At 72.1% G+C, this 115,343-nt stretch carries 88 protein-coding genes and 1 pseudogene (2 of these 89 only partly in view); 45 read left to right on the forward strand and 44 right to left on the reverse strand.

Annotation, left to right across the window (positions count from 1 at the left end; genetic code table 11):
- Together WME83_RS41715 and WME83_RS41720 are read left to right on the forward strand one after the other, a co-directional pair.
- A protein-coding gene (locus tag WME83_RS41715; protein ID WP_437315277.1) for a metallophosphoesterase family protein crosses the window boundary here: on the forward strand, window positions 1–314 show its end. The gene continues 946 nt to the left of window position 1, outside the view; 314 of the gene's 1,260 nt are visible here — the last part of the coding sequence; the start codon falls outside the window, past its left edge; the stop codon is at window positions 312–314.
- A gap of 228 nt (window positions 315–542) precedes the next feature.
- Window positions 543–1,775, forward strand: coding sequence for a cytochrome P450 family protein (locus WME83_RS41720; protein WP_437315278.1), 1,233 nt, complete (start codon window positions 543–545; stop codon window positions 1,773–1,775).
- Between the two features lie 59 nt (window positions 1,776–1,834).
- Here the strand turns inward: WME83_RS41720 and WME83_RS41725 are convergent, their stop codons facing one another.
- The 5 genes from WME83_RS41725 to WME83_RS41745 all read right to left on the reverse strand — a co-directional run bounded on the left by WME83_RS41725 (window position 1,835) and on the right by WME83_RS41745 (window position 12,485).
- Window positions 1,835–3,907: an amylo-alpha-1,6-glucosidase gene (locus WME83_RS41725; protein WP_437315279.1), complete on the reverse strand. Its 2,073-nt coding sequence runs from the start codon at window positions 3,905–3,907 to the stop codon at window positions 1,835–1,837.
- The gene (treZ, locus tag WME83_RS41730) at window positions 3,897–5,846 is read right to left on the reverse strand and encodes a malto-oligosyltrehalose trehalohydrolase (protein WP_437315280.1); all 1,950 of its coding nucleotides are present in this window, start codon (window positions 5,844–5,846) and stop codon (window positions 3,897–3,899) included. The genes WME83_RS41725 and treZ overlap by 11 nt, the downstream gene beginning before the upstream one ends.
- 311 nt (window positions 5,847–6,157) lie before the next feature.
- Window positions 6,158–8,395: an ATP-binding cassette domain-containing protein gene (locus tag WME83_RS41735; protein ID WP_437315281.1), complete on the reverse strand. Its 2,238-nt coding sequence runs from the start codon at window positions 8,393–8,395 to the stop codon at window positions 6,158–6,160.
- Window positions 8,392–11,301, reverse strand: coding sequence for an ATP-binding cassette domain-containing protein (locus tag WME83_RS41740; RefSeq protein WP_437315282.1), 2,910 nt, complete (start codon window positions 11,299–11,301; stop codon window positions 8,392–8,394). Before WME83_RS41740 ends, WME83_RS41735 begins: the two co-directional genes overlap by 4 nt.
- Window positions 11,298–12,485 (reverse strand): HlyD family secretion protein, encoded by a 1,188-nt coding sequence (locus WME83_RS41745; RefSeq protein ID WP_437315283.1) that lies wholly within the window; start codon window positions 12,483–12,485, stop codon window positions 11,298–11,300. Before WME83_RS41745 ends, WME83_RS41740 begins: the two co-directional genes overlap by 4 nt.
- Before the next feature lie 146 nt (window positions 12,486–12,631).
- Between WME83_RS41745 and WME83_RS41750 the strand changes: the two genes are divergently transcribed.
- The 5 genes from WME83_RS41750 (at window position 12,632) to WME83_RS41770 (ending at window position 19,405) form a co-directional block, all read left to right on the forward strand.
- Window positions 12,632–12,835, forward strand: coding sequence for a microviridin/marinostatin family tricyclic proteinase inhibitor (locus tag WME83_RS41750; protein WP_061624683.1), 204 nt, complete (start codon window positions 12,632–12,634; stop codon window positions 12,833–12,835).
- A 275-nt stretch (window positions 12,836–13,110) separates the two neighbouring features.
- Window positions 13,111–13,338, forward strand: coding sequence for a microviridin/marinostatin family tricyclic proteinase inhibitor (locus WME83_RS41755; protein ID WP_437315284.1), 228 nt, complete (start codon window positions 13,111–13,113; stop codon window positions 13,336–13,338).
- Between the two features lie 13 nt (window positions 13,339–13,351).
- Window positions 13,352–14,371 (forward strand): MvdC family ATP-grasp ribosomal peptide maturase, encoded by a 1,020-nt coding sequence (locus tag WME83_RS41760; RefSeq protein ID WP_437315285.1) that lies wholly within the window; start codon window positions 13,352–13,354, stop codon window positions 14,369–14,371.
- Window positions 14,368–15,393 carry an MvdD family ATP-grasp ribosomal peptide maturase gene (locus tag WME83_RS41765; RefSeq protein WP_437315286.1) on the forward strand — a complete coding sequence of 342 codons (1,026 nt, stop codon included), beginning with the start codon at window positions 14,368–14,370 and terminating at the stop codon, window positions 15,391–15,393. Before WME83_RS41760 ends, WME83_RS41765 begins: the two co-directional genes overlap by 4 nt.
- Before the next feature lie 166 nt (window positions 15,394–15,559).
- The gene (locus tag WME83_RS41770) at window positions 15,560–19,405 is read left to right on the forward strand and encodes an AAA family ATPase (protein ID WP_437315287.1); all 3,846 of its coding nucleotides are present in this window, start codon (window positions 15,560–15,562) and stop codon (window positions 19,403–19,405) included.
- Between the two features lie 335 nt (window positions 19,406–19,740).
- On the opposite strand, the gene WME83_RS41775 is transcribed toward WME83_RS41770, so the two are convergent.
- The 4 genes from WME83_RS41775 to WME83_RS41790 form a co-directional block, all read right to left on the reverse strand.
- Window positions 19,741–20,130, reverse strand: a complete 390-nt coding sequence (locus tag WME83_RS41775) for a YidH family protein (RefSeq protein WP_437315288.1) — start codon at window positions 20,128–20,130, stop codon at window positions 19,741–19,743.
- Between the two features lie 38 nt (window positions 20,131–20,168).
- Window positions 20,169–20,888, reverse strand: a complete 720-nt coding sequence (locus WME83_RS41780; protein ID WP_437315289.1) for a molybdopterin-dependent oxidoreductase — start codon at window positions 20,886–20,888, stop codon at window positions 20,169–20,171.
- 43 nt (window positions 20,889–20,931) lie between these two features.
- Window positions 20,932–21,312 (reverse strand): dihydroneopterin aldolase, encoded by a 381-nt coding sequence (locus WME83_RS41785; protein WP_437315290.1) that lies wholly within the window; start codon window positions 21,310–21,312, stop codon window positions 20,932–20,934.
- 121 nt (window positions 21,313–21,433) lie between these two features.
- Window positions 21,434–21,742, reverse strand: a complete 309-nt coding sequence (locus WME83_RS41790) for a hypothetical protein (RefSeq protein ID WP_437315291.1) — start codon at window positions 21,740–21,742, stop codon at window positions 21,434–21,436.
- Here WME83_RS41790 and WME83_RS41795 point away from each other — a divergent pair.
- Window positions 21,741–21,917 carry a hypothetical protein gene (locus tag WME83_RS41795; protein ID WP_437315292.1) on the forward strand — a complete coding sequence of 59 codons (177 nt, stop codon included), beginning with the start codon at window positions 21,741–21,743 and terminating at the stop codon, window positions 21,915–21,917. The two genes, WME83_RS41790 and WME83_RS41795, sit on opposite strands and share 2 nt — an antisense overlap.
- Before the next feature lie 31 nt (window positions 21,918–21,948).
- On the opposite strand, the gene WME83_RS41800 is transcribed toward WME83_RS41795, so the two are convergent.
- The 4 genes from WME83_RS41800 to WME83_RS41815 form a co-directional block, all read right to left on the reverse strand.
- Window positions 21,949–22,689: a Crp/Fnr family transcriptional regulator gene (locus WME83_RS41800; protein WP_020740255.1), complete on the reverse strand. Its 741-nt coding sequence runs from the start codon at window positions 22,687–22,689 to the stop codon at window positions 21,949–21,951.
- A 91-nt stretch (window positions 22,690–22,780) separates the two neighbouring features.
- Complete coding sequence (locus WME83_RS41805; RefSeq protein WP_437315293.1) at window positions 22,781–26,830, reverse strand: hypothetical protein; 4,050 nt, start codon at window positions 26,828–26,830, stop codon at window positions 22,781–22,783.
- 89 nt (window positions 26,831–26,919) lie between these two features.
- Window positions 26,920–29,244 (reverse strand): hypothetical protein, encoded by a 2,325-nt coding sequence (locus WME83_RS41810; RefSeq protein WP_437315294.1) that lies wholly within the window; start codon window positions 29,242–29,244, stop codon window positions 26,920–26,922.
- 400 nt (window positions 29,245–29,644) lie between these two features.
- The gene (locus WME83_RS41815) at window positions 29,645–30,772 is read right to left on the reverse strand and encodes a vWA domain-containing protein (RefSeq protein WP_437315295.1); all 1,128 of its coding nucleotides are present in this window, start codon (window positions 30,770–30,772) and stop codon (window positions 29,645–29,647) included.
- Between the two features lie 301 nt (window positions 30,773–31,073).
- Between WME83_RS41815 and WME83_RS41820 the strand changes: the two genes are divergently transcribed.
- Window positions 31,074–32,852 carry a collagen-like triple helix repeat-containing protein gene (locus tag WME83_RS41820; RefSeq protein WP_437315296.1) on the forward strand — a complete coding sequence of 593 codons (1,779 nt, stop codon included), beginning with the start codon at window positions 31,074–31,076 and terminating at the stop codon, window positions 32,850–32,852.
- Between the two features lie 23 nt (window positions 32,853–32,875).
- On the opposite strand, the gene WME83_RS41825 is transcribed toward WME83_RS41820, so the two are convergent.
- The 3 genes from WME83_RS41825 to WME83_RS41835 form a co-directional block, all read right to left on the reverse strand.
- Window positions 32,876–34,429 (reverse strand): hypothetical protein, encoded by a 1,554-nt coding sequence (locus tag WME83_RS41825; protein WP_437315297.1) that lies wholly within the window; start codon window positions 34,427–34,429, stop codon window positions 32,876–32,878.
- Between the two features lie 640 nt (window positions 34,430–35,069).
- Window positions 35,070–35,627 carry a hypothetical protein gene (locus tag WME83_RS41830; RefSeq protein WP_437315298.1) on the reverse strand — a complete coding sequence of 186 codons (558 nt, stop codon included), beginning with the start codon at window positions 35,625–35,627 and terminating at the stop codon, window positions 35,070–35,072.
- Window positions 35,628–35,724: 97 nt separating this feature from the next.
- Window positions 35,725–36,435 carry a helix-turn-helix domain-containing protein gene (locus WME83_RS41835; protein ID WP_437315299.1) on the reverse strand — a complete coding sequence of 237 codons (711 nt, stop codon included), beginning with the start codon at window positions 36,433–36,435 and terminating at the stop codon, window positions 35,725–35,727.
- Window positions 36,436–36,771: 336 nt separating this feature from the next.
- Between WME83_RS41835 and WME83_RS41840 the strand changes: the two genes are divergently transcribed.
- Together WME83_RS41840 and WME83_RS41845 are read left to right on the forward strand one after the other, a co-directional pair.
- The gene (locus WME83_RS41840; protein ID WP_437315300.1) at window positions 36,772–37,818 is read left to right on the forward strand and encodes a serine/threonine-protein kinase; all 1,047 of its coding nucleotides are present in this window, start codon (window positions 36,772–36,774) and stop codon (window positions 37,816–37,818) included.
- Between the two features lie 85 nt (window positions 37,819–37,903).
- The gene (locus tag WME83_RS41845; protein ID WP_437315301.1) at window positions 37,904–39,511 is read left to right on the forward strand and encodes a serine/threonine-protein kinase; all 1,608 of its coding nucleotides are present in this window, start codon (window positions 37,904–37,906) and stop codon (window positions 39,509–39,511) included.
- Between the two features lie 112 nt (window positions 39,512–39,623).
- Here WME83_RS41845 and WME83_RS41850 read toward each other — a convergent pair whose 3' ends face one another.
- Entirely contained in the window at window positions 39,624–41,867 is a 2,244-nt protein-coding gene (locus WME83_RS41850) for a cyclic nucleotide-binding domain-containing protein (RefSeq protein ID WP_437315302.1), read from the reverse strand.
- A 152-nt stretch (window positions 41,868–42,019) separates the two neighbouring features.
- Here WME83_RS41850 and WME83_RS41855 point away from each other — a divergent pair, with 152 nt between their 5' ends.
- The 6 genes from WME83_RS41855 to WME83_RS41880 all read left to right on the forward strand — a co-directional run bounded on the left by WME83_RS41855 (window position 42,020) and on the right by WME83_RS41880 (window position 48,291).
- Window positions 42,020–43,156: a hypothetical protein gene (locus WME83_RS41855; protein ID WP_437322105.1), complete on the forward strand. Its 1,137-nt coding sequence runs from the start codon at window positions 42,020–42,022 to the stop codon at window positions 43,154–43,156.
- Between the two features lie 28 nt (window positions 43,157–43,184).
- On the forward strand, window positions 43,185–44,177 hold the full coding sequence (locus WME83_RS41860; RefSeq protein WP_437315303.1) for an NAD-dependent epimerase/dehydratase family protein: 993 nt from the start codon (window positions 43,185–43,187) through the stop codon (window positions 44,175–44,177).
- A gap of 58 nt (window positions 44,178–44,235) precedes the next feature.
- Window positions 44,236–45,162: a hypothetical protein gene (locus WME83_RS41865; RefSeq protein WP_437315304.1), complete on the forward strand. Its 927-nt coding sequence runs from the start codon at window positions 44,236–44,238 to the stop codon at window positions 45,160–45,162.
- Window positions 45,159–46,319, forward strand: coding sequence for a peptidase MA family metallohydrolase (locus WME83_RS41870; RefSeq protein ID WP_437315305.1), 1,161 nt, complete (start codon window positions 45,159–45,161; stop codon window positions 46,317–46,319). The genes WME83_RS41865 and WME83_RS41870 overlap by 4 nt, the downstream gene beginning before the upstream one ends.
- A complete protein-coding gene (locus WME83_RS41875) occupies window positions 46,301–47,137 on the forward strand; it encodes a type II CAAX prenyl endopeptidase Rce1 family protein (protein ID WP_437315306.1) in 837 nt (278 codons plus the stop codon). The genes WME83_RS41870 and WME83_RS41875 overlap by 19 nt, the downstream gene beginning before the upstream one ends.
- Before the next feature lie 359 nt (window positions 47,138–47,496).
- Complete coding sequence (locus WME83_RS41880; protein ID WP_437315307.1) at window positions 47,497–48,291, forward strand: hypothetical protein; 795 nt, start codon at window positions 47,497–47,499, stop codon at window positions 48,289–48,291.
- An 86-nt stretch (window positions 48,292–48,377) separates the two neighbouring features.
- Here WME83_RS41880 and WME83_RS41885 read toward each other — a convergent pair whose 3' ends face one another.
- Window positions 48,378–49,292 carry a zinc metalloprotease gene (locus WME83_RS41885; RefSeq protein WP_437315308.1) on the reverse strand — a complete coding sequence of 305 codons (915 nt, stop codon included), beginning with the start codon at window positions 49,290–49,292 and terminating at the stop codon, window positions 48,378–48,380.
- Window positions 49,293–50,049: 757 nt separating this feature from the next.
- Here WME83_RS41885 and WME83_RS41890 point away from each other — a divergent pair.
- Both WME83_RS41890 and WME83_RS41895 read left to right on the forward strand, forming a co-directional pair.
- Window positions 50,050–50,502, forward strand: a complete 453-nt coding sequence (locus WME83_RS41890; protein ID WP_437315309.1) for a Fur family transcriptional regulator — start codon at window positions 50,050–50,052, stop codon at window positions 50,500–50,502.
- A gap of 279 nt (window positions 50,503–50,781) precedes the next feature.
- Window positions 50,782–52,542, forward strand: a complete 1,761-nt coding sequence (locus tag WME83_RS41895) for a permease (RefSeq protein WP_437315310.1) — start codon at window positions 50,782–50,784, stop codon at window positions 52,540–52,542.
- Between the two features lie 27 nt (window positions 52,543–52,569).
- On the opposite strand, the gene WME83_RS41900 is transcribed toward WME83_RS41895, so the two are convergent.
- From WME83_RS41900 to WME83_RS41910, 3 genes are all read right to left on the reverse strand, one after another.
- Complete coding sequence (locus WME83_RS41900) at window positions 52,570–53,649, reverse strand: serine/threonine-protein kinase (protein WP_437315311.1); 1,080 nt, start codon at window positions 53,647–53,649, stop codon at window positions 52,570–52,572.
- Between the two features lie 349 nt (window positions 53,650–53,998).
- Window positions 53,999–55,411 (reverse strand): type I glutamate--ammonia ligase, encoded by a 1,413-nt coding sequence (gene glnA / locus WME83_RS41905; RefSeq protein WP_437315312.1) that lies wholly within the window; start codon window positions 55,409–55,411, stop codon window positions 53,999–54,001.
- A 141-nt stretch (window positions 55,412–55,552) separates the two neighbouring features.
- Entirely contained in the window at window positions 55,553–55,891 is a 339-nt protein-coding gene (locus WME83_RS41910) for a P-II family nitrogen regulator (protein WP_020740275.1), read from the reverse strand.
- 651 nt (window positions 55,892–56,542) lie between these two features.
- On the opposite strand from WME83_RS41910, the gene WME83_RS41915 reads away from it, so the two are divergent.
- From WME83_RS41915 to WME83_RS41945, 7 genes are all read left to right on the forward strand, one after another.
- Entirely contained in the window at window positions 56,543–59,272 is a 2,730-nt protein-coding gene (locus WME83_RS41915) for a serine/threonine protein kinase (RefSeq protein ID WP_437315313.1), read from the forward strand.
- Window positions 59,273–59,276: 4 nt separating this feature from the next.
- Window positions 59,277–59,852: a GNAT family N-acetyltransferase gene (locus WME83_RS41920; RefSeq protein ID WP_020740276.1), complete on the forward strand. Its 576-nt coding sequence runs from the start codon at window positions 59,277–59,279 to the stop codon at window positions 59,850–59,852.
- Between the two features lie 80 nt (window positions 59,853–59,932).
- Window positions 59,933–61,495, forward strand: a complete 1,563-nt coding sequence (locus WME83_RS41925; protein WP_437315314.1) for a sensor histidine kinase — start codon at window positions 59,933–59,935, stop codon at window positions 61,493–61,495.
- Window positions 61,492–63,411, forward strand: a complete 1,920-nt coding sequence (locus tag WME83_RS41930; protein WP_437315315.1) for a sensor histidine kinase — start codon at window positions 61,492–61,494, stop codon at window positions 63,409–63,411. The genes WME83_RS41925 and WME83_RS41930 overlap by 4 nt, the downstream gene beginning before the upstream one ends.
- Before the next feature lie 93 nt (window positions 63,412–63,504).
- On the forward strand, window positions 63,505–64,527 hold the full coding sequence (gene ruvB / locus WME83_RS41935) for a Holliday junction branch migration DNA helicase RuvB (RefSeq protein ID WP_437315316.1): 1,023 nt from the start codon (window positions 63,505–63,507) through the stop codon (window positions 64,525–64,527).
- Window positions 64,528–64,651: 124 nt separating this feature from the next.
- On the forward strand, window positions 64,652–66,679 hold the full coding sequence (locus WME83_RS41940; protein ID WP_437315317.1) for a PAS domain S-box protein: 2,028 nt from the start codon (window positions 64,652–64,654) through the stop codon (window positions 66,677–66,679).
- A 35-nt stretch (window positions 66,680–66,714) separates the two neighbouring features.
- Window positions 66,715–67,875 carry a sensor histidine kinase gene (locus tag WME83_RS41945; protein ID WP_437315318.1) on the forward strand — a complete coding sequence of 387 codons (1,161 nt, stop codon included), beginning with the start codon at window positions 66,715–66,717 and terminating at the stop codon, window positions 67,873–67,875.
- Between the two features lie 21 nt (window positions 67,876–67,896).
- On the opposite strand, the gene WME83_RS41950 is transcribed toward WME83_RS41945, so the two are convergent.
- The 7 genes from WME83_RS41950 to WME83_RS41980 all read right to left on the reverse strand — a co-directional run bounded on the left by WME83_RS41950 (window position 67,897) and on the right by WME83_RS41980 (window position 72,395).
- A complete protein-coding gene (locus WME83_RS41950; protein WP_437315319.1) occupies window positions 67,897–68,415 on the reverse strand; it encodes a hypothetical protein in 519 nt (172 codons plus the stop codon).
- Window positions 68,415–69,119 carry an anti-sigma factor family protein gene (locus tag WME83_RS41955; RefSeq protein ID WP_437315320.1) on the reverse strand — a complete coding sequence of 235 codons (705 nt, stop codon included), beginning with the start codon at window positions 69,117–69,119 and terminating at the stop codon, window positions 68,415–68,417. The genes WME83_RS41950 and WME83_RS41955 overlap by 1 nt, the downstream gene beginning before the upstream one ends.
- Complete coding sequence (locus tag WME83_RS41960; RefSeq protein ID WP_437315321.1) at window positions 69,116–69,922, reverse strand: sigma-70 family RNA polymerase sigma factor; 807 nt, start codon at window positions 69,920–69,922, stop codon at window positions 69,116–69,118. The genes WME83_RS41955 and WME83_RS41960 overlap by 4 nt, the downstream gene beginning before the upstream one ends.
- A 122-nt stretch (window positions 69,923–70,044) precedes the next feature.
- The gene (locus WME83_RS41965; protein WP_437315322.1) at window positions 70,045–71,007 is read right to left on the reverse strand and encodes a S1C family serine protease; all 963 of its coding nucleotides are present in this window, start codon (window positions 71,005–71,007) and stop codon (window positions 70,045–70,047) included.
- Between the two features lie 185 nt (window positions 71,008–71,192).
- Window positions 71,193–71,495, reverse strand: coding sequence for a DUF1844 domain-containing protein (locus tag WME83_RS41970; RefSeq protein ID WP_437315323.1), 303 nt, complete (start codon window positions 71,493–71,495; stop codon window positions 71,193–71,195).
- Window positions 71,492–71,722: a hypothetical protein gene (locus WME83_RS41975; RefSeq protein WP_437315324.1), complete on the reverse strand. Its 231-nt coding sequence runs from the start codon at window positions 71,720–71,722 to the stop codon at window positions 71,492–71,494. Before WME83_RS41975 ends, WME83_RS41970 begins: the two co-directional genes overlap by 4 nt.
- Window positions 71,723–71,762: 40 nt before the next feature.
- Entirely contained in the window at window positions 71,763–72,395 is a 633-nt protein-coding gene (locus WME83_RS41980; RefSeq protein WP_437315325.1) for an FKBP-type peptidyl-prolyl cis-trans isomerase, read from the reverse strand.
- A gap of 294 nt (window positions 72,396–72,689) precedes the next feature.
- Between WME83_RS41980 and WME83_RS41985 the strand changes: the two genes are divergently transcribed.
- Genes WME83_RS41985 through WME83_RS42000 form a run of 4 tightly spaced genes read left to right on the forward strand, consistent with a single transcriptional unit; the run spans window position 72,690 to window position 77,160 of the window.
- Window positions 72,690–73,910 (forward strand): efflux RND transporter periplasmic adaptor subunit, encoded by a 1,221-nt coding sequence (locus WME83_RS41985; protein WP_437315326.1) that lies wholly within the window; start codon window positions 72,690–72,692, stop codon window positions 73,908–73,910.
- 6 nt (window positions 73,911–73,916) lie between these two features.
- A complete protein-coding gene (locus tag WME83_RS41990; RefSeq protein WP_020740289.1) occupies window positions 73,917–74,714 on the forward strand; it encodes an ABC transporter ATP-binding protein in 798 nt (265 codons plus the stop codon).
- Window positions 74,711–75,931, forward strand: a complete 1,221-nt coding sequence (locus tag WME83_RS41995) for an ABC transporter permease (protein WP_437315327.1) — start codon at window positions 74,711–74,713, stop codon at window positions 75,929–75,931. The genes WME83_RS41990 and WME83_RS41995 overlap by 4 nt, the downstream gene beginning before the upstream one ends.
- Complete coding sequence (locus tag WME83_RS42000) at window positions 75,928–77,160, forward strand: ABC transporter permease (RefSeq protein ID WP_437315328.1); 1,233 nt, start codon at window positions 75,928–75,930, stop codon at window positions 77,158–77,160. Before WME83_RS41995 ends, WME83_RS42000 begins: the two co-directional genes overlap by 4 nt.
- An 88-nt stretch (window positions 77,161–77,248) precedes the next feature.
- On the opposite strand, the gene WME83_RS42005 is transcribed toward WME83_RS42000, so the two are convergent.
- From WME83_RS42005 to WME83_RS42020, 4 genes and pseudogenes are all read right to left on the reverse strand, one after another.
- The gene (locus WME83_RS42005) at window positions 77,249–77,566 is read right to left on the reverse strand and encodes a S1 RNA-binding domain-containing protein (RefSeq protein WP_437315329.1); all 318 of its coding nucleotides are present in this window, start codon (window positions 77,564–77,566) and stop codon (window positions 77,249–77,251) included.
- 145 nt (window positions 77,567–77,711) lie between these two features.
- Window positions 77,712–79,313 (reverse strand): annotated as a pseudogene (locus WME83_RS42010) (30S ribosomal protein S1); the annotation flags it as partial.
- A 128-nt stretch (window positions 79,314–79,441) separates the two neighbouring features.
- Window positions 79,442–80,542 carry a P-loop NTPase gene (locus tag WME83_RS42015; protein WP_437315330.1) on the reverse strand — a complete coding sequence of 367 codons (1,101 nt, stop codon included), beginning with the start codon at window positions 80,540–80,542 and terminating at the stop codon, window positions 79,442–79,444.
- Between the two features lie 134 nt (window positions 80,543–80,676).
- Window positions 80,677–81,918: a hypothetical protein gene (locus WME83_RS42020; RefSeq protein WP_437315331.1), complete on the reverse strand. Its 1,242-nt coding sequence runs from the start codon at window positions 81,916–81,918 to the stop codon at window positions 80,677–80,679.
- Between the two features lie 416 nt (window positions 81,919–82,334).
- Here WME83_RS42020 and WME83_RS42025 point away from each other — a divergent pair, with 416 nt between their 5' ends.
- The 3 genes from WME83_RS42025 (at window position 82,335) to WME83_RS42035 (ending at window position 85,475) form a co-directional block, all read left to right on the forward strand.
- Window positions 82,335–82,862, forward strand: coding sequence for a TlpA family protein disulfide reductase (locus WME83_RS42025; protein WP_437315332.1), 528 nt, complete (start codon window positions 82,335–82,337; stop codon window positions 82,860–82,862).
- A 145-nt stretch (window positions 82,863–83,007) separates the two neighbouring features.
- Window positions 83,008–83,535 (forward strand): peroxiredoxin family protein, encoded by a 528-nt coding sequence (locus tag WME83_RS42030; protein ID WP_437315333.1) that lies wholly within the window; start codon window positions 83,008–83,010, stop codon window positions 83,533–83,535.
- Window positions 83,536–83,603: 68 nt separating this feature from the next.
- A complete protein-coding gene (locus tag WME83_RS42035; protein WP_437315334.1) occupies window positions 83,604–85,475 on the forward strand; it encodes a hypothetical protein in 1,872 nt (623 codons plus the stop codon).
- 36 nt (window positions 85,476–85,511) lie between these two features.
- On the opposite strand, the gene WME83_RS42040 is transcribed toward WME83_RS42035, so the two are convergent.
- Complete coding sequence (locus WME83_RS42040) at window positions 85,512–86,834, reverse strand: hypothetical protein (RefSeq protein ID WP_437315335.1); 1,323 nt, start codon at window positions 86,832–86,834, stop codon at window positions 85,512–85,514.
- 95 nt (window positions 86,835–86,929) lie between these two features.
- Between WME83_RS42040 and WME83_RS42045 the strand changes: the two genes are divergently transcribed.
- Both WME83_RS42045 and WME83_RS42050 read left to right on the forward strand, forming a co-directional pair.
- Window positions 86,930–87,922 carry a diacylglycerol/lipid kinase family protein gene (locus tag WME83_RS42045; protein ID WP_437315336.1) on the forward strand — a complete coding sequence of 331 codons (993 nt, stop codon included), beginning with the start codon at window positions 86,930–86,932 and terminating at the stop codon, window positions 87,920–87,922.
- A gap of 132 nt (window positions 87,923–88,054) precedes the next feature.
- Window positions 88,055–89,017: an acyl-CoA desaturase gene (locus WME83_RS42050; RefSeq protein ID WP_437315337.1), complete on the forward strand. Its 963-nt coding sequence runs from the start codon at window positions 88,055–88,057 to the stop codon at window positions 89,015–89,017.
- A gap of 163 nt (window positions 89,018–89,180) precedes the next feature.
- Here WME83_RS42050 and WME83_RS42055 read toward each other — a convergent pair whose 3' ends face one another.
- Window positions 89,181–90,866, reverse strand: a complete 1,686-nt coding sequence (locus tag WME83_RS42055; protein ID WP_437315338.1) for a CTP synthase — start codon at window positions 90,864–90,866, stop codon at window positions 89,181–89,183.
- Window positions 90,867–91,310: 444 nt separating this feature from the next.
- Between WME83_RS42055 and WME83_RS42060 the strand changes: the two genes are divergently transcribed.
- Window positions 91,311–92,210, forward strand: a complete 900-nt coding sequence (locus WME83_RS42060) for a fumarylacetoacetate hydrolase family protein (RefSeq protein ID WP_437315339.1) — start codon at window positions 91,311–91,313, stop codon at window positions 92,208–92,210.
- 38 nt (window positions 92,211–92,248) lie between these two features.
- Here the strand turns inward: WME83_RS42060 and WME83_RS42065 are convergent, their stop codons facing one another.
- Together WME83_RS42065 and WME83_RS42070 are read right to left on the reverse strand one after the other, a co-directional pair.
- Entirely contained in the window at window positions 92,249–92,722 is a 474-nt protein-coding gene (locus WME83_RS42065; protein ID WP_437315340.1) for a hypothetical protein, read from the reverse strand.
- Window positions 92,719–93,234 carry a hypothetical protein gene (locus WME83_RS42070; protein ID WP_437315341.1) on the reverse strand — a complete coding sequence of 172 codons (516 nt, stop codon included), beginning with the start codon at window positions 93,232–93,234 and terminating at the stop codon, window positions 92,719–92,721. Before WME83_RS42070 ends, WME83_RS42065 begins: the two co-directional genes overlap by 4 nt.
- A gap of 158 nt (window positions 93,235–93,392) precedes the next feature.
- Here WME83_RS42070 and dacB point away from each other — a divergent pair, with 158 nt between their 5' ends.
- On the forward strand, window positions 93,393–94,967 hold the full coding sequence (gene dacB / locus WME83_RS42075; protein ID WP_437315342.1) for a D-alanyl-D-alanine carboxypeptidase/D-alanyl-D-alanine endopeptidase: 1,575 nt from the start codon (window positions 93,393–93,395) through the stop codon (window positions 94,965–94,967).
- A gap of 163 nt (window positions 94,968–95,130) precedes the next feature.
- On the opposite strand, the gene WME83_RS42080 is transcribed toward dacB, so the two are convergent.
- The 4 genes from WME83_RS42080 to WME83_RS42095 form a co-directional block, all read right to left on the reverse strand.
- Window positions 95,131–96,615 (reverse strand): sigma-70 family RNA polymerase sigma factor, encoded by a 1,485-nt coding sequence (locus WME83_RS42080; RefSeq protein ID WP_437315343.1) that lies wholly within the window; start codon window positions 96,613–96,615, stop codon window positions 95,131–95,133.
- Window positions 96,616–98,031: 1,416 nt separating this feature from the next.
- Window positions 98,032–98,391 carry a 50S ribosomal protein L20 gene (gene rplT / locus WME83_RS42085; RefSeq protein ID WP_020740308.1) on the reverse strand — a complete coding sequence of 120 codons (360 nt, stop codon included), beginning with the start codon at window positions 98,389–98,391 and terminating at the stop codon, window positions 98,032–98,034.
- 26 nt (window positions 98,392–98,417) lie between these two features.
- Window positions 98,418–98,615 carry a 50S ribosomal protein L35 gene (gene rpmI / locus WME83_RS42090; protein WP_020740309.1) on the reverse strand — a complete coding sequence of 66 codons (198 nt, stop codon included), beginning with the start codon at window positions 98,613–98,615 and terminating at the stop codon, window positions 98,418–98,420.
- A gap of 193 nt (window positions 98,616–98,808) precedes the next feature.
- Window positions 98,809–102,657, reverse strand: coding sequence for a DUF3857 domain-containing protein (locus WME83_RS42095; RefSeq protein ID WP_437315344.1), 3,849 nt, complete (start codon window positions 102,655–102,657; stop codon window positions 98,809–98,811).
- A gap of 730 nt (window positions 102,658–103,387) precedes the next feature.
- Here WME83_RS42095 and WME83_RS42100 point away from each other — a divergent pair.
- The 6 genes from WME83_RS42100 to rimI all read left to right on the forward strand — a co-directional run bounded on the left by WME83_RS42100 (window position 103,388) and on the right by rimI (window position 108,575).
- A complete protein-coding gene (locus WME83_RS42100; protein ID WP_012239856.1) occupies window positions 103,388–103,870 on the forward strand; it encodes a roadblock/LC7 domain-containing protein in 483 nt (160 codons plus the stop codon).
- 11 nt (window positions 103,871–103,881) lie between these two features.
- Window positions 103,882–104,472, forward strand: a complete 591-nt coding sequence (locus tag WME83_RS42105; RefSeq protein ID WP_020740311.1) for a GTP-binding protein — start codon at window positions 103,882–103,884, stop codon at window positions 104,470–104,472.
- 391 nt (window positions 104,473–104,863) lie between these two features.
- The gene (locus WME83_RS42110) at window positions 104,864–105,409 is read left to right on the forward strand and encodes a hypothetical protein (protein WP_437315345.1); all 546 of its coding nucleotides are present in this window, start codon (window positions 104,864–104,866) and stop codon (window positions 105,407–105,409) included.
- A 98-nt stretch (window positions 105,410–105,507) separates the two neighbouring features.
- Complete coding sequence (gene alr / locus WME83_RS42115) at window positions 105,508–106,788, forward strand: alanine racemase (protein ID WP_437315346.1); 1,281 nt, start codon at window positions 105,508–105,510, stop codon at window positions 106,786–106,788.
- Between the two features lie 69 nt (window positions 106,789–106,857).
- Window positions 106,858–108,054 (forward strand): vWA domain-containing protein, encoded by a 1,197-nt coding sequence (locus WME83_RS42120; protein ID WP_437315347.1) that lies wholly within the window; start codon window positions 106,858–106,860, stop codon window positions 108,052–108,054.
- Window positions 108,051–108,575, forward strand: coding sequence for a ribosomal protein S18-alanine N-acetyltransferase (rimI, locus tag WME83_RS42125; RefSeq protein WP_437315348.1), 525 nt, complete (start codon window positions 108,051–108,053; stop codon window positions 108,573–108,575). The genes WME83_RS42120 and rimI overlap by 4 nt, the downstream gene beginning before the upstream one ends.
- Window positions 108,576–108,590: 15 nt before the next feature.
- Here the strand turns inward: rimI and tssM are convergent, their stop codons facing one another.
- Both tssM and WME83_RS42135 read right to left on the reverse strand, forming a co-directional pair.
- Window positions 108,591–111,503: a type VI secretion system membrane subunit TssM gene (gene tssM / locus WME83_RS42130; protein ID WP_437315349.1), complete on the reverse strand. Its 2,913-nt coding sequence runs from the start codon at window positions 111,501–111,503 to the stop codon at window positions 108,591–108,593.
- Between the two features lie 123 nt (window positions 111,504–111,626).
- Window positions 111,627–112,124, reverse strand: a complete 498-nt coding sequence (locus WME83_RS42135) for a hypothetical protein (RefSeq protein WP_437315350.1) — start codon at window positions 112,122–112,124, stop codon at window positions 111,627–111,629.
- A 571-nt stretch (window positions 112,125–112,695) separates the two neighbouring features.
- Between WME83_RS42135 and WME83_RS42140 the strand changes: the two genes are divergently transcribed.
- On the forward strand, window positions 112,696–113,433 hold the full coding sequence (locus WME83_RS42140; protein WP_020740319.1) for a metallophosphoesterase family protein: 738 nt from the start codon (window positions 112,696–112,698) through the stop codon (window positions 113,431–113,433).
- Window positions 113,434–113,613: 180 nt separating this feature from the next.
- Here the strand turns inward: WME83_RS42140 and WME83_RS42145 are convergent, their stop codons facing one another.
- A complete protein-coding gene (locus tag WME83_RS42145) occupies window positions 113,614–114,447 on the reverse strand; it encodes a class I SAM-dependent methyltransferase (RefSeq protein WP_437315351.1) in 834 nt (277 codons plus the stop codon).
- Window positions 114,448–114,588: 141 nt separating this feature from the next.
- On the reverse strand, window positions 114,589–114,831 hold the full coding sequence (rpoZ, locus tag WME83_RS42150; protein WP_044966694.1) for a DNA-directed RNA polymerase subunit omega: 243 nt from the start codon (window positions 114,829–114,831) through the stop codon (window positions 114,589–114,591).
- 150 nt (window positions 114,832–114,981) lie between these two features.
- Between rpoZ and pyrH the strand changes: the two genes are divergently transcribed.
- Window positions 114,982–115,343 carry the start of a UMP kinase gene (gene pyrH / locus WME83_RS42155; RefSeq protein ID WP_437315352.1) on the forward strand. Its footprint extends 400 nt past the window's final position, so the window shows 362 of its 762 coding nt (coding positions 1–362); the start codon lies at window positions 114,982–114,984; its stop codon lies beyond the right edge, outside the window.

Genomic DNA, 115,343 nt, shown 5'->3' on the forward strand with positions numbered 1-115,343 from the left:
ACGACCTCGGCGGCGGGCTCTGGATCGAGCGCGTGCTCTCCCGGACGCTGGCCCCGCTCGAGGTGGGCGCGCTCGAGGAGCGGGACGACGCCATCGGCCAGCTCACGCGGTCGCTGCGCGCGCTGCGCGACGACGAGGCGGGCCTCTCCTCGCTCGTGCGCGAGTTCGCGAGCCTCAAGAACAAGCTCCCCGCCGAGGCGCGCGAGGGCGACGACGCCATCCGCCTCGACGACCCGACATACCTGCGCGAGGCGCTCGACGACGTGGAGCACACGCTGATCTCGCGGCTGCTCGGCGCCGGCGAGGCGCCGTGAGCGCCGGCGCGACAGCGTGGGTCGGGGCCGGCCGCGAAGGCTGAAATCGGAAAAGAAAACTCGACGATTTCCGCGTCTTATCCTGTTCTCGCGGGCGCCGCCCGGCCGACCGCGGCCGCGGCCCGCGCGGCTTGACGGCACGTCGATCTCCACCATGCACTCCTCCTGACGCGCCCTGCGCACGCGAGCATCGCCTCGGGCAGCCGGACGCGACGGACCGGGGGGATCATGGACGGGGGAGTCACGATCGACCAGAGCGCTTTTCCGGAGCTGTTCCGTCCGAGCGGCCGCGCCGAGCCGCACTCCATCTACGCGCGCATGCGGGCCGCGGGGCGCATGCATCGCCTCATCCATCCTCGCCTCAACGTGCCTATCTGGATGGCCACGCGCTACGACGACTGCGTGGAGCTCCTCAAGGATCCTCGCTTGATCCGGGATTGCCGCAAGCTCCCCGCCGAGCTGCGCGCGAGCTACCGCCCGCTCGGCGAGCGCTCGGTCCTGCTGAGTCATCACATGCTCGAGGCCGACCCGCCGGATCACACCCGGCTCAGGGGCGTCGTCCAGCGCGCCTTCTCGACGCGGGCGATGGAGGGGCTGCGCCCGCGCGTCCAGGCCATCGTGGGTGAGCTCATCGACGCCGTGGCGGACCAGCGTCGTATGGAGCTCGTGGCCGACTTCGCGTTCCCGCTCCCCATCGCGGTCATCTCCGAGCTGCTCGGCCTCCCGCGCGAGGATCGCGGCCGGTTCCGCCACTGGACCAAGCTCCTCCTCGCCGCCACGAGCGATCGCGCGCTCCTCGAGCCCGCGATGCCCGCTGTGAAGGAGATCGAGGCGTACTTCGAGGCGCTCTTCGCGGTCCGCCGCGAGGCCCCGCGCGACGACCTGATCAGCGCGATCGTGCTCGCCGAGGAGCAGGGGCACAAGCTCAGCCCGGCGGAGGTCACGAGCATGGTGTTCCTGCTGCTGGTCGCGGGCCACGAGACCACGGTGCACCTCATCGCGAGCGGCGCGCTCCTCCTGCTCTCGCACCCCGAGCAGCGGCGGCGGCTCGAGGCGGAGCCCGGGCTCATCGGCTCCGCGGTCGAGGAGATGCTGCGCTGCGAGGGGCCGGCCGAGCTCTCGGTGGTCCGCTGGCCGCTCGAGGACATCGAGCTGTTCGGCGCGCGCGTGCCGGCGGGAGAAGGCGTCGTGGCGGGGCTCCTGGCCGCGAACCGGGATCCGGAGCAGTTTCCGGAGCCGGACCGCTTCGACATCGGCCGCTCGCCGAACCGACACCTCGCCTTCGGGAGCGGGATCCACTTCTGCCTTGGCGCGACGCTGGCGCGGATCGAGGCGGCCATCGCCCTCTCGACCCTCTTCCAGCGGCTCCCGGGGCTCGAGCTCGACACCGCGCCGGACGAGATCGAATGGGGCGAGTGGGCCTTGCTCCGCGGCCCGGCTGCGGTGCCCGTAGCGTTCTGAGAGACGGCGCCGCGAGCGGCGCTCCGCCGGCCCCGGGACCTCGACCCCGGGGCCCGCGCTCAGCCCGCCGAGCGGGCCGTCCGGGCGTAGGCCCGGAGCACCTCGGCCACGCTCCACGCCTGGGCGACGCACCCGCGGGGCGTGAACGGCGGCTCGGCGTCGAAGATCTCGCTGATCGACCCGGCGCAGGCCTCGTCGAGGTGCGGGGTGAAGCCCTCGAGCAGGCGCCGCGCCCCGGCGAGATCGGCGGGATACACCTTCAGCCACGCGTCGATGAAGGGGCCCATGAGCCACCCCCACACGGTGCCCTGGTGATAGGCCATGTCCCGCGCGCGGAGATCGCCGAAATACTTCGGCTTGTAATCGGGGTGCCCCGGGGCGAGCGACCTGAGGCCCACGGGCGTCCAGAGCCGCTCCTTCACCTGATCGACGATCCCCTTCCAGCGGGCGGCGTCGAGGACCGGGTGCGGCAGCGAGATCGCGAAGATCTGGTTGGGCCGGAAGGCGTCGTCGTCGCCCTGCTCGCCGTCGAGCACGTCGTAGAGATAGCCCAGCTCGTCGGACCAGAAGCGCCGGTTGAACGAGCCCTTGACCTGCTCGGCCGCCGCGCCGTAGCGCCGCGCCGCGCCGTCGCCCTCGGACTCGCGCACCCAGCGCTCGATGAGGCGCAGGGCGTTGTACCAGAGCGCGTTGATCTCCACGGCCTTCCCGCGGCGGGGCGTGACCACGTAATCGCCGACCTTGGCGTCCATCCAGGTCAGCTGATAGCCCTCTTCCCCCTGGCGGACGAGGCCGTCCTTGGGATCGACGCCGATGCCGAAGCGCGTCCCGCGGGTGTGGTGCTCGACGATATCGATCAACGTCGGGAGCACGAGCCGGAGCGTCTCGCGATCGCCGGTGTAGGTCAGGTAGCGATCGAGCGCGTGGAAGAACCAGAGGGTGGCGTCGGCGGTGTGGTAGAGCCCGTCGTTCTTGCCCTCCGGGAACATGTTGGGGATGAGCCCGTCCTTCACGTAATGGGCGAACGTGCGCAGGATATAGCCCGCCTCGGTGTGACGCCCGGTGACGAGCGTCAGCCCCTCGAGGCTGATCATGGTGTCCCGCCCCCAGTCGGTGAACCAGTGATAGCCCGCGATGACGGTGCGCACCTCGTCCCCGGCGGCCCGCGCGCGGGCGGCGTCCTCGACGCGGCCCGCGGGGGTGATGAGGAACTGATCCGCCCCGAGGATGAGCTCCGCCGGCGGCCCGGAGCGGACCTCGGGCGCCGCGGCGAGCAGGAGCCGGGTGCGGCGCTTGCGCTCGGCGCGCTGCACCTCCTCCGTGGAGAGGGCGTTGATCGTCTCCCAGGGCTCTGTCGACGCGACGAGGGTCACGCTGCCGGAGACGGGGAGCTCGAGGCCGAAGCGGCCGGGGCTGTAGAACTCGCCGATCGCGTCGTACCCGCGGCTCTGCTCGATCCGGTAGCGCACGTTGCGCAGGCGGGCGCTGTCGATCCTGAACTCGGCCCGGGCGCCCTGGACCTTGAGCCGGAGCGGCGGCAGGTCGCTCGGCGAGGCGAGCTCGTAGCGATCCTCGATCACGGTGAGCGCGTAAGGGCCCGCGACCGGCCGATCGAGCGCGCCCTCGTGCGGGCGGAAGTTCACCCACGGCTGGAGCTCGATCTGGACCGGCCCTTCGCCCTTGAGGAGCGTGTACGTGACGTGGACCGTGTTCTGCCCGTGGGGCAGGAGGAGGCGCCGCTCGAACACCATCCCGGCGCCCTCGTAGCGCCACACCGGGAGCCCGGCCTCCAGGCGGAACTCGGCGAGCTCGATGACCTGCGCGGCGCTGTCGTCGAGCCAGGGCTCCTGACCGCCCACCTGAACCACCTTGCCGTCCGCGGTGAAGACCCGGGCCGACAGGTCGCTGAGCATCATGGTGCGGCCGAGGGGGGCCGGCAGCGCGGAGATCAAGAGCCCATGGAAGCGACGGGTCACCGCGCCGGAGATGGTGCCCGACGCGTAGCCGCCGAGGCCGTTCGTGACGAGCCATTCCCGCGTGAGCGGGTCCGACCCGTGCTCGGCGTCGTCGTGCGATGCGGGGCCGGTGCCCCGGGACCAGACCATCATCCGGCAGATCTCGTCAGCGTACATGCTTTTTGGGCTCCTCTGGGCGAGGGTTGGCGCTCGTCTTCTCGGGCACCGGCGTCCCGACCACGGGGTGCAGGAGGATCGCCGCGTCGCCCGGGATGTGGACGCCATCCTCGGTGATGACAGGTGGACTGCCTTGTCCCACATAACGGGGGGATTCGCTGGACCACAACGTCTCCCAGCGGCGCCCCGGCGGCGGGGCGATGAGCGGCTCCGGCAAGGACCCTCGATGGATGTCCCGCCCGAGGTTGACGAGGAGCAGACGGTCGTCGCCGTCGTCGCCGAAGTAGCGGAGGAGGAACGCGTGGCCCGAGAGGACGGCCCCGTCGACGCCCCCCGGGCGCTGGGCCCGGATCACGGGATCGCGCCGGCGGAGCGCGATCAGGTCCTCGTGGAGGGCGTAGATGCCGGCGTTGCGCTGGCGCTCGGAGAAATCGAGCTTGCAGCGCTCGAACGTCCGCGGGTCGTCGGGGGCGTCGAGCCGCGAGGCGACCTCGGGCGAGGCGCAGGAGGGGAACTGCGCCAGGAACTCCGCCCTGCCCTTGCGCACGAGCGGCGCCAGGTCGCGGTTGTGGTCCGCGAAGAAGAGGAACGGCGCCGACGACCCGAACTCCTGCCCTTGAAAGAGCATGGGCGTCCCCGGGGCGAGCAGGAGGAGCGCCGACATCGCCCGGAACTTCCCCGGGCAGGCGAGGTGGTAGAGCCGGTCGCCCTTCGCCGTGTTGGCGACCTGATCGTGGTTCTCCAGGAAGAGGACGAAGCGGGCCGGATCCACGTCGAGCGCAGGGGTCCCTCGCCGCTGCTTCTGCCACTGATAGCGCTGCCCCTGGAAGAGGAACCCCCGCTTGACGGCGGAGATGAACTCCTGCGGGGAGCCCTCGTGATCCGTGTAGTACGCCTCGCTGTGGCCGGTGAGCGCCACCTTGGCGCTGTGGTGGAAATCGTCGTTCCAGATGGCGTCGAGCCCGTAGCCGCCCCGCTCCGGCGCGCGGATCAGCCACTCTTCCTGCGACTCGTTCTCGGCCACGATGAACGTCTCCTTGCCCTTCGCGGCCTCCCGGACGCGGCGCGCGATCGCGGCGAGGATGTGGTCCTTCGAGCCGTCGTAGATGTTCTGGGTCGCGTCGAGCCGCAGGCCGTCGAGGTGGTACTCGTCGATCCAGTAGCCGGCGTTTGCGAGGAAGAACTCCCTCACCGCCTCGGATCGCGGGCCGTCGAAGTTGATGGCCGCGCCCCAGTCGGTCTTGTGGCGATCGGTGAAGTAGTCCTTGGAGAACTGGCCGAGGTAATTGCCGTCCGGGCCGAGGTGGTTGTAGACGACATCGAGGATCACCCCGATCCCGACGCGGTGCGCCGCGTCGACGAAGCGGCGGAAATCGTCGGGGCTGCCGTAGAGGCGCGTCGGCGCGAAGAGGTTCACGCCGTCATACCCCCAGTTGAACCGGCCGGGGACCTCGTTCACCGGGAGCAGCTCGATCAAGGAGATGCCGATCCGGGCGAGCTCGGGCAGCTCGCGCGCGGCGGACTCCCAGGTGCCCTCCCGGGTGAAGGTGCCGACGTGCATCTCGTAGACGACTTGCCCCTTGAGCGGGGCGCCCTTGAAGCCCGCGTCGCTCCACGCGAACGCGGCGGGGTCGACCACCTCGGAGGGCCCGTGCGGCCCCTCCGGCTGCGAGCGCGAGGCGGGATCGGGATAGAGCTTCTCGTCGTCGTCGAGCCGGAACCGGTAGCGGGTGCCGGCCGCCGCGGCCGGGACGAGCGCCGCGAAGTAACCGCCCTCCTCGGGCCGCAGCAGGGCGGTCTCGCCGCTCCCCGGCCCGGCCTCCAGCACGACCTCGACCCGGCGCCGGGAGGGCGCCCAGACGCGGAAGTGCACTCCTTTTCCAGTTCCGGCGAGCACCTCTGCGCCGACAGGCAACCGTCTTTCCGTCTTCTCCGGCATTGGTATGCATTCTAAGCGCAACACACCTGACGTCCAGCACCGATGGGCGCGACGGCCCCCTTTGAGCGATCCTGTTTGCCTGGCTCACCTGGCGAGCGATAGCGCCTTACGGGGTCGCCTGAGAGGAATCGGGGATCGACCGACGATGAGAGACGGCGCAGGCGAAGTGGCCTGCATCGCACGGATCAAGCCGTCCTGGAGCGCGCGCGTGCCTCACCCAGGCTGGGGGGCTCCGAGGAGGGGAGCGTTTTCGATTCGCCTCATCGAGCGAGCGCCGAGAGGAGCGGACTTCGCCCGTGGCGCCGCCGCGGTCACGGGTGGGCGATGACCACGAGCGTGCGCGCGCGCCGGAGCACGCAGCGCAGCGCCTGCTCCAGCGTCTCGGGGTCGAGCGCCGCGAAGCTCTCGTCGAGCACGACGACCTCGGCGCCCTGGAGCAGCGCGCGCGCGATGTAGAGCCGGCTCCGCTCGCCGTGCGAGAGCTGCCAGCCCGTCTCGCCCACCACCTGCTCCAGCCCGGCGGGCATCCGGCCGAGCAGCTCGCCGAGGCCGAGCTCGTGGCAGATCTCCTCGGCCTCGGCGAGATCGTCGGGCCGCGGCGGCCAGCGCCTGCCCATCAGCAGGTTGTACGCGAACGTCCCGCCGAGCACGTAGTTCTCGTGGAACTGCGGCGCCGCGGCCACGCGGCGGCGCCACGCGGCGGCGCCCAGCATGTGTCGGTCGAGCCCGTTCAAGAGGAGCAGCCCCGCGTCGGGCGCGCGCAGCCCCGAGAGCAGCGCGCTCAGCGTCGACTTCCCTCCCCCCGAGGGCCCCTCGAGCAGGATGCGGTCGCCCGCGGCGATCCGCAGCGAGGCGTCGATCACGGCGGGGCGAGGCCTGCCCTTGTGCCGGAACGACAGCTCGTGCGCCTCCAGGACCGGCGCGCGGCGCTCCGCGTCCCCCGCGCTGCCCGCGCCGGGCGGCGTGCGCCCCGCGTCGGGCGGCAGGGGCGGCGGCGGCGCCCCGCCGCGGGCGGCCGCCTTGAAGAGCGTGGAGACCTGCTCCCACGCGATCGCCGCGCTGGCGAGGCTCGACAGGCCGGCCGACAGGCCCTGGAGCGCGCGGCTCGCGAGCAGGACGCCGCCGAGCGCCACCGCGTACGCCGCGGCCGAGCCGGAGCCCGCGAGGAACGGCGGCAGGAGGCCGGCGATCCCCGCGATGAGCCAGCCGCGCGGCATCAGCGCGCCGATCTCGATCTGGCTCCGGTCGAGCTCGCGCGATCGCGCGAGGTACTGGGAGAGCGCCTCGTCCTCGCCGTGGTGCCAGCGGCCGCTCCGCTCCTGGGCGAGGCGGGTCCGGTGGCCGACCAGGCGCTCGATGAGGTCGTGGGTCATCGCGAGCCGCGCGGCGGTCCAGCGCGCGCGGCGCCGGTAGAAGCGCGCGCAGAGCGCGACGACCAGGACCGCCCAGGCGACGAGCAGGACCGCGTGGAGCGCGCCCGCCGCGCCCTGGGCGAGCACGACCGCCGCCGCCGCGAGCTCGAACGCCGCCGCGACGGCCCCGACGCCGCCGCCCATCGCGAGCGCCTCGATCGCCTCGGACTCGATCACGCGCCCGAGGAAGCGGCCCGCGCCCTCGCTGCGCACCTCCTCGGCGTCGAGCGCGAGCGCGCCCGCGAGCAGGCGCTGCTTGATCAGCGCGCTGGCGTCGATCGCGACCACGCCGGACAGCCACGCCATGAGCTGGCGCAGCGGGACCACGGTCGCGAGCAGCAGCGCCCCGGCGTAGAGCCACCCCTCGTCGAGGTGGTCGTCGAGGATGCTGCGCCCCACGGTCATCCACACCAGGATCCAGAGCGTGTAGGCCGACGCGTGGGCGGCCAGGAGGCCGAGGAGGCGGCGCGGGATCCGCGCGGCCGCGAGCTGCCGCCCGAACGAGGCGCCGGGCGGCGGGCGCAGGCTCCAGATGCCGTCGAGGACCACGGGCCCGAGCCGCTCGCGGAGCAGGGCCTGCCGCGCGCGGGCGCGCCGCCGCGGCCGCACGCCCGCGCGGTCGAGGATGCGATCGACCTCCGGGAGCACCTGCGCCTCGAGCGGGCGGGCGATGCGGCGGAGGATCGCCTCGACCGGCACGCGCGCGGTGGAGCGGTCGGCGCGGAGCACCGAGAGGGCCTGCCCCCGGCGCCCCACGACGGCGAGGAAGCGCTGCGCCTCGCCGCCGCGCAGCCACACGAGCGCGGGCGCGACGCGCAGGAGCGCGTCGCCGACCTCGTCGTAGCGCGCCGCGATCGGCTCCGCCTCGACGCCGAGGTAGCCCGCGGCCTGATCGATCCACGCGCCGAGCGCGTCCGCGCTGCGGAGGTGCCCGGCGGTGGGGATGGGCGCCGCGACCGCGCGCGGGCGGAGGCCGCCTTGCAGCGCGAGCGCCTCGAGCGCGTCGCCGAGGCGCTCCGCCGGCCACTCGAGGCCGCCGAGCGCGTCGGCCGCCTCGCCCGGCCGAGCGCCCCAGCCGCGCCGCGCCTGCGCGCCGTCCGGCTCGGCTCCCCACCCGGGTTGCGCCTCCGCCGTCACCTCCGCTCGCCCTCCGGCGCTGCCGCGGCCTCGGCCGGCGCTGCCGCGCCCTCCGCCGCCGCGCCTTCTACCGCCGCGCCCTCCGCCGCCGCTCCGGCGATGCGCCCGCGCACGACCTTCAGCCGGCGCCACCCGCCGCTCGACCAGAGCCCTCGCTGCACGGCCGCCTCGGCGTCCAGCAGCGCGCGGTAGCGCGAGCCGGGGCGCGCCGCGAGCTCGGCGGGCGCCCCGTCCTCGACCACGCGCCCGCCGTCCACGACGAGCACGCGCTCGAACCCGCGCGTCTCGCCGACGTCGTGGGTGACGCAGAGGAGCGTCGCGCGACGGAAGCGCCGCCGCGCCCGGGCGAGCAGCGCGCGGCGGCGCTCCCGGTCGAGGCCGCGGAACGGCTCGTCGAGGATCGCGAGCCGCGCCTCGCTCCGCAGCATCGCCCGGCCGAAGCGCACGCGCTGCCCCTCGCCGCCGGAGACGAGCCCACCGCCCTCGCCGAGCAGGGTCTTCTGCCCCTCGGGCAGCCGCTCCAGCACCTCGCGCAGCTCGGCCTCCTCGACGACGGCGCCGAAGTCGGCCGCGTCGTCGGGCGCGCCGTAGCGGAGGTTGTCGAGGAACGACCGGTTCCAGATCTGCACCGCCGGGTCGACCCACGCGGTCTCCTCGCGCAGGACGTGGAGCCGCTCGCCGTCGAGCGGGCGGCCGTCGACGAGCACCCTGCCCCCGCTCGCCCGGTGCCACCCGAGCAGCACCCCGACGAGGCTCGACTTGCCCGCGCCCGAGGCCCCCACGATCGCCACGTGGCTGCCCGCCGCGATCCGGAGATCCACCCCGTCGAGGATCACGTGGCCGGCGGCCTGGATGCGCACGCGCTCGAAGGCGATCGCGCAGCCCGCGCCCTCGGCGCCGGCCCGCGGAGGCGGCGCCGGCGTCGCCGCGCCGGACGCGCCGCCGGCGCGCGGCTCCTCCGGCGCGCCGAGCGGCTCGAGCAGGCGCAGCGCCGTGTTGCGCTGCGCCGGGTACTGGAGCAGCGCGCCCGCGAGCGCCTGCCCGATCGCCGGCAGCGCGAGCGCCCAGTAGAAGAGCAGGAGCGCCCGCGACAGCGCGCCCCCGCGGGCGAGGAAGTCGCCGAGGATCCACGCGGCGAGCGCGAAGCCGAGCAGCGCCTGCGCCCCGTCGACGGCGAGGGCCGCGCGGAGCAGCGCGCGGCCGGCGAGCGCCCACTCCCCGAGCAGGCCCGCGTGCTGCCGCCGCACGGCCCGCTCCGCCGCGTGCGCCCGGATCGGCACGAGGCCGAGGAGCGCGTCGAGGTAGAAGCTCGTGAGCGCGCCGGCGTGGGTGCGGACGCGCAGGTCCCGCTCGACGAGGACGCGGTTGCTGGCGAACGGCAGCGCCAGCGCGAGCGCGGCGCACGGCACGGCGAGGCGCGCGCTCGCGGGATCGATCCAGACGATCGCGGCCGTGGTGACCGCGAGATCGAGCGCCGAGCGCGCGATCTGGCCGCCGAACGCCGGCAGGGCGCGGAGCACGTGCAGGCTGTGGCCGCGCTGCGCCATGTCCGAGGCCGGGCGGCTGTGGAAGTAGCGATCGCCGATGCGCGGGATCTTCGCGAGGAACGCCATCCGCAGCCGCACCTCGAGGTGCCGCCCGAGCCGGATCACCCCGGTGGTCAGCGAGAGATCGACGGCGAGCTCCACCGCGAGGAACATGGCGAGGGCGCCGACGGCGGCGAGGCGCTGCTCGAACAGCGCGAGATCGTTCGAGATCTGGAGCAGCCCACGGAAGAGGAGGCTCTCCAGCACCACCGTCGCGACGCTGAGCGCGAGCGCGCCGGCGAGCACGGCGGGGGCCAGCAGCCCGTCCTCGCGGATCATCCGGAGGAGCTCGCGCCCGGGCCTGGCCGGGCGCTCCGCGAGGGCGGCGGCGACGTCGGGGGGGAGGCGCGCCTCGGCGCTCGGGCTCGCTTCGTCGGCGCGGGGCGGCGACGCGGGCGCGGTGGTCCGCGGCGCGCCGCCGCGCGCAGCCGCAGCGCGGGCGTGGCTGCGCGCGGGGGCGCGCCGCCCGCGGATCCGCACGAGCACCGCGCCCCGCGCGACGACCCGATCCTCCCCGCGCGGGCCGGCCGGCCCGGGGTGCGCCGTCCAGAAGGAGGGCGGGATCATCTGCTCCCGCGCGGCCTCGGGCCCCTGCTCGAGCAGCGCGCCCAGCACGCGCGCGGCCTCGCGGCCGCGGCCCACGCCGCCGGAGCGCACGAGCGACGTGACCAGGCGCGCGCCGGCGTCGAGCGCCGCGATCGCGCGCCACCCCGGCGCCGAGAGCGCCGCCTCGAGCGGCTGCGCCCCCGCGCCGAGCCAGGCGAGCCGGCGCTCGAGCGGCCGCGTGAACCCGTCGCTCGCCGCCCAGTCGCGGAAGTCCGCCGCGGACAGGGGCAGCTCGTGCTGGTAGAGCTCGCCCTCGAGCTGCCGTCGCGTGAGCCAGCGGCGCCCCGTGGCCGGGTCCATCACCTGCACGAGGCCGCCGTGCCGGCGCCAGAGCACGACGACGTGGAGCGGCCCGGCCGACTGCCGCACGATCGCCAGGGCGGGCAGCGCCTGCGCCTCGTCGAGCAGCACGTGCTCGGTCGGGACGAGGATCTGCTGGGCCACGAGCCCGAGCTGCCCCGCGAGGTCCTCCAGGGTGTCGATGGAGGTGCCGTCGACGTCGGTCTGGCAGGCCTCGCGCAGGCGGCCGTAGCTCACGCCGATGCCGAAGCCCTCGAGCACGCACTTGAGCGTGGCCGGCCCGCAATCCATCGCCGAGGTCTGCACGACCTCCGGCGCGAGGAGCCGCCGCTCCGGGCTCGGCGCTCGGCGGTGGGGGTTCGCTGATCGCTCCGGCGCGGATCGGGGATCGGCGTTCGTCGTCCCCTCCTTCACCCGCCCGCCCCGCCGCGGACCCTCACGATCTGCCCCGCGGCGCGCAGCACGAGCGAGGCCGGCGAGACGCGCTCGGTCTCGATGACGACGCTGCCGGGGAGCCCGTGCTGCATCGGGATCGGCGACGCCGGATCGGGCCGCACGCCGAGCTCCACGCGGATGCGGCCCTCCTGCGTCTCGCTGGCGACGCGGTCGACGGTGGTGGAGAGGGTGCCGTACTCGGTCCACGGGAACGCGTCGAGGCGCAGGCGCCCCTCCTGCCCCGCGCGGATCCGCCCGACGGAGGTGGGCGGGAACTCCGCGATCACCCGGAGCTCGCCGGGCGGCACGACGGCGGCCACGACGTCCCCCTCGCGCACGAAGGAGCCGGCCCGCAGCACCGTGATCTCGCCGACCCGCCCGGCGATCGGCGAGCGGATCTTGCGCCGGTCGATCTCGGCGAGCAGCCCCTTGATCGCCGCCTCCAGCACGAGCCGCTCGCCCTCGAGGGTGGCCGCCTCGCGGTCGAGCCGCGCGAGCTCGGCCTGCTGCTCGCTCTGCCCGGCGCGCCGCTCGACGTAGGCCCGCGCGGCGGCGCGGTCGAGCGCCTCGGTCGCCGAGCGCCTCGACAGCGCGTCGGCCGCGAGCCGCGCCGCCTCGGCCTCGGACACGAGCCCGTCCTGGCGCAGGCGCACGGCCCGCTCCGCCTCGAGCTCCTGGAACCGCGCGCCCGCCTCGGCCTCCCGCAGCCGCGCCTTCGCCTCGCCGACGTGCGCGCGCGCCGCCTCCTCCCCGTCGCGCAGCGCCCGCCCCCGCGCCGCGATCTCGGCCCGGAGCGGCCCCATCTGCCCCGCGATCGCCTCGATCCGGGCCTGCTTGTCGTCGATCTCGCGGCGGAGCGGCTCGACGTCGAGCTCGACGAGGACGTCGCCCGCGGCGACCTCGGCCCCGAGGGCGAGGTGGACCGCGGCGACCTTCCCGCCGAGCGGCGCCTCGACGCGGTGCGCCGCCTGGCCCACCTCGAGCCGGGCGCTCACGCTGGTTTCGTACCGCCCGACGCGCGCGAGGAAGAACCACGCGAGCCAGGCGGAGAGCAGGACCGCGCCGATCGCGACGCCGGCGATCGAGCCGCGGTGGCCGTCGGTGGCGATGGCGTGAATCGAGCGTGAGAACCCGGCGGGCATGGTGGTTGTGCAAAGGTACACGAGCGAAGCAGGCTCAGGAAGTCACGCCCATCGCCCGGGTGAGGCGATGAGCGTAGCAAAACTTAACGTGCGCAGCGGGTCGGCCCAATCCATCCTGCCCACGGCGGCTCCGCCGCATGGCAGTACATCCAATCTGGAGGTTTCCCATGGCTGATATCGATCGCGATCCCGAGCAGGTCCCCTTCTTCGCTCGCTTCCTGGAAGATCAGAAGCGTGTCCGCACCGGCGTCAAAGCCGGCGGGTGTGTCACGACGATGAAATTCCCCTCGGACGGTGAGGATACCGGTGGTGGTGAGGCCGTCACCCTCAAGTTCCCCTCCGACAACGACGAAGATCTGGGCGTGAAGTGATCCGCGGGCCGCGCGACGCAGATCACGCGATCGAGGCGCCGCGCGGCCAGGTTCGCCGACACGCGACCAGGCTCGACGACACGCAACCCAGCGCAACGAACTTTAACAATACTCAACACAACCGCGCACCCCGCGACTGAAAGACGACCGCAGCAGCGGAATCGGTCGCAGCCACCGTTATCGGGGTGCCCGCGGGCTTGCCTCTCCCCCTGGTTGCTCGTTTAATTGGCTCTCTTATCCTCGACGGCGCCGCCGTCCCAATCTGGAGGTATCCCATGGCTGATGTCGATCTCCGTGAGCCCGAGCAGCAGGAGCAGGAGGCCGCCGAGGCGGTGCCCTTCTTCGCCCGTTTCCTGGAGGACCAGAAGCGCGTCCGGACCGGCGTCAAGGCCGGCGGGGGCGCCGTGACGAAGAAGTACCCCTCGGACAGCGATGACGATCCGCCCATCTACACCACGCTGAAGTACCCGTCGGACGGCGAAGACTCCGGCTCCGGGGTATGAGCCGCCCGGGCCCGTGCGAGAGAGGCAACCCGACGTGACGACCGCGGACGAGAGCGTCCTCCTGGTCTCGCATTCACAGGACGACTTCGGGATCGAGCGCGTGGCGGAAGCGCTGCGACGGCGCGGCGCCCGCCCCGTTCGCCTGAACGTCGACCGGTTTCCTCGCGACATCGCCCTCTCGACGGCGCTCGGGGCCGGCGGCGTGCGCCGCCGCCTGGAGGGCGCCGGGGCCGCGCTCGGCGGGGACGAGATCTCCGCCGTCTGGCTCCGGCGCGTCTGGGCGCCGAACCTCGGCGAGGGCGTCCCGGAGGCGTACCGCGCCGCCTGCGTGCGCGAGTCGATGGCGGCGCTGGCCGGCTGGTTGCGCGGGCTCCCCGCGCGGCGGTGGATCAACGAGCCGGCGGCCGAGGAGCGCGCCCAGGACAAGCTGCGCCAGCTCGCGGTGGCCGCGTCGGTCGGCCTGCGCATCCCCGAGACGCTGGTGACGAACGACGCGGCCGAGGCCCGCGCCTTCTTCGCGCGCCTCGGCGGGAACGTGGTCGCCAAGATGCTCACGCCCTTCTCGACGAGCCTCTCGGGCAACACCCCCTTCGTCTTCACGCACGCCGTCTCGGCGGCCGACCTCGACGCCCTCTCCGGCCTGCGCCAGAGCCCGATGGTCTTCCAGGAGCGCATCCCCAAGGCGCGCGAGCTGCGCGTCGCCTGCGTCGGCGGCCGGTGCTTCCCCGGCGCGCTCGACGCCACCCGCTACGAGTCGATCGCCGTCGACTGGCGCCACCCGGACGTCAGCGCCGCCGGCATCGCGTGGGAGCAGGACGCGCTCCCGCGCGACGTCGAGGCGCGGCTCGGCGCGCTCCTCCGCGCCCTCGGGCTCACCTTCGGGGCCGTCGACCTCATCCGGACGCCCGAGGGGGAGCACGTCTTCCTCGAGATCAACCCCGCCGGCGAGTGGGGCATGCTGGAGCGGGACCTCGGCCTGCCGATCGCCGACGCGCTGGCGGAGGCGCTGCTCGCTCCGACGGAGAACCCGTGACCGTCCTCATCATCACGCACAGCGAAGACAACGAGTGCATCGCCCGTGTCGCCGCCGCGATCGAGCGGCTGGGGGGCCGGGCCTTCCGCTTCGACACCGACCTCTTCCCCGGCGGGGCGCATCTCGCGCTCGCCTCGGGGCCCGGGGTGCGCCGCTCCACGCTGCGCGCCGGCGGTGGTGAGCTCGATCTCGGCGACGTGACCGCCGTCTGGTACCGCCGGGTCGCCTTCGGCCGCGGGCTGCCCGCGTCGATGGACCCGCAGCTGCGGAGCGCGTCGGTCGAGGAGGCGAAGCGGACCGTGGAGGGCCTGCTGGCGGCGCTCCGCGTCCCGCAGGTCGACCCGCTGCCGGCGGTGCGCTTCGCGTCGAACAAGCAGGTGCAGCTCGACATCGCCCGCGAGGTCGGCCTCGACACGCCGCGCACGCTCACCACCAACGACGAGGATGCGGCGCGGGCCTTCGCCGCGACCTGCCCGGGCGGGGTGATCGCCAAGATGCTCTCGTCGTTCGCCGTCTACCGCGGCGGCGAGGAGCACGTGGTCTTCACGAACGCCCTCCGGGACGAGGATCTCGCGGACATGCGGGGGCTCTCGCTCTGCCCGATGACCTTCCAGGAGAAGATCCCGAAGGCGCGCGAGTTGCGGGTGACGGTCGTGGGCGAGCGCGTGTTCGCGGCCTCGATCGATCCGGAGGCGGCGCCCGGCGCCGAGGTCGACTGGCGGCGGCAGGGGCTCGAGCTCATCGATGCGTGGCGCAAGGACGCGCTCCCGCCCGACGTCGAGACCGCGGTGCTCCGGCTGATGGATCAGCTCGGCCTCAACTACGGCGCCCTCGACATCCTCCGCACGCCGGACGGCCGGCACGTCTTTCTCGAGGTCAACCCGGTCGGCGAGTTCTTCTGGCTGGAGCGGAGCCCCGGGCTGCCGATCAGCGAAGCGCTCGCCGAGGTGCTGCTCGGCAAGGCGCCGCGCCGCGGCTCGTGGAGCGCCTTCCTGCACGCCCCCGTGACGCAGCCCCGCTGAGCCGGACGGATAGCGTACAGCGCCGCCCGCCTGCCCTCTCCAGCAGGACCCGCCTGCCCTCTCCGGCGGACCCAACGGGCGCGCCGCGAGGAGCGCCTTGACATCGCGCGGAGGTTTCGCACTTGCTATCCGTTCAGGGGAGGGCACCCCCCTGGCCGGCGACCTCGTGAAGATCCTAGAGCTCCACCTCCTCGCGTTCGGCCCCTTCACGGATCTCCGGCTCGACTTCTCCTCGCCGTCGCCGGGCCTGCACGTCATCTACGGCCCCAACGAGGCCGGCAAGAGCACCGCGCTCCGGGCGATCCGCGGGCTGCTCTACGGCATCCCGCACATCACGCCCGACGCCCACCTGCACCACAACACCGATCTCCGCGTCGGCGGGCGGCTCGCGGGCAGGGGGGAGGCGGCGCTCGCGTTCGTCCGCCGCAAGGGGCGCGTGAAGACGCTCCGCGACCCGGACGACAACCCCCTCGACGACGCGGCGCTCGCGCCGCTGCTCGGCGGCGTCACGGAGGAGCTCTTCCGCACCTCCTTCGGGCTGGATCACGACACGCTCCGGCAGGGCGCCGAGGCGCTGCTCCAGGGCAAGGGCGACGTCGGCCAGAGCCTGTTCGGCGCGGGGCTCGGCGGGCCGGGGCTGCAGCAGCTGCTCGCCACGCTGCGCAACGAAGCGGACGAGATCTTCACGCCCCAGGCGAGGACCCGCCCGCTCAACGAGGCGATCAAGGCGTTCGAGGAGGCGAGGAGCCGCGCCAAGGCCGCCGCGCGGCCGCCCGCGGACTGGACGCGCAAGCGGCAGGAGATCGACGAGGCCAAGGCCGAGCAGGAGCGCGTCGACGCGGAGCTCCGCGCGCTCCGGGCGACCGACAAGCGGCTCAGGCGCGCGCTCCGGGTGCTCCCGCTCCTCGAGGCGCGGCGCGCGATCGTCGGCCGGCGCGCCGCCCTCGGGGACGTCGTCCTCCTGCCCGAGGGCGCGCAGCGGGATCGCGAGGACGCGCAGGAGCGCGCCGCCGACGCGGCCGAGCAGGCGGCGCGGCTCCGCGCCGACATCGAGGAGCTCGAGGCCCGCCACGCCGCGCTGCACGTCCCCGCGTCGCTCGCCGAGCTCGATCCGGGCGCGGTCGACGGCCTCGTGACCCGGCTCGGGAGCCACCGCAAGGCCGCCGTCGACCTGCCGCGGGTGCGTGCGGAGCTCCACGGCATCGAGGAGGAGGCGCGCGCGATCCTCCGCAGGCTCGGGCGGGACGCCTCGCTCGTCGGCGGCGCCGAGCCCGAGCGGCTCGAGGCGATGCGCGTCGACGTCGCCACCGAGGCGCGCATCAAGAAGCTCGCCCGCGAGCGCGGCGCCGTCGAGGCCAAGCCGCGCGAGGTGGAGCGGCTGCTCGCGGCGAACCGCGCGCGGCGCGACGCGTGCGCGCGCCGGCTCGCCGAGCTGCCGCCGAGCGAGGACCCCGCCCCGCTCCGGGGCGCGCTCTCGCGCGCGCAGAAGCAGGGCGACCTCGAGCACCGCCGCCGCGAGGCCGCCGCCGCCGCGGCGCAGCTCGCCCGCGAGGCCGACGCGCAGCGCGCCCGGCTCGGCCTCGGCGCGCCGGCGCAGCGGGCGCGCCTCGACATCGACAGCGCGCCTGCGCAGCGGGCGCGCCTCGACAACGACGGCGCGGCCGGCGACGCCGCCTCGCCGGCGAGCCGCCCGCTCTCCGCCGCCGAGGCGAGCGCCCTGCCCGTCCCGCTCCCCGAGACGGTCGACCAGGCGGCGGCGCAGTGGGGCGCCATCGCGCGCGAGCGGGATCGGCTCGCCGAGCGCGCGGCCGAGGTCGAGGCGCGCCTGCGCGAGAGCGCGCGCGAGATCGACGCCCTCCAGCGCGCCGGCGCGGTCCCCACGGAGGCCGACCTCTCCGAGGCGCGCGAGCGCCGCGACGCCGCCTTCAAGGCGCTGCTGCGCGCGCTCCAGGCCAAGGGGAGCGCCCGCGCGTCGGCGGCGATCCACACCGCCACGCTCTTCGACCTCGGCGCGGACGTGGCCGCCTCGCCCGGCGCGGGGCGCAGGCCGGCGCTCGGCGCGTCGGGCGAGGCGGCCGCGCGCGGCAAGGCCGACGAGTATGCCGAGCTGGTCCGCGTCGCGGACGCCCTGGCCGATCGGCTGCGCCGCGAGGCCGACCGGGTCGCCCGGCTGGCGCGGCTCCTCGCGGACAAGGCGCGGGCCGAGGCGGATCAGGCGCAGCTCGCCGCGGAGCGCGCCGCGCTGGCGCGCCGCGCGGAGGAGGCCGAGGGCGCGTGGGTCGAGCTGTGGCGGCCGGCGGGCGTCGCGCCGCGCTCGCCCGAGGAGATGCGCGGCTGGCTCGGCCGCTACGCGGGCCTGACCGCCACGGTCGACCGGCTGCGCGCGGCGGAGGCGGAGGCCGAGGCGCTGCGGGCGCGGATGCAAGCCCACGCGGCCGAGCTCCACGCGGCGATCCAGGGCGCCCGCGCGGCGGGCGGCGCGCGCGGGGACGGCGGCGGCGCGGGCGCCGGCCCCGCCGGGCCGCTGGAGGACGCGGCCGCGCGCCTCCCGGCGCTCGTCGAGGCGGCGGAGCAGGAGCTCGCGGCCATCGAGGGCGCGGCCCGCGAGCGCCGCGAGCTCGCGCGGGAGCGCAAGGAGCTCGAGCGCGAGCTCGAGGACCTCGAGCGGGAGCGGGCGGAGCACGCGCGCGCGCTCGAGGCGTGGCGGGCCGGCTGGGCGGAGAGCGTGCGGGCGCTCGGCCTGCCCGGCGATGCGTCCGCGGACGAGGCCACGGCGATCCTCGACGAGCTCGGCGCGCTGTTCCGCAAGGCGGACAGCGCGGCCCACGAGCGCCGCCGGGTGCTCGGGATGGAGCGCGACGCACGCACGTTCGCGGCCGACGTGGCCGCGCTGGCGGCCCGGCACGCGCCGGACCTGGCCGAGCTGCCCGCGGACCAGGCCGCCGATCAGCTGATCAAGCGCCACCACAAGGCGCGCGCCGACCTCCGTGAGCGCGGCGAGATCGCCGAGCGCCTGGCCGAGAAGCGCCGCGAGCGGGACCAGCAGGAGGCGCGGCGCGCGGCCGCCGAGGCGCGCCTCGCGAAGCTGTTCGAGGCGGCGGGCGTCGCGCGCACGGGCGACGTCGCCGGCGACCTCGCGGCGCTGTCGCGGGCGGAGGAGCGCTCGCGCGAGGCGCGCCGGCTCGACCGCGAGCTCGTCGAGAACGAGGGCAAGCTCCTCGAGGCGGGCGAGGGCGCGGGCGTCGCGGCGCTGGAGCAGGAGACCGCGGGGGCGGAGCGGGACGCGCTCGCGCTCGAGCTCGACCGCGCGGAGCAGCGGCTCGCGGCGCTGGAGGACGAGCGGCGCCGGATCGATCGGGCGCTCGGGAGCCTGGAGCAGGAGCGCGAGCACCTCAGGGCGACGGTGGGCGCCGCGGAGGCCGCCGTGGAGGCGCAGATCTGCCTCTCGCACCTGCGCGGCGAGGTGCGCCGCTACGTGCGTGCGCGCCTCGCGGCGGTGCTGCTCGATCGGGAGATCGAGCGCTACCGGGAGCGCAACCAGGGGCCGATCCTGGCGCGCGCGAGCGCGCTCTTCCATCGCCTGACGCTGGGCGCCTTCGCCGGCCTCCGGGTCGGTTACGACGAGAGCGAGCAGGCGATCCTCCGCTGCGTCCGCGCGGCCCCTCCGGCGCCGGCGCCGGCGTCGGCGGACGCGGCGGCGGAGCCCGCGAAGGCGCCGGTGCAGCGCGAGGTGGACGTGACCGGCCTGAGCGACGGCACGCGCGACCAGCTCTACCTCGCGCTGCGCCTCGCGAGCCTGGAGCACCACGCCCGGACGGGCGAGCCGATGCCGCTCATCCTGGACGATCTCCTGATCCATTTCGACGACGACCGCGCCCGGGCGGCCCTCGCGGTGCTCGGCGAGCTGACGGCGACGACGCAGGTGCTGTTCTTCACGCACCACGCGCGTCTCTGCGAGCTCGCGCGGGAGGCGGTGCCGGCCGAGGTGCTGCGCGAGCACCGGCTGCGCTGAAGGCCGGCGTCCCCTGGTGCCGGGCTGCGGCGGTCGCGCAGGACCAGGGTTGAAACGCAAGGACGCAAGGGGCAGAGGCGCCTCACGGCCGAGGCGGCCCTGGAGACCGAGAGTTCAACGCAAAGGCGCAAAGGCGCAAAGGCGCAAAAAGACAGAGATAGATCGGGCGAATGCGACGTTCGAAGCGGTCGCACGACATGAGGACTCAACGCAAAGGCGCAAGAGACACAGAGACAAATCACAGGGTATCAAGACCCAAATCCTTAATCTTCTTTTTTGCGCCTTTGCGTTAAATTCTCTTCACATCATCTCTTGACACCTTCGCGTCACCGCCCTCACGACGTGAACAGCCAGGCGATGCTCGCCGCGCCGATCAGGAAGATCGCGGCCGTGAAGATCAGGATGGCCGTCCTGTCGGGCCGGTAAGCCCCGCGCTCGATATCGCTGTACGCCCGCAGGTACCGCACCGCGGCCCACGCCATCAGCGCCATCCCGAGCAGGACCATCCCCGCGCCGAGGCCGACGACCTCGCGCAGCATCGACCGCGGCCCCACCTGCGCGGCCCCGGGCGCCGCCTCCAAGAAATAGAGGCTGAACCTGTTGAGCGTGATGCCGAAGCTGAGCAGCGCGATCGCCGTGCGCACATAGGCGAGGTGCGTCCGCTCGTTGGCCAGGTGCTCCCGCGCATAGGCCTCCGTCCGCTTCGCGCTCTCCTCACCGGGCATGGCCGACCGCCCTCCTCACCGCACCGCGCGACAGCCGATCACTCCCGGCTGTACCGGTCGTCGAACCACGGATACGCCGTGTTCGAATAGCCGCGGACCTCCCAGAATCCAGGCCGATCCACGGCGCTGAACGTGATCCGCTTGATCCACTTCGCGCCCTTCCAGGCGTAGAGCTGGGGAGTGATCATCCGCACCGGGCCGCCGTGCTCGCGCGGCAGCGGCTTGTCCTCCCAGGTGTGCACGAGCAGGACGTCCGGCAGCATCGCCTCCTCGAGCGCGAGGTTCGTCGTGTAAGGGGTCCGCGTGCCGGGCGCGATGTCGCTCGCCTCGATCAGCACGAAGCGCGCCTCCGGGAGCGGGCGCGCGCGCTCGGCGAGATCGGCGAACCGGACGCCGACCCAGCGGTTGTCCATGCGGCTCCAGGTGGTCACGCAGTGGAAGTCCGAGACGTCGAGCGTCTGCGGCAGCTCCATGAACTCGTCCCAGGAGTAGGTCCGCGGCGCCTCGCACAGCCCGTCGACCCGGAGCTGCCAGCGCTCGGTCGGGATGTCCGGCGTGTCGCCGAGGTCGAGCACCGGCCAGTTCTTCACCTCGCGCTGCCCCACCGGCAGCCTCGGCATCCCGTGCCGGTTCGGCGGCCCGCTGCCCATCGGCGCCACCCCGGCGAAGACGCCCTTGCCGCGCGCCGCCTGCCGCTCGGCGAACGCCTGCTTGCGCTCGATCAGCGACCTCGTCCGCCGCCCTGCGTCGTCCTCCATGGCTTGACCATGGCGACCGCCCGACGCGCCCGCAAGCCCGCGCTCACCCGCCCTTGCGCCCCGAGAGCTCCACCGAGGCGGCGTCCACCGACACCGACGTCGGGGGGCCGAACTTCTTCACCTGAACGGTGACCCCGAGGGCCGGCGTGTCGTCGAGCACGCGCTCGATGATCCGCTGGGCGAGCGTCTCGAGCAGCTTGTACGAGGCGGTCGTGCCCGCCTCGACGACCAGGCTCGCCAGCCCGTCGTAATCGAACACCCGCGCTCGCGCGTCGGCGCGCGGCAGCAGGGCGACCGGGAGCTCCACCTCCAGGCACACCACGAAATCCTGGGGCAAGTCGCGCTCGGCGCGGGACACGCCGTGCTTGGCGCGAAAGCGGATGCCGTCGAGGCGGATCCGGTACGTCTGGATCGCAGACTCCATCCGCGCCCCCCTAGCACGCCTTCCGGCCGGCTTCCGCCGAAGGTTGCGCGGCCGCAGGCTCGCCCGCTCGCGGCGGCCCTCGGGGCGCGCTCCAGCGCGGCGCGCGGCGCCGCGCCCCCGGTCAGAGAGGCCGCTTGAAGCACACGGCGTCGATCTTCGCGGCGAGCTCGCTGCGCAGGAACTGCACCGGCTCCCAGCCCTCCTGCCCGAACCGCTTGAGGACCGGGTTCCACCCGGACGCGCTCGTCACCTCGAGGACCTGGGCGTCGCTGACCTGCGCCGTCTCGGCGTCCACGCACCGCACCTCCCACCGGGGCGGATCGGACCCCGCGTGCACCGGCGGCACCAGGAAGCGCGGCGCCACGTACGACGCGGAGCAACCGAAGAGAAACGCGACGGCCATGGCTGTTCCGGAGCTGAGCTTCGGCATGAGCAATCCTTTCCTGCGAGGTCGACTCGCGAAGGCGTATCGGCGCTTCGTGCGCCACGTCAACAGGGAACGGCGCGCGCAATGGCGCGAGCAGCTGCGCGCCGGCGCGCATGTGCAGCGCGACATGGCCGAGGATCTCGCCGCTCGCGCCACCTCCGACGCCATCCGCGCATAGCGGCGCCGCGCGCCGGCGCGCGCCGCGTCACCTACCGCTTCCGGGCGAGCGCCTCGCGATCCTTCACGATGAGCCGCCGCCCGGCCACGTCGAGCACCCCCTCCTTCCGCAGCGCGCCCAGCGTCAGCGTCACCGTCTCCCGGGTCGAGCCGATCACCTGCGCGATCTCCGCGTGCGTGATCGGCGCGGAGATGAGCGTCCCCCGCGGCGTCGGCACGCCCCAGCGCTCCGCCGCGTGCAGGAGGAACTCGGCCAGCCGCCCCCCCACGTTCTTGAACAGCATCGACTCGATCCGGTCCTCGGTCTCCCGCTGCCGCGCGACCAGGAGCGCGAACACCGCCCCCCCGAACCCCGGGTGCTGCGCGCAGAGCTCGCGGATGAGCGCGAGCGGCACGCGGACCACCTCGGCCTCATCCATCGCGACGGCGCGCTCCGTCCGCGTCTCCAGCCCGCCGAGGCACGACTCGCCGAGCACGTCGCCCGTGCCGCGGTAGCTGAGCGGGAACGCGGCGCCCGCGTCGTTGATGCGCTCGACGCGCGCCCGGCCCCGGCCGAGCACCACGAGCGTGTCCGCAGGGGCGCCCTGCTCGAAGATCGCCGCGTCGGACGCCACCACCTCGAGCACGGCGGCGTCGGTGACCGCGTCGCGCACCGCGCGGTCGACCTGCGCGAAGAGCGAGGAGAGCCGGAAGGCGCGCGCCACCCGCGCCTTCACGGGATCGGTCGGCTGGCGCCCGGTATCCGGCGCGTACTGGGAATCCAGATCGCTCACGGGTAGAGCAAAAGCGTAATCCATACTGCGTAGGTTGGCACACAGGAAACCCCGGGAATCGGGCGCTCGAGGGGGCGAGCAGGCGCCGGGATCAGCGTCCGTCGCGGTCGAGCAGCACGACGATGTCCCGGTCGAGCGCGCCGTCCGCCGCGCGGGCGAACCGCTGAAATCGCGGGTAAGCGTCCGGTTGCACGCGGCCCGCGGGCAGCTCCAGGAAGCGATCGAGGAGCAGCGCGCCGCCGTCGAGGCGATCGCTCACCCGCACGGTGCGCCCGTCGTTGTCCGCCGCAAACGGAGCGAGCCGCGTGGCCACGCGCGCGCCCGGGGGGAGCTTGACGCGGAGCCGCACCTCCGAGCGGGTCGCGATCTGCTCGGACAGGTAGAGCGGCGTCTCCCGGACCGGCAGGCTGGCGAGGCTGGCCACGCGCACGCCGAAGGGCGGCGAGAGCACGAGCTCCGGCCCCTGCGCGCGCGCGAAGCTCGCGGCCGAGATCTTCATCTTCAGGGTGAGCGGCCGGTCGATCTCGGTCAGCTCCTTCACCTGGATCTCCTGGAGCCGCGCCCCCGGCACCATCTGCGGCAGGAGCCGCGACTCGACCGCGTCCCGGAGCTGCGCGTCGGGGAGCGACTCCAGCGCCGAGCGCAGCGCGATCGCGAGCTTGCCCTCGTAGCGCTGCTCGATCGACAGCGACGCCGAGCCGTCCCGGGCCACCTCGGCGACGCCCTCGGTGACCACGCCGTCGTGCGCGCCGGACGAGGGCGTCACCTCGCGCGGCGCCCCGGGCCGCAGCACGATCGCCGGCTGCCCGCGGAGGGAGCTCGGCAGGTAGCCGTACGGCGCGAACTTGTCGCGCACGAACATCCAGCGGGCCGCGCTCGCGCCGGGCTCGTCGCCGGTGTCGACGCGCACCGCGAGCGCGCTCCACGTCTCGGCCTCGCTCATGGGGCCGCGCGGCGGCGCGGCGAGCCGGTCGCTCACGACGCCGTAGCCGGCGTCGATCCCGACCAGGCGGCACAGGTAGAGGAACGCCTCGGTCCGGTTGCCGCTCTTGCCGATGACCACGCGGCGGCCGTCGTTCTCGCGCCCCGCCTCCACGTTGGCGAGCACCCACCGGTAGATGCGGCGCGCCTGCTCGTCCTTCGACGGCGCCGCCCCCCCGGCCTCGCCGCCCGCCGCGCCGCCGCCCCCGGCGGCCTTCCCCGCCGCGCCGCCGCCCCCGGCGGCCTTCCCCGCCGCGCCGCCGCCCGCGGCGCCCGGCGCGATCGGCGTCCGCGCGATCGACCGCGCGATGCGCACGAGCCGCGGGTCGCGCGGCGTCTCGTCGGCGGCCGCGTCGACCATGCGCGCGATCGTGTCCGCCAGGGTGATGCCCCAGCCGACGCGGACGTTCGGCAGGAACTCCGCCATCGGCGCGCTCGCCGGCTCCTCCGGGAGCGCGGGGCTCTTGTCGACGCGGTAGCGGCGGGTGACGAGCGCGCCGGACTCGACGATCTCCGGGGCGGGCACCGGGCCGGAGACCTCCACGTCGAGGGGCCGGCTCTTCGGCGACACGATGATGAACTCGCTCCGCCAGTAGGGGACCTTCTCCTCGCGGAAGAACCAGCGCGGGCCCTGGAACGTGAGGCCCCCCTGGCCGTCGCCGCGCAGGACGAACAGGTTCTCCACCTCGATGTAATCGCCGACCTCGAGGTGCGGCATGGTCACGGTCGGCTTGTCCTCGATGAACTCCGGCTCGTGGATCGACCCGTCGCGCTTGACCGTGCGCAGCTTGAGCACGAGCCCGTCGGGCACGCGCTGCTCGGCGTGCTCCTGGATGGCCTCGCGCGACTGGATCCGGATGATCTCGTGCTGGAGCATCCGCGCCGAGCCGTCCTCGTGGATCCACAGGGCCGCGTAGTCGAGCACGCGCGCCGCCGTGCCCGGCATGACCTCGCCCGAGGCCTCGTGCTCGGCGATCACCCGCTTCCCGTCGAGCCGGTAGGGGCTGAGCTCCGTCGTGCCGTCGAGCAGCTCGATCGCGTCGCGCAGGCTCGAGGTGTCGGAGCCCGTCCGGATCGCCTCGATGAGCGCCTTCTGGAGCGCGTCGCGCTCCCCCCGGGCGAAGCGCGCGTCGGCGAGCGCGAGGCGCGCGTCCGCGTCGTCCGGCGACCTCGCGAGCGCGCGCTCGAGCTGCTCGAACGACTCGGCGCGCTTGCCGGCGCGGGTCAGGAGGTCGGCGATGCGCAGCGCGATGTCCTTGCGGTCCCGGCGGACGGCGCCGAGGCGCTGGAGCTCCCGGATGGCCGCCGCGTAGTCGCGCCGATCGATCGCCCGCTCCAGCTCGATCTCCGCGTCGGGGTCGAGCCCCCGGATGCGGGCGGCGAGCTCGTCCGCCTGCGCCACGTGCCCGTCGGCGTCGTGGATGCGGAGGAGCGCGCCCAGCACCTCGACGTCGTCCGGGAAGCGCGCGGCGGCCTCCTTCACGGTGCGGACCTGCTCGACGCGCCAGCCGAGCCGCGAGTACATCGCGGCGAGCGTCTTCAGGAGGTCGGGCACCTCGCGGAACTGGTCGGCGAGCGCCTCGACCGTGCGGGTCACCTCGGACAGGCCCGCCTTGTCGGCCTCCTCGAGCGCGAGCCAGAAGCGGGGGTACCAGAGCTCCGGGTCCTTGGCCGCGGCGCGGGCGCGCACGTCCTTCACGAGGTCGCGGCCGTCGGACGGCGGGAAGATCGGGTCCTTCTCGAGGAAGACGGCCTGCGCCGCGAGCGCGGGGCCGGTGGCGCGCGCCGGATCGGCCACGAGCGGCTCGATCAGCACCGCGCTCACGTCGTCCTGGCCCTCGAGGTGCGCGATGGTCGCGGCGAGGTAGCGCGAGATCGGGTCGTTCACGTCGCGCTCGGGGCGCGGCGCGCCGCGCAGCCCGAGCGCGCGCGCCACCTTCGGTACGGGCTGCGGCGGCACCCCGAGCGCGTTGAGGAACGGCTCGATGGGGTTGGGATCCGGCAGGACCTCGGGCGGGAAGAGCGCGTACGGGGGCGTCGGATCGGCGGACGTGGCCACGCCGAGGGGCGTGCCGTCCGGCGCGAGCAACCGGATGGAGGTCTCGCCGCTGCCGACGCGGGCGAGGATGCGGTGCCGGCCCGGGCCGAGGCGCAGGCGCGCGCCGAACCTGGGCCAGATCCCCCACTGCTTCATGTCGCGCGTCAGCACCTCGACGTCGTCGACGAGGATGGCGAAGGCGCCCTGGACCGCGATGATCAGCTCGCGCTCGGCGGGCAGGTCGACGAAGGTCTCGACGTAGAAGATGCCCCTGGCCCTGCCCTCGCCGCGCGCGTCGGGCGCGACCGCGGAGAGCTGGCAGCCGCGGCGCTCGGCGCCGAGCACGCGCGGCGGGTCGGCGCGGCGGGGATCGCGCGGGAACACGGGCGGCCAGGGGCCGGCGCGCTCCGCCTCGTAGCGCACGCGGTGGTCGCTCTCGGCCAGGTGGCCGAACGGGCCGGCGAAGCGGGCGTCCTCGATGCACCCGTAGCGGCGCGCCGCGACGTCGATGAGGGGCGCGGCGGGCGCGGCCCCGGCGCCGGCGCTGTCCGCGCGCGCCGCGGCGGCCGCCTCCTCGGGTAGCCCCTCGATGCTCCACCACTCGACGAGCTCGGCCCGCGCGCGCCAGCCGAGGTTGCCGGGGCGGTCGATCGCGCGCAGGACGACCTCGCGGGACTTTTTCCAGAGGCCGACGACGCTGGAGCGCAGCCCGAGCAGGTGATTGGCGGCGAACCAGCCCACGAGGGGGGCGTCGGGGTGCGCGCTCACCCGCGCCGCGTCCACCGCCTCGAGGTAGGCCACCGCGGCGCGCGCGTTGCGGCCGTGCGCCTCGTCGTCGATCGCGCGCCCGAGCGACGCGAGCATCGACTTCGCCCCGATCCCGTCGAGGCGCTTGCGCGCCGCCTTGACGCCCGCGGGCGTGCCGCCCGGGACGAGGAGCTCCCCGAGCAGCCAGCGGCCGACGACCTCGCCGTCGGTCGAGCGCGCGCCCGCGTCGCGGAGCGAGGCGATGGGGTCTGGCGCGCGGGGCGCGGTGGCCGCGCTGCATGCGCCGAGCGCGAGGGCCAGGGTGGCGGCGCCGGCGAGCCGGAGGAGCGAGGAGAGGGGGCGAGGTGCGCGCATCGGCTCGGTCCTTAGCGCGAGCGACCGCGTGCGCACAGGTACCCCGCGTTCACGCGGGTCGGGTGGACCGCAGCCAGCTGCGTCCGCGCTCACGCCCCCGCTTCGACAGCGCTGGCGACCTGCTGAAGGAGCACCGCCTGCTCGATCACCTCGGGCGGCACGCCCAGATCCTCGCGCGCCCCGGCCACGTCGTCGCGCGCCCCGGCCACGTCGTCGCGCGCCCCGGCCACATCCTGGCGCGCCTCGCCGGCGTCCTCGGGCGCCGCGCTCACATCCTGGCGCGCCTCGCCGGCGTCCTCGGGCGCCGCGCTCACATCCTGGCGCGCCTCGCCCGCCGCGCTCTCACCCACATCCTGGCGCGCCTCGCCCGCCTCCTCGCGCTCCGCCGCTCGGCGCAGCGCCGCGATCTCCGCCTGCGCGGCGACGAGCGCCTGCTCGAGCTCATCGTGCAGGGCCTGGGGCGCGCCGGCCGTATCGCGCGCCTCGGACAGCTCGCGCTCGAGCTGCGCGATCTTCCAGCTCGCGGCGCGCAGGTCGGCCTCGCTCGCGGCGGCGCTCCGCGCCAGCGCGTCGAGCTGCTGCCGGAGCGCCTCCACGGCGCCGCCCTGCCCGCCGTTCCCCGGGAGCGCCCCGCCCGGCCCACCGCCCGCGGCCTGGCCCGGCCCGCCGCTCTCGGCCGTCCCCGACGCGAAGGCCGTCCCGAGCTCGTCGACGAGCTCCTTGCCCACGCGCTCGCTCTCGAGCAGCTGCGCCTTGAGCGACGCGATGACGTGGCCCCGATCGCGGAGCGCCGCCTCGAGGCTCGCGATCTCGGCGGCCGCCGCCTCGCCGGGGTCGCGCTTCTCCAGCTCCACGGCCCGCTGCTCCAGCGCGACGACGCGCTGCTCGAGCTCGACGATGCGCGCCTCCAGCAGCAGCCGGCGGGCGTCGAGGGCGCTCCGCTGCTCCTCCAGCGCGCGGTTCTCCCGCTCGATCCGCTCCACGCGCTCCTTGAGCCGGTCGCGCTCGCGCGCGAGCTCGGCCCGCGCGGCCTCGAGCTCCTCGTGCTTCGCCGCCGCGCGCCGCGCCTCCTCGAGCGCGCGCTCGCTCTCCTGCGCGCGCCTGCGCGCGGCGTCCCGATCCGCCGTGATCTTCGAGAGCTCCCGCCGCGCCCCCGCCGCGGCCGCCTCGAGCTCCTCCACGCGCGCCGCAAGCGCCGGGTCCGGCGCCGCGACGGCGGGCCTCGCCTCGAGCTCGGCGATCCTGGCGCGCGCGGCCTCGAGCTCGGCCGTCGCCGCGTCGAGGCGGTCGCGGGCGCCGGCGATCTCCGGCTTGTTGCGGATCATGCCGAGCTCGAGCTCGACCTTGGTCCGCGCCCGCTTCTCGTCGTCGAGCTGCTTGGCGAGCCGGGTCGCGCGGTCGCGCTGGCTGCGGAGCTCCTCCTCCATGTCGCGGATCTGGTGCGTCAGGCGCTCGGCCCGGACGTGGGCGTCGCCCGCCCTCGCCTCGACCTCCCGCAGGCGCGCCCCGCGCGTCTCGAGCTCGGCCTCCGCCTCGGCGAGGCGCGCGGCCGTGGCGACCGCGCTCTCGGCGCGGGCCCCCGCGTCCTCGCGGTCGCGCTGGTGCCGGGTGCGCAGCGCGGCGAGCTCGCCCCCGAGCCGCTCCGCGCGGCCCTCGGCCTCGGTGAGCGCCTCGGCCGACGGGCCGGCGGCCGCGACCGGGAAGTCGGCGAACGGCAGCTCGATGACGGCGAACGCGTCGAGCCGCGGCAGGCGCTCGCCGGCCACGGCGATGAACCACTCCGGCTCCTCGGAGCCGTCGAGGATCGACGTGTCCACGCTCACCTCGGGCTCGCCCTTCGGCGCGAACTCCGCGACCGTATAGCCGACGAACGGCGCCTGGCCGACCATCCGCACCTGCTTGAACTGGAGCGCCACGAGGTCGTAGAGCGCGTAGTAGCCGGGCGCCGCGCCGCGCCGCGCGCCCGCGGGGAGCAGGCCCCTGGCGACGTCCGGGTTCGGCGACGCGATGATGGCGGTGCCGCTCGCGGCGGTGAGGCGGCGGGCGCGCCGGAGGATCTCGGCCGGGTCGGCGAAGATCGAGAGGTCGGGGATGACGAGGGTGTCGAAGGCGCCGTCGCGCACGCCGAGGTCGCCGTCGAACACGGCGAAGCTCGGGTGCGGCTGCCGGCCGGGCGCCGATCGCGCGAGCTTCTCCGCGACGCGCGCGGCGTCCGGATCGTAGGCGTGGACGAGGCGCGCGCCGCGCTGGAGCAGCCGGTCGGCGAGGCCGATGGTGGCGTCACCCAGGACCGCGACCCGCCGGCCGCGCACGAGCGGCTCGAGGTACGCGCTCAGCACCAGGGCGGGGTGGAGCGCAGCGGGGGCGGCGTGCCGCGGCGAGCCGGCGGCGGCGAGGGAGGACTCCGTCGTCATGGTCCCGTCCTCTTACGGCGCTGGGGGCCGGGAGTCCACAAAGCGCCGTGCAGAGTTGCAAGGAGGCGCCTGGCGCCCGCCCCGCGCGCCCCGCCCCGAAGCGCGGCGGCCGTCGCCCATGACGCTCTGCGTCTTCCCCAACCCCGTGTTCCTCAGCCCCGTTCGTCGCTCCCGGTGTCATCTCCATGACACACGCGCGTCGTGGGAAGCGCTGCGATACGACGCGCGCGCGTCGCGGGCAGCGCGGCGATGTCCCATTGCATGCGACCGGGCTCGACAATGCTCCTGCACCGAAAGAACCCGGAAGTCGACTCCTTGGCTCCTCGGCGGCTCAACGTTCCTCTTCCCTGATTCTCTGACGAGCATCGCTCTGGCGCCGAGCGAGCTCTGCCGGGGGCGGTCAGCGGAGCACGGTCTCACAGCCGAGGAGGATCTGAATCTTCGCGGCGGACGCGTTCCTCGCGGCGACGCAGGTGTCGGGGCACAGCACGAGCGCCGTGGGCGAGCTCGGGTCGTCGTAGCGCCAGCCTGGACCGTCGCAGCCGGGGCTCTGCGGCAGGATCTCCTGCGGCGCGCCGTCGAGCCCGAACAGGACGTTGACGTCGTTGAACGCGATCTGCCCGCCGGCCACCTCGGACGGGACCTCGTACTCGCACGGGAGCGCCTGACCCGTCACCTTCGCGAGCGCGCTCTGGAACTCGACGGCGATGTTCGTCGCCTTGACGAGGACCGCCTCGTCGGTGCCGCCTGCGGCGGCGATCTGGTTGGCGATGCTCTGGTCGACGCCCGGCAGCCCGATGACGAAGGTGCGCACCGGCGGTCGATAGCGCGCGCCCGCCGCCGCGAGGGCCGCGATGGCCGCCGGATCCTCCGGGTTCGCGCCGCCACACTGGGGCGCGGGCCCCTGCGGCTTCCCGTCGGTGACGAGCAGCACGGCGGAGGCCTCGCCGGGGTGGTTCTGCGCCATCTCGATGCCCTGGAGCAGCGCCCCGCCCAGCGCCGGGTAGATGGGCGTGCTCAGTCCGTCCGGCGACTCGGCCTCGATGGCGTCCACGATCGCGCCCGCGTTGTCCGGGAGCGGGTCGAACGGGACGAGCGGCGTCTTGTAGGCATTTTGGTCACATGCCGGCACGTCGTCCGCGGCGCGCGGAAAGAAGCGCAGCGCGACGCGCACGCCGGCGAACCGCGGGCTGTTGACGAACGCGGTCAGGCCGACCTTCGCGCTATCCCACTTGTCTCCCTCCATGGAGGAGGATTTGTCCATCATGATGTAGAGATTGAGGGGGACGGCGATCGCCTCCTCGGTGACGAGCCCGCAGGCGGCGTCCGGGTCGGGGCGGGTATCGATGGGCGCGTCGCCCAACAGCCCTCCATCCGGGTCGAGGTCTCCGCCCGAGCCGGCCCCTTCCGACGAGGACGACGCCGCGCCGATCCCCGAATCCGGGGCGCAGGCGCCGTGGAGCCCGGCGGCGGCAGCGAGCCCGAGCAGGGAGGCGAGCGAGAGTCGGTGGAGCGGTTCGAGGCGCATGGGCGTGCTGGCGTACGGTAGGGACGGCGCGGAGCCGGCGCAGGAGTGCAGACCCCAGGAGCGCAGACCCAGACTACCGGAGTCGGTGGCAGGCGCGAGGGGCGAATCGCGGGATCGTGAGCTGGCTCGCGGCGGCGCAGCGCGGCACGGCGGTGTCGGTGCGTGCGGCCCGGCGCGATGGGTCCATGGGGCGCGTGGGGTGATTACCGTCAGCGTGACAAAGTCTTTCCGAAAAGCGCGCGAAGGTGCAGAATTAAGCATGCGCGTGCGCTCCCTCCTCGGAACGGCTTTTGTGCTTGCGATGCTCTCCGCGCTCGGCTGCGCCGAGAGCAGCTCGATCGACGGTCCCATCGGGCCGGTCTCGGGCACCGGCGGCGGTTCCGGATCGGGCGGAGCGCCGAGCGCAAGCAGCGCAACGACGACGTCATCGAGCAGCAGCGCGGCTGTCACGAGCGGCGCGGGCGGCGAGGGCGGGGGCGAAGGCGGCGCGGGCGGGGGCGAGGGCGGCGCGGGTGGGGAGGGCGGGGAGGCGGGCAGCGGAGACGGGGGTGGCGGGGGCGAGGTCACCGATCCTTGCGCGATGGGGTGCCTCCCGGGCACGCACGATATCGACGGCAGCCCGCTCACGGGCGAGTGCGGTTGTGAATACGCGTGTACGCCGACCTCGACGACCGAGGATCCGATCGACGGTGAGTTCGTCGACGCCAACTGCGACGGCGGCGACGGGCTCGTGGAGCGGTGCGTCTACGTCTCGGCCAGCATCGGGGACGACGCCAACAGCGGGACGCGCACGGCCCCGGTGCAGACGATCGCCACGGCGATCCAGGTGGCGCAGGAGAGCGCGGTGCCTGCGGTCTGTCTGTCGGGCGAACTGTACGAGGAGGCGGTCACGGTCGTGTCCGGCATCAGCATCTATGGCGGGTTCGACCACAACGACCCTGACTTCAAGTTCCGCAGGACCTCCGCGGTGACGACGACGGTGCGCGCGCCTGGTACGGTGTTCCACGCGCCGTCGATCGAGCAGACGACGCACATCGAGGGCATCACGATCGAGGCGCTGAAGGCGACGACGTCCGGCGCGAGCACCTATGGAGTGCGCCTGGGCGGCGGGCTCGCGCAGCTCTTCGTGCGGTACAACATCATCCGCGTGCAGGACGGCCAGGACGGCGCCGCGGGAACGAACGGGGCGGCGCACACGGCGGGGACGGCGCCGGGGGGGAACGCGGGAGAGGTGGGCTGCGACGGCTGCAGCGGCCGCGGGAATGCCGGCCCAGCCCCCGTATGCGACGAGCCTGGCGGGAGAGGCGGGTATGGCGGGCATGGCTCTGCCACCGGAGCGGCGGGCCATCCGGGCAGCCAGGGCGCGACGGGCGGAGCGGGAGGCCCCTCGCACGACTGTGGGGATCCCGAATATCCAGGACAGAATGGCGCGCCGGGCACGGCCGGGGCGCAGGGGACGCCGGGGACAGGGGGCGCGACGCTCGGCACCATCGCCTCGGGCGTCTACCAGCCTGCGAACGGCACCAATGGGTTACCGGGAACGAACGGCGGTGGCGGCGGCGGCGCGGGCGGTGGCGGCGGCGGTACGTGCGTGATCGGCTATAACGATCGCGGTGGTGGTGGCGGCAGCGGCGGATGCGGCGGGCTCGGCGGCCGCGCCGGCCAGGCCGGCCGAGGTGGCGGCGGGAGCTTTGGCGTCTTCGCGGCGGCCGGACGGGTGGTGGTCACCGACAACAAGATCACGACCGGAAAGGGCGGCAATGGCGGCCGCGGCGGCAACGGCGGAGCGCGACAGCTCGGGGGGAACGGCGGCAATGGAGGCTCCGGGCCCGATGACGCCGCCAACGGCGGCACCGGAGGCCGAGGTGGCAACGGCGGCGACGGCGGCCCCGGCGCGGGCGGCGGGGGCGGACCGAGCGCCTGCCTGGCGCGATCCGGGAGCGTCATCGCCACGCTCGACGACAACAGCTGCACGACCGGCACCGCCGGCTTCGGCGGCGCTGGCGGCACAAATCCGAGCGGCGGCGCCGCGGGCGCAGGGCAGAACGGCACGGCGGAGCCGAATCTGCAGATCAACTGACCAGCTCCGCCGAGCTCGAGGAGCTATCTCCCGACCCGTCCCAGGTCGATCTTCGTCACGACAACGCTGAGCTCGCCCTGAGCCACGACCTTTACGTCATTGCCGAAATCCAGCGCGCCGTCATTGAGCCCGACGACCACGATGGACTTCGTCCGCGGATCCGTGTCGATGCCGACCACCGCTTGCCCTGCCGCAGGATCACCGAAACGACCGCTCCAGAGGTGCGCTCCGCCGGCGCTCAGCTTCGCGACTGTCCAGTCCCGGTCCTGTCTGCCGCCGAGCGGCCCGCCCCCGAAGTCAACCGCGCCTGCGGCCCCGGTGCCGACCACGATGTCTCCTGAGGTGTCGACGGCGACGTGAACCCCGAAAGGCGACGTGGAATCGAGGCCCGATCCAATACCTAAATTGGATTCGATAGCCAACTGGGACGACTCATCACCAAATCTCAGCGACCACAGGTGGTTCCCCGCGGACGAGAGCTTCACGAGAAGGATGTCCGAGTCTGCCGGTCCGCTGGTCTGCTGGGCACCCTCGAGCCCGCGGGCTTCAACGGCGATCGCTCCTGCGAGAGCCCCAGCCACGAGGATGTCCCCTCGCGCATCCACGTCGATGTCGGTCACCCAGGCATCACCCTCTCCTTGGAGGGGAATGGTCCAATCCATCTTCCCTGTGGGCAAGAGTTTGAGCACGAAGGCTCCAGCCCCCGACGGGCTCGGGGCGGAGCTCTCGTCGAAGCCGCGCTCGGCGAATCCCCTGAACCGGCCGCCCACGACGATGTTGCCGCCGGGATCCACCGCCACCGCCTTGGCCTCGATGGTCCTCGTCGCCGTGGTGTCTTCTGGGTCGCCCAACTGAAGGCTCCACAGGACATTACCCGTCTCGCCGTCCAGCTTCACGACGAAGGCGTCCTTCGATGATGCAGTCGTCAGGGTCGACGAACCGAGGCTCACCTCACCATTGAAAGAGCCGACCAGGACCACGTCACCGTCGGGCGTAGCCGCCGAATCCAGGACACGGAGGCCGCCCGTCCCCGTGAACAAGTTGTGCCGCCATAGCAGATTGTTGTCGGGCGAGAATCTGGCCACGAAGCAACCATCCTCATAGGGATTGGGGGCCGTGATGGAATCGCCAGTGTCGAACTCGATCGCTTCCTCGTAGGACCCCGACAAGACAACGCTATCGTCAGGCATGATCGAAAGGCGCGATCCAAAGGCTCCATCGGGGTTATCCACCGACAGCCATCGACTGAAGGCGTGGCTACCGTCCGGCTTCAGCTTGGCGAGATAGAAAGCTAGCCGAGATGATATCAGCGGCAGGCCACCGAAATCAGTCGTACCTAGAAAGCTGCCCGCGAGGAGGATGTTGCCCTTCGAGTCGAGCCGAGCGCTCTCGGGGAAGACGAACTCATGACTTCCGAAGCTTTTCGCCCAGAGCGTTCCTGAGCAGGAATCTTCGTCGCAGTCCTCGAACTCGCCGAGCCCCAGGACCTGAGCACACGAAGCAGTGCCCAGGAGGGCCCCCAGACCGAGCACGCCGATGGCGCGAACGAGGGGCGGAGAAGTCGAAGCGCGGCGCATGATGACGCATGAGGCCCCAAGCTCCAACGCCCGTCAAGGCTGAAGCAAGACGCACACAAGCCCTGCTGGCTCGCGCCGCAAGGCATCCTCGCGCGGCATCTCCGCCGAGCACCGGGCGGGCCTCTTCCGGTTCCAGCGGCTTCGCGGCAGATGGGCCGGTCGGAGCGCTCGCGGCAGGCTCAAGCGACTGCCATCGCTCGCGCGCGCACATCGCGACAGGCGCAGGCGGTTCATGCCGATCGTCGACGGCGCACGCGGTCCCGGAAAACGCGACGGTCGTCGGGAGGGCGCCGTTACGCACCCGAGTGCGCGCAGCGGATGAACCCATGGGGCCGCCATGTCAGCCTCAGCGACGGGTGGAAGCAGAGGTGGGAGCACCGGCGCCCGAACAGGTCGACCCGCCCCAGCTCGCGCCCGCAGGGCCCCGCCCGCCCCCCGTCGGGCCGTCGTGCCCGCCGTACCATCCGTGTCTGGCCGGGACGCAGCTCGCGAGCGCAGCCCAGGAGAAGCGGCCCGTCGCCATAACGGACGCTCGTCCGCTCGAAACGCCCGCGCCTCCAAGCCCGTGGAGGCGCCTCCGCTAGACTGGAGCAAAGTGATGGCGCCCCGCCTGAACGCGTTGCTCGCGCACCAAGGCCGGCTAGAACGGCTCCCGGCCGCGACCAGCGCCGAAGACAGGAAGGCCCCCCATGACCACCGCGATGCAGATGCCCATGATGCCGCAGACGATGACCCCGATGATGGCGACGCCGGAGATGGCCGCTGGCGCATCAATGATGCCCGGCATGGGCATGATGCCCAGCATGATGGGCATGGGTATGCCGATGATGCCCATGATGAGCATGCCGATGATGTCCAATATGATGGGCATGGGCATGGGCATGGGAATGCCGATGATGCCCAGCATGATGGGCATGGGCATGATGCCCAGCATGATGGGCATGGGCATGATGCCCGGCATGATGGGCATGGGCATGATGCCCGGCATGATGGGCATGGGCATGCCGATGATGTGCAAGATGTCCTGTGAGATGACGAAGGACGGGATGACCTGCAAGATGACGCCGGCCGAGGGCATGTCCATGGACATGCTCAAGGAGCGCTGCGAGGCCATGACGCGGATGATGTCGTCCGGAATGCCGATGTTGATGATGTGCGGCGGGATGCCCATGATGATCGGCATGTCGACCATGACCAAGTAGCACCGCCACCAGGCCTTTCTTTCTTGCAGCAAAAAAAACGCCGGCGACCGCCGGCGTTTTTTGTTTCCCCTCCCCCCCGGGGGAGACCCGCCCTCAGGGCGCCGACAGCGAATAGGTCATCACCAGGTACATCAGGGAGTCGACGTTCGCCGGGTTGCGGTAGACGTGCGGGACGTCGGCCTGAAACACGAGCGCATCGCCGGTCGCGAGCAGGAACCGCTGTCCGTCGACGCTGATCTCGACCGTCCCCTGGTTCACGATGATGTTTTCCGTCGTGCCGGGCGGGTGGGGATCGGCGTTCTCGATGCCCAGCGCGGCCAGGCGCAGCTCGTAGAACTCGACCGTTCTCGGCGCATCGAACGGGAAGAGCGCGCGGGACGTGAACTTTCCGTCGTGAGAGGTCAGCCGCTTCGCGCGGTCCCCGCGCAGCAGCATCGGCCCGCTGGACGAGCGATTGCTGACGAGCGCCGAGAACGGCACGCCGAGCGCACGGGCGATCTTCCACACGACGTTGATCGTGGGCGCGCTGCGGCCGAGCTCGACCTGCCCCAGCATGGCGCGGCTGACGCCCGAGACCTTCGAGAGCCGCTCCAGAGACAGCCCGCGCCGCGTGCGGAGCCGCCGGAGATTCTCCCCGACCACGGCCGTGAGATCTGCCGGCGAGTCGGGGTGGGCGACCTCATACGTCCACGACTCGTCCAGCTCCGGATCGCGCTCGCTGGGCTTGGCCTGCTGCACGTCGAGCGCGACCGGCAATGCGCCGCTCACCGGGGGAAGATCGCTGTTCTGTCGGACGGATCTCATAGCGCGATGGGCGCCACTCTACACGGAATCCCCAAGCCAGCAACACAGCCACGTTCGTCACTTCGCCGTAACGACTGTAAGCCTCATCAGGTGATTTCCGTGACTCCTAGGATAACGCCTGAGCCCGCACGCGATGTCCCTGTCGCATTTTCCCTCCGGCGCGCTCGCCTCCCCAGCAGGCTCGCCCTCCCTCGCCGCGCCCCCCTCCCCGCGCCCGGCCGCCGGCCCGGGCCCCCATCCAACCGTCCCTACCGCCAGGGCGCCGGAACGGCTACAACCTGAGCTCGTTCCGTGGGCATGCTGGCGCAGCGCGCTCGGAACAGCGAGGACCTGCCGATGGACCACGACATCGACGACGTCATCGACGGCCGGTACAAGCTGCTCGAGGTGGTCGGCCAGGGAGGCCATGGCGTCGTCTACCGCGCCCTGGACCAAGAGACCGGCACGCACGTCGCCGTCAAGTACCTGCGGCCCGAGTTCTCCAGCGATCCCGCCCTGAAAGCCCGCATGCGGCGCGAGGCCAGCGCCATGGGCGCCCTCTCCGGCACCAGCGCGACGCAGGTCTTCGCCTTCAGCGAGGCCCCCGACGGCACGCTCTACATCGTGATGGAGTTCCTGAAGGGCAGCGACCTCGAGACGACGCTGCGCCGGCTCGAGGCGCGCAACCAGCGGCTCCCCCTCGCCCGGCTCCGCGAGCTCTTCCGTCCGATCATCGACACGCTCGACGCCGCGCACGCCCGCGGCATCGTCCACCGCGACCTGAAGCCCGCGAACATCTTCGTCCTCGACGGCGACGCAAGCGGCCCGCCCTCTTCGCCCTCGCCCGGCCGCAAAAGTAGCGCAGAACACGCGATCCACGGCGGCGCCCCGGCCGGCGACCCGATCCGCGCGGCTGCGGGCGACGGCGCCGGCGGCGGCGCGCCGGCCGATCGCGGCGCAGCGACCCAGGGATGTGTGCGCTTGCTTGATTTCGGGCTTGTCAAGGTCATGCAGGCCGACCCCCTCACCCGCGAGGGGGCGATCCCGGGCTCGCCCAGCTACATCGCGCCCGAGGTCTGGAAGGGCCGGCCTCAGGAGATCGACCACCGGATCGACATCTACTCGCTCGGCGCGGTGCTCTTCCGCGCGCTCGCGGGCCGCCTGCCGTTCGCCGGGGCGAGCCGGGTCGACATCCTGCTCGCGGCCGCGCGCGGCCCACGCCCCAGCCTGCACGCCTTCCGGCCGGATCTGCCGCCCGAGGTGGACGCCTGGGTGGCCCGGGCGCTCGCCGTCATCCCGGAGGAGCGCTTCCAGGACGTCCGGGCCCTCTGGAGCGCGCTGGAGCCGCTGCTCGACCGCGCCGCTCGGGCCGAGGCCGAGGCGGCCGGCACGATCCCGCGGTGAGCACGTTCCCTACCCGTGCGCCTTGCGACGCAGGAAGCGGCGCTGGTAGCGTGTTCCGGACCATGTCTCAATCGAGGGCCGCAGGATGAGCTCCTCGCCCGGTCTGCTGCAGCCGAATACGCGGTTTCGCGATCGCTATCAGGTGCTGCGCGTCATCAAGGCGGGCGGCATGGGCGCCGTGTACGAGGTGATGGACGACGTCACCGCGGCGCGCCGCGCGCTCAAGGTGATGCTGCCCAGCCTCCTCGACAGCGAGGAGCTGCGCGCCCGCTTCGCCCTCGAGGCCCGCATCACCGGCATCATCGAGAGCGACCACATCGTCCGGACCTCGGACGCCGGGGTCGACGACGAGACCGGCACGCCGTTCATCGTCATGGAGCTGCTCCGCGGCGAGGAGCTCGGCAGCCTCCTCAAGAAGCGCGGCTCCCTCCCCCCCGAGGACGTCGCGATCTACCTGTTCCAGGCCGCGCTCGCGCTCGACAAGACCCACGCGGCGAACATCGTCCACCGCGACCTCAAGCCGGACAACCTGTTCGTCACGGTCCGCGACGACGGCTCGCCGTGCGTGAAGATCCTCGACTTCGGGATCGCCAAGGTCATCGAGCAGCACCACGCCTCCACGCTGACCCGGCAGATGCTCGGCACGCCCGTGTACATGGCGCCCGAGCAGATCCGGGCCGAGCGCAACGTCGGCCCGCGCGCCGACATCTACGCGCTCGGGCACGTCGCGTACGCGCTCCTCGTCGGCGAGTCGTACTGGTCCCAGGAGGCCGAGGCGATCCCGTCGCCGTACCTGCTCGCGGCCGAGCTCCTGCGCGGGGCGATGGAGTCGCCCAGCGTCCGCGCGGCGCGCCGGCGCTCCATCACGCTGCCGAGCGCGTTCGACGGCTGGTTCTTCAAGGCCACGGCGCTCAAGCCCGAGGACCGCTTCGACCGCGCGTCCACCGCGGTGAGCGCGCTCGCCGCCGCGCTCGAGGTGCCGCTCCCGCGGACGTCGCGCGTCGTGCTCCTGCCCGAGCCGCCGTCGCCGAGCCCGAGCCCGAGCCCGAGCGTGAACCCGAGCCCCACCGACCCGACGCAGCCCTCGCGGCCCGGCAAGTCGGTGGGCTTCGCCGACGTGCCGACGGTCACCGTGCCCGAGCTGTCCAAGACGCCGCCGTCGCGCCGCATCCCGCTCTCGCCCCCCTCGCCGCCGCCCACGTCGAGGGCCCCGGAGACCCGGCCCCGGCCGTCGGAGGCGCCGGGCCGGACGAGCTCCTCCGCGGGTGAGCCGTCGAGGAAGTCCGATCCCACGTCGCGGCGCGAGCGCGCCGGGCAGCGGCGGTTCCACGTCCGGGCCGACACGACGACCGGGGTCCTCCACGTGAAGGTGTGGGGGTTCTGGGACATCGACGAGGGCAAGGCGTACCTCGAGGAGTTCCGCCAGAAGGCCGCGACGCTGCTCAAGCTCGGGAAGCCCTGGTACGTGCTCGCCGACATCGCGGACTTCCCGCCGCAGAAGCCCGACGTGAGCCCCTATGTCGAGCAGACCATGGCGTACGCGGTCGAGCACGGCATGCGCAAGGCGGCGAACCTCGTGAACAGCGCGCTCTCGAAGATGCAGATCTCCCGCCTGTCCGCCGCCATGGGGCTGCCCGAGTACTCGTTCTTCACCGCGGAGGCCGACGCCCTCGCGTGGCTCCTGAAGGGCTGAGCGCCCCCGGGCCGGGCGCGGGGGGCCGCTCGCCTCGCCGGGCGCTCGAGCCCCGCGCGCTGCCGTCACGCGCGGGGCCGCTCGCCCGGCCGGGGCGCGCGCGGCCCCGCGCTCAGCCGAGGACGAACCGCCGGATGCGCCCGGCGAGGCTCCGCACCTTCTCCTCGGCCTCGATGTAGCGCTCGGCCGCGTCGCGCAGGTGGGCCTGGCGCGAGGCCATGAGCAGGCTGAGCTCGATCACGAGCTGCGGGCGCGCCTCGATGATCGGCTGCAGCGCCTCCTTCGTGATCTGGTAGAGCACCACCTCGTCGACGGCGCGCACCGTCGCGGTGCGCTCCTCGCCCGTGAGCAGCGCGAACTCGCCGAAGACGGCGCCCTTCTCGAGCGCCGCCACCGTCGAGTCCTGCCCGTCCGGGTGCCGCACCAGGACCTCGACCGCGCCGGACGCGACCACGAACATCGACGAGTCCCGCTGCCCCTGCAGCACGATCCGGTCGAGCGGGCCGTACTCGATCCGGCGCACCTTCGTGGCGAGCTTGCGGAGCTCGCGATCGAGCAGCGGCTTGAAGACCGGCGTCCTCCGGAGCAGCGTCATGATGTCCTCGGCGCTCGCCTCCCGCGGCGCCTTGCTCGGCTCGTCGAGCTCGATCGACGCCGCGGCCCCGTAGCCGTCGCGCCGCTGCAGCGCGGCGAGCAGCGACGGGTTCTTCTCCATGTACGCCTCGAGCAGGCTCGCGTTCCGCGGGATGCACTCGTCGCCCGTGTAATCCATGAGGTTCCGCTCGGCGGCCCAGCGGGCCACGTCGTTCATCGACTTGCGGTACTGCCTGCACGCGGCGGGGAAGATGCCGTCCTGATCGCCGAAGAGCGCGGTCAGCGCCTCGGGCATGAGGCTGAGCCCGAACAGCCGCATGTCGCCGCGCTGGTGCCAGAGCGCGAAGTCGCGCCACCGCGGGTCGAGGTGCGCGAGCTCCGGGAACGCGAGCACGCTGTTCTTGAGCACCGCCCGCTCCGCGTCGCGGAACACCCGGTGCCACGTCTCCTGCGCGTTCCACAGGTTGGGGCCGGCGAGCTCGATCGCCTTCTGCAGGTCGGCGTGGTGGGCGTGCAGGAAGGCGAGCGTGGCCTTCTGCTTGCGCATCAGGTTCGTCAGGCTCACCGGGCCCGCCGCGAAGAAGCCGGCGGCGCGCGGCGCGATGTGCCGCAGCTCCCAGACCTGCTTCCAGGCCCCGACGTCGACCGCGGCGCGGATGGGCGCGAACGCCTCGCCGCGCTCGAAGGCCTCGCGCTCCCCCGGCGACAGCATGTCCGGGTACTGCTCCTTCACCGCCTCGAAGATGCCGAGGCACGTGAGCAGCTCGAGGTAGAGCCCCACCCGGAGGAGCCACCGGGGGTCCGGGAGGTTGCGCCGGTGCTGCTCGAGGTCCTGATGGATGGCCCGGAGGTACAGGAGGGCCTTGTCCATGCCGATGGTGAGCACGGGGAACCACGGGTGATAGCCGACGTGGAGCTCGTCGATCCCGAGCGCCCGCTGCTGGATCTCCGTGTCCGCCTTGACGAGCCGGTCGAGCAGGCGCGCGTAGAGCGAGCCGAACCGGCCGGTGTCGAAGATCTCGATGTCCGTCGACTCGGCGGAGACCGTCCTGCCGGCCTCGCTGAGCTTGATCTCGACCCGGAGCTGCTGCCGGAACAGGCTCGCCAAGGTGAACGGATCGGCGCCGTCGGTGATGCGCCGCCGGAACGACTCGGGCAGGTCGACCCAGTGATAGCCGCCGCCGGTGTCCTCGCCCGGGGGGTGCGGCACGAGCTGCCGCGCGGGGGCGATGGTGGCGACGTAGACCGTCTGGTGGAACGAGTTCCACGGCGCGGGCTCGAGCATCGGGACCGGGTAGGACGACGTCGAGACCATCTGTGGGCTGAGCGGCAGGTCGATGATGCCGGGCACCGGGCACGGCTCGCCGTCGCCGGGGCTCGCCGGGAGGAACCACGCCGACATGGTCACCTCGAACGATCGCTCGAAGGGCGCGACGAACGCGTAGAGGTCGCGCAGCCGGTAGAGCAGCCACACCTCGTCGCCGAGCTCCGACGGGTCGCCCGAGGTGTTGATGCAGCCGACGCGCTCGCTGCACCCGTGCCCCGGGTAGAGCGCCTCGTCGACCGGCCGCTTGCCCGGCTCGAACGGGATGAACTCCAGCGACGGCGAGAGCTCGGCCGACTCTTCCTCCGGGCTCTGGCGCGCCTCGAGCTGCCGCAGGTACTGGCGGACCCGGGCCAGCTTGTCCTCCCAATCCATGCCTTCAACGCGGCTCATCAGCAGCCGCTTGAACTGCCTCTGGAACTCTTTCGGGGTCATCATGCTGGGTCCACCTGAGTTGCCGGGGGGCCGGACAGCCGCCCTCCGCGAGAGCTTACCGGCTCCGGGCGCGCCGCGCGCTGCGATCAGCGCCGGCCCGCGCCCGCGCGATCCCCTTGCGGCGCCGCGCCCCGGAAGGTACGGGCTTGCGCCCTATGGCCATCGAGATCCGCGAGCTTCGGAAGGGCGACAAGAAGGTCCTCAAGGACTTCCTCAACGTGGTCGACACGGTCTACGAGGGTGAGCCCAACTATATCCGGCCGCTCGACTTGGACATCTCCGATCGGCTCGACAAGAAGAAGAACCCGTTCTTCGAGCACGCCGAGGGCACGGCCTGGGTGGCGTACAAGGACGGCCGGCCGGCGGGGCGGATCACCGCGCAGGTCGACCACGAGCACCTCCGGGTCCACCGCGACGAGACGGGCATGTTCGGCTTCTTCGATACCATCGACGACGCCGAGACGGCGCAGGCGCTGCTCGCCGAGGCCGCCGGCTGGCTGCGCGCGCGCGGGATGAAGCGCATGCGGGGGCCCTACTCGCTCTCGATCAACGAGGAGATCGGCTGCCTCATCGAGGGCTTCGAGCACCCGCCGGTGCTGATGATGTCCTACCACCGGCCGCACCAGGGCCGGCTCACCGAGGGCGCGGGGCTCGAGAAGGTGAAGGACCTCTACGCGTGGCGCTACGAGGTCGGCGACATCCCCGCCCGGGCGCAGAAGGCCCACGCCGAGATCCTGGAGATGCCGGAGGTGCACACGCGCTGCGGCGATCCGAAGAACCTGCTCCGCGACATCCGCATCCTCATGGACGTCTTCAACGACGCCTGGAGCGACAACTGGGGCTTCGTCCCGATGACCGAGAAGGAGCTCGTCAAGTGGGCGGAGGACGTGCGGCTCATCCTGCTGCCCGAGCTCACGAGGCTCACGTTCATCGACGGCGAGCCGGCCGCCGTGTCGCTCGGGCTGCCCGACCTCAACGACCTGATCAAGGACTTCCACGGCAAGCTCCTCCCGACCGGGATCTTCAAGCTGCTGTGGCGGCTGCGCGTGCGCGGCCCGAAGAGCGGGCGCCTCGTCGTGCTCGGCATCCGCAAGAAGTGGCGCCACGTGCGGCGCTACGCCGGGCTCAGCGCCTTCCTCTACGTCGAGATGAACCGCGCGGCGCACCTGCTCGGCATGACGGGCGGGGAGCTCGGGTGGACGCTGGAGGACAACGCCGCCATCAACGCGGGTATCCGGCTGATGGGCGGCCGGATCTACAAGAAGTACCGGGTCTACGAGCGGGCGCTGTGATCGACAGGGGCGCGGGAGGAGCGGATCGATGAGGGTGCTGGTCACGGGCGCGAGCGGGTTCCTCGGCTCGCACGTCGCCGAGCAGCTCGTGCAGAAGGGCCACGGCGTGGTGGCCCTCGTGCGGCGCTCGTCGAGCACGAAGTTCCTGTCGTCGCTGCGCGGCGTCGAGCTCGCGTACGGCGCCATCGAGGACGCGGAGAGCGTCCGCCGCGCGGTCCTGGACGCGCCGGGCGTCGACGCGATCGTGCACTCGGCCGGGCTGGTCAAGGCGCGCGACGAGGCGGAGTTCTTCCGGGTGAACGTCGGCGGCACGCGGAACATGCTCGACGCCGCGAAGGCCGCGCCGTCCATGAAGCGGTTCGTGTTCGTCTCGAGCCTCGCCGCCATCGGCCCGAGCCTCGACGGGCGCCCGGTCGCCGCCGACGCCCGCCCGTCCCCGGTGACGCGCTACGGGCGCTCGAAGCTCGAGGCCGAGCGGCTGGTCCTGGCCGAGAAGGGCGCGCTGCCCGTCGTCGTCCTGCGCCCCCCGATGATCTACGGCCCGCGCGATCAGGAGTCGTTCGCGTTCTTCCAGAGCGTCGCGCGCCGCTTCCTCCCGATGCTCGGCGACGGCAGGAACACGCTCAGCGTCATCTACGCCTCGGACGCGGCCGCCGCGTGCATCCGCGCGCTCGAGGCCGACGTGCCGAGCGGCCGGGCCTACTTCATCGACGACGGCAGCGTGTACGTGTGGCGCGACATGCTGGCGCACGTTGAGGCGGCGCTCGGCGCGCGGGCGCTCGTCCGCTTCGGCGTGCCCTTCCCGCTCGTGCGGGGCGCCGCGCTCGCGAGCGAGGGGCTCGGCCGCCTCACCGGCAAGCCCGTGATGCTGACGCGCGACAAGCTGAACGAGCTCGCCGCGTCGCACTGGGTCTGCGACTCGGGCGACGCCCGCCGCGAGCTCGGCTGGGAGCCCGAGGTGGGATGGGCGGAGGGGACGCGCCGGGCGGTCGCCTGGTACCGCGAGCACGGCTGGCTGTGACGTGACGCCGCGCCGCGCGCCGTTTGACGCTCGCCCGCGGCCTCCGTACGGTAAACGCATGTCCCGCTGTCCGCCGGCTGCCCCGGGCCTCGTCGCGATGGCGCTCGGCCTGGCGGCCGCGCCGGCGCTGGCCGAGGATCCGCATGGAGGGGCCGCCGCGCCGCAGGCGCCGCGCGACAACGGCGCCGCGGCAGCGGAGGCCCCCTCGGGCGCCGCGCCGAGCGCCGCCGCGCCCCGGTCGGCCCTGCGCGGCGCCGTCGTCGTGGCGGTGGACGATGCGAGCGCCGAGGCCGCTCGGGCGCTCGCGCGCGCGCTCTACCGCGACCCCGCGCTGCGCCCGCCCATCGACGAGGCGGCCGCGCAGGTGCTCACCGGCGATCCGCCGCGGCCCGACGCGCCGGCCGCCGTGAAGGAGCTCGCCGAGGTGCGCCGCTCCGCCGGCCGCGCCGAGTCCGAGCCGGTCGCGCGCAGCCTGCTCGCGTCGCTCGGCGCGGGCGCGGGCGCGGCGCTCGTCGTGGCGGTGACCACGGCGCAGGGCCACCCCGTGGCCCGCGTGCTCCGGGTCGCGGGCGCGAGCTACGCGCCGCTCGAGCTCGGCGCGACGGTCCAGCGCGCCGCGGGCGGCGCGGCCGCCCCCGCCGGGGCGACGTTCGACTGGCCCGGCGCGGGCGCGGCCGTCCGCGCGCTGCTCGCCGGCGACGAGCGCGCGGCAGGCGCGGCCGATCGCGCCGCCGCGCCGCCCACGTCCGCCCACGCAGCGCCGCAGCGCGGCCCCGTGGGCCCTCGCGCCGGCGTCGACCTGACCGCATCCAAGGCGCCGGCGGGCGGCCAGGGCGCGCCGGCGCAGCGCTCGATGTGGAGCTCTCCCTGGTTCTGGGGTCCGCTCGCGGGCGTGGTCGCGACCGGGATCGTGGTGCTCGTGCTCGCCCAGACGGGTGATAGCGACGGCGAGACCGTGCACCTCCGGGGTCGGATCGCTCCATGACGCGCTCCGGCCGGCGCAGCTCGGCGGCGGTGGGGCTGCGGCTCACCGCGCTCCTGTGCCTCGCGCTCGTCGCCGCGCCCTCGCGCACCGCCGGCGCCGCGCCCCGCGTCTACGACGCGCCCGCCGCGGCGGAGAGCGGCGCGGCCGCTCCCTCCGTCCCGCCGCCCCCGCCGGAGTACCTCACCCAGGATCTCGGCTGGATCGAGCTCGCCTACCACCCGTCCACCCGCGACCGCGTCCGCCCCTTGTTCTCCCGAGCCGACGCCGTCCGCGCCGAGCTCGGCGCCCTGCTCGGCCGCGAGGTGCTCGTCGCTCCGGTGAAGGTCCGGATCGCCGCCTCCCCTGCCGAGCTCGACCGGCTCGTCCCCGGCGGCGTCGCGGGCCCGGCGACCGCCGTCTCCTTCGGCGCGCTGCGGCTCGCCGTGCTGAGCGACGCCCCGCGGCTCGGCGTCGACGCGCCCGATCTCGAGAGCGCCTTCCGCCACGCGCTCGCGCACCTGGCCCTCGACGAGGCGACGGGCGGCGCCCCGCTCCCGCGCTGGTTCCACGAGGGGTTCGCCGCCCACGTCGCCGGCGACGGCGTCGCCCGCCGCGCGCAGCGGCTCTCCCTCGCCGCGCTCCGGGGCCGCCTCCTCCCGCTCGACGAGCTCGAGGCGAGCCTCTCGGGCGCCGAGGGCGCGGCCGGCTCCCTGGCGCTCGCGCAGGCGGCCGACGTCGTCCGCTACCTCGTCGATCTCGAGCGCCGGCAGCGCTTCACGCGCGCCCTGGAGGAGGTGCGCGCCGGCGCCCCGCTCGCGGCCGCGCTCGAGACCGCGTACGCCTCCACCGGCCGCGAGCTCGAGCTCGCGTGGCGCGCCGACGTCGCGCGCCGCTACGGCTTCGTCCCGGTGCTGGCCGGCTCGCTGCTGCTGATCGCGCTGGTCGTGGCGGGCAAGCTGGCCGTGCAGCGGCTCCGCGCCCGGAGATCGCTGCCGCCGCCGGCGCCGCGCCGGCGGCTCCGCGCGGCGCGCGAGGCGGTGGAGATGCGCCACCGGTCCTCGCGCCCGTCCACGGCCCAGCTCGTGGCCACCCTGGGCGCCCGGCATCGCAGCGACGGGGACGGCGACGCGGACGTCCCGAAGGTGGAGCACAACGGCCAGTGGCACACGCTCCACTGAACGCCGCGGAGCAAGGCCGCCCCCGGCCCGGCCGCGCCCAGCCGCAGCGCCGCCTGGTCGAGCTCGCGCTCGGCGCGGCCTGGCTCGTCGGCCTCGCCGCCGCCTTGCAGATCGTCTCCGCGCTCCTGTCGTCCAGCCCGCTCGCCGCGGCGCTCGCCGGCGCCGTCGTCGCGGACCTCGTCGCGTCGCGGGCGGGCGTGCAGTGGATCGACCCGCTGGAGCCGGAGGGCCCGGGCCGCCGCGCGCGCCTCGCCCGCCGCGTCGGGCTCGGCGCGGCGCTGGGCGCCCTCGCCGTGCTGCTGACGCTCGGCGTCTCCGCGCTCCTCGGCTGGGCGACCGTCGACGCTGGCGCGCCCTCGGCGAGCTTCGGCTTCGCCGTGGCGCGCGCGATCGCCCTCGCCGTGCGCGACGAGCTCCTGCTCACCGGCATTCCGTTCGCCACCGCGGCGCGCGCCGGCGTCTCGACCCGCCACGCGATCGCCTTCTCCGCCCTCGCGCACGGCGCCGCCCTCGGGCTCGCGCCGGGCGCGACCGCGTCGAGCTTCGCCCTCGCCGCGGCGCTCGGCGCGCTCGCCGCGGCGCTCTTCCTGCGCGGCCGCGGCGTGCTCGCGCCGATCGCCGCCCGCGCGAGCTTCACCGCGCTCGCGGGCGCGGGCCTGCGCGGCTCCCTGCTCGACGTCACCTGGGTCGACGGCGCCCTCGCCGCGGGGACGCGGGCCTTCGGCCGGCCTGCCTGGCTCGCCGCGGCCGCGCTCGCCGTCCTGGCCGCGCTCGTCCTCCGCGCCGGCGCGCCCCGCCCTCCCCGCCCGGCGCCGTGAGCACCCCCGCCCCGCGGCCGCCGCCGGGCTCTCCCTGACGCTCGCCGCGCCGGCATGAGATGCCCCTCGCCCGCGTTGAAGCTCCGGACAGCGGCGCTGGGGGCGGCGCTGCGCGCATCGCGGCCGCGCGCTCGAGCTCTCCCTCATCCCGCTTCCGGCGCGCGGCGCGCCAACGTCCGCCGAACCGACACCGACAGTTCACAGCAGCGTGCGAGGACGCGCCGCGCGCCGCGAAACCCGTGAAGCGCCCTGCGCACCATCCCACAGCGCCTCACCCCCCGGACACGGCTATGTCATATTCCAGCGCACCGCGTCAAATGCACGTTGACGCAACGCCTTCGAGGCATCAACGATCGGACATGCATTGGAAGGGAATCCGTCAGATTGCGCCGGTGACGCTGCTCGTTCTCGCGTCGACGGGCTGCGGCATGGCGACGATGGTCGACACGAACACGCGCTCCATCCAGGCGACCACCGAGGAGATGAGGCGCACGCGATCGACGATCGAGGATTCGAATCGGACGCTGCGGGACTCGCAGCAGAGCCTCGATCGGCTGGCCGAGCTGCGCCAGCCGATGGAGAAGGTCGCCGAGATGCAGGAGGCGATGGAGCGGCTGGCCGAGCTCAAGGGCTCGATGGACGCGATGCAGCAGAGCCTGCGGGAGACCGCGAGCCTCGAGCAGTCGATGGACCGGCTGAGCGAGATGAAGGCGACGATCGCGGCGATGAACGAGAGCCTCGCGGGCATCCGCGCCCCGCTCGAGGACGTCGCCGCCCTGAACGCCCCGATGCGCGACGTCGCCGCCCTGAACGCCCCGATGCGCGACGTCGCCGGGCTGAGGCAGCCGATGGAGCAGGTCGCGACGCTGCGCGAGCCGATGAAGGAGGTGAGCAAGCTGTCGGCGCCGATGGAGGAGATGAGCCAGCTCGGGAGCGACGCCTCGCGCCAGACCGGCCTCATCGCCGCCGGCCTGCTCGGCTGGGGTCTCGTGACGTTCCTCGGCGTCTACTTCGGCGTCCAGGCCGGCACCCGTCGCCAGCAGCGCATCGCGCAGGGCGACGACGGTGATAGCGCGCCCCAGGCCAAGCCCGCGCCCCGCGTCCTCCCCGAGAGCCAGCGCTTCGAGGGCCGGGCGCAGGTCAAGTCGGCGTGATCGTCCTCTGACGATCGCGCCTCGCCGGCCGGCGAGCAGCGGACTTCTCCGCCGCTCGCCGGCTGTGCTCCCACATCATCCCCTCTTCAACGATACGAGTCCCAGAGCGCCGACATGCGAGCAGCCTGACCCGCAGTGAACGAGTTCATGCACGCATCGTCGGTATAATCCATGAAGTTCGTGATCGGGTCGACCCCACTGCCCCTGCAGGTGTCCTGGCCCATCGGGCAGCCATACGTGGCGCTGCGCTCAGCCGCCGTGTCGTCGACCCTGTCATTGGTCTTGTTGCAGCCGCCCTGGAAGGTGTGGTAAAGGCCGAGCCAGTGACCGACCTCATGCGTGGCCGTATCTCCCTCGTTGTACGGCTTCGCGGTGCCGCCGGGCAACGAGGCGTCGAGCACGACGACGCCGTCGGCGCTCGGATTCGCCGCGTAGTCCGAGGGGAACGTCGCCCAGCCGAGTAGACCGCCGCCCGGCCTGGCCGTGTAGAGGTTGAGGTGGTCGGGACCACCCTTGCGGAGCGTACTCTTGGCTTGCCGTTCGGCCGTGGAGCCAAGCGACATGGTGTACCATTCCGCCTTCGTGGTCCGGTCGACCGAGGCCAGAACGAAGCTGAAGCGCGTGGTCGCGTAAGCGTCGTTGAGCACCGCGATCTGGGCGTCGATCGCGGACTGGGGCACGTCGCCGTTCGAGATGCCCGCGCCCTTGTTGATGACGTGGAAGTGCACGGGGATCTCGACGTCCGTTTCCGCGGTGAACCCGGCCGCCACCCGGCTGCGAACGAACTGATCGACCGCATCCCTCTCAGCCTCGCTCAGCTCGACGGTCGCGCAGCTGCGCCGGAGGGGAGCCGGCGCGGCCTCCACCTGCTCGGGCTCGGCGTCGACGACGGCCGGCGCTCCCTGCTCCGCCGGAGCCGTGGGTTCGCCGTTGCACGCGGCGGCACTCAAGGCAGCGATCAAGACTAAGGCAAGTACCTCCGCACGCGTCCGAGCTCGCATGGACATTCTCCTTGGTTCAGGCCCCGCAAAGGAAGCAGGAATATATATCCGCGATGACAATCAGTTCAATTCCAAAAGGGTTGATTTCACGCACGACGACAAGGTGAGATTCCACGTCTTGGTCATCTTGCGTCATCTCGCCGAACGCCAGCAGGTCCCTCGAGCGCGCGATGACGCGGCGCAACGACGCGCGCGGCGCGACACCTCCGCTGCTCCAACATGGAGCGATCGCTCCATTATGGAGCACGCGGCGAGATCGGCGCTCTCCCAGATGCGGCCCTCGAATCGAGACCAGACGCGACGACCGGGACGATAGCGGTTCCGCCTGTTCCATGTCCTCTGCGTATTCAGCAGCAGGCTCGGGGAGCTCACCCAGGTTTCGAAAAGCCTTCTGAGGAACACCGCGCCGCGGCCCATCCGCCTGGCCTGTGCAGTTTGAGCCACGCTCGAATCGAGGCCCCACGAGGTTGTCCAACTCGCCATCTGCCATCTTCTCGACCTCGGGCCCACGGCCGCGTTCGCTGCGCGGGCTCGCTCCGGGCTGCGCGGCGCACGCGTGTCCGCTGCCGCGGCGGGGGGGACGCGCTCGCCGGCCTGGTGGCCCCTCGGCTGCCGCCTCGCCGAGCCCGGGCGCGGCGGGCGAGCCGCGCGGCGGTCGGGCGATCTCACTCGCCCCCGCTGCCGGCCCGGGGCGCGCGTCCGGTGAGCTCCGTGCATCCCGATTGCAGTACTGCCCTGGCGACGGTAGATGTCTCGCATGGCGCGCACAAAAGCAGGTCAGTCCGCGGATCAGCTCCGCGAGCAGATCCGGGCGACCGGCCTACGAGCCACCTCGCCGCGCATCGCCGTGCTGCAGAGCCTGGGCCGCTCGCGGACGCCCGTGAGCCACGCCGAGCTCGCGGCCGAGCTCGCTCCCAAGGGGTGGGATCGCGCCACCATCTACCGGAACCTGATCGATCTCACGAATGCGGGGCTCGTGCGCCGCACCGACATGGGCGACCACCTGTGGCGGTTCGAGCTGCGGGAAGGCAACGGTGAGCACGCGAAGGACGAGCACCCGCACTTCATGTGCGACACGTGCGGAGATGTGCTCTGCCTCCCCGACGAGAGCATCGAGATCAAGGCGGCGCGCGGCGCGCCCCGCGCGCTGCGCCGCAAGGGTCTCCAGATCCAGATCAAGGGTCGCTGCGACCGGTGCGTGCAGCCCTGAGCCGGGCGCGCGGGCTCGCGCGGCAGCCCTGAGCCGCGGCCGCTCCGAGCCGCACGGCGGTCCGAGGCGCGGGTCGCTCCGAGCCGCGCGCAGGTCCGAGCCGGAGCCAGCGGAGCCGCGCGGCAGCCCTGAGCTCAGGCCTGCCGGCGCCGCGTGGCGAGCCCGAGGAGCGCGAAGACGCGCCGCCTCGAGGGGGACGCGGCGGCTCTTCGCAGCTCGATTGCAACATCAATTTGATGTTGATTGGGTTCCGTGGCTCGGGCATAGCGCAAAGCGCCCATGCTCGCGCTCGTCGTCGCCCTGTCGATCGTCGGCCTCGCCACCGGGCCGCTCCTCGTGGCGCTCGGCCGGCGCAGGGCGCTGCCGACGTCGGCGCTCGACGGGCTTACGCTCGGGCTCGTCCCCACCCTGGTCCTCGCGCGCCACCTCCCGCACGCGGTCGAGGAGATCGGGCCGCAGGCGGTCCTCTGGACGGCGCTCGGGTACGTCGCGCTCTCGCTCACGGAGCACCGGCGGCGCGACACCGGCGAGATCCTGGGCCGGGAGATCGCGTTCTCGGCGCTCGCCGTCCACGCGCTGCTCGACGGCGCGGGGCTCGCGCTGGCCGCGGCCGCGGCCGACGGCGGCGCAGACGGGCTGCTCATCGCGAGCGCCGTGCTCGTGCATCGCCTCCCCGAGGGGCTTTCCCTCGCGGCGCGCTTCCTGCCCGCCTGGGGGTGGCGGCAGCTCGCCCTGCGCCTCGGCCTCCTCGGGTTGCTGACGCTGCTCGGCGCCCTCCTCGGGCAGCGCCTCATGGACGGCCTCCCGCACGCGTCGCTCGAGGTGTTCATCGCGCTCGGCCTCGGCGTCCTCCTGCGGCTCGTCGTCCACACGCACGAGGCGCCGCCCCGGAGCCAGACGGCGCGATCCGCGAGCGCCCTCGCCTTCGTCTCGGGGCTCTGCGTCGCGCTCGCGCTCCCCGGCGAGGAGAGCTCCTTCGGCCACGCGCACGGGCCCGGGCCGTCGATCGCCGCGTCGCTGGGCTCGCTGTTCGTCGCGACGGCGCCCGCGATGCTCGCGGGGCTCGCCGCGGCGGGGCTCCTGAGCGCGCTCCTCCCGCGTCGCGCGACCGGACGGCCGCGCGGCGGCGCTCCGGTCGCCGCGATGGTCTCCCTCGCCGCGCTCGCGCCGGCGCTCGACGTGGGCGGCGCGCCGATGTCGCTGCGGCTGCTCGGCCTGCCGCTCACCGCGGCGCGCGTCGCGGGCAGCGCCCTCCTCGCCGCGCTGCTCGCGCTCCTCGTCGCCAGGGCGGCCGGCGCTCCCGGCGCGGCGCCGCGCAGCAGCGCGCCCCCCGCCGTCGCGGGCGCCGCCGCGTCGCTGGGCGCGCGGCTCCGCGCCGCCGCCGCCGAGGCCGCCGGTCCGGCGCTCGACCGCGTGGCCGCGTGGTACCTCGTCGGCCTCGTGCTCGCCGTCGTCGTCGAGGCGACGCTCGACCCGGCCGCCGCGCGCGCGCTCGGCGCGCCGGCCGGCGTCGTGGTGAGCGCCCTCATCGCGGCGCCCGTCTACGTGTGCGCGCTGGGCGCGACGCCGCTCGCCGCGGTGATGGTCCACAAGGGGCTCTCGGTGGGCGCGGCGCTCGCGCTCCTCGTGGTGGGGCCCTCGACCAGCGCCGCGGCGCTCGCCGCGCTGAAGCGGTCGCTCGGCGCGCGCGCCGCCGCCGCCTTCGCGCTCGCCAGCGTCGCCCTCGCCGTCGCGATCGGCCTCGCCGCGAACGCGCTCGTCCCCGCCGCCTCGGTCCCCGAGCTCCACGGCCTCGCGGCCCGCGAGCAAGGCCCCGTCGCGTGGCTCTGCGCGGCGGCGCTCGGCGCGCTCCTGCTCTCGAGCTTCGCGCGGCTCGGGCCTCGCGCGTGGTTCGGCGGCATGCTCGGCGACGGCGCTGCGCCCGGGCCGGCGGAGCCGCACGCGCACGGCGCGCACGCGCATCGCTGCGAGGCGCACGGCGCGCTGGACGACCGCCGCGCGCACGCGCCCGCCGCGAGCGCCAGCGCGCCGCGCATCTGACGTCGGGCCGCGGCCGAGGGGCGCCGCTCAGCGGGTCCAGTACCTGCCGAGGAGCACGAGCACCATCGCCCAGAACACGACGCCGAGCCCCGCCGCGACGAGCATGGCCGGCGGAAGCCGCCTGCCGTGCTGCACGAGCCGCCCCAGCGTCCCGACGGCGCCGCCGCCGCGCATCGCGCCGCTCTCCGGCGCGAGGGTGTCGCCCAGCACGACGTCCGAGGCGCGCCGCCCCCGCCGCCCTCGGAAGCGCGCGGCGCGCAGCTCGCGGAGCACGGCCTCGAGCTCCTTCGCGAGCGCGCCCGCCGAGGCGATCCGATCGTCGCGCTCGCGCCGGAGGCAGGCGTCGACGATGCGGCTGAGGCGCGGCGGGAGCCCAGGCCTGCGCGAGGCGATCGGATCGCAGTCCTTGCTCAGGATGCGGACCATGAGCGCGTTGTAGTTCGGCGCCTGGTGCGGGAGCGTCCCGGTCAGCGCCTCGTACATGACGACGCCCAGCGACCAGATGTCGGCGCGGCCGTCGAGGTCCTCGCGCCCCGCGGCCTGCTCCGGCGACATGTAGGCCGGCGAGCCGACGACGCAGCCCGTGTGGGTCAGCGCGAAGTTGTGCTCTCTCTCCAGCACCTTGCTGATCCCGAAGTCGAGGATCTTCCCCACGAGCTCGCCCAGGTGATTCCTGTGCACGTAGATGTTCGCGGGCTTGAGATCGCGGTGGATGATCCCCTGCTGGTGCGCCATGTCGAGCGCCCGCGCGAGGCCGATGAAGATCTCGACGAGCGTCTCGGGCTCGATCGTGTGCTCGCGGCGCAGCCACTCGTCGAGCCCCTCGCCGACGAGCAGCTCGAACACGAGGAACGGCGAGCCGTCCTCGGCCTGACCGAGGTCGAGGATCTCGACGATGCTGGGGCTCCGCACGCGCCCGCTCGCCTTCGCCTCGTTGAAGAAGCGCTGGAGCGCGACGGCGTCGTCGGCCACCTCGGGGCGCATCACCTTGAGCGCCACGTCGCGATCGATGAGCTCGTTCTTCGCGGCCCACACCGACCCGCTGGCGCCTCGGCCCAGGAGCTTCACGAGCCGGTAGCGAGACTGGATGAGATCGCCGGGGTTCACTGCTGCGCCGAGGTGTCTCCGGGGAAGCTCTGGGGAGGGGGATGCCTACCCCCGACCCACATCAGAGACGGGTCCGAGGATAACCCGGCGCATGGACGAGCGGTACCGCGGGCCGCTCGGTCCAGCAGGAAGCAAAAGTTCGCGAGGCGCGGAGGCGGCAGCCGGCGTCGCGCCCCGAGGGGCCGCAGCGACGGACGGAAACGTGCTGGATGTCGAGGCGCCGCGGCGCCTCTCCTCGGCGTCACCGGCGCTCGACGAACGGGGCGGCGAGCGATGAAGAGCGCGGGCAGCGAGGGTCACGGCGGGGTTTCCCGTGCGCCGGACCCTGCGCTGCCCCTCGGGCGGGGGATCAGACGTCGTAGTAGAGGAAGAACTCGTGCGGGACCGGGCGGAGCCGGATCGCGTCGACCTCGCGCTCGCGCTTGTAGTCGATCCAGGTCTTGATGATGTCGCGGGTGAAGACGTCGCCGCGGAGGAGGAACTCGTGGTCGCGCTCGAGGGAGCTGAGCGCCTCGTCGAGCGAGCCCGGCATGTGCGGCACTTCCTTGAGCTCCTCGGGCGAGAGCGCGTAGATGTCCTTGTCGAGCGGGTCGCCCGGGTCGATCCGGTTCTGGATGCCGTCGAGGCCGGCCATCATCATGGCCGCGAAGGCGAGGTACGGATTGCAGCTCGCGTCCGGGAAGCGGACCTCGATGCGGCGGCCCTTCGGGCTGTTGCCGGGCGGCAGCGGGATGCGGATCGACGCCGAGCGGTTGCGGCTCGAGTACGCGAGGTTCACGGGCGCCTCGTAGCCCGGGACGAGCCGGCGGTAGCTGTTCGTCGTCGGGTTGGTGAGCGCGGCGATCGACTTCGCGTGCTTCAGGATGCCGCCGATGTACCAGAGGCCCGTGTCGGACAGCCCGGCATAGCCGTCGCCGGCGAAGAGCGGCTTGCCCTCCTTCCAGAGCGACTGGTGGCAGTGCATGCCGCTGCCGTTGTCGCCGAAGAGCGGCTTCGGCATGAACGTCACCGACTTGCCGTGCTTACGGCCGACGTTCTTGATGACGTACTTGAACCACATGAGGTTGTCGGCCATCGCGGTCAGCGTCGAGAACTTGATGCCGATCTCGCACTGCCCGGCCGACGCCACCTCGTGGTGGCCGACCTCGACCGCGATGCCGGTCTCGATCAGCGTGGACATCATGTCCGCGCGCAGATCCCCGAGCGTGTCGGTCGGCGGAACGGGGAAGTAGCCCTCCTTCGACCGGATCTTGTGGCCGAGGTTCAGGCCGGCCTTGCCGGTGTTCCAGACCGCCTCGTCGCTGTCGATCTCGTAGAAGGCGCCGCGCGGCGAGCTCTCGTAGCGGATCGAGTCGAAGACGAAGAACTCGGCCTCGGGCCCGAAGTAGGTCGTGTCAGCGATGCCGCTCTGGCGGAGGTGGTTCTCCGCCTTCTGGGCGATGTAACGGGGGTCGCGGCCGTAGGGCTGGCCGGTGACGGGGTCGCTGATCTTGCAGATCAGGCTGAGCGTCTTCTGGGCGTGGAAGGGGTCGAGCTTCGCCGTCGTCGGATCGGGCGTCATCAGCATGTCGCTCGCGTTGATCGGCTGCCAGCCGCGCACCGACGAGCCGTCGAAGCCGATCCCCTCCTCGAAGATGTCCTCGTTCAGACGGGACACCGGGACGGTCGTGTGCTGCCAGATGCCGGGCAGATCGATGAACTTGAGATCGACAAATTTTACGTCGTTTTCCTTCGCAAACGCGACGACATCTTTGGCCTTCATGATCTTCTCTTTCCTCGCTGACTCGCTGCTCTCGCTGGATGTGATTCTACGGCGCGCGGGCTCGTGCTCGCTGTTGGCTGCCTGGGTTGTCGAGCCTGCGACCCGCCGCGAATGCCCTGTGACGCTCTGCCCGCGGCTCGCCTAGATGGCGTCCTCGCCGCGCTCGCCCGTGCGGATCCGCACGGCCTCCTCGACGGGGACGACGAAGATCTTGCCGTCGCCGATCCGACCCGTCTTGGCGCTCTTCTCGATGGCGTCGATCACGTCGCCGACCATGCTGTCCGGCACGACGATGTCGACCTTCACCTTCGGGACGAAGTCGACGACATACGCCGACCCTCGATAGACCTCCTTCTTGCCGCCGGTCCGACCGAAGCCCTTTACCTCGGTCACCGTCATGCCCTGAATCCCGACCTCGGCGAGGGCGTCCTTGACCTCGTCGAGCTTGAACGGCTTGATGATCGCCTCGACCTTTTTCATTGCGCACGCCTGTGGTGACCGGGCGCCCGCCAGGGTAAAATCCCGGGCGCTCACCCGAAAAGCCCCGCCGGAGCAGAGCCGGTAAAGGGGGGACGCCTCCGCCGGCGGCCTCCCGTCGATGTGCCGGGCGCCGCCCGGCCTCCGATCCGTGACGGGGTCCGCCCGGCCTGCCGAGCATTGCCCCGACGCTTGTCAACGACTCAGGGGCCCATCCAGCAGAGCTGGATCGGCGACCCTTCACCCCGGGCGCTGGCGCAGCGACCCGAGGTCCAGGCTGGTGTACCCAAGCTCATGTTTCCGGAATGTTTCGCGCACCGCGCGTGCGTGAGAAAAGTGGTTCCGGCCTCCGAAAATCAAAGCCCGCTTACTTTTTTCAGCGCTCCCGGGACCCGCCCCCTGGGGAGCCCGGGAGGGGGGCCCGGGACGGGGAGCGCGCCCGCTCCCCAGGCGCCCGGGGGGGATCCGCCTCCTCCTTGCCCTGGCCGGCGTGGACTCCCGGCCCCGGTCCGGCGATGGCAGAGCCCGCCTCCACGGCGCCCCCGAGGGGTGGCTCCCCCCCTCCCGGACGGGCCCCCCCGCGCTCGCCTTGTTCTTGCGACGCGGCTCGAATAGTCTGCGCTGGCGAATCCAGTCGCGGGACAGCCCTGCCTGATGGCTTTGCCGAACAAAGCGAAGATCCCGGTAGGCACGGTCCTCGCCGGAAAATACCGCATCACACGCGAGATCGGGCGCGGTGGCATGGCTGCCGTGTACGAGGCCGAGCACATCGACATCGGCAAGCGCGTCGCGATCAAGGTGCTCGCACAGGAGCTGACGACCTCCGCCGTTGTGGTCGAGCGCTTCCTCCGCGAGGCCCGAGCCGCCGCGTCGATCCGCAGCCCGTTCATCTGCGACGTCTACGACTCCGGCAAGCTCGACGACGGGCGGCCCTTCCTCGTGCTCGAGCTCCTGGAAGGCGAGTCGCTCTACGAGCGCATGACCGTGGTCAGGTACCTCGATCCGGAGACCACCGTCGCGGTGGTGTCCCAGGTGTGTCGAGGGCTCACCAAGGCGCACGCCGCATCGATCGTCCACCGCGACCTCAAGCCGGAGAACATCTTCCTCACGAAGGACGAGGAGGGCCGGCTCTGCGCGAAGATCCTCGATTTCGGGCTCGCGAAGTTCTACGCGCCCGTCGACGGCGGCGACGCGCAGGCGCGCCTCACCCGCGAGGGCGCGGTCTTCGGAACGCCGGCGTACATGAGCCCGGAGCAGGTGCGCGGGCAGGGGGCGGTCGACCATCGCGCCGACCTCTGGGCGCTCGGCTGCATCACCTACGAGTGCCTCACCGGCCGCACCGTCTGGCAGACCGAGCAGGGCGTCGCGATGACGTTCGCGCAGATCGCGAACGCGCCGCTGCCGCAGCCCTCGGCGCTCCGCCCGGATCTGCCGCCGAGCTTCACCGTGTGGTTCGAGAAGGCGCTCGACCGCTCGATCGATCGCCGCTTCCAGACCGCGAAGGAGTTCGCCGACGAGCTCTCGATCGCGCTCGGCGTCGCGCAGCCGACGCCCCCGCGCGGCGCGGAGCCGTCGCAGGCGGGGGTCCTGCCGACCGGCGGCGACCCGCCGGCGGACGTGACGTTCGATCCGCCGGGGGTCGTCCGTGTGACCCCCAACGAAGCGCGGCGCACCGTCCCCTCGGGCCCGGCGGAGCGCGGGCTGGATCCGTTCGCCGGGCTGGACTTCTCGAGCTCACCGGGCGGCACGCCGGCCGGGCGCGTGAGCCAGGGCGCGGGGCAGCAGATCACGTTCTCCGGGGGCTCGGGCGAGGCCTCGGTGTCCGATCCGCTCGCGCAGCGCTCGCCGCCGAGGCGCGGCGGCGCCGGTCGCGCGCTCGTCGTCTTCGGCGTGCTCGTGCTCGCCGCGGGCGCCGCGTACGCGGGCTACCGCCAGTTCCTCAAGCCGACGGCGCTGCCGCCCGTCTCGTCGAGCGCCGCGCCGCCGCCGGTCGTCAGCGCGCCTTCGTCCTCCGCGTCGGCGGCCGCCGTGCCGGCGCGCGCCGACGCCCAGGCCGAGCCGCCGGGCCTGCAGTGGCCGCCGCTCGTCGCGCAGGCGCAGGAGTCGATCGCCGCCGGCGATCTCAAGGCCGCGCTCCGGCTGCTGAGGGACGCTCAGGAGAAGGGCAACCACCCCGTGCCTCGGACCTTGATCGAGCACGTGCAGGTCGCCCTGAAGGACGCGAGCGGCAAGGCGCCCTGCCAGCTCACCGGGCTCGCCCGTCCGCGCACGCACGATCTCGTGCGCGAGGGCGGCCGCGCCATAGGCGCCAGCCGGCCCTCGATCTCGCTCGGGCCGCGCGGCGCGGTGATCACCTGGACGGACTCGCACGAGGGCACCGAGCACGCGTACACGGCGGCGCTCGACAGCGCGATGCGCCCGTCGTCCCCCGCGCTCGACGTGACGCCCGAGGGCCGCGCCATCGGCCGCCCCGAGCTGACGACCGCCGGCGATCGGCTGGTGCTCACGTACTGGGACGGCAAGGGGCCGGAGGCCGGCGTGTACGTGCGCTGGCTCGACGCCAGCGGCCGGATCGACGGCCCCGCGATGATGGTCGCCCGCTTCCCTCGCGGAGGGAACTCCTGGCCCTCGCTCGCGCACGCCTCCGAGGGCTTCGTGATCGCGTGGTCGGACGACGGGGACAACGCCTCCTCCGAGGACCTCTTCATGCGCCGCCTCTCGCCGAACCTCGAACCGGTCGGCGAGATCATCCGGCTCACGGACGTGACGCCGACGGGCCCCTCGAAGCCGCGCGTCCGCCTGCCCTCGATCGCGGTGACGAGCGACGTGATGCACCTCGCCTTCCGCTTCGATCGCGATCCGATGCGGGTCATCCAGTACATGCGCCTGCCGCTCGCGAGCGCCGACAAGGGGCTCCCGCCGGCCGCGCCCGGCAAGCGCGCCGATCGCGCGCTCGGCGAGCTGTCGCTCGTGAACAGCGATCGGGCCCGCAGCGACAGCCCCTCGCTCGCGTGCGGCGCGGCCGGCTGCTTCGTCGTGTGGCACGGCGAGGCGCCGATCGGGGGCGCGTCGGCCGCGTACATCGATCCGGCCAAGGGGCAGCCGCTCTGGCGCAAGAGGTTCTCGAAGACCGGCGCGCGCCCATCGGTCGCGATCGCGCCGAGCGGTCAGGCCCAGCTCGTCTGGTTCGAGCAGGGCCGCATGCTGACCGCATCGATCAACCGCGACGGCATCGGCGCGCCCACGAAGTTCGCCCGCGTCAGCGGCGATCAGCCGGCGCCATCGATCAGCCCCGGCGCGAAGCCCGGAGAGTGGTATGTCGCCTGGCTCGACTACGAGGCGGGTCATCTCGAGCCCTACGCCGCTCGCATCCAGTGCCGGTGACCCCATGCTCATCCTCCCACCTCGAAGCGAGGTCCGCGCCCGCCCCATCGAGACCGAGCGGCTGCTCCTCGTGCCGATCGACCCGTCCGACGGACCGGAGCTCTGGCTCGCGGTCAGCGGCTCGCGCGCGACGCTCCAGCGCTGGCTGCCCTGGGTGCAGTTCCACACGGATCCGGCCGCGAGCGTGCGCTTCGCCGAGGCGTGCGCCGCCGACTGGGATCACGGCAGGGCGCTGCGCTTCGTCATCCGCGAGCGCGCGCACCGCACGCTCGCCGGGGTGGTCGGGCTCGAGTCGTGCGTGCACCTGCACCGCTCCTGCGAGCTCGGGTACTGGCTGCGCAAGGAAGCGACCGGGCGCGGCCTGATGACCGAGGCCGCGAAGGCCGCGCTCGGGTTCGCGTTCGGCCACATGGGCGCGCACCGGGTGCGGGTCGCGGCCGCCACGGACAACCACGCCTCCCTCGCGGTCATCGGGCGGCTCGGCTTTCGCTTCGAGGGCATCGCCCGGCAGGCCGAGTGGTGCGACGGCCGCTGGCTCGACCACTCCGTCTTCGCGCTCCTGGCGACCGACCCCAGGTGAGGCGGGTAAGCCCACTCGCGCTCCGGGCGCCTGAGGCGGCCCGTACGCCGCCCGAAGCGCGCTAGCATCCTGCCCTCGCCGTGGCTCGCCGTCGCCTCATCCGCTGGCCTCGCGGCACGATGCCGCTCGTGCCGCTCGCGCCCGCGATCGTGATCGTCGTGGGGATCGCCACCGCGGTGGCGATCGCGCTGATCGGCATCCGCCAGCTCGCCAGGATGAGCGATCAGGCCGCGAGCCTGCGCGCGGAGGTGCTGGCCGCGACGCTCGCGGCGCGGCTCCATGGGACCGCCGACGCGGAGCGGACCGAGCTCCTCGGGCAGGCGGCGCGGCGGACCGGGTCGGAGATCCTGCTCGTCGAGCAGAACGGCCACGTGCTGGTGAACGAGAGCTTCGGCGCGCCGGCCAAGGCCGACATCTTCCAGATGCTCACGCGGGGCAAGGGCGAGGAGACGACCTCGCTCGGCCGCGTCCGGTTCGCGGCGCGCCCGCTCCGCCCGCCGCTGTCTCACCTCTCGGTGCTCACCTTCGTCTCGGCGCCGACCCCGCCGCCCGACTCGCTCGCCCTCGGCAACGCGGTCGCGGCGCTCACGACGCTGCTGCTCGGCGTGGCGGTCGCGGTCGCGCTCTCGTTCACCAAGGCGGCGCGCGACGACGTCGACTACCTGCGCGAGCGCATCACCGCGATGGCGCGCGGCCACGGCCAGAGCGCGTCGAGCACCGACCTCATCCAGACTGAGCCGGTGCCGATCCGGTCGCTCGACCAGGTGGGCCTCCTGACGGCGGCCTTCAACCTGCTGATCACCCGCTTCGCCGCGGCGGAGCGCTCCTACCGGGCGGATCTCCAGCAGGCGTCCGCGATGGACCGCGAGCGCTCGGCGTTCCTCGCGGGGCTCAGCCACGAGCTGCGCACGCCGCTCAACGCCATCCTCGGGTTCGCGCACGTGCTCGAGAGCGAGGTCGACGGGCCGCTCAGCCAGGACGCGCGCGAGGCGCTGTCCGTCATCCGGCAGAGCGGCGAGCACCTGCGCACGCTCATCGACGACATCCTCGATCTGTCGGCGCTCGAGACGGGCAAGCTCCAGCTCTCCCGCCGCGCCGTCAACCTCCGCGTCCTCGTCGATCAGGTGATGCGAGAGGCGTCCGCCGCCGCGCGCGACAAGCCCATCCAGCTGCGCGTCACCGGGGACCACGGCCTCCTCGCGCACGCCGATCCGAGGAGGGTGCGGCAGATCCTGACGAACCTCGTCTCGAACGCCGTCAAGTTCACGGCGCGCGGCTCGGTGGCGGTCCACATCGCGGCGCGCGGCCGCTACGCGACCATCGCGGTCCAGGACACCGGCCCCGGCATCCCGCCGGAGGAGACGACGGCGGTCTTCGAGGAGTACCGGCAGACCGGCGACGTGCGCTCTCGCCGCGCCGGGACGGGGCTCGGGCTCTCGATCGCGCGGCGCCTCGTGATGATGCACGGCGGGACGATCCAGCTGGAGAGCGAGCTCGGGCGGGGCTCGACCTTCACGATCACCCTGCCGCTCTGGGTCGCCCCGCCCCCCCAGCCCGCGCCGGTCCAGCCGCCCGCGCCGGACGCGGCCGCGACGCCCGTGAGCGAGCCGGGCAGCGGCCGGCCAGGAGGGAGGATCGCATGAACGAAGAGCGCACGAGGGACGACGCGATCCACTTCGCGCGGCGCGTGCTCGTCCGCCAGGCGCTGGTCGGCGTCGCCGCGTTCGGGGCGATCGCGGCGCTCGCGCCGAAGCTGCTCATCCTGGAGCACGACGTCGCCGCGAGCGTGCTCTCGGTCGGCGCCAAGATCGCGCTCGCCGCGATCGTCGCGACCACGCTGCTGACGCTGCTCCGGCTGCGCACGCACCGGAACCTGCTGCGCTCGCTCATGATCGGCTCGCGCGACATCGATCACGAGGAGCTCGAGCGGTTCGCCGAGCTGCCGCCGTCCTTGGCGCTGCGCTTCGTGCTGGCGAGCTCGACGATCTCGAGCCTCACGATGATCCCGGGGATCAGGCCGGAGAAGCTCGACGACGGCCGGGCGGTCAGCCTGCTCATCCTCGCGATCACGATCCTCTGCGCGTCCGCGATCCCGCACTACGTGTTGACGCGCGCCACGACGTTCAGCCTCTTCGAGATCAGCCCGGTCGAGGCGATCGGCTCCTTGCTCGAGACGGCCGAGTTTTACCAGACGCCGCGCCGGCGGGTCACCTACAAGCTGCTCCTCGCCGTCGCCGCGCCGGTGCTGCTCGTCGGCGTCGGGGCGGTGCTGATCGCGAACGCGCACCTCCAGACGTTCATCGAGCGGAGCCGGCGCACGACCGCGGGGCTCATCGCGCGGACGGCGCTCGATCCGTCGCTCGGGGCCATCGCGGAGGCCGATCGCAACGACGTCGTGGCCGCCGCGGCGGAGTACGGGTTCCTCGCGCGCGTGCAGCACGACTGCGTGAGCGCGGAGCCCTCCTTCGGCCGCGAGGCCGACGGGCAGATCGCCGTGATCACGCCGCTCGACGGCGGCTGCGCCAACATCCGGTTCTCGGCCGACCTCGAGCCCTCCGCCGCGATCTGGGGCGCGCTCGTCGCGCTGCTCGCGGTGCTGGTCGCCGGCGTGCTCGGCAACCTGTTCGGCCGCGTCCTCGCCGCCGATCTCGTGCACGCCACGAAGCAGGTGCGCCTGCTCGGCACGGACAGCGTGCTCCGCGGCGCCACGCAGATCGCCCGCCCCGCCCGGTTCGCCGTCGTCGCCCGGCTCGGTCACGCCATCGAGGATCTCGCCGAGCGCTTCCGCGTCTTCGCCGCGGCGCAGGAGCGCGCGCTCGAGGCCCGCGAGGCGGCGCAGCGCATGCGCGGCCTCCTGTTCGCCAGCGTGAGCCACGACCTCAAGAGCCCGCTGAACGCGATCCTCGGCTTCGCCGAGCTCGTGGGCCAGGAGGACCTGACCGCCGCCCAGCGCGAGAGCCTGGAGCTCATCTCGACGCGCGGCCGCGAGCTCCTCGGACTCATCGAGTCGATCCTCGACGCCGCGCGCGTCGAGGCCGGCCAGCTCACGCTCGAGCCTCAGCCCACGTCCGTCGGCGCGCTCATCGCGGGCGCGATCCGCAAGGCGCGCGAGCTCGCGAGCGACGCCGACGGGGAGGTCGTCGTGGAGGTCGGCGACACGCTGCCGCTGATCCCGGTCGATCAGGCGTACGCGACGCGCGCGATCGCCGTCATCGTGGCGCACGCGCTCAGGACCGGCGCGGCCGACCCGTCCGCGCGCCTCGTGCGCCTCACCGCGACGATGGCCGGCGAGTTCAACAGCGAGGTCCGCATCGACATCGAGTACGGCAGCCGCGACGTGCCGCCCGACGAGCTGGAGGCGCTGTTCAGCCGGCAGACCACGGCGCGCGGGCGCGGCCTGACCCTCGGCCTCAGCCATGCGCGCTCGGTGATCGAGCTCCACGGCGGCTCGCTCGAGGTGGACGGCGCCCCGGACGGCCGCCCGCTCTGCCGCGCGCGGCTGCCGCGCGTCCCGCCGCCGCGCCGCCCTCGCCTCTCGTCGGTGCCCGCGCTCGGCTGACCTCGCCCGCAGCCGCCGGCGGCGCGCGACCCACGCCTCTCCGCGCGCGCGGGATCGCTTCCCTTCGCCCTCTGCCCGCGGTACTCCCGGGGCATGCCTGAACGGGCGCTCTCTCCTGCCGAGACAGGCGACGACGATCGCTTCGACCGCCTCTTCCGGCCTGCCTCGCTCGCCGAGTACGTCGGCCAGGCCAAGCACACGGAGAACCTGAAGGTCTTCGTCGAGGCCGCGCGCCGCCGGCACGAGCCGCTGGACCACATGCTCTTCTGCGGCCCGCCCGGGCTCGGCAAGACGACGCTCGCCCACATCCTCGCCCGCGAGATGGGCGTCACCCTCCACGTCACGAGCGGGCCGGCGATCGAGCACAAGGGCGCGCTGGCCGGGCTGCTCACCAAGCTGGAGCGCAACGACGTGCTCTTCATCGACGAGATCCACCGGCTCACGCCGGCGGTCGAGGAGAGCCTCTACCCCGCGATCGAGTCGTTCAAGATCGACATCATGACCGGCGACGGCCCGTACGCGACGACGATCCAGCTCGCGCTGAAGCCGTTCACGCTCGTCGGCGCCACGACCCGCACCGGGCTGCTCACCGCGCCGCTGCTGTCGCGGTTCGGCCACGTCGTCCGGCTCGATTTCTACCCCGTCGAGGAGCTCGAGCGCATCGTGCAGCGCAGCGCCGGCCTGCTCGACGTGCCGATCGACGCCGGGGGAGCGCGCGAGATCGCCGCGCGTTCGCGCGGCACCCCCCGCGTCGCCAACCGCCTCCTGCGCCGGGTCCGCGACTTCGCCGAGGTGCTCGGCGACGGCGCGATCACCATGGCGATCGCGCGCAAGACCGCGGAGCGGCTCGAGATCGACCCGGCGGGCCTCGACGAGATGGACCGCAGGCTGCTGCGCGTCATCATCGATCACTACGACGGCGGCCCGGTGGGCGTCGACACCCTGGCCGCGGCGCTCAGTGAGCCGCGCGACACCATCGAGGACGTATACGAGCCGTTCCTGCTGCAGCAGGGTTTCCTCGGCCGCACGCCCCGGGGCAGGATCGCGACCCGCCGCGCGTACGAGCACCTGGGCATCGCGGCTCCCGCGGCGAAGCAGGGGGATCTCTTCTCCTGACGCACGCCGCGCGCGCGGCGCCCCGATGCGCCGCGCCGCCCGCCACGTTCGGTGAGCGCGCCAGCGTTGCGCCGTGATCCGGAATTCTCTCATCGCTCCAGCGTGGAATCGATAAGCTTGCGGTGTGTCTCGCCGTGATCCTGTGCTCGTCGTGGATGACGACGCCGTCAGCCGGCAGATGCTGCTGCACGCGCTGGCCGACGCGGGCATCGAGACCGTCGCGGTCACCTCGGGCGCGGAGGCGCTCGCCTGGCTCAAGGCGAACGTGCCCGCGCTCGTGCTGCTCGATCTGGTGATGCCGCCCCCGGACGGCTACGTGGTCCTCAGCGCCGTACGGGATGATCGCCGCACGCAGGACGTCCCGGTCGTCGTGCTGACGGCGCTCGACGCGGACGAGGAGGTCGCCCGCGCGTTCGAGCTCGGCGCGGACGACTTCATCCGCAAGCCGTTTCGCCCGGCCGAGCTCATCGCCCGCATCCGCGGGCAGCTCCGGATCCGCGACTACGTCGACGCGCTCGCGCGCAAGGAGCACGACGCGAAGGTCGTCCTCGAGCTGACACAGGCGCTCTCCTCGACGCTCGACTTCCGGAACATCCTCTTCACGGTCGTGCGCCGCATCGCCGAGGTGGCGCGCGTCGATCGATGCAGCATCGTCCTCGTGCGCGACTCGGGCGACGTCGGCTACGTGGTCGCCGCGAGCGACGACAAGGAGCTCCGCGATCTGCCGATCGATCTCGGGAAGTACCCGGAGATCCAGCGCGTCATGCGCACGGGCGACGTGCTCGTGATCGACGACGCGAAGGCGCACCCGCTGTTCGACATCGTGCGCGCCGAGCTCCCGGAGAACGCGTTCCGCTCGCTCGCCCTCCTGCCGATCCTGTTCGAGGACAAGCCGCTCGGGGTGCTCTTCCTGCGGGGGCGGCAGCCGGTGGCCCCTCACGCGCACGAGCTCTCGCTGGCGCGCACGGTCGCGAGCGCCACCGCGATCGCCCTGCGCAACGCGCGCATCCTGCAGTCGCTCCGCGATCAGACGCAGCAGAGCACCTTCGCCCGGTTCGAGGCGGAGCGCCGGCTCAAGGCGCTCCAGCGCTACGCCGACTTCTTCCACTCGACCGCGGACGGTATCATCGTCGTCGATCCCGACGGCCACATCCTCTTCTCCAACCCGCGCGCCCAGGCGATCACCGGGCGCACGGCGGAGGACCTCGAGAAGGCGAACCTGGCCGACCTCGTCGACCCTCGCGAGCACCCGCTCCTCGAGGAGATCCGGGCCGGCTTCGCCAAGGGGTCGTTCCCGCACATGGTGGACTTCACCGTGAGGCGGGGCGAGCCCGAGTATGAGAAGCTCATCCTGAGCTTCAGCTTCAGCAGCGTCCTCCGGGAGGAGAGCGGCGCCGTCCTCGTCAGCTTCCGCGACGTCACCACGGAGCGCGCCACCGAGGCGGAGCTCACCAAGACCAAGGAGTTCTTGGAGCGGGTCATCGAGAGCTCCGTCGACGCCATCGTCTCGGCCGACATGGAGGGCGTCGTCCTGCTCTTCAACCGCGCCGCCGAGCGGATCTACGGCTATGACGCGAAGGAGGTCGTCGGCGCGATGAACGTCCGCGCGCTCTACCCCGACCACAACGCCGAGCAGATCATGAGGCTCATCCACGCGAAGGAGCACGGCGGCCCCGGCCGGCTCGAGGGCTACCGGACCGAGGTCCTCGCCAAGGACGGGTCGCGCATCCCGGTGCACCTCTCCGCCGCGTTGATCTTCGAGAACGGCGTCCCGGTCGGCTCCGTCGGCATCTTCACCGACCTGCGCGAGCGGATGCGGATGGAGGCCCGCCTCACCGAGGCGCAGGAGGAGCTCCGCGCTCGCGAGAAGCAGGCCATCATCGCGGAGCTCGCGGGCGCGGCCGCGCACGAGCTGAACCAGCCCCTCACCAGCGTGCTCGGCTACGCCGAGCTGATCTGCCGCCGGATCGACGACGCGTCCCCCATCAAGGGGGCGGCGGCCACGATCCGCAGCGAGGCCGAGCGGATGGCGGAGATCGTCCGCAAAATCGGCAAGATCACCCGCTACGAAACGAAATCCTATGTCGGCGCCGCGAAGATCATCGATCTCGACCGGTCGAGCGGCGACGACCCGAACAGGGGGATCGGGTGAGCGGGAGGAGCGCGGAGCGCCTGGGGAAGCGGCCGTTGTCCGACGCTCCCGTCACGCTTCGAAAGCCCCTCACCCGGGACCTCCCGCTCGAGTGGATCGACAACCTGCTGATCGCGTCGAGCGAGCTGGATCCATCCGCTTCCATCGAGCAGCGCGCCTCGGCGCTGCTCGGCGCGGCCGCGAAGATGCTCCCCGGCTGCGGTCTCGGCGTGTACATCCCGGGCGCGACGGGCGCGCAGGCGGTCGTCCGGGTGTCGCCGCGCCCTCGCCGCGACGACGGCCGCGATCCGGCGCGGCTCCTCCCGGAGTTCGCCTTCGAGCGCGTCGCGGCCATCGAGCCAGAAGGGCGCTCGACGATGCACATCGCGGCCGACGACGCCGGGTACCTCGACAGCGCGCCCATCCAGGCGCTGGTCGACCGGCTCGTGCTCACCCTGGGCGCCTCGCTCCGCGAGGCGCGCGCGCACGAGTCGCTGCGCGCCCAGGTCATCCAGGCCGAGAAGCTGGCCTCCCTCGGGAAGATGGCCGCCGGCGTGGTGCACGAGCTCAACAACCCGCTCACCTCGATCCTCGCCTACTCCGAGTACCTGCGCCGCAAGGGCGAGCGCAGCGGCTTCGATCCCTCGGACATCGAGCGGCTCGCGAGGATCAACGAGGCGGCGGACCGCATCCTCCGCTTCTCGCGCGACCTCATCACCTACGCGCGGCCGTCGACGGAGAAGCCGGGCGCCGTCTCCCTCCACGACATCATCGAGCGCGCGCTGGTCTTCTGCGAGCACCTGCTCGACCAGACGGGCGTCACCGTCGAGCGATGCTTCGGCGAGATACCGCCCGTGCGGGGCCTCATCGACCCGCTGACGCAGGTGTTCGTCAACCTGTTCACGAACGCCGCGCACGCGATGCACGAGCACGGCGGCTGTCTCGGCATCACCACCACGATGTCGCCGGAGGACGGTTACATCACGGTGACCATCCGGGACGAGGGGCACGGGATCGACATCGAGCACCTGCCGAGGATCTTCGACCCCTTCTTCACGACCAAGACCGACGGGAGCGGCACCGGGCTCGGCCTGAGCATCGTCAGGAACATCGTCGCCTCGCACGGCGGCAGCATCCGCGCGGAGGCGTGCGCCCCGCGCGGGACGGCCTTCTACCTCGACCTGCCCGTCGCGCTGCCGTCCTCGGGCCGCCGCTGAGCGGGCGCCGAGCGCCCTCGCTCAGGGCGCGACCTTGATGCCGAGCACGAGCACGCCGCCCTGGTGCTGCTGACCCGCCACGAAGAAATTCTCGCCCGCCTTGGCGTTCACCTCGAGCAGCGGCAGGAACGTGTTGCCGCCTGGCTTCTGGATGCTCGCGCTGACGACGAAGCGCTTCGGCTCGTCCTGCTTCTTCGCGGCCACGACGTCCTTCAGCGACACCATGAGGACGCTGCCGTTCGGCAGCTTCGTCGTCGTCGGCTTGCCCTTCTGCAGGCTGATCTTCAGCCGATCGAGGAGCTTGTAGCTGTTGTACGCCGAGAACGGCGGCTTCCCGAGCTCGGGCATCTTGCCGATCTTCGGATCGATCCCGGCCCCGTCGTTCGTTGCGTGGAGGACCACGACCTCGGTCGTGACCGCGGCGTCGGACGGCGCGGCCGGGGCGGGCGCCGGCGCCTTGCCTTGCGCGACGGCGGGGGAAGGGCTCACGCCGAGCGCCAGGACCATGATCGCGGTGATCGCACTCGCAAGAAATCTCATCACTGTCCTCCCGGACCCTCATCGGAGAGCCAAACCACCGTGGTCGTCGGGCCTGAGGCAGCCGCCTCCCGCGGAACGTAGAAGATGGATCCCATGCGCGCCCCGAAGTCGACCGCGGCGACCTCGACGCCCGGCTCGATCTCGCCTTCGGCGCTCGGCGCGGCGACGGGCTCGTGGGTCGGTGCGGCGGGCGGCGGGGCGAGCTCCGCGGAGGGCGCCGGCGCGGTCAGCGCTGCGCTGGGCGCCTCCACGTCGGTCCGGCCCCAGACCATCATCGCGGCGGCCGCAGCCACGGCGAGCGCCGTCAGCGCGAAGATCCCGCGCGCGTTGTCGTTGGCCGGCGATCCCTGAAGCCGCGCCCGCGCGCGCGGCGGAGCGGCCGGCGGCGACGCCGCGAGCGGCTGCACGACAGCGCCTCCGTTGGCCTTCGATGCCGCCCCCTCCCCTTCGAGGATCTTCGCCATGACCCCGTCGGCGATGCCGTCGGCCGCGCTGGAGGCGAGCGCGCTGTCCCGGATCATGTCGGCTGCGGTGACGAGCCCTGCGACCTTCGCTCGGCAGCCGGGGTCGTGGAGCACATACTCCTCCACCTGCCGGTGACGCGCCTCATCGAGCTCACCGTCGAGATAGAGCATCAGCTCCAGATCCGTCGGCGGGGCGCTCGCTTCCCCGTGATTCGCCTTGCTGCTGTTGGCGGTGCTCACGCGATCTCCTCCGGGTCCTCTGCGGCTCCCTTGCCCTCTTCCTCCGCGTAGCAGTCAGCGAGGGCGCGCTGAAGCTTCTGACGGGCGTGGAACAGGCGGCTCATGATCGTCCCCTTCGAGACCCCCATCGCCTGCGCCATCTCCTCGTAGGACATCCCCTCGACCTCCCGCATCAGGATCACGCCTCGGTGGTAAGGCGGCAGCGCGTCGAGCGCGGCCTGGATGCGCCCGGCGATCTCTCGGCGGCGGACGACGTTGAGGGGGTCGGCGCCGTCGATCCGGGCGACGAGCGGGAAGTCGGACTGCTCTTCAGCTGCCTGGTTTTCCTGGAGCTCGAGGTCGCGGCGCCCCGGCTTGCGCATGAGGTCGATCGCCAGGTTCGTGACGATCCGGTAAAGCCAGGTAAAAAACGAGGAGCCGCCCTGAAAGGAGCCGAGCCCCTTGTAGACGCGGAGGAACGCGTCCTGCACGAGCTCGCGCGCGTCGTTCTCGTCGCGGACGAGCCCCATCGCGATCGCGAACGCCCGGCGCTGGTGCCGTTCCACGAGCGAGCGGAACGCCGCCTGGTCCCCCTTCTGCGCCCGCTCGATGAGCTCACGATCTTCCTCCGCTTCCCGCCGTCGTGCCTCGCGATTGGACGCACGGGCGGAAGCGCTATTCAGGCGCGCGTGGAGCTGCTCCGCTCGGCGGTGGTCGCCCCCCGCGGGCAGGTCGTCGCCCTCGATGTCGCCCGGCGCGTCGCCGGGAGGGCCGGGAGGTGCGACCGGCTCGAGCTCGTCCGGGGAGGAGGGTAGAGAGGCCACGGGGTCAGCTTACCTGAGGAGGCTGGGGGACGAGGAAGGTCGCGCGGCGGATGCCCCGGCCGGGCGCGCGGCGACCGGCGGGCGTGCCGGGCACAAGGTCGTTACGCTCCGCGTTGCCCGGCTCACGGCTCATCGGTCTCCTCGTTGAGCTCGGGGAGCTCGCCCAGCGTGAGGCGCACATCGAAGACCCGCTCGAGCCGCGCGACGCGGAGCGTAACGATCTTGTTCACGCCGGCGATGCTCGCCATCCACCTGAGCTCGTTCGGGTCGGAAATCGGCTTTCCCTCGAAGCCGATGATCACGTCGTCCGGCGCGATGCCGGCCCGGTCCGCGGGCCCACCCGCCACCACGGTCTTCACCCACGCCCCCTTTCGATCCGGCCGCTTGAGCCGCCCCGCCTCGATCGAGTTGAGGACATCGACGATCACCCCGACCTGGCTCCGGCGGATCTTCCCGTCGCGCAGCAGCATCGGCAGGAGCTGCCGCACCATGTTGATCGGGATCGCAAACCCGATGTTGTTCGCGTTGGCGCGCACGGCCGCGTTGATGCCGACCACCTCGCCCTTGAGGTTCAGGAGCGGGCCGCCGGAGTTGCCCGGGTTGATGCTCGCGTCCGTCTGGAGGAAGTTGAAATAGCCGCTCGGGTCGAGCCCCTTCACGTCGTCCCGGGTGCGGCCCTTGGCCGAGAGGATGCCCGCCGAGACCGTGTGGGAGAGGCCGAAGGGGTTGCCGATCGCGACCACCCAGTCGCCGACCTCGATGGTGTCCGAGTCGCCCAGCGGCAGCGACGGGAGCCTCTTCTCCTCGACCTTCAGCACGGCGACGTCCGTGTGCTTGTCGCGGCCGACGACGGTCGCCTTGATGTCGCGCCCGTCGACGAAGCTCACGAGGATGTCCGTCGCGCCCTCGATGACGTGGTTGTTCGTCAGCAGGAAGCCCTCGGGGTCGTAGACGAAGGCCGTCCCGAGCCCCTCGGCGACCGTGCGGCGGCGGCCGCCGGGGTGCTGCTGCCGCTCGACGCGGGCCTTGACCGTGGCGACCGCTGGGTCGGCCCTGCGCGCGAGCGGCGCGAAGGAGCCGGGCATGCCCTCGGACCGGACGATCGGAGGAGGCAGCGGCGTAGGAGGAGACGGGGGAAGGCTGACCACCGGCACGGCGCCCGGGGGGACGGCGGAGCTGCTCGCTCCGGAAGAGTGGCCGGGAGAGGCCTTGCTGCACGCGGCGACGAGCCAGGCGAGGAGGACCCACGAAAGAGCCCTGGCGCCGGCGGTCACGAGCGTTTCGAGACCTCGAGGTAGCGCATCCGCAGATCGTAGAGCGCCTGCTCAAGCAGGCGCTCCTCGTCACCCGTGAGGTTCCCCTTGGTCTTCTCCTGGAGCAGGGAGAGCAGATCGATGTCCTGATGCGCGAGGACCAGGTTCTGCTCTTCCCTGCCGTCAGGGCTGGGCGCGTCGCCCAGGTGCACGTACGCGGAGCCGATGATCGACAGCACAAACGTCGAGAAGTCGAGCGTCGGCAGCTCCGGGGGGCCCCCGGCCGGAGGGAGCTCCTCCTGCTCCTTCGCGTCGCTCACTCGGACCCTTCGTCGTCGAGCTCAGGCTCGACCCGCGGCGCGTGCGCTGCCCCGCCGAGCGCCGGCTGATCGACCGCGATCGTCTCGGCCTGCTCTTCCACGTCCGGCAAGCTCGCGAGGTGCGCCTCGATGGTCGTGGCGCCAAGCGTACCGCTCGCCAGCAGGCGCTCGCGCACCCGGCGATCGAGCTGCAGCTCCGTCAGCTTGCCCTTCTCACCTACGGTCATGATGTGATCTCCTCGGACAACCCGCCCGTTCGCGGCGGGCTTAGGACGACTTCTTCGAGAGCGTCACGAGCACCTCGCCATTGCCGTGCTCGTGAGGATGGCCGTGATCGTGGTCATGATCGTGATCGTGATCGTGGCCGCAGCACCCCCCGCTCTCGGACTCCTCGATGCGCTCCTCCAGCTCGGCTTGAGCCTGCGCGATCTCCTCTTCGCTGGCGGCGCGCACATCGCTGACCTGGACCTGGAAGCGCACCTTCTGGCCCGCCAGCGGGTGGTTCGTGTCGACCCGGAAGCCGTCGGGGAGGATGTCGACCACCCGGAGCGCGACCGGCTCGCCGTCCGGCCCCTGGGCGACGAACTCGTCGCCGACCTCGACCTCGCCCGCGTCGGGGAAATCGGCCTTGTCGACCTCGAAGATGCCGGAGTCCTCGCGCTCGCCGAACGCCTCGGCCGGCTCGACGGTGATCTCGCGCTGCTCGCCGGCGCGCAGGCCCTCCAGGGCGCGCTCCAGGCCAGGCACGATCTGGGCATATCCGTGCACGTAGATGAGCGGCTCCGCGGTCGACGCCTGGTCCACCGCCTCGCCGTTTTCGTTGAACAGGACGTAGGACAGCGTGACGACGGTGTCCGTTGCGATGGGCAGCGACTCCATAGGCGGCGGTTGGTTTGCCATGGCGGTTCCGCGGTTTCAAGCGAGCCGCGCCTGCGCAGCGGCATGCTATGAGGACGTCCGATGGCCGATTCCATGGCTCGGGCGACCGGTCGCGACCCTCTCGACGCGTCGGCCCCTGCGACGCAGGCCACCCCGGAAGCGGAGCGCGTTCGCCCCGGCGAGGCGCCGCCGGGCGGGACCCGACCGGCCTCGGCAGCGCCTCCCCCGCGCGGCGGCGCGTCGGCCCAGGGCCCGCGCGCGGGTGGACCGCCTCCCGGTCGCGGGGGGGAGAGCCTGGAGCAGGAGCTCTCGCGGGTGGGGACGAAGCGCTGGCTCGGGCGCCTCGGCGTTCTGGCGATCATCGCCGCGCTCGTCGCGGGGATCGTCGTGTGGAGGATCCGGACGGCGCCGCCGCCGCCGCCGCGCTACGTCACGGGCGACATCACGACGGGCGACGTGATCGAGGTGGTGCAGTCGACGGGGCAGGTCAAGCCGCTCACCGAGGTGCAGGTCGGCGCGCAGGTTTCGGGGCGAATCACCAAGGTTTACGTGGATTTCAACAGCATCGTGAAGGCCGGCGACGTGCTGGCCGAGATCGATCCGACGCTCTTCGGGGCGCAGATCGACTCCAACCAGGCGCAGCTCGAGGCGGCCAACGCGAGCGTCGTGCGCTCCGAGGCCTCGCTGGGGACCGCCAAGCAGCGGCTCGACCGCGCGAAGAGGATGGTCGCGGAGGGCGTGGGCTCGCAGGCCGATCTCGACACGGCGCAGGGCGCCTACGACGTGGCGCTCGCCGATCTCGCGGCCGCGAAGGCGCAGGTGGCGCAGCTCAGGGCGGTGCTCCGCTCCTCCACGACGAACCTCCAGTACACGCGCATCTTCTCCCCCATCGACGGGGTCGTCATCAGCCGCGCGATCGATCCCGGGCAGACCGTGGCGGCGAGCTTCCAGGCGCCCACGCTCTTCGTGATCGCCCAGGATCTGCGCAAGATGCGCGTGCTCGCCGACATCGACGAGGCGGACGTGGGGCGGCTCCGCGAGGGCATCGAGGCCGACGTCAGCGTCGACGCCTTTCCGGGCGAGACGTTCCGGGGGACCGTGAGCCAGGTGCGATACAGCCCGCTCAACCAGTCCGGCGTCGTGACGTACGCGGCGGTCGTCGAGGTCGACAACCCGGACGTCAAGCTCCGGCCGGGCATGACGGCCACGGTGAGCATCCGGTCCGCCGAGGCCAAGGGGGTGCGGCGGCTGCCGAACGCGGCGCTCCGGTTCAAGCCGGCCCCGGAACGGGACAAGGACGGCAAGGAGATCAAGGCGCCGCCCCTCGAGCCGCTCCCGCCGAAGAAGGGCCGCGTCTACGTGCTGACCGACGCCACGCCGGGCGCGGAGAAGATCGAGCCGCGCGTCGTCGACGTCGGGATCACCGACGGCATCGTCACCGCGCTGCTCACCGATCTCGGGCCGGTCAAAATCGTCATCGACGAGAACGACGGTCCATCCACGGGCGGCAGGGGGCGCGGCCCCCGGCTGTTCTGAGGCGCGATGCTGCCCCAGAGCCAGGCCGTCGCCGCGGTGCTCCGAGACGAGCCGCTCATCGAGCTCTCGAGCGTCGGCAAGGACTACACGACCGAGGCGGTCGTCGTGCGAGCGCTCCGCCACGTGGATCTGACCATCCAGCACGGCGACTTCGTCGCCATCGTCGGGCAGAGCGGCTCCGGCAAGAGCACCCTGATGAACATCATCGGGTGCCTCGATCGGCCGACCCGGGGCACGTACCGGCTGGACGGGCTCGACGTGACCCGGCGCAGCAACGACGCGCGCGCGATCGTGAGGAACCGCCTCATCGGGTTCGTCTTCCAGGGCTTCAACCTGCTGCCGCGCACCACGGCGCTCGAGAACGTGGAGCTGCCGCTCGTCTACCGGGGCGTCGGCGCGGCGGAGCGGCGCAGGCGCGCGCTCGAGGCGCTCAGCGCGGTGGGGCTGGCCGAGCGCCTGCACCACACGCCGAACCAGCTCTCGGGCGGCCAGCAGCAGCGCGTCGCCATCGCGCGGGCGCTCGTCACCTCCCCGCCGCTGCTCCTCGCCGACGAGCCCACGGGCAACCTCGACACCCGCACGAGCTACGAGGTGCTCGGGCTCCTTCAGCGGCTCAACCTGGAAGGGATCACCATCGTCCTCGTGACCCACGAGCCGGACATCGCCGCCTGCGCGAGCCGCGTGATCACGATGCGCGACGGCGAGGTCCGCAGCGATCTCAGGAACGAGCGCCCCGTCGACGCGGCGGTGGCCCTGGCCGCGCTGCCGCCCTCCGGGGCGGAGCTCGACGAGCAGGCGCCGTGAGGGGCTACCTTGCCGCCGTCCGGCTCGCCCTGCGCGCCATCGTCCGATCGAAGCTCCGCGCCGCGCTCACGGTGCTCGGCATCCTGATCGGGGTCGCGGCCGTGGTGATCGTGGTGGCGCTCGGGACGGGCGTACGCAACCGCGTCCTCGGCGAGATCTCGGGCCTGGGCGCGAGCTCGATCTACATCTTCCCGCAGTCGACGCAGGCCTCTGGGCTGAAGCGCCGCGAGAACGTGCGGATGTCGGAGGCCGACGGGCTCGCGATCCTGAAGGAGTCGACAAGCGTGGCCGCGCTGAGCCCGTTCAGCTCCACGTCGACGCAGATCGTGGCCGGAGAGGCCAACGTCGCGACCCAGGTCATGGGCGTGACGCGGAGCTACCTCACGATCCTCTCCTACCGCGTCGCCAAGGGCGACGGCTGGACCGAGTCGGACGAGCAGCTCAAGACGAAGGTCTGCGTGATCGGCGAGACCGTCCGGGAGAACCTGTTCGGCTCCGGCGAGGCCGTGGGGCAGTACATCCGGATCGGCAAGCACCCGTTCCGGGTCATCGGGGTGCTCGAGAAGAAGGGGCAATCGCCGTTCGGCGAGGATCAGGACGACCGGCTGCTCATGCCGATCGGCAGCTTCCGGTCGCGCGTCGTGCCGAGCGCGCCGGGCAGGGTGCAGATGCTCGTCGCGGCCGCGACCAGCGAGCTGACCGTCGATCGCGCGGTGGACCAGATCGACAGGATCCTCCGGCAGCGCCACGAGATCGACCCCGAGGACGAGCCGGATTTCGTGATCCGCACGCAGGCGGAGTTCCGGGCGTCGCAGGAGCGGATCCTGGACACCCTGACGATGCTCCTGTCGTCGATCGCCGCGGTGTCGCTCCTCGTCGGCGGGATCGGCGTCATGAACATCATGCTGGTCAGCGTCACCGAGCGGACGCGCGAGATCGGCATCCGCATGGCGATCGGCGCCTCCGAGGGCGACATCCTGGTCCAGTTCCTGGTCGAGGCCATCACCCTGTCGCTCATCGGCGGCGTGATGGGGCTCGGCGCGGGGCTCGTCGTCATCCAGCTCTTCGCCGCGGCGCTCGGCTGGAGCATGACGTTGCCGGCCAGCGCGGTCGTCGTCGCGGTGGGGACGAGCGCGACGATCGGGATCGTCTTCGGGTTCTTCCCGGCGCGCCGCGCCGCGCGCCAGGACCCGATCACCGCCCTGAGGCACGAATGAGGGCGACGCTCACCCGCGTCCTTTCGGCGATCGTGATCGCGCTGCGCGCCGTCCGCCGGAACAAGCTCCGCGCAGGGCTCACGATCCTGGGGATCACGATCGGCGTCGCGGCCGTGGTCACGGTCACCGCGCTGGCGAGCGGCGCGCGCGCCAACGTGAACGCGCAGATCTCGAACCTCGGCTCCAACTCGCTCATCGTCTTCGCGCGCTCCGCGCGCGCCTCGGGCGTCCGCAGCACCACCGGCGCCCGGCTCTCGGAGCTCGACGGCCAGGCGCTCGTGCGCGAGTCGACGAGCATCCGGATCGCGGCGCCGTTCCTCAGGTCGAGCGCCCAGGTCATCTACGAAGGCCAGAACGCGAGCCCGACGCTCGTCGGCACCCGCCTCAACTACTTCGAGATCCGGAGCTGGAAGGTGGCGCGGGGAGAGCCGTGGGGCCCCGCCTCGGAGAACCTCTCCGAGAAGGTCGTCGTCATCGGCGCCCAGACCGCGCGCGACCTGTTCGGGTCGCTCGATCCGGTCGGCCGGATGGTGCGGATCGGCCGCCATACCTACCGCGTGCTCGGGGTCCTGGAGGAGAAGGGGGCGTCGCCCTTCGGGCAGAGCCAGGACGACATCGTGCTGATGCCCATCACCACGATGCGCTCGCACGTCGTCGCCACGCGGCCCGGAGAAGTGCACGCGATCCTCCTGAGCTCGACGTCCGCGGAGACGTCCGAGCGCGCCAAGCAGCAGGCCGAGGCGATCCTCCGCCAGCGGCACCGCATCGACGAGGGCGAGGAGGACGACTTCGCCGTCCGGAGCCAGGCGGAGTTCCAGGCCATGCAGGACGCGATCTTCGCGGCGCTCTCGGCGCTGCTCGTCAGCATCGCGGCGGTGTCGCTCGTCGTCGGCGGCATCGGCGTCATGAACATCATGCTGGTGTCGGTCACCGAACGTACCCGCGAGATCGGCATCCGGATGGCCATCGGCGCCCGGGAGATCGACATCCTGCTGCAGTTCCTGCTCGAGGCGCTCGTGCTCGCCACGCTGGGCGGCGTCGTCGGCAGCGCGCTCGGGTACGGCGTCATCCTCGGGTTCTCGAGCGCCCTCGGCTGGCCGATGAGGCTCGAGCCGACGGCGCTCGGCGTCGCGCTCGGGGTGAGCACGGCGATCGGGATCGTCTTCGGGTTCTTCCCAGCGCGGCGGGCCGCGCGCATGGATCCCGTGAACGCGCTCGGTCGCGAGTAGCGCGAAGCAGCGCGAACCCCTGCGGACCGCCGCGGCGGCCGGAGGGAGGCGGGGGCGCGGCCGCGCAGGCGGCGCGCGCCTCCCGGGATCAGCTCTTCTTCATGAGGTCGGCGAAGGTGCCGAACTTGGCCTCGCGCGCGACGCCCGCGCGGTACTGCTGGTACGCCTGCTTCTCGGCGTCTTCCTTGAGGGCGCGGATCGACAGCTTGGCCTCTCCCCGGCGCGGATCCACCTCGATGACCTTCGCGTCGAACTGGGTCCCGATGGGGAACTCCTTGCGCAGGTCGGTGCCGCGCTGCGTGCCGGTGTGGCCGGCCGGGATGAAGCCGCGGGCCGCTCGCCCCGTCGTGCCGAGCACCCGGACGACGAGCCCCCCTTCGGTCACCTGCGTGACGGCCACCTTCACCGCCCTGCCCTGCTGCACGCGCTGGCGCGGCTCGCTCTCCTCGCCCTCGGGCGGGGCGGGGTGGAGCCCGATCCGCCGGCCCGCGGGGGTCGCAGCTCGCGACGACGACGTCGACCTCGTCGCCGACCTTCACCACCTCGCTCGGGTGCTGGATCGGCTTCATCGAGAGGTCGGCCGTGTGGATGAGCCCATCGATGCCCGGCTCGAGCTCGATGAAGGCACCGAACGGCTGCAGGCGGGCGATCTTGCCCTTGTGGCGCGAGCCGACCGCGTACTTGTCCTTCACCGCGTCCCAGGGGTCGACCGTGGCGGCCTTGCGGCTCAGCCAGAGCTTGCCCTTGTCGTCGACGCGCAGGACCTTCACCTCGATGTCGGCGCCCGGCTTGAACAGCTCGGTCAGCTTGGCGCCGCGATCGTGGCTCGCCTCGCTCATGTGGACCAGCCCCTCGACGCCGCCGGCGTCGGGGAGCGCGACGAACACGCCCCACGCGACGACCTTGCGCACCACGCCCTTGTGCAGCGAGCCGGGCTCGATCGACGTGAGCGCCTCGGTGCGCGCCTTCCGGCTCTCCTCCTCGAGCATCTTGCGGCGGGACACGACGATGTCGCGCCCCTTCTTCGCGAACTGCGTCACGATGAAGTCGAGCCGCTGCCCCACGAGGTAGTTGAGGTCGGCGCCGTGGCGAAGATCGACGTGCGACGCCGGCGCGAAGGCGCGGAGGCCGCCGAGGTCGACCTCGAGCCCGCCCTTCACCGCCCCGGTCACGAACCCCTCGATCGGCTCGCCGCTCTGGAGCGCGGCCTCGGCGCGCGCCCGCGCCTGATCGAGCTGCACCGGCGCCCTCGACAGGAGCAGCATGCCCCCGCGCACGCCGGTGCTCGCCACCGTCGCGATGAACTGATCGCCGTCGACGGGCGGCTCCTCATCGAGGATCTCGCGGCGGTCGAAGAGCCCCGTGGCCTTCCCGGCGATGTCGATCCAGATGGCATGGTCAGTGATCTTGCTGACCTTGCCGAACACCTCCTCGCCGATGCTGAAGGCCGGGCGCTCGCGCGGCGGCGGCGCTCCCTGCCCCTTGCGCCGCTTGCGCTTCTCGCCGCCGGGCTGGGGCTGCCCCCCCGCCTCGTCGGCCGCCTGCTCCTCCTCGCCTTCCTCGTCGCCCGCATCGGCCGCATCGGCGTCGCTGGCCTCGGCCGCGGCGTCGGCCGCCTCGGCGCCCGGCTGACCGGCCTCCTCCGCGCCCTTGCGGCGGCGGCGGCGGCGGCGCTTCTTTCCAGCGCCCCCCTCCGCCTGTGCGGCCGCGCCCGCGTCTCCCGCCGGCGCGGGCTTCGCGCCTTGCGCGGGTTTCGCGCCCTGCGCGGGCTTCCCGCCCGCCGGAGCGCCCCGCCTGGCCTGGCCCTGGGGCGCCCCCGGCTTGCGGTTGCCGATATCATCCCGCGGCAGGCCGGGGACGCGGTTGCCGATGTCGTCGCCGGGCTGCTCTTCCCAGTCGTCGTCGTCGTCGGCAGCGCTCACCGGGGCGGCGGGTGCCGCTGCGGCCGGTGCTGCCTCGGGCTGGGTCGAGCTCGCCTGCGGCGAGGTTTCTCCGCCGGACGCGCCGCTCGCCTCGGGCGGGGCGGTGGACCCCGCTTCATGAGCCTGGGTTGCTTGGTCGGACGCCGCGTTCGACGCCTCGAGCGAGCCGCCCTGGTCGGCCGGAGCTGCCGGCGCGTCCGCCGGCGTGGTGGTATTTTCGTGGGTATTCATCCGCGCCTCGCGCGACAACGCATGCCGATGGGGGCGAAACGTGCTCGCGTTCTCTCCAGCGGCCCCCTCGGGTCAATTGGGGGGAAGGGGCCGGAACCATAACGTACCCGGGACGTTTACGCGAGAGCCTACCGCATGATGGGCAGGTGCTTGTTCGTCCCCCCGCTCCGGTCGATGCGCAGGCCGCCCCCGCTCGCGAGGTTGTGGGCGCTGATCTGGCCGGCCAGCCGCTCCGCCACATCCAGGAAGGCCCGCGCGATCGGGCTGGCCGGGGCAGCCTGAACGACCGGCGTGCCGGCGTCGCCCCACTCCCGGATGGCGGGGTCCATCGGGATCTGGCCGAGCAGCGGCGCCTCGGCGAACTCGGCGATCTTCTGCCCGCCGCCGGCCCCGAAGAGCTCGTGCCGCTTGCTGCACCCGTCGCACACGAAGTAGCTCTCGTTCTCGACCACGCCGAGCAGGGCGATCCCGACCTTCTGGGCCATGGAGACCGATTTGTACACGTCCTGGAGGGCCACCTCCTGCGGCGTCGTCACGACGATCGCGCCCGTGGTCCTCATTTTCTGGGAGATCGTCAGCGCGATGTCACCGGTCCCGGGCGGCAGATCCAGCACCAGGTAGTCGAGCTCACCCCACTCCACATCGCGCATGAACTGGAGCAGCGCGTTCTGGAGCATCGGGCCGCGCCAGACGACGGCTGACCTCGGGTCCTCCAGGAGGAAGCCGATCGACATGAGCTTCACGCCGAAGCGCTCGAGCGGCAGGAATTTCTGGCCGTCGGCGGAGGTCGGGCGGCCCATCACGCCGAGCATGGTCGGGACGCTCGGCCCGTACATGTCGGCGTCGAGCAGGCCGACCTTGGCCCCCTCGCGGCTCAGCGCCAGCGTCAGGTTGGCGGCGACCGTGCTCTTGCCGACGCCGCCCTTGCCGCTCATCACGAGGACGATGTTGCGCACGCCCGGCGACGGGTCGTCCGGGAGGATGGTGCGCTTCGGGACGGCGACGTCCCACGCGATCCGGACGTCCTTCGCGCCGGCGCCCTTCAGCGCCGCCTCGATGTCCGCGGCGAGCCGCTGCTTGAAGTGGCTGGTCAGCTCGACCGTGAGCGAGACGGCCTCGCCCTCGATCGAGAGCTCCCGGACGCGCCCGAGGTCTGTGAGCGGGCGCTGGAGATCCGGCGCGATGACCTTTGCCAGCGCGGCGAGCGCGGCATCCTTCGTGATGGGCATGGGGCGAAGGAGTTAGGACCGCTCCGGATTCCCGTCAACCGGCGAGCGCGCCACGCTCGCGGCCGTTCGATTTCGCCTCGCCTTCGCCTCGCCGCGGGGCGGCGCCCCGGCCGCCCCGCGTCCGGCCGGCCCCGTCACCAGCAGGAGGTGACCACGGAGCCCGGGTCGCTCGGGTCGAGCCGGCGCGACGGCAGGTAGCACCGCGAGTCCACGCACTCGTTGCTCGCGTTCGTCTCGACGCACACGCACGCGCCGGCGAGCCCGCTGGGCGACTTCGGGCAGACCTCGTCCGCGTTCTCCTCGGTGCACCGGATGGGGAGCGCCGCGTCGAGGCACGCCCGCTGGCCGCGCAGCGTGGTGGTGCACTCCATCGTGGAGTCCGCGTCGCCGCAGTCGGTGTCGTTGCGGCACGGGTGGCAGAACCCGCCGGGATCCCCGACGCAGCGGTCGAACCGCGGCTTGCACACGTCGCCGTCGCACCGGTAGTCGAGGTCGCAGTCGGAGTCCTCGCTGCACGACCTGGCGCACCGGCTCTCGCCGCCGATGGTGACGCAGCGCTGCCCCAGGACGAGCGAGCAGTCGACATCGGAGCTGCACGGCGCGCACTGCGTGCGCTTGACGCACGTCTTCCGCAGCAGGCAGAGCGAGCCCTCCTCGTAGGTGTTGCCTTCGCCGAACGTGGAGGGGTCGATGCACTCCTCGTCGGTCTCGCCGCAGAAGCTGCTATTCCCCTTGTCCGTGCCGCAGATCGCGTGAGGGTCGCGGGTCACGGTGCACTCGAAGCCGCCGGGGCAGTCGGCGTCGCTCTCGCAATGCGGCTGCGTGCAGTACGCCTCGGCGTCGCCCTCTCCCTTGCCGAGGCACTCCAGGCCGAGCGAGGAGCACTGGTCGGGAGCGCAGGTCGGGATGAAACAGTAGCTGCCGTCGCTGCACTTGCCGGCGGTGCAGGCGGGGTTGTCGCCGCATGCCGCGGCGTCGCGCTGGCACTCGCCGGGATTCCCGTTGCACTGCATCGGGTTGCACGGCGTGTCGTCGGGGCAGCGCCCGAACTGCCCGCATTCGAAACCGAACGGACACGGTGCGCCAAAACCCACCATTTTCCCGTTCGGTCTACAAACGGAAATCTTGGCTTCCGTGTCGTCTTCCACGGCGGGCACACAGTCCTGGAGCCCCGGGGTGCACTCGAGGTGGCTGCTGCACTCGAGCACGCAGCGGTTTCCGACGCAGGTGTTGCCCGCCAGGCAGAGCTCCGGCCTGCACTTGCCCTCACAGACGCCGTTGACGACGACGCCTCCGAAGCATTCGTCCCGAGGCGCGTCCGACGACGAGCAGGCGCCGCTCGCGAGGGCCGCCCCGCTCGCCAGCAAGCCCAGCATCAGGAAGGCGTGGATACGACGGAGACGGGGCCGAACGGCGCTGTGAGAGGCGACAACCTGCTGCATAGGACCTCAGCGCGGGAAACACCCGCGGATCGGGGCAGGCACGGCGGGCCTGGCCGGAGATTGCGGAAACGAGCCCCCGAGCGAAGCGGCGGCGACAAGGTTGCCCTTGACGCCCCCCGTGCCGCCCAGAAGAATGAGCACTCCTACACCATACTTCAGGCGGTGGCATCATGCGAATGGACGCAGTTCTCGTTTGGATGGGCCTTGGCGTCGTCGCAGCCCTGGGGCTCGTCGGCTGCGGGGGAGAAGAGGATCCCATCCCGGCTCCTCCTTTTCCTGAAGGGACGGGTCAGCCTGCGGCCAACGCTGCTCAATATCCGGCTGGGCCGTATGGGATCAGCCCCGGCCGGGTGATCGCGAATTATCAGTTCGTCGGGTACGCCAACGCCGCCGAACACAAGGACACGATGCAGCCGATTCAGCTCGCCGACTTCTACAACCCGACCGGGGAGGAGGTCTTTCCTGAGGGCTCGCCCTACGGCGCTGGCGAGCCGAAGCCGAAGGTGCTGCTGATCGACGTCTCGTCCGTGTGGTGCGGCCCCTGCAAGATCGAGGCGGAGTCCGTCCTGCCCAGGCTCTACGAGAAGTATCAACCGCTGGGCGGAGAGTTCCTGGTCCAGCTCGCCGACGGGAGGAACCCGGGTGAGCCCGCGGTGGCGCGCGACCTGTACCGCTGGACGACCACGTACGACGTGCAGTACCCGTCGGCGATCGACCCGTCGTACAAGCTCGGCGCGCTCTTCCAGGCCGATGCGTTCCCGGCGAACATGCTGGTCAGGACGAAGGACATGACCATCATCGAGGTCGTCGCCGGCGTGCCCGAGGAGAACAGCAGTTTTTGGCGGACGTTCGAGAAGATCATGAACGGCGAGATCTGAAGGATCCGCCGCGCGGGCGCGCCGCCGAGCCACCGTTCGGCGCGCCCGCGGGAGAAGCTGCCAGGGCGCCGCTCGCGGCGTCCGCGACGTTGAGACCTCAAGCCGGTCGGCCGCTCAGGCCGGCCCTCCGCGACGGAAGCCCTCGATGAACCGAATCACCCGCTGCGCACTCTCGCTGGCGCTCACTGTCCTCGGCCTCGCGACCACCTCGTGCGGCGCCGCCTCCGGCGGCCCGGCGGCGAGCCCTGCGCCGGACTTCTCGCTCCCCGCCTTGGACGGCAAGACCGTCAGGCTCTCGGATTATGCCGGCAAGAGCGTCGTATTGATCGACTTCTGGTCGACCACCTGCGATCCGTGCTTGGCGGAGATGCCCCACATCGTCGAGCTCTACAAGAAGCACAAGGACAAGGGGTTCGTCGTGCTCGCCGTCTCCCTCGATGGGCCGGAGTCCCGCGCGCAGGTGAGCAGCACGGCGCACGACAGAGAGATGATTTTCCCCGTGCTCCTCGACGAGGAGACGACCGTGGCCGCCAAGTACAACCCGAAGCGCGAGCTCCCGTTTTCCGTGCTCATCGGCCGAGACGGCTCGATTCTTCACAAGCGCGGCGGGTACCAGCCCGGCGACGAGGCGCTGCTCACCGAGCACGTCGAGAAGGCGCTCGGCCTGCCGTAGGCGCGGAGGGCTCGCGCTCGGCGCCGCGCCGGGCTCCACGGGCCGTAGGTCCGTGGTAGGAAACCGAGGTGCGCTCCCTGCTCCACGCCGCCGTCGCCGGTCTGCCCGCAGCGTCCCTCCTCCTCGCCGCCGGCCCCGCGGCGGCGATCGATTTCCAGGACGTCGGCGGCCAGCCGATGGCCGTCGACGTCGTGAACACCGCGGCGGCGGTGTACCACTTCGACAACCGGAACGACGATCCTCGGTACGCGGCGCGCTACCTCGACGACCACTACGGCGAGATCCTCGACCGGCTGGACGCGCAGATCAGCTGGTGGCGTCTTCAGCTCGGCGCCCGGATCGACGCTGCCTTCTACGTCGGCACGCCGTCGGCGACCAGCGTCGACCTGCTGGAGAAGATCCGGGACGAGGAGGTCTTGTTCGAGCTCAACGACGCCAGGCGGGAGCTCCACTCGCGGTACCGGAACACGGTCTATCCGGCGAAGCTCTGGATAACCTACACACAGCCAGGCATCGAGGCGACGGCAGGTGATTTTTACGCCCAGCTCGGGCGCGGCCTGGTCTTCAGCGTGCGCAAGATGGACGAGCTGGCCATCGACACGACGGTACGAGGCGGCAGGCTCGCGTTCGAGCACGATTTCACGCTCCTCCGGCTCAAGGCCACGGCCTTCGCCGGGCAGCTGAACCCGCTGCGCATCGACAGCGCGAGCGGCAGGCGGCTGCACGGCTCCGGGTCACCCCTCTTCTTCGGGTTCCCCGACGCGGACAGCGCGGGCGACCTGATCACGCACGAGTCCACCGTGGACCCGCAGGGAAATCCGCGCCCGGTCACGCATGTCGCGGAGGCGCAGCCGAGCTACGTCGAGGACACCGTGCTCGGCGGAAGCCTGGAGGTGGCGGTGAAGGGCGTGCAGCTCGCCGCGAACGGAGCGCTCCTCCGCGGCGAGGTCGGCACGATCAGCGGCTCGATCGGCGTCCCCTCGATCGCGGAGCACGGCGACGTCTACGTCGAGGTGGCCGGCCAGCCGGGCCGAACGGAAGAGGGCCAGCGCGTCCGGCCAGGCTACGCGATCTACGCGGCGGCGAACGCCCGCAGCGGGCCGGTCGCCGTGTCGCTCGAGGGGAAGCACTATCGCCGCTTCGCGTCGCTCTTGGCCAACATCGATGTCGACCCGCTGAACCCTGGCTTCAGCGCGCCCGAGTACAAGGGCCTCGCGTACAACCAACCTCCCACGGCGGAGCCCGTCTACGTGGAGCCGATCGGCGCGCCGAACGTCTGCGTGACGGGCGGGCGCGGGCGGGTCGACTACCGCTTCGACCGGAGCCTGGCCGTGTACGCCTGGGTCGGTCGTTACGTGAGCTTCACGGAGAAGGCGAGCGAGGGCTGCATCGAGGAGGACGCGAACCGCACCGACACGTGGGACGTCGCGGCAGGCACTGAGCTCCACTTCGACCGCAGCCGCTCGCACGTGCGCGCGTGGGCCGGAGCTCGACAATCCGACGAGGCCGAGCCGGAGCGCGCCTTCTACAGCGAGGGCTACGTCCGCTACGACGTCGTGAAGCACCTCGCTGGCGCGTTCTCTGTCCAGGCGCAGGGCAACAACCGCCGCCGCTACAGGCCAGAGAATTTCGAGTCGTCCTGGGTCGAAGGGGACAACTACCTCGCGCTCCAGTGGTCGCCCCACCTGTCCGCAATTTTCGGCTACGAGTACACGTCTCAACCTGGTTGCGCGCCCGGCAAGGACGGCGAGCTCTGCCACTTCTTCAGCGGGGGGCTGCAGTGGAAATCCGGCTCGAGGAGGACGGTGCTCGATCAGATCGTCGACACGGCGCAGCTCTTCGTCGGCCAGCGGCGCGGGGGACTGCGCTGCGTCTCCGGGGTGTGCCGGACCTTCCCTCCGTTCGAGGGCGCGCGGCTCGAGCTCGTCTCGAGGTTCTGAGCGGACGAGCGCGCCGCGCGCGGCCGCCGGCGGCGGTCAGGACGCGCTGAGGATCGCGCAGGCCACCGCGCGCCTGACCCGGGGATCGGCGTCGGCGACCAGCGGGGCAGCGCGCGGGATCTCGCCGAGATCGACCAGGCCGACGCCGGCCGCCTCGCGGACCGGGATCTCCCGGGACTGGAGATCGCGCTCCAGGAGCGGCACGACGGACCTGACGCCCGCGCGGGCGAGGACGCCCCGCGCGAGCACCGCGCGGGTCGACGTGCCCGTGGCGAGCTTCGTCAGCCACGCGCTCGCGGCGGTGCGCTCGCGCGTGGCGACGAGGTGCGGCGGGGCATCGACGTGGCGGGCGTGGACGGCGAAGACGACGGCGTCATCCGGATCGCCCCGCGCCTCGAGGAGCGCGGCTCGCACCTCGGCGTCCTCGAGCGGCGCGGAGAGGATGGCGTAGACGCGGTCCCTCGTCTGGCTCGTGCGGATCGCGCTGATGAGGACGGCGGCGGCTTCCCCGGCGCCGTCGCCGCCGGCGCGGACCAGCCCGCGCGCGGCGGCGATCGCGGGCGCGCCGCGCTGGGTGGAGATCGCCCAGAGGAGCTGCGCGCGCCCGCCGGCGTCGATCGCGCGCGGCGCGGCCCACGCCTCGGCGATCGCTTCACGCCCGGGTTCATCCGAGAGGGTCCAGAGATCGCGCAACGCCAGCACGACCTCTCGACCACCGAGCGCACCGGCGGCGCGGATCGCGAGCGTCCGCGCGAGCGGATACGGGTCGAGGCGCGCCGCTTCGAGCAGCGCGCCTCGGTCGTTGGGGTCCGCCGCCGCGATCGCGGCGCGGAGCGCCGAGACGCGCACCTCCTGATCGCCGTCGAGCATCCGCGCGCGCCGCGCCGCGCCGTCCTCGGCTGCGACGAGGGCCCGCGCCACCAGCGCGCGGAGCGCCGCGTCCTTGTCGGGGGACCTCCCCGCCTCCGCGTCGTTTGCGTACAGCTTCACGCGCTCGGGCTCCGTGAGCCCTGCCTCGAGGAGGAGCATCGCTGCGGCTGTCGCGACCGCGCCCGTGCCCGCGGCGCGCTCGGCGAGCGCGTCCTCCAGCGGGCGCGCGCAGGTCCGGAGCTCGCGCAGGAGATCGATCCCGGACGGCGGCGTCGCGCGCGAGATCTCCCCCTCCGCGACCGCTCGGGCGATCGCGCGCGCGTCGTCGCTGTCGAGCGCGCCGCGGCGCAGCTCGTCGTGGAGCGCGCGGCGCAGCTCGTCGAACCTGCCCGCCTCGGCCGCGCGCATCGAGGCCGAGCTCGCGCAGCCGACGACCGCGGCGAGCGAGAGGAGGCCGGCGAGGATCGACCCGGGGAGCGCGCGGTGCATGAGGCGACTCTTACCGCGCCGAAGTTCGCGCTCGAAGCCCCTTCGGCTCGACCACCCGGGGAATCCGTTCTATACGGCGCTCACGCCCCGGCCCCATGCGTATCGACGTCATCGTCAACACCACAGCGCGCCGGCACCGGGCGAAGCCTTCGCTCATCGACCGCATGTCGGCCGCCTGCGCTGGCGCTGCGGAGCTCCATCCGACCTCGAACGTCGCGGAGCTCGCCGAGGTCTGCGACCGGATCGCGCGGCGTGGCACGGATCTGGTCGCGCTCTCCGGCGGAGACGGCAGCTTCATGGCGGGCGTCACGGCGCTCGCCCGCGCCTTCGGCGAGCGCGCCTTGCCGCCCCTGGTCCTACTGCCCGGCGGGACCGTGGCGACCGTCGCGCGCAACTGGGGCATGACGGGCGATCCCGCCGTGCTCCTCGAGCGGATCGTCCACGAAGCTCGCAGCCTTCGCGGCGGCGCCGCCCTCTCTGGGATTGTCCGTCGGCCCACCTTGCGCGCACGAGCGACGACGCGCGGCGGCGGCGTCGAGGAGCGCATCGGCTTCATCTTCGGCACCGGGCTCGTGGCCAGCTTCTTCGACGTCTATTACGAGCGCGGAGGCGACGGATACGGCGCCGCGGCGCGCATCGTGGCGCGGGTGTTCGTCGAGTCGTTCTACGGCGGCTCCTACGCGCGGCGCGTGCTCGAACCGCTGCCCTGCACGATCGAGGTGGAGGGGCGGCGGCTCGCCCCGCGCGCCTGGTCGCTCGTCTGCTCGTCCGTGGTGCGCGATCTCGGCATCCACATGCGGGTCACCTACCGGGCCGGTGAGGATCTCGAGCGCCCGCACCTCGTCGCCAGCGCGCTACCCCCCCGGGAGCTGGGCCCGCGCGCCCCGCTCGTGCTTGCGGGCCGGCGGATCGGCGGCCGGGATCACTTCGACGATCTCGTCCGCGATTTCACGGTCCGGTTCGACGCCGCGCCCGGCGCGCCGACGCCCGGCGACGGCCCCTATATCCTCGACGGAGATCCCCTCCGGGCGAGCGAGATCCGGATCTCGGCCGGGCCGGCCATCGACGTCCTGACCCTGCGTCCCTGAGCCCGCGCGCTCGTCGGCGACGTGCGCCCGATCCGCCGGGTGGCGGGCGGCGCGCGTTGCGTGACGGAATCATGACCAGCGTCGTGAACCCCAGTGACGGGCGTGCTCGATGCTCCATGGACCTTGGAAACCATGACGCAAGCCCCTGCCTCGAGCCCCACACGAGTCGTCGTACCGAAGCCTGGCCCGGGCCTCGGTCAGGTCTTCAACGTGCTGGGGATCGTTGCGATCCACGCGGGCACCGTGGTCGCCATCGTCCGAGGCGCCACGTGGAAGCTCGCGGCGCTCGCCGCGGCGACGTACTTCGTCCGGATGTTCGCGATCACGGCGGTCTACCACCGATACTTCTCGCACCGGAGCTACAAGACGAGCCGTGGCCTCCAGTTCCTGCTCGCGCTGCTCGGGACCACGGCGACGCAGAAGGGCCCGCTGTGGTGGGGGGGCACGCACCGCGTCCATCACAAGTACTCGGACACGGAGCGCGACGTGCACAGCCCGCTCCGTCGGGGGTTCTGGTACGCGCACATCGGCTGGTGGCTCGGCCGCGAGCACGAGGAGCTCGACCTGAAGCGGATCCCTGACTTCGCGGGCTTCCCTGAGCTCCGCTGGCTGGATCGCTACCACGTGGTCGGGCCGCTCGGCATGATCGCGCTGCTCTTCGCGCTGGGCGGTTACGACGCTTTCCTGTGGGGCTACGTCGTGTCGACGTGCGCCCTCATGCACGGCACGTTCACGATCAACTCGCTCGCGCACGTGTTCGGCTCGCGGCGCTACGCGACGACCGACACGAGCCGCAACAACTTCTGGCTCGCGCTGATCACGCTCGGCGAGGGCTGGCACAACAACCACCACCACTACATGAGCAGCGCGAACCAGGGCTTCTTCTGGTGGGAGGTCGACGTCAGCTTCTACATCCTGCGCGGCATGGAGAAGCTCGGCTTGATCTGGGACCTCAGGACGGCGCCGGCGCACGTGCTGCAGCGGAACCTGATCAAGGAGGTCGGCGAGCGCTCGCCGCTCCTCGCCCCTCAGGCCGCGCCGGTCGAGCCGCTCGACGCCCCGCCGCTGGGCCAGCCGAGCCTCGGCGACGTCTGACCGCACGCGTCGCTCGGCATCGAACCTCTCCCGGTCGGAGGCTTTGGTCAGCCTTCGCCGGGAGCGCTCGCGACAGCCCGCTCGATGACCAGCGCCATCCCCGCGCATCCGCGGAGGCGCGGCGGCCGGAGATCCATCGCGGCTCTCCGGCGTGGGACGCGAACTAATTCACCGACGAGGCAGCCTGCTGGCTGTGAGCGGTGGCGGCGTCACCAGGCTTCGGCTTCTCGGCCTTGCTGCGCTCGCGCTGGCGCTCCAGACCGGCGCGGACGAACCGAGCGAAGAGCGGGTGCGCGCTGTGGGGGCGGCTCTTGAACTCGGGGTGGAACTGACAGCCCACGAAGTACGGGTGCTCGCGCAGCTCGATCATCTCGACGAGCCGCTGATCGGGCGACGTTCCGGAGAGCACGAGCCCCTTCTGCGCCATCGCCTCGCGGTACTTGTTGGCCACCTCGTACCGGTGCCTGTGCCGCTCGCTGATGTTCGTCTGCCCGTACGCCTCCGCGGCGACCGAGTTCTTGTCCAGCACGCACGGATACGCGCCGAGGCGCATCGTCCCGCCCTTCTCGACGACCCCCTTCTGGTCGGGCATCAGATCGATCACCGGGTAGGGGGCGTTCCGATCGAACTCCACGGAGTTCGCTCCCGCCATGCCGCAGACGTGTCGCGCGAACTCGACGACCGCGAGCTGCATGCCGAGGCAGATCCCGAAGAACGGGATCTTCTCCTCGCGCGCGAACCGGATGGCCTCGATCTTCCCCTCGGTCCCGCGATCTCCGAAGCCGCCGGGCACGAGGATCGCGTCGAGGTTCGACAGCAGCTCGGGCGCGCCGCGCGCCTCGATCTGCTCGGAGTCGATGTACTCGAGCTCGACCCGCACGTCGTTGTGGAGCCCGCCGTGGACGAGCGCCTCGTGGAGCGACTTGTAGGAGTCGCGCAGGTGCACGTACTTACCGACGACGCCGATCTTCACGATGCCGCGCGACGGCTTCTTGAACCGCTCGACGATGCGTTGCCAGGACGACAGGTCCGGCTGCCTCGCCCAGATGTTGAGCAGCTCCGTGATCTTCTCGTCGATCCCCTCGGCGTGGAGGACCAGCGGGAGCTCGTAGATGCAGTCGACATCGACGGCGGCGATCACGCAATCGACGGCGACGTTCGAGAAGAGGGAGATCTTCTCCTTCATGCTGCGCGGGAGCGGCCGGTCGCAGCGGCAGAGCAGGATGTCCGGCTGGATGCCGATCTCGCGCATCTCCTTGACCGAGTGCTGGGTGGGCTTCGTCTTCAGCTCGCCCGCCGTCGCGATGAACGGCACGAGCGTGACGTGCACCGAGATGGCGTTCTGCGCGCCCGACTCCACCTTGAGCTGGCGGATCGCCTCGATGAACGGGAGCGACTCGATGTCGCCCACGGTGCCGCCGACCTCCACGATCGCCACGTCGGCCCCATCCGCCGCGGAGCGGATGCGGAGCTTGATCTCGTCCGTGACGTGCGGGATCACCTGCACCGTCGCCCCGAGGTACTCGCCGCGGCGCTCCTTCGAGATGACCGCCTCGTAGACGCGCCCCGTGGTGAAGTTGTTCTGCCTCGTCATCCGGGCGAGCGTGAAGCGCTCGTAGTGGCCCAGATCCAGGTCGGTCTCGGCGCCGTCGTCCGTGACGAAGACCTCGCCGTGCTGGTACGGCGACATCGTGCCGGGATCGACATTGATGTACGGGTCCAGCTTGAGGTGGGTGACCTTCAACCCACGGGACTCCATCAGCGCCCCGATCGAGGCCGCGGCCAGTCCCTTGCCGATCGACGATACGACTCCGCCTGTGACGAAGACGAACTTGGTCCGCTTGCTCATGACCATCGCTCCGCTGCGCCGTGTGCGCGCCTGTAACCAGTTCCTCGGCGGCGCTCAAAGGTGAGCGCCGCGAGGTTCGGCTGTCCACGGCAAATACCTTGCCCGGCTTACAAGCCGCACGGCCCCGTCAGCAGGACCGAAGCCGGAGGAACCCCCGCGAGGGGATCCCGCGCCGGCAACAGAACCTGACCTGCCGTGCGAGCCCGTCTGCAACCGGATGGGCTCGAGGCAAGCCTGCGCGACGTGATGCCGCTCTGAATCCGCCGGCATTCTAGGCCGCTCTCTCAGCTCGTCAATGCAAAGGGCAATCCGATCTCCCAAGAAGGGCCGGGCCCCCTCCGGATCGGGCCCGACCGCGGCCGCGGGCGCGGGGGCTCCGTCGGCCCGGGGCTTCGGCGGACCGGGATGGTACGCTCCGCCGGCGCTCCGCGGCCTGGCCACGCCATGAGAATCGCCCACGTGCTCCAGCTCGCGACGTCCACCCCGATCGTCGCGCTGGAACGGGACGGCGCGCTCTACGACGTCGCGGAGCTCGAGCGTCACTTCGGGACGAAGCTCGCCGACATCCGCGGCGTGTCCGACTTTCACACGCGCGTGGTGGCGCTCCGCTGTGCCGGTCTCCACGCGCTGGACGATCGGCTCCTCAGCGGAGATCGCCCCTCGTCGACGGAGCTGCACCCGTCCACCGTCCTCTGGCTGCCGCCCTGCGCCACGGATCGCGCGGCGTACATCCAGCTCGGCCCCTATGCGCACGGCGCGGAGCGCCCCTGGTATCGGTTCGGCAACAGCCGCGCGCTGGTCGGGCACGATGCAGCGATCCCCTTCCCCGCGCTCGAGAACGAGCCCGACTACGAGCTGAACCTGGCGGCGCTCCTCGGCGAGGATCTGCGGCGCGCCTCGCCGGACGATGTGGAGCGCGCGATCGCGGGGTACACCGTGCTGAGCGACTGGACCGCGCGCGGCCTGGAGGCGCGCTCGCTGGCGTGCGGGCTTCCGCCGTCGGAAGCGAGGGACTTCGCGACGCAGCTCGGGCCGGTTCTGGTCACGCCCGACGAGCTCGGCCCCGTCGAGGTGCTGCGGACCCAGGCCCGCGTCGGCACGGCGTCGCGCCCCTGCTCTCGCATCGGCGAGTGGGCCTTCTCGCTGGCCGAATCCGTCGCGTATATCAGCAACCACATCGAGCTGCGCGCAGGCGACGTGGTCGGAGCAGGCCGGGTCTTCGGCGGGAGCGCCGGCCAGCCCGTCCCGTACGGAGCCACCGTGGAGCTGATGATCGAGCGCATCGGACGGCTGAGCGGGAAACCGGTCCGCGGCCCTGCCCCGTCGCCGTGGCGCCGCGGGTGAGCGCGCCGACGCATCGCCGAGGCGTGGTCCTCGGTGGATCAGAACGTGCCGACGACGCCGGCTCCCATGCCGGTCGCGGTGATCACCGGAGCCGGCCGCACCGTGATCGCCGCGGGCTGCACAGCGCGCGCCTCCGTGGTCATGAAGATGCCCTCGGCGACGAGGCCGAGGCCAGCGAGCTGCGCGAGCCCGCCGACGATGGTGAGCGCCCCGCGCAGATACAGCTTCGCTCCGCAGTCCGGATCATCCGGGGCGCAGCCGTTCTTGGCGAGCGCCATCCAGGGGCCCGCGATCGGGATCTTCAGCTCGCTCGACCCGGGTACCTCGGGCCACGAGGTCGCGGCCAGGAACGCCGCACCGTACGAGAGCGCCGTCACGGCCACCCCGCCGACGATGACCTTCGCGCGCGCCGATGACGGCGGGTACCGCGGAGGCGCCGCTGGCTCCTCCGCGTCGGCGGAAGCCGCGGAGAGCGCGAGCGCAGCGGCGACGGCGAGGGCGACGCTCTTCATGGGGCCTTCGTGCTGGAGGAGGCGGAGCCGGACTTCTTCGACGGCAGCTTCACCGTGTAGGGGACCTCGAGCGGCTCGCCTTCGAACGGCAGCACGATCTCTCCGACGAAGGCGCGCTTGACGCATGCTTCGGCGGGCGTCCCTGCGAACGGCGGTCCGACCAGCACATCGGTCACGCGCCCCTTCTGGCCGTCGAACACGACCTTGACCTCGCCCTCGCCGGTCGGCGCGTTGGGCACGACCTCGGCGCAGTTCGCTGCCTTGTCTCCGCCGCGCCGCAGCGCGATCTCCATCTGCTTCTTCTGGTCGGCGTTGAGCCCGCCGCCGCTGTCCGATGGCGCGCTCGCCTCGGCGGCGTCGGAGCTGCCCGTCTCGGCCGGTGCGGCCTCGCCGGTATATGCCTGGTCGAAGTTGTAGTCTTCCCCTGCCTGCTTGGGCTTGGCGCCGGAGCATGCCGCCGCCGCGAAGATGATGAGCGGCAAGAGGGCGCGGGTCGAATGCTGCTGGGACACGGTGTCCTCCCTTCGAACAGAGCGTGAAGGAGTGCCTGCGCGCACCCTAGCAAGCTCTCCTTTGCGAGGACAACTCCGAGAAGCATCGCCAGCCCGCGCCGAGCGGTCGACCGGAGGAGGCGCCCGCGGCGGAGACATTGTAGAGCCGGAGAGCCGTCATGCCTCGACATCCCCGCCGCGCCCTCTCCGTGGTCGCGCTCGTGCTCTCGTCGATCCTCGCCCGCCCCGGCGGCTCGCAGCCGCTCGACGGCGGCGCAGCCCCCGCGGAGCGCTCGACCCGCACCGCGAAGCCCACACTCGACGTCCCCGGGGACCCGAGCGCCCCCCGCTCGCCCGTCGGTGCGCTCGGTCCCCGAAAATTCGACCCTGGGCGTGCTCGAGAGCAGGTCGAGAAGCTCGCCGCCGAAGTGCGGCGCGCGGGGGGGCGGGTCGGCGTGCTCGCGCTCGACATCGCGAGCGGAGCGACCCTCGCCGCCTTCGACGAGCGCGGCCTGTACAACCCTGCGTCCAACGCGAAGCTCTTCACCGCCGCCGCTGCGCTGCGCCTGCTCGGCCCGGGCTACCGCTACCTGACCGGCCTTTACGGGGACGCGTCGAACGGAAGCGTCGCCGAGCTCGTGCTCCGAGGTTCGGGAGATCCGTCGCTCAGGACCCGCGATCTCTGGGAGATGGCGCGCGATCTGCGCGCGGCCGGCGTCCGCAAGGTCGCGGCGATCTCGATCGATCAGGGCTACTTCGACGCGCGCTTCGTGCCTCCAGCCTTCGAGCAGCAGCCGGACGAGTGGGCGGCTTTCCGCGCCCCCGTCGCGGCGGCGTCGCTGAACGCGAACGCCCTGCTCTTCACGGTGCGGCCATCGAAGGCAGGCCAGCCCGCTTCCGTGGCGATCGATCCTCCGGGCTTCGTAGTGCTCCGTGGCGCCGTGACCACCGCGAAGCGCGACACGCCCGAGCGGATCGGCGTCCGGCTCGAGCCGAGCGGACAGCGCCTCGTCGCGCACCTCAGCGGGCACGTCCCGGAGGGCGGCCGCGCGGTGAGCGTGGCCAGACGCGTCGATGATCCGCGCCTCCTCGTTGCGTACACGCTCAAGGAGATGCTGCAGGAAGTGGGCGTCGAGGTCCCGGGGGAGGTGCGGCTCGGCGGCGAGCATCAGAAGCGGCTCCTCGTGGCTCACCGCTCGGCGCCTCTCGGCGAGCTCCTCGCTGCCCTCGGGAAGGACAGCGACAACTTCTACGCAGAGACGATCTTCAAGACGCTCGCCGCCGAGAAGCGCGGACGCCCCGGCACGGCCGAGGCTGCGGCGGCGCTGGTCGGCGAGACCCTCGGCGAGCTCGACGCCTTCGCAGAGGGCGTCGTCCTGCGGAACGGCTCCGGCTTGTTCGACGCGGCCCGCGCGTCGCCAGAGGCCATCGTCCGGCTGCTCCGCGCCGCTTTCCTCCATCCGGCGCTCGGCGCCGACTTCACCGCGCAGCTCGCGATCGGCGGCGTGGACGGGACCTTGCGCGGCCGCTTCCGCGGGTGGTCGAAGGAGCGCGCCATCCGGGCCAAGACGGGGACGCTCGCCTCGGTCGTGGCCCTCTCCGGCTACATCCTCCCGCCGCCCGGCCGATCCCCGATCGCCTTCGCCGTCCTGGTCGCGGAGGTCCCGGGGAAGATCGATCCGGTGCGGAGGGCCATCGACGACTTCGTCGGAGCGCTCGCCGACGAGCTCTGGCGGGGTGCACGCGCGCCGTGAGCTCGCGGCCCGCCGCTGCCGTCACGTCGCTGCCGAGGCGAGCTCCCGAGCCCCGCTCGCCTCGGCGCGCTCCGGCGCACGGTCGGGATCCGGCGGCTCGAGCAGCGCGGCCGCGCAGCATTGCGCTGCGCGGCCGCACCGTCGCACCTGCTGAGCGCGTCGCTTAGTAGTCGCGCATCTGCTTCCGGATCTTGCCGAGCGCCTGCTCCTGGAGCTGGCGGATGCGCTCGCGCGACAGGTTGTACTTGTCGCCGATCTCCTTGAGCGTGAGCTCATCCTCATCGTCGAGACCGAAGCGCCAGCGGATGATCCGCGACTCGATCGGCGTGAGGGTGGTCAGGAGCCGTCGGACCTCGTCGCTCCACTTCCTGTTCGCCAGGTGATCGAACGGCGACAGCGCGTTCTCCTCCTGGAGGAAGTCGATGAACTTCCGCCCGTCCTCGTCGCCGACCGGGCGATCGAGAGAGAACGGCGTCTCCGCGTAGAAGTCCTTCACCTTGTCGAGCTTCTCGCGCGGGACCCCTGTCTCCTTCTCGAGCTCCTCGATCGTCGGCTCATGCCCCGTGCGCGCGATGATCGCCTGCGTCGCCCGCGCCACGCGGTTGTACGTGTCGAGCATGTGGACCGGGATGCGGACCGCGCGGCCCTTGTCGGCGAGCGCGCGGCTGATCGCATGCCTGATCCACCACGACGCGTAGGTCGAGAAGCGGTAGCCGCGGCTGTGGTCGAAGCGCTCGACCGCCTTCATCAGCCCGATGTTGCCCTCCTGGATCAGGTCGATGAGCGGCAGACGCCCGCGGTTGTACCGGCGCGCGATCGACACGACGAGCCGCAGGTTGGCCTTCACGAAGCGGTTCTTCGCGTCGTGCTGCGCCTGGAAGGTCCGCTCGACCCGATCGAGGTACCGGCGGTAGGAGCTGGACATCGGGAGCCTCGGCCGCGTGGGGCGCGTCTCCTCGGGATCGCTCACGTCGTCCTCGAAGTCCGGCTCGCGCACGAGATCGCGCGCGATGGTGAAGGCCCGCGCCATCCAGAGGCGATCCGAGTCCGGCAGCCGGACGGCCGCGGCGAGCTCCTCGGAGAGCTGGGTCCACGGCTTCTCCTGCTCGGGCAGGAGCTTCCCCTTCTGCTTCTTCGCCAGGCGGACGAGCTTCTGCAGCTCCGCGATCTGCGGAGCCTTTACCTCGTCCTCGCCAGCCTTGGCGACATCCTCCTCGAGCGCGGTGAGGATGTACTCGGCCGCGGGCAGGTACGAGAGGAGGGCCACCCAGTGGTCCACCTCGGTGCGCTCGACCGCGCGCGCGGTGTCGAGCTCCTCGTCCGGCCCCATCACCGGGTGCAGCGCCATGTCGCGGAAGTAGCGGGCGAGCATCGAGTCACCCCCGCCGTCCTCGACATCCTTCAGCTCGCGATCCTGGTTCCTCGCACGCTCGGGCTGCGGCAGCCGATCGAGCGGTCCGAGGTCCAGATCCATGAAGTCAGCCGCCCGATCGTCGTCGATGATCTCCGCCGGGCGGGGTCGCACGACGGTCTCCTCCGTCTGGTCGTCTTCCAGAAGGCTGAGGGCTGCGATTTCCGGCGTGGCCGTCCCACCCTGAGCGAGCGGGTCGCCCTTCACTACAGTGGCGTTGCTCTTGGTCGACCTCATGGCGGCTCCCTCCACGGTGGTAGCTCCTTGAAAGTGCGAGCGCGGCGACTGGCTGTCCCCGAATTCTTCGACATCGGAGACTCCCGGATCGGTGGTCTGCGATGCCGCCCGCCGGGGAGCCGATGCGGTCTCGGCTCCCTGCGAGCTCTTGGATGCCGCGAGCCGCGCAGAGGTACCTACAGCAGAGGACTTGGCGTTTCTCCGCGCAGTTTCTGGACGGCGGGCGGTCGACGTGCTCATCTTGGTCTTTGTGTCGGCGTTCACTTCTAAACGGCTGACCTTGCGAGATTGAAATGCCTCGCCACCTTTCGACGGCGAGCGAGACGATTTCGTGCCAAACAGGGAGCAGGAGCTGACCGAAGGAGCCCCTGTTGAAACTGGCAACCGCTGGTGCTTTCTTTTGATTCCGGTCGAACTCTTCTCGCCTGAGGCAGACCTGCTCTTGCAGAGTGATGCTCTCGAGCCGGCTCCCGATGGCAGCCCAACTCCAGAAGCAAGAACAGTGCCTTTTTTGGCGTGCGTTCCGTGTTCTCCCGTTTGAGAGCTCGCCCTGGGTGCGGTATGTAGAGTGGAAGGTGCCGTCCGTGTCGTGTCGAGCGAAACATTTCGCTGCGACCGAGCCGAACTGCATGGCTGGGTACGCTTTCGGGGACGCAACAACATCGGCAACCTGTCTCCTTAGGGACACATCGAGCTCGCCGGCCTCCCCTCGGCTTGGCGGGGTCGACCGCGCGGCACGGGCCAGGGAATATGCTGTCCTTTCCGATCCTTAGAGGGTCGGACCCGACCGCTGAGGCCGTCCTGTCAGCGCGCTTCGATGTTTCCTGAACCTGGGCCTCCCGATGCCAATGTCGAGCCCTCACCCGACAGCCGAAGGCGGAGAAGGTTATTTTTCCCGACAGATCACCTGGAAATTTAGTATTTCCAGGCGGTGGATCAGGCGCAGCGGAATTCGCAGCCGCGGGTGACCCCGGGGAGCTGAGCCGGGAACGTCCTTAGATTCCTCCGGCCTCGAATGTGCGAAGCGTCCGTCACGAGGACGGCTTCCGGCGCTGGAGCAGTCGAAGGTCTGGGAGCTGGGTCTCGGCTCACCCTGGCAGCAGGGTCATAGGGTGCCATCAAAGATGCGTAGCCAGCGTGCAGGATGTGCACACTGAGCATCCGTTCGGTACCGATTCGCCTCACCCGACGCCAGCGCCATTCGTGCCAGGGACGGGCAGCGTCTTGCCTTCACCATGAAGACGGACCTTGGCCTCCATGCCCCACAGGGGCGGTGGCCAGAGCAGCCTGCCTCACAGACAGCTTAATGTGAACTATGTTACAATTCTAAATTTTCAGCGCCGGATGGGGCGTTCTGGCAGGCTCGACCGACTCAGGAAGGTGCGGCCGGACGCGCGTGCAGACCGCCCAGGAACGTCACCTGGCCGACGAGGGCGCGGCGAGCTTCGCTACAGCGCCGAACGACGCGGGATCGTGGATCGCGATCTCGGACAGGATCTTCCGATCGAGCGCGATGCCCGCCTTCTTGAGCCCGCTGACGAGGCGCGAGTAGGTCGTGCCATTCAGACGCGCGGCGGCGTTGATTCGAGTAATCCAGAGACGACGGAAATCCCGCTTCTTGAGCTTGCGGCTGATGTAGCCGTACTCCCAGGCGTGACGCAGGACCTCGACGGCCTGGCGGAAGCGATTCTTCCGGCCGAGGAAGTAGCCCTCGGTCTGATTGAGGACGCGGTTGCGACGGCGACGGGCCTTGAACCCTCTTTTTACACGCGGCATCGGAGCTCTACCTCACTGATCCAGGGTCAGCCGTAGGGAAGAAGCAGCTTGACGCGCTTCTCCATCGCCGAATCGACCATGTCGTTCTTGCGGAGACGACGCAGGCGCTTCTTGCTCTTCTCCTGCATGCAGTGGTTGAGACCGCTCTTGCTGCGGCGAATCCGGCCGGAGCCGGTCACCTTGAACCGCTTGGCCGCGGCGCGGTTCGTCTTCATCTTCGGCATGACGCCCTCGATCCGAGTGCCTACCGCTCCCAGCGGCCACCGCTCCGAACCACCGGAGCGGCTGTTCTGTGCCGCAGGGATGCGTAGAGGGGGCGCTTTATGGCGACCCGCCGCAAGATTGTCAAGACCAAGGCAGGGGCCGGCGCCGGTCGTCGACGAACGACCAGGGCTCGCGCGTGGTTCGGGCGGTCGCTCACTTGCCGAGCACGACCCGCTGGCCGAACGCACGGTCGGCAGTCTCGCAGAACATCCTGAAATCCATGTACTCGGACGGCTTGATCCGGGACTTGGTAAGGGAGATCTGGCTGCGAACGACGACCTTCCCCGCGGACTGCTCGACCGAGATGGAGAACTTGCCGAACGGGGTGTCCACCTCCTGGGGCAGCGGCGCCCTGGTGACGCGCCACCCCGCAGGGAGGCGGATCGACCACTCATCCCGGCGCGTGGTGAGCGCGGGGATGATCACGTCGCGGGTACGTACCGACAGGGAGGCGAACTCCGTGGCGAGGCGCTGGGCGGGGACAGCGGGGATCGACAGGCTGTCGCCCTCCAGGCGAGCGAGCGCGACAGCCTTTCCCCTCGCCCGCAGCTTCACCGGCTGCTCGATGTCCTCGAGGTCGTTCACCTCGACGCCCGCCTTGCCGGGAGCTAGCTCGACCGTCCCGAAGTCCACGGCGAGGTCCCGACCTGCGCGATCGCGGCGCGTCCCCTCGGCCATGTAGCGGGTCCGCCACTCCGGCGCGAACGCGCCGGCCACCTGGATGTCGACCCCGAGCTGGGCTGACCCGTCGGCGCCGAGCGCGATGTCGACGGTCCGCTGCACGACGGAAGCTTCCGGCGCGGGCTCCGGGAGGCGAACGAGCTTCGGCTTGCCCTCGTTGATCTGAAGCGCGATCGCGCCGCGATCCATGATCGGCAGCTCGGTCGAGCCGGAGTGCTCCGCCGTTCCGTCGAGGTAGAGGTCGAGCGAGGGCACGTACGCGATCGCGTGGTCGAACGGCGCGAGGCTCGCGGGCTCCGGCTCGATGCCGCCTCGCATGCGGGTGCGCACGAGCACGATCGTCGCCGGGATGCCGATCTCGCGGAGCATCGTCACGATCAGCGTCGCCTTGTCCTTGCAGTCACCCCAGCCGCGAGCGAGCGTCTGGGCGCACCTCCTCGGGCGGATGCCTTCGATGCCGAACTCGAGCGCCACGTAGCGCGTCTCGGTCGCGTACTTGTAGATCGCGCGGACCTTGCTCAGATCGTCGTTGAGGCCCTTCGTGATCTCGCGCACCCGCTTGCGCACCTCGTCGTCCACATCGAACTGCTCCCGCGCGAGGCCCCAGTACCAGGAGCCGACCTCGTCCCAGCTCTTGAACGTCGAGACGTGGACATGCGCGAGGATCTCGGACCACGCGGGCATCGCCGGCTCGGGGGCGATCGCCGGGACCGAGGCGGCGGAGAAGCGGAAGATGCGCCGTTCGGCGTCTTCCTTGGTCTCACGCACGAGGCCAGGCAGCGGGGACGCGAAGACGTGGAACGGCTTCGCCTTCGGCGTGATCAGCACGTACTCGCTGCTGGCGATCGGCTCGTCGCTCTGGAGGTACTCGATCTCGCCGAAGTGATCGGCGATCTCGTTGCGAGGGCTCACGTCGTCGATGCGGTAGCGCAGCTCGACGACGTCGCCGGCGTTGAGCCGCGGGAAGCTGACGTAGAACGTGCGCGCCGAGGTGTACATCGCGAGCGCCGGGTTGTTCGCGCCCGCCTCGCCGCTCTCGATCGCCCCGTCGACCTTGCCGTCGGCCCGGTAGACCTTCGCCGCCCGGAGGCTCACCGTCTGGCGATCGGCCTGGTACTCGAACGCGTACTGCCGGGCGCTCGCCGCGGCCTCGTCCGTGAGCGGCTGGAAGACCACCTGACGGAAGCGGCTGGCGAGGCCGTTCGGGAAGACGGTGGTGACCGTCAGGCTGCGGAGCGTGCGCTTGGGATACTGCCGGTCAGCGCTGCGCCGCATCGGGAGGAAGCGGTCGGGCGCCCAGGCGTAAGCCTCGTCGGCGCGCGGCTTCGGCGGCTCGATGTGCTCGATGTACTCGCGCACGTCCTTCGCCTGAGGGCTGATCGCCAGGATCTGCTGCAGCATCTCGAGCTGCGCTTCCCGGTTGCCCTCCTCGCCGTACAGATCCGAGAGCGCGCGCAGCGTGCCGATGTCCTCCGGCGCCATGGCGAGCGCGCGCTGATGCGCGGCGAGGGCGCGATCGCCCTGACCGAGCGCCCGGTACGTGCGCGCCGCGACCGAGCGGGCCCAGACCGAGTCGGGCTCGCTGCGGAGGAAGCGCTCGAGCCAGCGCTCCGCTCCGGCAGGATCGCGCCGCGCCACCGCGAGCTCGACCTGCTGGTGCAGGAAGCTCGAGTCGTCGAAGCGAAGCGCCGCGTAGCGCGCCTCCATCTCGGCGGCCTCCGTGTCGCGACCGAGGGCGCGGAGCTGCGCCGCCGACGCGCGGAGCAGCGAGACGCTGCTCGGCTGGCGCGACAGCGCTCGCTCCAGCGTGGCGAGGGCGGTGCGCTTCAGCCCCGCCTCCACATAGAGGTCGACGAGCCCGAGGACGGCGATGACGTGGTCGGGGTCTGCGGCCAGGATGCGCTCGTAGATGGGGGCCGCTTCCCGCCAGTTGGGGCTCGTCTGCGCGAGCCGCGCCTGGGCGAGCAGGACGTCGACGTCCTCGCGGCCACGGCCCACGAGCAGAGCGGCGCGCTCGATCCACGCGCGCTGCTGGTTCCTGTCCTCCGAGAGCTGGCCCGCGAGCAGGTAGCGGCGCACGCTCGGCTCGGCCTCGGCGGAGCGGCGCGCGAGATCGCGCGCCCTGTGCTCGCCCTCGGCGTCGCCGCCGGTGAGCATGAGGTAGCGCGCGAACGCCTCCAGCAGCGCAGGCGAGGGCCGGGCGGCGCCCGCGGCGCGCTCGAACGCCTGCATGGGCCCCTCGACGGCGAGCGCACGCGCGGCGAGCGTCACGCCCGAGGCCGGCGCTCCAGCCTGCGCCCGCGCGCCGCCCGGCCGCCCAGCGACGCCCGCTTGCCCCTGAGGCGCCGTCACCTGCGTCCCGATGTCGGAGGTCACCTCCAGATCGAGATCCGGAGCTCCCTTCTCGTCGCCGATGCGGAGCGCGAACTTGGGCGCGGACGCACCACCGCAGACCTTGATCGTCAGGCGGTTGTAGCCCGGCTTCAGCGACACGAGCGCGGCGAACCGATCGATGTCGAGCTCGCGGTACCCCGGATCGGCGAGGACTTTCTCGCCGTTCCAGAACAGCTTGAAGGCGCCGTCCGCGCCGACCCAGACCGAGATCGGCCGAGGCGCGCGCGTCCCTGGCTTCGCGCGCACGAACGTCGTCGCGTAGCCGCAGACGCCCTCCACCGGGCGGATGACATCGCCGAAATCGAACCACCCGTATTGCGGCGCCTCGGGCGGCACGCGCCAGCGGACCGCCCGCGCCTTGCCGTCGTACGTCCTGCCCGCCACGATCGGCTGATCGAGCTCCTCCTCGGGCCCGAACGCGCGATCGAAGCCGCCCTTGTTCTCGTTGTCGAACGGGCCGATCGTCGCCCAGCGACCGATGAACCCGAGCCGTTGGATCTTCGCGACCGCGCCGTCGAGATCGCCTCGCCGCCTGCGCGCGTACGCCGAGAGGAGCTCCGCGTAGACGCGGGCGGGCGCGCTGGCCGCGCCGCTCTCCGCGATGGACGCGATCGCCTCCTCGACCTGCGTCGGATCGGCGCGGTCCCACGTGCGCCAGAGCTCGCGCAGCGCGCCGTAGACCTCCGGACCCCTCGCGGAGCGGACAGCCGCGTGCGCGGCGAGCACCTCGGGGTGCACTGCGCCGAGCTGCGCGCGAGCATCCGAGCCGATCGACGCGGCGCACGCCAGGGCCGCCGCCCCCGCGGCGAGCGCGCAGGAGAAGCGCTTCCTCGTCGTCCCCGCGTCGAGCTCGATCCCACGGGGCTCGGTCCGGTTGAGCACGTCACGCATCCAGGGCGCTATCCCGTGGCCGAAGCCATCGGTCAAGCGCAAGCCTCGCCCGCACAGGCCACGAAGCGGCCCAGGTCAAGCGCTGACGCTCACGGCCAGCAAAGCGCGCCGGCAGGCGGTGATCCCGGGATCTCGCACGTCGAGGAGCGCTTTCATGAGCCCGCCGCGCCGCCCGCGCTGATCCCAGGAATTTTCCGGACCTTCTGCCCAGCACACAGGAGCGCCGCGCGGCGCGCCCGCGAGCAGCAGGCCCAGACCAGGGCGCAGCGGCGGTCCGGCCGTCGGCCCGCCGCGCCCCTCAGATCGCAAAAAAGTGTTTTGATTCGGATATTTGGACGAGAAGAGCGCCCGGCATGCAGCCGCGGAGCGGCGGCTGGACAGCACCGGACCCGGGGCCGACGGGGGCAGGGGTGGGAGCGAGGTCCGTCGACCTCGAGCAGCGCTCGGAGGGGCCCCGCTGAGCGATCCTCCAACTTCCAGAAAGGGCCGCCTTGCTCCGCCGCACCTGCTTCGGATAGAAACGTCCCAAGATGTACGGGCGCACGGTCGAGGAGCAGCGGCACTGCGCGCCGCGAACCGGTCATGCAAGCCCCAGGCAGCGAGCGTGGCGCCGCGAACGTGGTACCGGTGGTAAGGCAGACCCGCACAGCGGGAAGCCGGTTGGATGATGATGGTCGGGGACCGCACGTGCGGCGCCCGGTGATGACAAGGGCTACAGAGCCCGCAATGCCCAGGGCCCCATCGCGAGAGCGCTGGCGGAGGAACGATGGTCAACCCTCAGATGGTGATGTACGAGGAGGAATTCAATCAGATCCAGAGCGTGGTGGATCGCCTCGTCAAGGACGCCAATGCGAAGGTCGTCTTCATCGTTGACAAGAACGGGCAACTGATCGCCGCGAGCGGGGACGTCGACAACCTCGACACCACGTCGCTCGCCTCGCTGACGGCGGGGAACATCGCCGCCACGGGCGGGATGGCGAAGCTCCTCAAGGAGAACGAGTTCGCCACTCAGTTCCACGAGGGTGAGAAGGCGAACATCCACATCCAGCTGGTCGGGAACCGCGTCATCCTCGTGGTGATCTTCGACTCAAAGTCGAGCCTCGGGTTGGTGAGGCTCCGGGTGCGAAAGGCGAGCGAGGAGCTCAACCACATCTTCGAGGCGCTGCTCAAGAAGGTGCAGGAGCCGGGCGCCGACTCGCCGTTCGCCGAGATCACCGACGAGGACATCGACAACCTCTTCAACGACTAGGAGCGCGGTCGATGAGCTTCATCAATTACATGGCGCGCGAGATCAACTGCAAGATCGTCTATTACGGCCCGGGTCTCTGCGGCAAGACGACGAACCTGCAGTACATCTATGAGCGCACCAACCCGGACGCGAAGGGGAAGATGATCTCCCTCGCCACGGAGACCGACCGGACACTCTTCTTCGACTTCCTCCCGCTCGCGCTGGGCGAGATCCGCGGCTTCAAGACGCGGTTCCACCTGTACACGGTGCCGGGGCAGGTCTTCTACGACGCGAGCCGCAAGCTCATCCTGAAGGGCGTCGACGGCGTGGTCTTCGTCGCAGACTCGCAGCTCGGTCGCATCGAGGCGAACCAGGAGTCGGTGGAGAACCTCCGCACGAACCTGGCCGAGCAGGGCTACTCGCTCGACAAGATCCCGTACGTCATCCAGTACAACAAGCGGGACCTGCCGGAGATCGGCACCGTCGAGGAGCTCCGGGCGCTGCTCAACCCGACCAACGTCCCCGACTTCGAGGGCGTCGCGCGGACCGGCGTCGGGGTGTTCGACACGCTCAAGGCGGTCGCGAAGCTGGTGCTGACCGAGCTGAAAAAGGGCGGCCCCTAAGACAAGGGGCAGCCCCACGATCGAAGCACAGCGAGGCGAGCGAGGCGCGAAGGCCCGCTCGCGCTCGCTGCAGCCATCAGGCGCGCTGGTAGATGCGGTTCCGCCGGTTGCGGTTCTTCGCCTTCAGCTTGGACCGGTAGCGCTTCGACTTGGAGCGCGTGGTCTTCCGAGGACCTTTCGACAGCATGAGGAACATGGACAGGCTCCGTTGAGGCGCCCGGCGCGGAGGCGTCGTGCCGCCGCCGCCGGTGCGAAGGGGCGGCAAGGTACGGCATCGCAGGGCAAAGTTCAACCGGAGAGCACCTCGGCCCGTCGACCCACGAGGTCCCGGAGACGGCGAGCCAGGGGGCACACCGCGGCCGAGCTTTTCTGCTATCGGTGTTCGTAGCTCGTGCGGTTCAGGACCCTCCTCTGCCTCGCCGCCTCGGTGACCGCGTGCGGCGCGAGCATCAACGCGGTCTACGAGGGGGACGTACGCTTCGAGCACTGCATGGCGCTCGACTCGCTGGCCGACGTGAAGCCGACGCTGCGGCGCGCGTGCTGGGACGAGTGGCTCCAGTTCTACACGTTCGGGCAGACGCGCGATCGCGTCGAGTACGCCGCGCTCCGCGCGAGGCAGCTGAGCCACGCCAGCGACTTCGACGAAGGCGAGTGGAGCCCGCCCAGCAGCCGGGCTCCCGCCGTGCCGGAGCCGACGAGCGCGCTCGCCCCGCCGCCCAGGCTCCTGACCGCCGACGTGGCCGCGCCCGCGGAGGAGGCGGACGCCGGCGCCCCCGACGCAGCGCCGAGCGCCGCCGAGGACGCAGCGCCGCCGGGGGCGGAGTGCAGCGCGGCGTGCGAGGCGAGCTGGAAGGGGTGCCTGCAGGACTGCAGGTCCGCCGGCTGCGAGAAGGGGTGCTCCGGCAAGTACACGCGGTGCATGCGCGGCTGCTTCTGACCGGCGGCGCTGCGCTCTGCGAACATGCCTCACCTTGTCGCACCAAGATGGCCTGGAATCTTGACCCGCGATCGAGCGTAGGGCTATCCGCGTACACGATGTCCGCTTCGCACGCGCCCACAGAGCTCAGCAGCACGACTCCCGATCGCAACGGCACGGCGTCGCCCGTCGAAGGGCTCGGCTCGAGCGCCGGCCCCGTGCGGGTCCTGCGGCCGCGCCGGGCGGCGCCAGCGGACGCCGTGCGGCCGACCCGCGCGGAGGTGAACCTCGCCCACCTGCGGCACAACCTCCGGGTCCTAGAGCGTGCGCTGACCGGTGCGAAGCGGCCGCAGATCTGGGGCGTGCTGAAGGCCGACGCCTACGGGCACGGGGCGCCGGCCGTCGCGAGGACGCTCGAGCGCACCGGGATCCCCGGTCTGTGCGTCGCGCTCCTGGAGGAGGCCATCGAGCTGCGGGACGCCGGCATCCGGCTGCCCATCCTCGTCATGGGCGGCTACTACGGCCCCCGCCGCGAGGGGTTCGAGGAGATCATGGCGCGCGATCTCGTGCCCGTCGTCTACGACGCCGGGCAGATCGAGCGCCTCGCGAACGTGGTGCGGCTCGAGCAGCGCGGCCGCGTCGGCGTCCACCTGAAGGTGGACACCGGCATGGGTCGGCTCGGCGCCGCGAGCTCGGAGATCGAGGCGGTGTTCGCGATGCTCGCCAAGCACCCGGAGGTGAGGCTCGACGGGCTCATGACCCACCTCGCCTGCGCGGACGCCGACGATCTCGGCGTGACGATCGAGCAGATGAGGCGCTTCGAGGAGATCGAGCAGCGGGCGAAGAGCTTCGGCCTCGCGCCGCGGATCCGGCACGCGTCGAACAGCGCGGCCATGCTGCGCCTCCCCGCCGCGTGGCTCGACGTCGTTCGACCCGGGGTCGCGCTGTTCGGCATCTCGCCGTGCCCCGGGCTCGCGCCCGACCTCAAGCCGGTGATCCGGGTGCGCAGCGAGATCGTCGCGCTCCGCACGATCGCGAAGGGCGACAGGATCGGCTACGGCCACACCTGGCAGGCGTCGCGGGAGAGCGTCGTGGCGACCGTGCCGATGGGGTACGCCGACGGCCTGAGCCGCCAGCTGTCGAACCGCGGGGCGGCCCTCGTGCGCGGTCAGCGCGCGCCGATCGCAGGCGCCGTGTCGATGGATCTCACGATGCTCGACGTGACGGACGTGCCGGGAGCCCGCGTGGGAGACGAGGTGGTGTTCCTCGGGACCCAGGACGGCCCGCTCGGGCGCGCGACGATCAGCGCGGAAGAGATCGCCGGGCTCACGGGGACGATCGCGTGGGAGGTGCTGACGAGCATCTCTCGCCGCGTGCCCAGGTTCTACCGAGAGCCCTGAGCTCGCGCGGCGGCGCTCGCCGCCCGCGCCGGCGCTGCCGGTGCGAACGGGCGTGATACGCTGCTCTCCATGAAGACGGCCGTGAAGCAGCGCGCCGGCGTCTACGGCATGCTCTGCGGCCTCGCGGCCGCGTTCGCGCTCGGCGGCGCGGCGCTCTCCGCCTGCGAGGACGAAGGCCAGGAGCAGCGTCCACGCAACGGCGGAGGCCAGGGCGCGCAGGAGCCGGAGGACGAGTTCGACCCCGGCCCCGGGGGCTCGAGCGGGCCGCCGCCCGTGGACGCGGGTGGGCTCTGCGGCAATCAGATCCACGAGGTGACGATCGCCGAGGCGCCGAACCTCTACTTCGTCCTCGACGCGTCGGGCAGCATGCTCAGCCCTGCCTCGTCGCGCGCGACCCGCTACGACCGGGTGCGCGAGGCTGCGGTCGACCTCGTGCGCAACCTGGGCCCGCTGATCAACGTCGGCGCCGCCGTGTTCCCGCTCGACGCGACCTCCGATGCGCCGTGCAAGCCCGGCGGCGAGGTGTTCCCCGTCACGCCGGGAGATCCCTTCGCCGCCTCGCAGGAAGGCGCCACGACGACCTCGAGGTTCCGCTCGGCGACGCGCGTCGAACCGCTCGGCGGGACGCCTACCGCGGCGACGCTCGCGGCGCTCACGCCGAGCCTCGTGGAGCTCCCGGGCAAGACGATCGTCGTGCTCGCGACCGACGGCGGCCCGAACTGCAACAGCGCCGCGACGTGCGGCGCCGAGGAGTGCATCGCCAACATCGAGCAACAGTGCCCCCAGGAGAACTGCTGCACGCCTTCAGGGCTCTCGGGACCAGGAGGGTGCCTCGACCGCGGCGATACGGTCGCCGCGATCGAGCGGCTCGCGGCGAGCGGGATCGAGGTCTACGTCGTCGGCATCCCGGGGAGCGAGTTCTACGGCGACGTCCTCGACCAGATGGCGCTCGCCGGCGGCACGGCGCAGTTCGTGAGCCCCTTCTATTTCAAGGTGGACGACCTCGACACGCTCGGCACCGTCCTCTCGAGGATCGCCAGCATCGTCGTCTCTTGCGAGTTCGACCTCGTCGACCCGCCGCCCGACGACGGGCAGACCAACGTCTACCTGGACCAGGAGCTGGTCCCGTACGACCCGGAGGACGGCTGGCGCTGGAGCTCGCCCGCGGTCGTCGAGCTCCTCGGGGACGCGTGCCAGAAGCTCAAGAGCGGGCGGGTCGGGCAGGTGCAGATCGTCTCCGGCTGCCCCACGGAGGTGGCGAGGTGAGGCGCGACGCGGCGAAGAGCGCGCCCACGCTGATCCAGCTGACGGCCGAGTCCGCGGACGACGCCGCGCTCGACGAGATCGACGCGGTCGCGTCCGCGGCCTTCGACGTGCCGCAGTTCTCCGCGCGAGAGGAGCTGCGCCGCCCTTGGACGCGGTGCTGGGTCGCGCGCGAGGAGCGGCGCGCGCTCGCCTTCCTCATCGCGTGGCACGTGGCCGACGAGCTGCACGTGCTCAACGTCGCCACCTGCCCGACCGCGCGGCGGTGCGGGCTCGCGACGGCGCTGATGCGCCGCTCGCTCGAGTACGCGCAGGAGCAGCGCGTGCGGCTGGTCCTGCTCGAGGTGCGCCGCTCCAATCGGGCGGCGATCCGGCTCTACCGGAAGCTCGGCTTCACGGCGATGGGCGTGCGCCCCCGGTACTACAGCGACAACGGCGAGGACGCGGTCGAGATGATCCTCACGTTCGACCCCGCGACCGGCGCGGTGCAGCCAGGCCGCGACGAGATCCGCATCGAGGTCTGATCGGCGTCGCGCCGCTCAGCGCTGCGCAGGTGCCGACGCCGCGGGGAAGCGGGAGGTGGCCGAGAGCGGCGGCAGCCGCGCGGCCACCACCTGGAGCGGGGTCAGCAAGAGCGGCCGGAGCAGCGTCTTGGCCCGCTCGTCGAAGGGCTGGAGGAGCGCGTCCGCCTGCCGTATCGCCTCGACCAGCCGCTCCGCCATGAGGCGCGCGTCGACGTTGGGGTTCACGTCCTCGAGCCGCTGGATCTCGTCGCGGAGGGAGCTGAGCAGCGAGATGTACCTCGCCAGCGGCGTGTCCGTGATGGGCGCGGAGCCGCTCGGCGCAGCGGGAACGCCGAACTCGACGGTCCGCTTGAACTCGTCCGGGACCGGGCTCGGGCGGTTCCGGATGAGCTTTACGTCGATGGGGACCTTGAGCCTCGTCTTCTGCTCGATCTTCCGCTCGACGCGCTGCTTGCCGAGCTTGAGCAAGCCCGAGTCCTCGATCGCGCTGCGATCCCGCTTCCATTGCGTGTTGTCCTCGAGCGCGCGGAGGATGCGGAGGTACGGGTAGTCCGGCTTGGCGAGCTCCATGTAGAGCTCCTTCGCCTCCTTGAGGTTGGCCGGCATCCGCACGGTCAGGTCCGCCATCCAGTCGGTCCACTGCGCGATGTAGCGGGCGTCGTAGTCGGCCGCGAGGCCGTCCAGGTCCTTGTCGATCGCGGCGCTCTCTCCGGGCGAGAGCGGCACGACCCACTCTTCTGCCCTCAAGAGATCGGCGCCTTGGCTGATCTTGTCGAGCACCTCGAAGTGCCCCCTCTCGGTGTACGGACCGTCGACCTCTTTCCAGCGCTTCTCCTTCGCGAATTGCTTGCTGCTGATGACCTTCAGCACGTCGGGGCGATCGGCGAACATGTCGGCCAGCGTGAGCGGCGGGTACTTGCGGTTCGCGCGGCTGTTGTCGCCCGTCTCGTCGTACTTCTCCTCGATGATCGAGTTGACGAAGAAGTCGTAGTAGCGCTTCCGCACCGGCACGGCCTGCAGCGTCGCGCGCACGCTCGCGACCAGCTCCGCCTTGGGCGCGACGGGCGTGACCCTCTTCTGCTTGATGAGCGACAGGTAGTACCTGACGTGCGGCTCGAGCTGCTTCTTCAGGTCGCTCTCGTTGAGGTTCGACGTCGGCCGGAGCACCTCGGCCCAGAGCGAGGTGAACCTGTCCTTGGCCCAGTTGATGTCGAGGTGCTCGACGTCGCTCAGCATCAGGTACAGCTTGAGGTCGTTCCGCTCGCGCAGGTAATGCTCTCCCTTCGCGAGCTTGAGGCGGTCCTCGAGCCGCTGCTTGCACGGGATCACGAAGCCGTTCTGGAGGCTCGCGACGTAGACGTGCAAGAGCGGGGGGTAGACCGTCTCGCCCTGGAACATCGTCCAGCCCATCCCGTCCGGCGGCCCCTCCTCGCGCGCCCTGTCGATCTCTTGCAGCCGATCCAGCGCGGGCCTGAGCGCGGCGAGCTTGTCCGAGAGCGGCCGCGTGTCCTCCCACCGGAGCGCGCTGACGGCGCGCGCGTCGGCCTCGACCCCGCGCAGGAACTCGCGGTTGTTGCCGAACGACACCACGCTCGGGATCGCGAGGATGACCCCGAGGGCCGCGGCCGCCGCGCTGATCGCGCCGCGCACGATGCGCTGGCGCCGGATCTCGCTCGCGCTCCTCGCGGCGATGTCCCCGTCCGGGAAGACGACGTTCATGAACACGTCGTGGAGGAAGTAGCTCTTCGACTCCACGTTCTGCTGAGCCGCCGCCTCGTGCGTGCGGATCCCCATCGCCTGGCCCATGCGCTGGAGCACCCGGTCGAGCGGCCTGCCCTCTTGCGTGCCGCTCGTGAAGTAGAAGCCGCGGAAGATGGGCGTGCCCTGGAAGGCGTTGACCATGAAGACGGTCGAGACCAGATCGGAGAGGTTCCGGCGGATGCCCGAGAACTCGAGCGGGAACTGGTAGACGCGCTCGCGCACCTCCCGGCTGCGCTCCATGACGAGCCGCTTCAGCGCGCGGCCGTGGATCTGCTTCGCGAGGGCGTCGAACTCGGCGTCGAAGAGCCTCCCCGGGTCGGCCTTGTCCGCGCTCAGCTTGAGCGTCGCCCCCCACGCCTGGGCGCGGTCGCTCTTGCGCATGTCGCCGAAGAACTCCGAGAAGCCCGCGATGAGATCGCACTTGGTGAACAGGAGGTAGACGGGCAGCACCATGTGGAGCTGCGTCATGACCTCATCGATGCGCGCCCGGAGCTTCTTCCCCATCTGCTCGATGTGCTGCTCGCTCGCGTCGATGAGGTCCGTCACGCTGACGGCGACGAGGATGCCGTTGAGCGGGCGGCGGGCGCGGTGCTTGAGGAGCATCTGCAGGAACGCGATCCACTCCTCGTGGTCGTCCTGCTCGGTCGTGTAGCGCCCCGCGGTGTCGAGGAGGATCGCCTCGTTGGTGAACCACCAGTCGCAGTTTCGCGTCCCGCCGACGCCGCGTACGCCGCCGCCGTTGCTCGGGTGCGCGTAGGGGAAGACCAGGCCGGAGTGCTTCAGCGCCGTCGTCTTCCCCGCCCCCGGCGGGCCGATGATGACGTACCAGGGCAGCGAGTAGAGCGCGGCGCTGCCGTGCTTCTTGCCCTTGCCGAGCTTCGAGCTCTTCAGCGCGCTGATGCCGCCCTGGACCTGCCGCTGGAGCTCCTGGATCTCGGCGCGCCGCTCGGGCCGCGCGTTGAGCGCCTGCTGCGCCCCCTGCTGGACGATCGCCCGCTCCAGGGCAGACGCGGCGCGGCCCGCCTTGACGCGGCGGTACACGAAGAGCGCGACCGCGGAGAGCGCGACGACGACGCTCGCCGCGATCGGGACCGCGGTGGACAGCCCGAACGTGAAGTACGCCGCCCACGAGATGAGGAGCAACAGCCCGAAGAGGACCCACAACACGATGGCGACGATATCACCGGTCGCCGCCTCCGGAGCACGTCCGACGCGCAGCGAGGCGATCGGCGGAGCGCGTCGCGACGCCGCCCCGCGCGCGAGCGGCGCTCGCGCGCGGCCGCGCCGGGATCAGTCGTCGCCGCGCTCGTAGTCGCCCGGCTCGAGCGCGGCGTCCGTCTCCTCGCCGGCCGCGAGCCGGCGCGAGCGGATCGCGTCCACGGCGATGTCGATCACCTCGAGCCGCGTCGACGGGGCGTAGTACTCGTCCTCGGAGACCTGCGGCAGCTCCGCGAGCCTTTCGGCGACCGCCTCGCGGTCCTCCTCCTCCAGCTCGAGCGCCGCCGGATCGCCACTCAGCGAGTCCTCGGCCAGGTCCCGCGCGGCCTCGGCGGCGCGACCGCGCGTGAGCGTCTCCCGGACGAAGAGCACCGGGCTGAACGCGAGGTAGACCGACTCGAACTCCAGCTGCCAGTAGGTCGGGTCCTCGCCGTCCATGCGCCACCACGACGCGTGCCGGCGCCGGATGACCTCGCCGAAGTACACGCCCGCCATGTGAGCGACCACCGGCAGCGCCTCGACCCTCTCCGACGTCGCCCCACGCGCCTGCTCCAGGTAGTGGTCGAGCACGGGCAGAGTCTCCGGCCGATAGTCAAGCCGTACACCGAGAGCGCGCTCCACAAACCTCACGCACCCCTCGGCGAGATCCTCCACGGCGGGCGGCGGCGGCGCGACAGCTGCAGCGGACGGAGCAGGCTCGGCCGACCGCTCCAGAGAAATCGGAGAGGACCCTGCACCGTTCTGTTTGGTATCCATGGGCTCCACGCTATCCTTCTCCGGTGCGGGTGGCCGCTCGTCAACGTGGTCGTGCTCGGAGCGACTCAGCAAGCGCCTCCGCAGGCTCGGTGGTCGCAACGGTCCGGACAGCTCCCGAGGCTTCGGGATTGTCGGGGTCGTCGGGCCGGGGTCGTCGGGTCGAATCGTCGGGCGAATCGTCGGGATGGAACGTGGCCGGCCCTCGCTCCACCTCGAAGCTCCGCCTCGAAGGGAAGCGCCGGCGCAGCGGAAGCATGGGCCGGCGAAGCTGCTCCGGAAAGCCGGTCGCCCCGAGCCCCCGCCCTGATCAGCCCGGCCGTGGATTCGGGTTTGAATTCCTAACGGAAGTCGAGGCCATCGTGCTAAGCTCCGCCCTCGCGTCGAAATGAGACTCGGGATCTTCAGCGATACGCACGCCAACTACGAGGCGCTCAGCGCTGTGCTCGAGTCCTACCGCCACGAGCGCATCGACGTCTATTACTGCCTGGGGGATACGGTCGGCTACGGCGGCTCGCCGAACGAATGCGCCGACCTCGTCCGGAAGGTGGCCAAGAAGACGATCCTCGGCAACCACGACGCGGCCGTCGCAGGTCGGATGGACTACTCGTACTACTACGAGGCTGCCCGGCAGGCGCTCGACACGCACGCTGCGATGCTCTCCTCCGAGAACGCCGCGTGGCTCCGGAGCCTGACGTACCAGGAGAAGTTGACGGACATCAACGTCGACCTCTGCCACGGATCGCCCGTCCGGCTCGAGGAGTTCGAGTACATCTTCGCCCCCGAGCAGGCGCGCGAGTGCCTCCCCATGTGGAACGAGCTCGGCCACATCACGCTGATCGGCCACTCCCACCTCTGCAAGGTGTTCGCGCTCACGCCGAACAGCGTGGAGGAGCTCCCGGCGGTGGACTTCCAGCTCGAGCAGGGGCGCAAGTACATCGTGAGCGTCGGGTCGGTCGGACAGCCGCGGGACTACGACAACCGCGCGAGCTACACGATCTACGACAGCGAGACGAAGCGCTTCGAGTTCAAGCGCGTCGAGTACGACATCGAGACGGCGGCGGAGAAGGTGCTGCGCGCCAAGCTCGAGCGCAACTTCGCCCACCGGCTCTACATCGGGGTCTGAGAGCGCCTCGCGGATCCGCGCGCGGCGCGCGAGCTGGCAGCCGCGAGCCGCCGCCTCCCATCGCGCGCTCGTGCGATGGCGACCCGGCGCCTCCGCGAGGCGGGATCGCGCGTGGCCTTCGCTGACCTGCGGTCCTGGTCTTCCCGCTGACGACGCGTCAGCGTCGCGGCCGCTCGGCGCCTAAGCGCGGCCGGGGCGAACGGAGCGCCGGGGACGGCAGTGATAGAGCAGCATGCTCGTCTGGTTGTCGGGCGGCGCTGCGGAGAAGTCGCTGCGGAGCGCCGTGATCTCGAAGCCGTTGTAGTGGAGCAAGGCCTCGAGCTCCTGCGGATAGAACTGACGATGGGCGAGCGGCGTCATCCAGCGCTCGCCGCCGTCGACGGGCGAAAACTCCATGGACACGAACAGGATCTGCCGGACCTTGTCGTAGTCGAAGCGCTCCGTGTACCGGACGACCGTGCCAGGGCCGTCCTTCTCGGGATACCGGAAGCGCGGCGTGGCGTAGGCGCGATCCGGATCGCGCGCGAGCTCGGCCGGCTCGGGCATGGACACATCGAAGACGAGCTCGCCCCGCGGCGTCAGGTGCTCGCGCGCCCGCGCGAGGAAGCGCTCGACGTCCGCGCGCGTGTACAGGTGCAAGAACGCGTTGAAGGGGCAGATCACGAGCGGAAAGCGGCGCCCGAGCCGCAGCGCCCGCATGTCCGCCCGCCGGACGCTCACGCGAGAGGAGACGCCGCGCGGCTCCCGACCGAGCAGCGCGCGCAGATCGCCGAGCATCGGCGCCGACAGATCCACGCCCGTGATCCGGACCCCTGCCCTCGCGACGGGCAGCGTGATCCGCCCGTTGCCGCAGCCGTACTCGAGCACCGGCCCGCCGGACGCCACGGAGAGATCGACGTAGTAGCGGACGTCGTCCTGCCGACGCGCGTACGTCTTCGCGTAGTACGCCGGGTCCTCGTAGTGGGCCGACGTCCCCGCCTCGAGCTCCGGATCGCGATCCTGGCCGGAGCGCAAAGACCGCCTCGACCGGGGCGTGGCCGCACCTTTCATGGGAAGCAACGGATCGAGCGCAGCGCTGGCACTCGGGCGGGAGCGCGCCGAGATGCCGGGCCGACGGAGGCGTGCGTCATGAGAGCACGCGCGCCCGATGCGCCCTCAGCGCTGGCCGCCAGCGTTCATCTGCTGGAGCCACTCGGACACGACCTCGTGAGAGCTCCGGTGGAAGTGCACCTTGCCCGCCGCGATCTCCCGAAGGCTGGTCACGGCAGGCTTGTTCTTCGTCTTCACGAGGGCGTCCGAGCCCTTCATGAGCTGCCGCGTCCGGTTGGCCGCAAGCACGACGAGAGCAAAACGGTTTTCCTCGCGCTCGAGGCAGTCTTCCACAGTCACACGCGCCATAGGGGGGGCGAGAGTAGCGCCCTGCTCCGGCCAGCGCAAGGTACATGCCGCTCGGCGGCTCTGCGCCGGGCGCGCTGCCGCGCCGCTCGCCCGTCGGCGGCATACGTTGCTCGTTGCCCTCGACGCAGGTCCCGGCTACGAGGTGCCCCCGTGGCCGCTGAGCAGGATTCCCTCCTCCCCCCTCCCCCCCGTCCGGTCCCAGGGCTGAAATACCGTCGCATCGTCCTCAAGCTGAGCGGCGAGGCGCTCTGCGGCGAAGAAGGCGGGTTCGGCATACGCCCCGAGACGCTCCACCACGTCGCCGGCGAGATCGCCGAGCTCCAGCGGATGGGGGTGCAGATCGGGATCGTCGTGGGCGGAGGCAACATCTTCCGCGGGCTGAAGGGCGCGAGCGCGGGCATGGACCGCTCCCAGAGCGACTACATGGGCATGCTCGCCACCGTCATCAACGCGCTCGCCCTGCAGGACGCGCTCGAGAAGACGGGCGTGCCGACGCGCGTCATGACCGCGAT

Origin of the sequence: Sorangium sp. So ce385, from assembly GCF_051474135.1 — a bacterium.
In the GTDB taxonomy this organism is placed as follows: domain Bacteria; phylum Myxococcota_A; class Polyangia; order Polyangiales; family Polyangiaceae; genus Sorangium; species Sorangium cellulosum_D.

What these genes read in the sequence shown, in the direction of transcription:
- WME83_RS42105 (WP_020740311.1), top strand. Translation starts at nt 103,882, where the DNA reads ATGAGCTTCATCAATTACATGGCGCGCGAGATCAACTGCAAGATCGTC.
- WME83_RS41930 (WP_437315315.1), top strand. Translation starts at nt 61,492, where the DNA reads ATGAACGAAGAGCGCACGAGGGACGACGCGATCCACTTCGCGCGGCGC.
- WME83_RS41895 (WP_437315310.1), top strand. Translation starts at nt 50,782, where the DNA reads ATGCTCGCGCTCGTCGTCGCCCTGTCGATCGTCGGCCTCGCCACCGGG.
- WME83_RS41845 (WP_437315301.1), top strand. Translation starts at nt 37,904, where the DNA reads ATGAGCTCCTCGCCCGGTCTGCTGCAGCCGAATACGCGGTTTCGCGAT.
- WME83_RS42140 (WP_020740319.1), top strand. Translation starts at nt 112,696, where the DNA reads ATGAGACTCGGGATCTTCAGCGATACGCACGCCAACTACGAGGCGCTC.
- WME83_RS41810 (WP_437315294.1), bottom strand. Translation starts at nt 29,244, where the DNA reads ATGACGACGGAGTCCTCCCTCGCCGCCGCCGGCTCGCCGCGGCACGCC.
- WME83_RS41950 (WP_437315319.1), bottom strand. Translation starts at nt 68,415, where the DNA reads ATGAGATTTCTTGCGAGTGCGATCACCGCGATCATGGTCCTGGCGCTC.
- WME83_RS41785 (WP_437315290.1), bottom strand. Translation starts at nt 21,312, where the DNA reads ATGGAGTCTGCGATCCAGACGTACCGGATCCGCCTCGACGGCATCCGC.
- WME83_RS41965 (WP_437315322.1), bottom strand. Translation starts at nt 71,007, where the DNA reads ATGCCCGGCTCCTTCGCGCCGCTCGCGCGCAGGGCCGACCCAGCGGTC.
- WME83_RS41975 (WP_437315324.1), bottom strand. Translation starts at nt 71,722, where the DNA reads ATGACCGTAGGTGAGAAGGGCAAGCTGACGGAGCTGCAGCTCGATCGC.
- WME83_RS42000 (WP_437315328.1), top strand. Translation starts at nt 75,928, where the DNA reads ATGAGGGCGACGCTCACCCGCGTCCTTTCGGCGATCGTGATCGCGCTG.
- WME83_RS41795 (WP_437315292.1), top strand. Translation starts at nt 21,741, where the DNA reads ATGAGCAATCCTTTCCTGCGAGGTCGACTCGCGAAGGCGTATCGGCGC.
- WME83_RS41790 (WP_437315291.1), bottom strand. Translation starts at nt 21,742, where the DNA reads ATGCCGAAGCTCAGCTCCGGAACAGCCATGGCCGTCGCGTTTCTCTTC.
- WME83_RS41880 (WP_437315307.1), top strand. Translation starts at nt 47,497, where the DNA reads ATGCATTGGAAGGGAATCCGTCAGATTGCGCCGGTGACGCTGCTCGTT.
- WME83_RS41755 (WP_437315284.1), top strand. Translation starts at nt 13,111, where the DNA reads ATGGCTGATGTCGATCTCCGTGAGCCCGAGCAGCAGGAGCAGGAGGCC.
- WME83_RS42045 (WP_437315336.1), top strand. Translation starts at nt 86,930, where the DNA reads ATGCGTATCGACGTCATCGTCAACACCACAGCGCGCCGGCACCGGGCG.
- rplT (WP_020740308.1), bottom strand. Translation starts at nt 98,391, where the DNA reads ATGCCGCGTGTAAAAAGAGGGTTCAAGGCCCGTCGCCGTCGCAACCGC.
- WME83_RS41890 (WP_437315309.1), top strand. Translation starts at nt 50,050, where the DNA reads ATGGCGCGCACAAAAGCAGGTCAGTCCGCGGATCAGCTCCGCGAGCAG.
- glnA (WP_437315312.1), bottom strand. Translation starts at nt 55,411, where the DNA reads ATGAAGGCCAAAGATGTCGTCGCGTTTGCGAAGGAAAACGACGTAAAA.
- WME83_RS41725 (WP_437315279.1), bottom strand. Translation starts at nt 3,907, where the DNA reads ATGTACGCTGACGAGATCTGCCGGATGATGGTCTGGTCCCGGGGCACC.
- WME83_RS41915 (WP_437315313.1), top strand. Translation starts at nt 56,543, where the DNA reads ATGGCTTTGCCGAACAAAGCGAAGATCCCGGTAGGCACGGTCCTCGCC.
- WME83_RS41850 (WP_437315302.1), bottom strand. Translation starts at nt 41,867, where the DNA reads ATGATGACCCCGAAAGAGTTCCAGAGGCAGTTCAAGCGGCTGCTGATG.
- WME83_RS41805 (WP_437315293.1), bottom strand. Translation starts at nt 26,830, where the DNA reads ATGCGCGCACCTCGCCCCCTCTCCTCGCTCCTCCGGCTCGCCGGCGCC.
- WME83_RS41990 (WP_020740289.1), top strand. Translation starts at nt 73,917, where the DNA reads ATGCTGCCCCAGAGCCAGGCCGTCGCCGCGGTGCTCCGAGACGAGCCG.
- WME83_RS41840 (WP_437315300.1), top strand. Translation starts at nt 36,772, where the DNA reads ATGGACCACGACATCGACGACGTCATCGACGGCCGGTACAAGCTGCTC.
- dacB (WP_437315342.1), top strand. Translation starts at nt 93,393, where the DNA reads ATGCCTCGACATCCCCGCCGCGCCCTCTCCGTGGTCGCGCTCGTGCTC.
- WME83_RS41750 (WP_061624683.1), top strand. Translation starts at nt 12,632, where the DNA reads ATGGCTGATATCGATCGCGATCCCGAGCAGGTCCCCTTCTTCGCTCGC.
- WME83_RS41855 (WP_437322105.1), top strand. Translation starts at nt 42,020, where the DNA reads ATGGCCATCGAGATCCGCGAGCTTCGGAAGGGCGACAAGAAGGTCCTC.
- WME83_RS41775 (WP_437315288.1), bottom strand. Translation starts at nt 20,130, where the DNA reads ATGCCCGGTGAGGAGAGCGCGAAGCGGACGGAGGCCTATGCGCGGGAG.
- WME83_RS41835 (WP_437315299.1), bottom strand. Translation starts at nt 36,435, where the DNA reads ATGAGATCCGTCCGACAGAACAGCGATCTTCCCCCGGTGAGCGGCGCA.
- WME83_RS41820 (WP_437315296.1), top strand. Translation starts at nt 31,074, where the DNA reads ATGCTCTCCGCGCTCGGCTGCGCCGAGAGCAGCTCGATCGACGGTCCC.
- WME83_RS41860 (WP_437315303.1), top strand. Translation starts at nt 43,185, where the DNA reads ATGAGGGTGCTGGTCACGGGCGCGAGCGGGTTCCTCGGCTCGCACGTC.
- ruvB (WP_437315316.1), top strand. Translation starts at nt 63,505, where the DNA reads ATGCCTGAACGGGCGCTCTCTCCTGCCGAGACAGGCGACGACGATCGC.
- WME83_RS42055 (WP_437315338.1), bottom strand. Translation starts at nt 90,866, where the DNA reads ATGAGCAAGCGGACCAAGTTCGTCTTCGTCACAGGCGGAGTCGTATCG.
- WME83_RS42050 (WP_437315337.1), top strand. Translation starts at nt 88,055, where the DNA reads ATGACGCAAGCCCCTGCCTCGAGCCCCACACGAGTCGTCGTACCGAAG.
- WME83_RS41720 (WP_437315278.1), top strand. Translation starts at nt 543, where the DNA reads ATGGACGGGGGAGTCACGATCGACCAGAGCGCTTTTCCGGAGCTGTTC.
- WME83_RS42120 (WP_437315347.1), top strand. Translation starts at nt 106,858, where the DNA reads ATGAAGACGGCCGTGAAGCAGCGCGCCGGCGTCTACGGCATGCTCTGC.
- WME83_RS42040 (WP_437315335.1), bottom strand. Translation starts at nt 86,834, where the DNA reads ATGCACCGCGCGCTCCCCGGGTCGATCCTCGCCGGCCTCCTCTCGCTC.
- alr (WP_437315346.1), top strand. Translation starts at nt 105,508, where the DNA reads ATGTCCGCTTCGCACGCGCCCACAGAGCTCAGCAGCACGACTCCCGAT.
- WME83_RS41815 (WP_437315295.1), bottom strand. Translation starts at nt 30,772, where the DNA reads ATGCGCCTCGAACCGCTCCACCGACTCTCGCTCGCCTCCCTGCTCGGG.
- WME83_RS41920 (WP_020740276.1), top strand. Translation starts at nt 59,277, where the DNA reads ATGCTCATCCTCCCACCTCGAAGCGAGGTCCGCGCCCGCCCCATCGAG.
- WME83_RS42020 (WP_437315331.1), bottom strand. Translation starts at nt 81,918, where the DNA reads ATGCTGGGCTTGCTGGCGAGCGGGGCGGCCCTCGCGAGCGGCGCCTGC.
- WME83_RS42015 (WP_437315330.1), bottom strand. Translation starts at nt 80,542, where the DNA reads ATGCCCATCACGAAGGATGCCGCGCTCGCCGCGCTGGCAAAGGTCATC.
- WME83_RS41825 (WP_437315297.1), bottom strand. Translation starts at nt 34,429, where the DNA reads ATGCGCCGCGCTTCGACTTCTCCGCCCCTCGTTCGCGCCATCGGCGTG.
- WME83_RS41780 (WP_437315289.1), bottom strand. Translation starts at nt 20,888, where the DNA reads ATGGAGGACGACGCAGGGCGGCGGACGAGGTCGCTGATCGAGCGCAAG.
- WME83_RS41980 (WP_437315325.1), bottom strand. Translation starts at nt 72,395, where the DNA reads ATGGCAAACCAACCGCCGCCTATGGAGTCGCTGCCCATCGCAACGGAC.
- WME83_RS41870 (WP_437315305.1), top strand. Translation starts at nt 45,159, where the DNA reads ATGACGCGCTCCGGCCGGCGCAGCTCGGCGGCGGTGGGGCTGCGGCTC.
- WME83_RS41865 (WP_437315304.1), top strand. Translation starts at nt 44,236, where the DNA reads ATGTCCCGCTGTCCGCCGGCTGCCCCGGGCCTCGTCGCGATGGCGCTC.
- WME83_RS42060 (WP_437315339.1), top strand. Translation starts at nt 91,311, where the DNA reads ATGAGAATCGCCCACGTGCTCCAGCTCGCGACGTCCACCCCGATCGTC.
- WME83_RS42100 (WP_012239856.1), top strand. Translation starts at nt 103,388, where the DNA reads ATGGTCAACCCTCAGATGGTGATGTACGAGGAGGAATTCAATCAGATC.
- rpmI (WP_020740309.1), bottom strand. Translation starts at nt 98,615, where the DNA reads ATGCCGAAGATGAAGACGAACCGCGCCGCGGCCAAGCGGTTCAAGGTG.
- WME83_RS41885 (WP_437315308.1), bottom strand. Translation starts at nt 49,292, where the DNA reads ATGCGAGCTCGGACGCGTGCGGAGGTACTTGCCTTAGTCTTGATCGCT.
- WME83_RS42065 (WP_437315340.1), bottom strand. Translation starts at nt 92,722, where the DNA reads ATGAAGAGCGTCGCCCTCGCCGTCGCCGCTGCGCTCGCGCTCTCCGCG.
- WME83_RS41910 (WP_020740275.1), bottom strand. Translation starts at nt 55,891, where the DNA reads ATGAAAAAGGTCGAGGCGATCATCAAGCCGTTCAAGCTCGACGAGGTC.
- treZ (WP_437315280.1), bottom strand. Translation starts at nt 5,846, where the DNA reads ATGCCGGAGAAGACGGAAAGACGGTTGCCTGTCGGCGCAGAGGTGCTC.
- WME83_RS42080 (WP_437315343.1), bottom strand. Translation starts at nt 96,615, where the DNA reads ATGAGGTCGACCAAGAGCAACGCCACTGTAGTGAAGGGCGACCCGCTC.
- rpoZ (WP_044966694.1), bottom strand. Translation starts at nt 114,831, where the DNA reads ATGGCGCGTGTGACTGTGGAAGACTGCCTCGAGCGCGAGGAAAACCGT.
- WME83_RS42030 (WP_437315333.1), top strand. Translation starts at nt 83,008, where the DNA reads ATGAACCGAATCACCCGCTGCGCACTCTCGCTGGCGCTCACTGTCCTC.